This window comes from Enterobacter sp. BIDMC 26 (assembly GCF_000534435.1).
Taxonomy (GTDB): Bacteria; Pseudomonadota; Gammaproteobacteria; order Enterobacterales; family Enterobacteriaceae; genus Enterobacter; species Enterobacter ludwigii.
Window position 1 is genome coordinate 4,402,039 of sequence record NZ_KI973182.1, and the last position, 114,923, is coordinate 4,516,961.

Genomic DNA, 114,923 nt, shown 5'->3' on the forward strand with positions numbered 1-114,923 from the left:
GACCACCCAAGCGGGAATAGCTCAGTTGGTAGAGCACGACCTTGCCAAGGTCGGGGTCGCGAGTTCGAGTCTCGTTTCCCGCTCCAAATTCTTATCATCTCCAGATTATCCACAGCGGAATGCTTCGTTGGGGACATTTTCTATTGCATCTAAAATACTCTTGTGAACAGAGTTATCCACAGAAGCCCTACTCAGTTACAGACCAGAAGAAAATTAGCAGGGTGAATAATATCTTCTTAACATACTGAATTTAATGAAGTAAATTTCATTTCAAAATGTTATTTAGATCACTTGACCTCATTGCCAGCCCCGATGGCGCTTGAGTTTTTATTTTTATTCACAGGCTGTGAATATATCAAGCATCCCGTACAAGCCCTTTTTCAATCACTCTCACCAGCCGTTGTTTCTTCGGCAGCTGCACCTCGACAACGCAGGCATTACGCTTCTCGATTTGCTGCGCAATCGCCCATTCTATGTGTTCATCAAGAAGTGGGTGCTCACCTCTGCGACTTTCGAGCGCCTGAATATTGGCTTCATCCCAGGGCGCATTACCCAGCGCAACGGCGACATTTCGTAACCAGCGCAGATGCCCAATACGCCGAATGGCGGATCCTTCGGTGACTTTCAGGAACCAGTCCTCACTCCAGGCGAAGAGCTCGATAAGCTGAGGCGCATGAAGCGCTTTACGAGGACTGAAATCGTCTTCATTCGTAAGCTGCGAGTAACGATTCCAGGGGCAGATCAGCTGGCAGTCATCGCAGCCGTAGATACGGTTCCCGATAAGCGGACGGAATTCTTCCGGTATCGCCCCTTCGAGTTCAATGGTGAGATAGGAGATGCAGCGGCGCGCATCCACCGTATAAGGCTCAACGATGGCACCCGTCGGGCAAATGGTCATGCAGGCCACGCAGCGCCCGCAACCTTCCTCTACCGGACCATCTACCGGCAGCGGCAAATCTATGAGCAGTTCACCGAGGAAAAAGAACGATCCGGCGTCGCGGCTAAGGATAAGTGAGTGCTTACCTGTCCAGCCAAGCCCGGCTTTTTCTGCTATCGGGCGCTCAAGAACAGGCGCAGAGTCTACAAACGGTCTAAAATTCAGCGACACACAGTGCTGCTGAATAGTTTCCCCAAGTTTTTTTAAACGGTTACGCAGAAGCTTATGGTAATCACGGCCCAGGGCGTACCGGCTGACGTAACCGAGAGCGGGATTTTTTAACGTGCGAGCAAACGCCGCGTTGGCGGGCAGGTAGTTCATGCGTACGCTGATGACGCGTAATGTACCGGGCAACAGCTCGTGTGGGCGGGCACGCATCATGCCATGACGCGCCATCCACTCCATTTCGCCATGGTATTGTTTATCCAGCCATGCCTGCAGTTTCGGCTCGCTGGCGGAGAGGTCGGTATCGGTGATACCCACCTTCTGGAAGCCAAGCTCAGCACCCCACTGTTTAATTTTTTGCGCTAATTCATTGAGATCGAGGGGCTGTGACATGACGGACCATACTGTGAAGAAAAACCCCGAAAGTATACCACATTCCATCTGGCATGCGGATGACCTCCGGCACGCCGAAAAAGAGGCCGCAGACAGCCTCGGCATTACCCTGTATGAACTGATGCAACGCGCGGGCGAAGCGGCGTTTAACGTTGCCCGCACGGCTTACCCTGAATCGTCGCATTGGCTGATTTTATGCGGACACGGCAATAACGGCGGTGACGGTTATGTCGTTGCCCGGCTGGCGGTTGCCGCCGGGATCCACGTGACGTTGCTGGCGCTGGAGAGCGATAAACCGCTGCCAGAAGAGGCCAGTGCGGCGCGGGAAGCCTGGCTGAACGCGGGCGGTGTTATTCATGCCACCGATATCGTCTGGCCGGAAGAGATTGATGTGATTATTGATGGCCTGCTGGGCACCGGACTACGCAGTGCGCCGCGCGACCCGGTTGCCACCCTGATTGCACGTGCCAATGCCCACAGCGCGCCGGTGGTGGCCCTGGATATACCTTCTGGACTGATGGCGCAAACCGGCACGACGCCGGGCGCGGTGATTCAGGCCGCGCACACCGTTGCCTTTATCGCCCTGAAACCGGGGCTGCTTACCGGTAAAGCACGGGATGTCACGGGAACGTTGCACCATAACGCACTGGGGCTGGAGAGCTGGCTTGCCGGGCAGGAAACTCACGTTTCGCGCGTTGATGCTTCGCTACTGGCACAGTGGCTACCGCCGCGCCGCCCGACGTCCCATAAGGGCGATCACGGCAGGCTGGTGATCATTGGAGGTGACCACGGCACGGCGGGGGCTATCCGCATGACGGGGGAAGCGGCATTGCGTTGCGGTGCCGGTTTAGTGCGGGTGCTGACGCGCATCGAAAATAGTGCGCCAATTATTACGGCCCGTCCGGAGCTGATGGTGCATGAATTGACGCCGCAGTCGCTTGAAGAGAGTCTCGAATGGGCAGATGTCGTGGTCATTGGCCCGGGGCTTGGGCAGCAGGCCTGGGGGAAACAGGCCCTGCAGAAGGTCGAGAATTTTCGTAAACCGATGCTGTGGGATGCCGACGCGCTGAACCTTCTGGCAATCAATCCTGATAAGCGTCACAATCGCATTCTGACGCCGCACCCCGGCGAAGCCGCGCGCCTGCTTAACTGCAGCGTGGCAGAAATTGAAAGCGATCGCTTACTTTCTGCCCGGCGTCTGGTAAAACGTTACGGAGGTGTTGCCGTTCTGAAAGGGGCAGGAACCGTTGTCGCCAGCGACGAGGCACTGGGCATTGTCGATGCCGGAAATGCGGGCATGGCGAGCGGCGGAATGGGCGATGTGCTTTCCGGCATCATTGGCGCATTGCTTGGACAGAAACTTCCCCTTTATGATGCAGCCTGCGCTGGCTGTGTGGCCCATGGTGTCGCGGCGGATAAGCTGGCGGCACGTTACGGTACACGCGGAATGCTGGCCACCGATCTTTTTTGCACGCTACGGCGTGTTGTTAACCCGGATGTGATTGACGTAGAAAATGACTAATCGAGCGATTTCTTTACCTGATGAACAAGCCACTTTAGATCTTGGCAAACGCGTGGCACAGGCCTGTCAGGGGGCAACCGTCATTTATCTGTATGGTGATTTAGGTGCGGGTAAAACCACCTTCAGCCGGGGTTTTCTGCAGGCGTTAGGCCATAAAGGCAATGTGAAAAGCCCAACCTACACGCTGGTAGAACCGTACACCCTTGAAAATCTCATGGTGTACCACTTTGATTTATACCGCCTTGCGGATCCCGAGGAGCTGGAATTTATGGGGATCCGTGATTATTTTGCCAATGATGCCATCTGCCTGGTGGAGTGGCCGCAACAAGGTGCGGGTGTGTTGCCTGACCCGGATGTCGAAATTCACTTAGATTACCAGGCACAAGGGCGTGAGGCACGCATCAGTGCTGTTTCCTCATCAGGTAGTTCCTTACTGGCGCGTCTGGCCGGTTAAGCGTAGGGATGACGGGATGATTAGTCGCGTTAAAGGTTGGTTATTGGCTGCCACGGTGCTGCTGTGCGCGCAGGCCGGGGCGGCAAGCCTGTCGGATATTCAGGTGTCGAACGGCGAAAGCCAGGCCAGGATCACGTTCAGCTTTATGGGCGATCCGGAATATGCTTTTTCACAGCCAGACAGCCACAGCGTGGCGCTGGATATCAAACAAACCGGGGTTATCCAGGGGTTACCGCTCCAGTTCAGCGGCAATAATCTGGTTAAAAGCATTCGTTCCGGCTCGCCAAAAGATAGCCAGTCATTGCGTCTGGTGGTCGACCTAACCGAAAAGGGTAAAACCAGAGCGGTTAAGCAGCAAAACGGTGCGAATTATACGGTGGTCTTTACCATCAACGCTGACGCCCCTCCGCCGCCTCCGCCTCCACCGGTGGTGGCGAAACGCGTGGAAGAGCCGGTTTATACCCCGCGCCCATCCGAACCGGCACGTAATCCGTTTAAAACGGACAGCGACCGCATTACCAGCGTTACCAGCAGCAATACTGTGACGCGGCCGGCGGCCAGCGCACGTCGCGCGGTCAGCGGTGATAAAGTGATTATCGCCATCGATGCGGGGCACGGCGGTCAGGATCCCGGCGCAATTGGCCCGGGCGGTACGCGGGAGAAAAATGTCACCATCGCGGTTGCCCGTAAGCTGCGGACGCTGCTAAACGACGATCCTATGTTTAAAGGCGTGCTGACGCGCGACGGCGATTACTTTATCTCGGTGATGGGCCGCTCGGATGTGGCACGTAAGCAAAATGCCAATTTCCTGGTGTCCATTCATGCGGATGCCGCGCCAAACCGTAACGCCACGGGAGCCTCAGTGTGGGTGCTGTCAAACCGTCGGGCGAACAGTGAAATGGCAAACTGGCTTGAAGAGCACGAGAAACAGTCCGAACTGTTAGGTGGGGCGGGTGATGTGCTGGCAAACAGCCAGGCCGATCCGTATCTCAGCCAGGCGGTGCTGGATTTACAATTCGGTCATTCCCAGCGCGTCGGGTATGATGTCGCCACAAATGTATTGAATCAGCTGCAGGGCATCGGGTCATTGCACAAGCGCCGTCCGGAGCATGCGAGCCTGGGCGTTCTGCGATCGCCGGATATTCCATCGATTCTGGTGGAAACAGGCTTTATCAGTAATAACGCTGAAGAACGCCTGCTGGGCAGCGACAGCTATCAGCAGCAAATTGCCGAAGCGATCTATAACGGTCTGCGTAAATACTTTGATGCGCATCCGCTGCAGTCCGCGCCACAGGGCGGTGCCGCCCAGACGGCCAGCGCAGCGCAGCCAGGTGAGATGACCGCGACCAATTAAGGAGAATTCATGCCGATTCAGGTTCTACCGCCGCAGCTCGCGAACCAAATCGCCGCCGGTGAGGTGGTGGAGCGCCCTGCATCGGTGGTGAAGGAGCTGGTAGAAAACAGCCTTGATGCGGGGGCCACCCGCATTGATATTGATATCGAACGCGGCGGCGCAAAGCTGATTCGCATTCGTGACAACGGCTGTGGAATTAAAAAAGACGAGCTGGCGTTAGCGCTGGCGCGTCATGCCACCAGTAAAATTGCCTCTCTTGATGACCTGGAAGCGATCATTAGCCTCGGTTTTCGCGGGGAAGCGCTGGCCAGTATCAGCTCCGTTTCCCGCCTCACGCTCACCTCCCGTACCGCTGAACAGCAGGAAGCCTGGCAGGCGTACGCCGAAGGGCGTGATATGGACGTGACGATTAAACCAGCGGCGCATCCGGTCGGTACGACGCTGGAAGTGCTGGATCTGTTTTATAACACCCCCGCCCGACGCAAGTTTATGCGTACCGAAAAAACCGAGTTTGGGCATATCGATGAGATCATTCGTCGCATTGCCCTGGCGCGGTTTGACGTGACCATTAACCTTAGCCATAACGGCAAAGTCATGCGCCAGTACCGCGCCGTGGCGGAAGGTGGGCAAAAAGAGCGCCGCTTGGGCGCTATCTGCGGCGTACCGTTTCTCGAGCACGCGCTGGCCATTGAGTGGCAGCATGGCGATTTGGCCATGCGCGGCTGGGTGGCTGACCCCAACGCGAGCAGCGCCGCCTTCGCTGAGATCCAGTATTGCTACGTGAACGGTCGTATGATGCGTGACCGCCTCATCAATCACGCCATTCGTCAGGCCTGTGAAGATAAACTGGGTGCAGATCAGCAACCCGCGTTTGTGCTCTATCTAGAAATCGATCCCCACCAGGTGGACGTTAACGTCCATCCTGCCAAGCATGAAGTGCGGTTCCACCAGTCACGTCTGGTGCATGATTTTATCTATCAGGGCGTGCTGAGCGTATTGCAACAGCAGGCTGAGCCGACGCTGCCGCTGGAAAAAGAAGAACCCGCCCCGCGCGCGTTTCCGGAAAACCGTGTTGCAGCGGGCCGGAACCATTTTGCTGAACCTGCCGTGGCGCGTGAGCCGGATGCCCCGCGTTTCTCTGCTGCGGGTAGCACACCGCGCCCAACGGGAGCGAACTATCCAAACGCCCAACCTGGCTATCAAAAACAGCAAGGAGCGTTGTACCGCAAATTGCTGGAAACCCCCGCGGTGGAGCGCAAAGCGCCTGTCGCGATGCCAGCGCCTTCGCTGGATGGCCACAGCCAGAGTTTTGGCCGGGTTCTGACGATTATCGCACCGGATATGGCGCTGCTGGAGCGCGAAGGCCACGTGATGCTTCTGGCATTGCCGGTGGCGGAACGCTGGCTTAAACAAGTGCAGCTTACGCCGGGTGAAAACGCGGCCTGTGCACAACCGCTGCTGATCCCCGTTCGGCTAAAAATATCCCCTGAAGAAGCAGGGGTACTGCGTCGCGCAGAGGCCCTGTTGGCGCAGATGGGCATTGAAATGGTGCTCGAACCACAACATGTGACCATTCGCGCAGTGCCTTTACCCTTACGCCAACAAAATTTACAAAACTTGATTCCTGAACTGATAGGCTACCTGGCGCAGCAAACGTCGTTTGATGCCGCCAACACCGCGCAGTGGATCGCCCGCCATCTGGCAAGCGAACATGCGCCGTGGAGTATGGCGCAGGCCATTAGCGTGCTGGCGGAGGTTGAACGCCTTTGTCCGCATCTGGTGAAGACACCGCCAGGTGGGTTATTACAACCTGTTGATTTACAAACGGCGATGAATGCCCTGAAACATGATTGACGTAAGCAAGGCGAGCCTGCCAAAGGCGATTTTTTTAATGGGCCCCACGGCCTCCGGCAAAACGGCACTGGCCATTGAGTTGCGTAAAGTTTTGCCTGTAGAGTTGATTAGTGTCGATTCTGCCCTTATCTACCGAGGGATGGACATCGGCACGGCGAAGCCTGACGCAGACGAACTGCGTGCGGCACCGCATCGTTTGCTGGATATTCTCGACCCGGCTCAGGCATACTCCGCAGCGGATTTCCGCCGCGATGCGTTAGCCGAGATGGCCGAGATAACGGCGGCGGGACGTATACCGCTTTTGGTTGGCGGAACAATGCTTTATTTCAAGGCGTTGCTGGAGGGGCTTTCACCTCTGCCATCAGCGGATCCGGAAGTAAGAGCAAAAATTGAGCAGCAGGCGGCAGAGCAGGGATGGGACGTTTTGCATAAGCAACTGGCCGAGATTGACCCGGTTGCCGCAGCACGGATCCATCCAAATGATCCGCAAAGGCTTTCCCGGGCACTGGAAGTTTTTTTCATTTCGGGTAAAACTTTAACGGAACTGACGCAAACGTCAGGAGACGCTCTGCCGTATCAGGTGCATCAGTTCGCCATCGCCCCGGCGAGCCGTGAACTGCTCCATCAACGAATTGAGCAGCGTTTTCATCAGATGTTAGCTTCAGATTTTGAAGCAGAAGTGCGGGCGCTATTTGCCCGTGGAGATTTGCATACGGATATGCCTTCCGTTCGTTGTGTGGGATACCGCCAGATGTGGTCATATCTTGAAGGCGAGATTTCATATGATGAAATGGTTTATCGAGGTGTTTGCGCCACGAGACAGTTAGCGAAGCGCCAGATCACCTGGTTGCGCGGTTGGGACGGTGTTCACTGGTTAGACAGTGAAAAACCGCAACAGGCGTTAAACGAAGTGATTGAGGTTGTTGGTGATATCGCTCACTGAATGTGTACAATTGAGTCGTATCGTGCGCAATTTTTCAGAATCGCAAGGTTCTAAGTACAAAACAAGCATATAAGGAAAAGATAGAATGGCTAAGGGGCAATCTTTACAAGATCCGTTCCTGAACGCATTGCGTCGGGAACGTGTTCCAGTTTCTATTTATTTGGTGAATGGTATTAAGCTGCAAGGTCAGATTGAATCTTTCGATCAGTTCGTGATCCTGTTGAAAAACACGGTCAGTCAGATGGTCTATAAGCACGCTATTTCTACAGTTGTTCCGTCTCGTCCGGTATCCCATCACAGCAATAACACTGGCGGCGGCACGGGTAGTAACTACCATCATGGCAGCAGCGCGCAGGGTTCTTCTTCTCCTGCGCAGGACAGCGAAGATACCGAATAAGGTTTCGGGCTGTTATCCACACGGGGAGCCAGGGATCCTGCGTTCCCCGCTGATCTTTTTTGAGGAATTTACGCTTGTTTGACCGTTATGATGCCGGTGAGCAGGCGGTGCTGGTACACATCTATTTTACGCAAGACAAAGATATGGAAGACCTCCAGGAGTTTGAATCTCTGGTCTCTTCCGCCGGTGTCGAAGCAATGCAGGTGATTACCGGTAGCCGTAAAGCGCCGCACCCAAAGTATTTTGTTGGTGAAGGTAAAGCAGTTGAAATTGCGGATGCCGTAAAAGCAACCGGCGCGTCAGTCGTGTTGTTTGATCATGCGCTGTCTCCGGCTCAGGAACGTAACCTGGAACGTCTTTGCGAATGCCGTGTTATCGATCGCACGGGTTTGATTTTAGATATTTTCGCTCAACGTGCGCGTACTCACGAAGGTAAGCTGCAGGTTGAGCTGGCGCAGTTGCGCCATCTGGCAACGCGGCTTGTGCGTGGCTGGACCCACCTTGAAAGACAAAAGGGCGGGATTGGTTTGCGCGGTCCGGGTGAGACCCAGCTTGAAACCGACCGCCGTCTGTTGCGTGGCCGTATTACCCAGATCCTTTCACGTCTGGAACGCGTTGAAAAACAGCGTGAGCAAGGACGTCGGGCGCGATCGAAAGCTGACATCCCGACGGTGTCGCTGGTGGGGTATACCAACGCCGGTAAATCCACCCTGTTTAACCAGATTACTGAGGCCCAGGTTTATGCCGCAGACCAGCTGTTTGCGACCCTGGACCCCACATTGCGTCGTATTGACGTCGCCGACGTCGGTGAAACGGTGCTGGCGGATACCGTAGGGTTTATCCGTCACCTGCCGCATGACCTGGTGGCTGCGTTTAAAGCCACCCTGCAGGAGACGCGTCAGGCGACCCTGCTGCTGCACGTCATTGATGCTGCAGACGTTCGCTTGCAGGAGAACATCGACGCGGTAAACGTGGTGCTCGACGAGATCGACGCCGACGACATCCCAACGCTGTTGGTGATGAACAAGATCGATATGCTGGAGGATTTTGAGCCGCGTATCGACCGAGATGAAGAGAACAAACCGATTCGGGTCTGGCTTTCCGCTCAGACCGGTATTGGTGTGCCACTGCTTTTCCAGGCTTTGACAGAACGTCTTTCCGGTGAGGTAGCCCAGCACACGCTGCGATTGCCGCCACAGGAAGGCAGGCTGCGCAGCCGGTTTTATCAGCTTCAGGCGATAGAAAAAGAGTGGATGGAGGATGACGGCAGCGTGGGGATGCAGGTGCGTTTGCCGATCGTTGACTGGCGTCGCCTCTGTAAACAAGAACCTGCGCTGGTCGACTATATCGTCTGATCAGAAAGGGGATGCCTGAATAATTCGCCCTTGCATAACAAATATGGAGCATATACATGGCGTGGAATCAGCCCGGTAATAACGGACAAGACCGCGACCCGTGGGGAAGCAGCAATAATCAAGGCGGCAACTCTGGGGGAAATGGCAACAAAGGTGGTCGCGAGCAGGGGCCGCCGGATCTGGATGATATCTTCCGCAAGCTAAGCAAGAAGCTTGGTGGTCTTGGCGGAGGTAAAGGTTCTGGCTCTGGTGGGGGTTCCACTCAGGGGCCGCGCCCGCAGTTAGGGGGCCGCGTGGTGGGCATTGTTGCCGCTGCCGTGGTGATCATCTGGGCTGCCAGTGGGTTCTACACCATTAAAGAAGCGGAACGCGGTGTGGTCACCCGTTTCGGTAAGTTCAGCCATCTGGTTGAACCAGGTCTGAACTGGAAACCGACTTTCATTGACGACGTGACCGCGGTGAACGTGGAGTCTGTCCGTGAACTGGCGGCCTCCGGCGTGATGCTGACCTCCGACGAGAACGTTGTGCGCGTTGAGATGAACGTCCAGTACCGCGTCACCGATCCGCAGCACTACCTGTTTAGCGTGACCAGTGCAGATGACAGTCTGCGTCAGGCCACAGACAGTGCGCTGCGCGGTGTGATCGGTAAATACACCATGGACCGCATTCTGACCGAAGGTCGTACCGTTATTCGTAGCGATACCCAGCGTGAGCTGGAAGAGACCATTCGCCCGTACAACATGGGTATCACCCTGCTGGACGTCAACTTCCAGGCTGCTCGTCCGCCGGAAGAGGTGAAGGCCGCGTTTGATGACGCCATTGCCGCCCGTGAAAACGAACAACAGTACATCCGTGAAGCGGAAGCGTACACCAACGAAGTTCAGCCACGTGCTAACGGTCAGGCGCAGCGTATTCTTGAAGAAGCGCGTGCGTATAAAACTCAGACCGTCCTGGAAGCTCAGGGTGAAGTGGCGCGTTTCGCGAAGATTTTGCCAGAATATAAAGCGGCTCCGGAGATTACCCGTGAACGTCTTTATATTGAGACCATGGAAAAAGTGCTGAGCCATACGCGTAAGGTACTGGTTAACGACAGCAAAGGTGGAAACCTGATGGTACTGCCGTTGGATCAGATGCTGAAAGGCGGTTCGGCGCCGGCGGCAAAGGCGGATACCAGCGGTGCCAACAACCTGCTGCGTCTGCCACCTGCGGCATCCGGTAGCTCAAGCGCCACAACCACGCCTTCTTCGAACGATGGTGACATTATGGACCAACGCCGTGCTAACGCGCAGCGTAACGACTACCAGCGTCAGGGGGAATAAGGATGCGTAAGTCAGTTATTGCGATCATCATCATCGTATTGGTCGTGCTTTATACCTCTATCTTTGTGGTGAAAGAGGGCGAGCGTGGAATTACCCTGCGTTTTGGTAAAGTTCTGCGCGACAGCGAGAACAAGCCGCTAGTGTTTGAGCCGGGCCTGCACTTTAAAATGCCACTGATTGAATCGGTGAAAACGCTCGACGCCCGTATCCAGACCATGGATAACCAGGCCGACCGTTTCGTGACCAAAGAGAAGAAAGACCTGATCGTTGATTCCTACATCAAATGGCGTATCAGTGATTTCAGCCGCTACTACCTGGCAACGGGCGGTGGCGACGTTTCTCAGGCGGAAGTGCTGTTGAAACGTAAGTTCTCTGACCGTCTGCGCTCTGAGATTGGTCGTCTGGATGTGAAAGACATCGTCACCGACTCCCGTGGTCGTCTGACGCTGGAAGTGCGTGATGCGCTGAACTCCGGTTCTGCAGGAACCGAAGACGAAGTCACCACCCCGGCAGCGGATGATGCCATTGCCAAAGCGGCAGAACGCGTTCAGGCTGAAACCAACGGCAAAGTGCCGGTGATCAACCCGAACAGTATGGCTGCTCTGGGTATCGAAGTGGTCGACGTCCGTATCAAGCAGATCAACCTGCCAGCGGAAGTGTCCGAGGCGATTTACAACCGTATGCGCGCCGAGCGTGAAGCGGTAGCACGTCGTCATCGTTCACAAGGTCAGGAAGAGGCGGAGAAACTGCGTGCGGCAGCGGATTACGAAGTGACCAAGACGCTGGCAGAATCTGAGCGTCAGGGCCGTATTCTGCGCGGTGAAGGGGATGCCGAAGCGGCAAAACTGTTTGCCGATGCCTTCAGCCAGGATCCCGACTTCTACGCCTTTATCCGTAGCCTGCGTGCTTACGAGAACAGCTTCCAGAGCAACCAGGATGTGATGGTGCTCAGCCCGGACAGCGATTTCTTCCGCTACATGAAGACGCCGGCTAACGCAACGCGATAAACTCAGGCCAGTTTGAGTATTCAAACCACCGCTCTCAACGGAGCGGTGGTTTTCTTTTATAAGGATTAAAAATGAATTCAACCATTTGGCTTGCGCTGGCCCTGGTTCTGGTGCTGGAAGGTCTTGGACCGATGCTTTATCCGCGTGCATGGCGTCGGATGATAGCCTCTCTGAGCCAGTTGCCGGATAATATTTTGCGCCGATTTGGGGGCGGACTTGTGGTTGCCGGCATCGTTATCTACTACATGTTGAGGAAAACGATTGGCTGATCAAAAAGTAATCTGGTTTGGCGTATTTTGAGGTCAAAAAGTGCTGTATATCTGAAAAAGCGATGGTAGAATCCATTTTTAAGCAAACGGTGATTTTGAAAAAAATGGGTAACAACGTCGTCGTACTGGGCACCCAATGGGGTGACGAAGGTAAAGGGAAGATTGTTGATCTTCTGACTGAACGGGCTAAATATGTTGTACGCTACCAGGGCGGTCACAACGCAGGCCATACTCTCGTAATCAACGGTGAAAAAACCGTCCTCCATCTTATTCCATCAGGCATTCTTCGCGAAAACGTCACCAGCATCATCGGTAACGGCGTTGTGCTGTCTCCGGCTGCTCTGATGAAAGAGATGAAAGGTCTGGAAGACCGTGGTATCCCCGTTCGCGAGCGTCTGCTGCTCTCCGAAGCCTGCCCGCTGATCCTTGATTATCACGTGGCGCTGGACGTAGCGCGTGAAAAAGCGCGTGGCGCGAAAGCGATCGGCACGACCGGTCGTGGTATCGGCCCGGCTTACGAAGACAAAGTTGCTCGTCGCGGTCTGCGCGTGGGCGATCTGTTTGATAAAGAGACGTTCGCTGAAAAACTGAAAGAAGTGATGGAATATCACAACTTCCAGCTGGTGAACTTCTATAAAGCTGACGCTGTTGACTACCAGAAAGTGCTGGATGACGTCATGGCGATTGCTGACATTCTGACCGGTATGGTTGTTGATGTGTCCGATCTGCTGGACCAGGCGCGCAAGCGTGGCGATTTCGTCATGTTCGAAGGTGCGCAGGGTACGCTGCTGGACATCGACCACGGTACCTATCCGTACGTCACCTCCTCTAACACCACCGCGGGTGGCGTTGCGACCGGTTCTGGTCTGGGTCCACGTTATGTGGATTACGTTCTGGGCATCATCAAAGCTTACTCCACTCGCGTGGGTGCGGGTCCATTCCCGACTGAGCTGTTTGATGAAACCGGCGAGTTCCTGTGCAAGCAGGGTAACGAGTTTGGCGCGACCACCGGTCGTCGTCGTCGTACCGGCTGGCTGGACGTGGTAGCCGTGCGTCGCGCAGTACAGATTAACTCCCTGTCTGGTTTCTGCCTGACCAAACTGGACGTGCTGGACGGTCTGAAAGAGGTGAAACTCTGCGTAGGCTACCGTATGCCTGATGGTCGCGAAGTGACCACCACTCCGCTGGCTGCGGATGACTGGAAAGGCATCGAGCCAATCTACGAAACCATGCCAGGCTGGTCTGAAACGACGTTCGGTGTGAAAGAGCGTAGCGGTCTGCCACAGGCAGCACTGAATTACATCAAGCGTATTGAAGAACTGACCGAAGTGCCGATCGACATTATCTCTACCGGCCCTGATCGTACTGAAACGATGATCCTGCGCGACCCGTTCGACGCATAATCTTCGTGACTGCTGGCCTGCGGGACAACCCGCAGGCTGGATACGCGTCGCGCCATCCGGCGAACGCTCCTCGATCTCCGCTTTTTCGCCCCGTCTGTCAAATAAATTAGCCGCTTACTATCTGGCTGGTTTATCATCATTAATGAATATCTGTGCGGTTTATCCGCGTTTTCCCTTTTTCCTGAGGTTGATGTGCAGTTAACAAGTTTCACCGATTACGGCTTACGCGCGCTGATTTACATGGCGTCGTTACCCGATGGGAAAATGACCAGTATCTCTGAGGTTACAGAGGTATACGGTGTGTCCCGTAATCATATGGTCAAAATAATCAATCAACTTAGTCGTGCCGGATACGTTGCTGCCGTCCGCGGGAAGAATGGTGGGATCCGTCTCGGTAAACCGGCGCAGAGTATTCGTGTTGGGGATGTGGTACGTGAACTGGAGCCATTGTCTCTGGTGAATTGCAGCAGCGCGTTCTGCCACATTACGCCCGCTTGTCGCCTTAAACAGGCACTTTCTCTGGCCGTGCAAAGTTTTCTCAAGGAACTGGATAACTACACGCTGGCCGATTTGGTTGAAGAGAATCAACCACTTTATAAATTATTGCTGGTGGAATGAAGAAAATTTCCACCGGAGCTGACAACGGAGGAACCGATATGTCACATGATCCTTTCCAGGAACGCGAAGCCGAAAAATACGCGAATCCTATCCCCAGCCGCGAGTTCATCATTGAACACTTAACAAAACGCGAAAAACCCGCCAATCGTGAAGAACTTGCCGTTGAATTAAACATTGAAGGTGAAGAGCAAATTGAAGCCCTTCGCCGCCGCCTGCGCGCGATGGAGCGCGACGGGCAACTGGTCTTTACCCGCCGTCAGTGCTATGCGCTTCCCGAACGTCTTGACCTGCTGAAAGGCACCGTCATTGGCCACCGTGATGGCTATGGCTTCCTGCGCGTAGAAGGCCGTAAAGACGATCTTTATCTTTCCTCTGAGCAGATGAAGATGTGCATTCACGGTGACCAGATCCTGGCGCAGCCGCTGGGCGCGGACCGTAAAGGCCGCCGCGAAGCGCGCGTGGTGCGTGTCCTGGTCCCTAAAACCAGCCAGATTGTTGGCCGCTACTTTACCGACGCTGGCGTGGGCTTTGTGGTGCCGGACGACAGCCGCCTGAGCTTCGATATCCTGATCCCGCCTGAAGAGGTGATGGGCGCCCGTATGGGCTTTGTGGTGGTGGTTGAACTCACCCAGCGTCCTACCCGACGCACCAAGGCGGTCGGGAAAATCGTCGAAGTGTTAGGCGATAACATGGGCACCGGCATGGCCGTTGATATGGCGCTGCGTACTCATGAAATTCCTTACGTCTGGCCGAAAGCGGTTGAAGAGCAGGTTGTCGGCCTGAAAGAAGAGGTGCCGGAAGAGTCCAAGGTGGGCCGCGTGGATCTGCGCGATCTGCCGCTGGTGACTATTGATGGTGAAGATGCCCGCGACTTCGATGATGCCGTTTATTGCGAGAAAAAACGCGGCGGCGGCTGGCGTCTGTGGGTTGCCATCGCTGACGTAAGCTATTACGTTCGCCCGCATACTCCGCTGGATAACGAAGCGCGCAGCCGTGGAACGTCGGTCTACTTCCCGTCGCAGGTAATTCCGATGCTGCCGGAAGTCTTGTCTAACGGCCTGTGCTCCCTGAACCCGCAGGTTGACCGCCTGTGCATGGTCTGCGAGATGACCATCTCCACCAAAGGGCGCTTAACGGGTTACAAATTCTACGAAGCGGTAATGAGCTCCCATGCGCGCCTGACCTACACCAAGGTCTGGCATATGCTGCAGGGCGATCAGGATCTGCGTGAGCAGTATGCGCCGCTGGTGAAACACATCGAAGAGCTGCATAACCTCTACAAAACGCTGGATCAGGCGCGTGAAGAGCGCGGCGGGATCTCGTTTGAGAGCGAAGAGGCGAAGTTCATCTTTAACGCTGAACGCCGCATAGAACGTATTGAGCAGACCCAGCGTAACGATGCCCATAAGCTGATTGAAGAGTGTATGATTCTGGCAAACATCTCGGCGGCACGTTTCGTTGAGAAAGCCAAAGAACCTGCGCTGTTCCGTATTCACGATAAACCGTCGACCGAAGCCATCACTGCGTTCCGCTCCGTGCTGGCTGAACTGGGTCTGGAACTGCCTGGCGGTAACAAGCCAGAGCCGCGTGATTACGCTGAATTGCTGGAGTCGATTGGCGATCGCCCGGATGCAGAAATGCTGCAGACCATGCTGCTGCGTTCCATGAAGCAGGCGATTTACGATCCGGAAAACCGCGGTCACTTCGGTCTGGCGCTGCAGTCTTACGCCCACTTTACCTCGCCGATCCGTCGTTATCCGGACCTTTCCCTGCACCGCGCGATCAAGTATCTGCTGGCGCAGGAGCAGGGTCATAAAGGTAATACGACCGAAACCGGTGGCTACCATTATTCAATGGAAGAGATGCTGCAACTCGGTCAGCACTGTTCCATGGCCGAACGTCGTGCAGATGAAGCGACGCGCGACGTGGCAGACTGGCTGAAGTGTGACTTTATGCTGGACCAGGTGGGTAACGTCTTTAAAGGCGTGATTGCCAGCGTCACCGGCTTTGGTTTCTTCGTCCGTCTGGATGAACTGTTTATCGACGGTCTGGTGCATGTCTCCAGCCTGGATAACGACTATTACCGTTTCGACCAGGTCGGGCAGCGCCTGATTGGCGAATCTGGCGGCCAGACCTATCGTCTTGGCGATCGCGTGGAAGTGAAGGTCGAAGCCGTTAATATGGACGACCGTAAAATTGACTTTAGCCTGATCTCCAGCGAGCGTGCCCCGCGTAATGTGGGTAAAACGGCGCGTGAAAAGACGAAAAAAGGGGGCAACGGCAACAGCGGTGGCAAACGTCGTCAGGCGGGTAAGAAGGTAAACTTCGAGCCAGACAGCGCGTTCCGTGGTGAGAAGAAACAGAAGCCGAAGGCCGCGAAGAAAGAGGCCCGGAAGGCGAAAAAGCCGTCCACCAAAACGCAGAAAATCGCGGCTGCCACCAGGGCAAAACGCGCAGCGAAGAAACAGCAGGCGGAGTAATTCTCCCCCTCAACCTGACCCTCTCTCCTGCGGAGAGAGGGAAAAGAAAAGACAGAACGAGAACCATCAATGAGTGAAATGATTTACGGCATCCACGCGGTGCAGGCCCTGCTGGAGCGCGCACCGGAGCGTTTTCAGGAAGTGTTTATTCTGAAAGGGCGTGAAGACAAACGTCTGATGCCGCTGATCCACGCCCTGGAAGCACAAGGTGTCGTGATCCAGCTGGCGAACCGCCAGTTCCTGGATGAGAAAAGTGAAGGTGCCGTTCACCAGGGCATTATTGCCCGCGTTAAGCCAGGCCGTCAGTATCAGGAAAACGATCTGCCGGATCTTATCGCCGGGCTGGAAAATCCATTCTTCTTGATCCTTGACGGCGTGACCGACCCGCACAACCTTGGCGCATGTCTGCGAAGCGCAGATGCGGCAGGTGTTCATGCCGTTATCGTGCCGAGGGATCGCTCTGCACAGCTTAACGCGACGGCGAAGAAAGTGGCCTGTGGCGCAGCGGAAAACGTACCGCTGATCCGCGTCACCAACCTGGCGCGCACCATGCGTATGCTGCAGGAAGAGAATATCTGGATCGTCGGTACCGCGGGTGAAGCGGATCATACTCTGTATCAGAGCAAGATGACCGGCCGTCTGGCACTGGTAATGGGTGCCGAAGGCGAAGGTATGCGCCGTCTGACCCGTGAGCATTGCGATGAGCTGATCAGCATTCCAATGGCGGGCAGCGTGTCGTCTCTGAACGTCTCCGTGGCAACAGGTATCTGCCTGTTTGAAGCGGTCCGTCAGCGCGGGGAATAAACAGCAAGGCCGTCCTGAGGACGGCCTTTCGTATTTTCTGTGGGAGAGTCACCAGACGGTGAAAAACTCACTCCTCCAGTGACCGCAAATGGTCATCCTTCCTGAGCGTCATCAGCGCGAAGATACTCACTACCGCCGTCGCCATGACGTAATAAGCCGGAATATCCAGGTTGCCCGTCTCTTTAATCAGCCCGGTAATAATCAGCCCCGCACAGCCCGAGAAAAGGGCGTTCGACAGGGAATAAGCCAGCCCAAGCCCGGTATACCGTACGCGCGTCGGGAACATCTCTGAGAGCATCGCCGGCCCGGGGCCTGCCAGCATCCCCACCAGACCACCCGCAATCAGCACCACCAGCGCTTTGATGACCAGCGTACTGGACTCCGCCTGTAAAACCTTCAGCAGCGGCAGGGCAAGGAGCAGCAGCAACGTGGTGGCGACAATCATCACCGTGCGGCGTCCGATTTTGTCGCTCAGGATCCCGGACGGAATAATCGTCAGCGCAAAACCGATATTCGAAATCACCGCAATCAACAGCGCCTGGTTAAACCCGGTATGCAGCGCCGACTGCAGATAGGTGGGCATAATCACCAGATAGGTATAACCCGCCGCTGACCAGACCATCACCCGGCCAATGCCCATCACAATGGCGTTGAGCGTGGTGACGGTATCAGCCTGAGTGGCAACCGGCTTTTCCTGCTGCTGCACAAAGCTTGGCGTCTCTTCCATACTCACCCGCAGCCACAGCGCCACCACGCCCATCGGTAATGCCAGGAAGAACGGGATGCGCCAGCCCCAGTCATGCAGGGCTTCCGGTGTCAGAAGGGTGGAGAGCAGTGCGACAATGCCAGCGCCTGCTAACAGGCCCAGCGCGACGGTAAATGACTGCCATGCACCGTAGAGGCCCCGCTTGCCGCGTGGGGCAAACTCGGTCATCAGCGAGACGGCGCCACCATACTCACCACCGGCGAACAACCCCTGCAGGATGCGCAGCAGCGTGATAATCAGCGGGGCGGCAATACCGATGCTGGCATAGACCGGCACAATACCGATGGCGGCGGTGGCCAGCGTCATCAGCACCAGTACAATAATCAGCGTCGGTTTTCGGCCTATCCGGTCACCTATTCTGCCAAACACCACCGCGCCCAGCGGGCGGAAGAAGAAGGCGATGGCAAAGGAAGCGTAGGTGAGGATCAGGCTGGTCAGCCCCGCGTCCCCCTCCAGCTGGAAGAAGTTCTTCGCAATTACGGTCGCCAGAAAACCATAGACCGCAAACTCATACCACTCGATAAAGTTACCAATGGAGCCTGCAATTAATGCTCGCTTGTGCGCGTCCGGTTGCATAACGTTCCTCACTGAAAGGGGGTAAGAATAAATTATTCAACAAAAGCGAATGCGCGAAATAGTTTATTCTTATGTTCTGTGAGCTATTTCACGAATGATATCAGCGGGATCGTCATCGTGTGACCTCACTCCCATGCAGCGTGCTCGTGGCCTGTCCATACTTATCTTCATTGCCACTGAAGGAGGGAGACAGCATGCACTGGCAGACCCATACCGTTTTTAATCAACCTGCACCGCTCTCAAACAGCAACCTTTTCCTCTCTGATTGCGCTCTGCGTGACGCGGTTGTTCGCGAAGGCGCCGAGTGGGATATCGAGCTTCTTGCCAGCATCGGCCAGCAGTTAGGAACCGCGGAATCGCTGGAGCTGGGCAGGCTGGCGAACGTTAATCCGCCGGAGTTATTACGCTATGACGCCACCGGGGAGCGACTGGATGATGTTCGCTTTCATCCCGCATGGCACCTCTTAATGCAGGGACTTTGCGCGAACCGTGTCCATAACCTGGCGTGGGAAGAGGAGGCGCGCAAAGGCGCGTTTGTCGCCAGAGCTGCACGTTTTGTCCTGCACGCTCAGGTAGAAGCGGGCACGCTTTGCCCTGTCACCATGACCTTTGCTGCTACACCGCTGCTGCAACAGGCGCTGCCCGAGCCGTTCCGTGACTGGATCACGCCGTTAATGAGCGATCGTTACGATCCTCATCTTGCCCCAGGGGCGCAAAAGCGTGGCCTGCTGATTGGCATGGGGATGACAGAAAAACAGGGCGGCTCGGACGTACTCAGCAATACCACCAAAGCGGAAAAGTGCAATGACGGCAGCTACCGGCTTATCGGGCATAAATGGTTTTTCTCTGTGCCGCAAAGCGATGCGCATCTGGTGCTGGCCCAGGCGAAAGGGGGGCTGTCCTGCTTTTTTGTTCCACGCTTTTTGCCTGACGGGCAACGCAATGCCGTACGTCTGGAGCGGCTGAAAGAGAAGCTCGGCAACCGCTCTAACGCCAGCAGCGAAGCGGAATTCCTGGATGCGTCCGGCTGGCTGCTGGGGGAGGAAGGAGAAGGGGTACGCCAGATCCTCCGAATGGGCGGCCTGACGCGGTTTGACTGCGCGCTGGGCAGCCATGGGCTGATGCGTCGGGCTTTATCCGTGGCGCTTTACCATGCGCATCAACGCCAGACGTTTGGTAAAAACCTTATCGACCAGCCGCTCATGCGCGATGTGCTGAGCCGCATGGCGCTGATACTGGAGGGCCAGACGGCACTGTTGTTCCGTCTGGCCCGGGCGTGGGACAGGCGTGCCGATCCTCAGGAGGCCGCCTGGGCGCGCCTTTTCACCCCCGCGGCGAAATACAGCGTCTGCAAAGCGGGTATCCCGTTTGTGGCGGAAGCCATGGAAGTGCTCGGCGGCACAGGCTACTGCGAGGAGAGTGAGCTTCCCCGTTTGTACCGTGAGATGCCCGTGAACAGCATCTGGGAAGGGTCCGGCAATATTATGTGCCTGGACGTTCTGCGTGTACTGACGAAGCAATCCGGCATCCTCGACCTGCTTGTGGATGATTTTGCCCAGGTAAAAGGGCAGGACAGGCACTTCGATCGCAGCTGGCGTCAGCTTCAGCAAAAACTGCGAAAACCGCAGGAGGCGCAGGGACGGGAGATCACGCAACAGCTTTTCCTGCTGGGGGCCGGAAGTCAGATGCTGCGGCACGCATCGCCACCCGTGGCGCAGGCGTGGTGCCGCATGATGCTTGATACCCGTGGCGGTACGCTGATGAGCGAGCAGGTGCAAAATGACCTGCTGTTGCGTGCCACGGGCAGGGTTGGCTAACTCTTTAGCTGGAACAGGCTCACCAGTTGGGTAAGGTGTGAGCCTTTCTCACGCAGCGTGTGTGCGGTTTGTTCGCTGCGTAAGACGCGGTCGGCGTTGATGTGCGACGCTTCGCCAATGTGGGTCATGGCCAGATTAACCTGGCCTATTCCCGCGGATTGCTCGCGGGACGCATGGTTAATCTCCGTGACCAGCTTGTTGATGTTATCGATGTGCACGATGATGGAATCCATCGCCAGACGCGTTTGTTCAGACAGCGCATGGCCTTCGCTGACTTTTCTGAGCGTATCACCGATGAGCTGTTCAATCTCCTTCACCGCGTTGGCGCTGCGTCCTGCCAGCGCGCGTACTTCCTGCGCCACCACCGCAAAACCTTTTCCGTGCTCGCCTGCGCGGGCTGCTTCAACCGCTGCGTTAAGCGCCAGAATGTTGGTCTGAAAAGCGATGGATTCAATCACGCGCGTGATGTCTTCGATTCGCTTTGATGCTTCGCGAATATCATCCATGGTAGCGACAGCGTGGGTGACCGTCTCACCGCCCTGGTGTACCGCGCGCGACGTTTCGCCTACCAGCTGCTGCGTTTGTTCCATGTTGGCGGCATTTTGCTGCACGGTCGCGGCCAGTTGCTCCATGCTGGCAGACGTCTCTTCTACACTGCTGGCCTGCTTGTTAATCTGTCCGGAGATTTCTTCGCTATCGGATGCCAGCGCGTTGGTGCCCATATGGATCTCCGCTGCGGCCTCGCGCACCTGTAGAACAATTTTCTGCAGTCCCCCTCCAATACCGTTAATGGCATCGATGAGCTGACCGACCTCATCCTGGCGGGTCACGGGCAGGCTGGAGCGCAGATCGCCTGCGGCATACTGTTGGGCCAGGTGGATCACATTGCGCAATGGGCGCGTCAGTATGCGACGTATAATGACCACAAACAGACCCGCGAAGAGCACTGACAGCACCACCCCTGCCAGCAGGAAGCGGTCGCGCATGGCGGTCACGCTTGAGAGCAGTACCGATTTATCCACTTCGCCGACAATGGCCCAGTTCCAGCCTGGCAGCGGCGTATACGCCATGGTCAGCGTGCGACCATCGGCACTGACGCGCTCCAGCGTGCCGGATTTATCACTCAACAGCTGTTGCTGGATAGCGCTATCCCACTCCGGTACTTTTCCCTCCGCGCTGGTGTGGAACAGATACTGCCCGCGCGTTTTGCCATGGCTGCGGTCCAGAACAAAGAAGTGACCGCTCTCGCCCAGTCGACGGTTGAGGATTTTCTCGCGCATGACATCCCAGGAGTGAGTGATGTCCACACCAACAAAGATGATTGCAATGACCTGGCCGTCCGCGTTTTTAACCGGCTGGTATTGGGTGATATAGCGCTTGCCGAACAGCAGCGCCAGACCGCGATAAACCTCGCCCCGGGTGACGGCAGCAAAAGCCGGGCTGGTGGTATCCAGAACGGTGCCCATTGCCCGCTCGCCGTTCTCTTTGCGCAGCGATGTGGCGACGCGCACAAAGTCGTTACCGCTACGCACAAACAGGGTAGAAATTGCCCCTGTCCGGCTCAGAAAATCGTCTGAAAGGGTATTGTTTTCATGCAGTCCGGTTTCCCCTCCTTTCAGGAGCGGAACGTTAATCCCGTTAATCGTCTGGGGTTGAGTGTTATCAACGCTCAGTGGCTGGGGCAAAAAGGTGGTAAACAGCCGGGTATAACTCTCGACCTCTTCACTCAGGCTGGTGTTAAACATCTGCACCATATCGACCATGCCGGTGGACTGATTATGCAGGTCTTCTATCGCGAGGGCTTCAAGCTGCTGGCTGGCTTTTTGGCTGAGCAGAAAAGTGAAAAACAGAAACAGGATGGCGACACTGGCACCGGTAAGCAGCGACAGCTTTGCACCCAGACCTGCACGACGGAAAAAGTTGATCATAAATTGCTCATCATTGAAAAGGTATGGCTTTTCAACGGCACAGCAGAGATAACGTTTACTGTTTTAGTGTAACAAAATGTTATTTAATTGTTTTTAATTGGTTTGCTAAAAGATAAAAAATTTGCAAAAACGAAAAGCCACTAAAAGTAAGTGGCTTTTATCGGAGGGGGGATTACGCGTAGAGAATGGCCTGTACCCGCCAGTGATCGATGTACTGATCTTCCTGCATCTGGATAATGCGATACCATGAAGCACCCTGCTCATCGGCCTTTAATGCAACGACACGTTCAACGTCCTGCGGGCTCCCCGAAATATTATTCACGGAGATCTGGCCAATTTCATTCAGGCCAGTCACACAATCAGCACTGGCAAATTCAGCTGACTGCGCGGTTGTGCTCACAAGACCTGCTGAGAGCAACAGTGTGGTCAAAGCAAGAGTTCGTTTCATCGTCAGCTCCATTTCACATGTCTCCGGTATCCGCCGGGCAATCCATCGCGAATAAACTCACTTCCATTGTTGCGGGCATGGAGTTTATTGTGGACAGGAAAGTGTCTATGGACGCAAAGCAGTGTAAATGTCGTTCAAATGAAGACGATCATTGACGATACAGAATGGCCTGTGAGTACCACTGTCCCGTAATGATGGTTTCGTCGATCATAATGATGACGTAATAATCTGCTTTGGCGGCGACGGCTTGTGCCTTTATTGCTTCTTCCGCGTCATCCGGAGAGCCGCGAACCAGCGCAGAGACGGTACCCATACGCTGTAATCCTTCCGTCTGATTACGACGGATTTCCTGCGGGTGATCGGCGACCGGGGGAGCGGGTTGTGGCGTTCCCTGCAGCGCGCTACAGCCACTGAGCAGTAACATCAGCAATAAAGCAGCAAACCTGCGCATAACCATATCTCGTTTCCTGATAGCCATAGTGTAGTTGTCTGTGAATTTAGTTTTGGGGGAATGTTCCCGAAGTGTTAGCTGGGGCGTAATTTTCGAATGAAAATAGCGTGAAATCGTAACCCAGTTCTCAACATTATGAATCATTCATCATTACAGGGTCGACAATGATTGAAATTGAAATACGCCATCTGGGTGATCGTGAAATATTACACGCAACACCCGCCGGAAAACGTGAGGAACCACTGCCTGTTATAGTGTTTTATCATGGATTTACCTCATCGAAGCTGGTCTACAGCTATTTTGCGGTGGCACTCGCGCAGGCCGGTTTTCGTGTGGTCATGCCGGATGCACCCGATCACGGCGCACGTTTTACCGGCAACGAACAGGCGCGGCTTGGGCAGTTCTGGCACATTTTGCACGGTAGCCTGACCGAGTTTGCCGGGCTGCGCGATGCGCTTTACCAGGCAGGGCTGGTGGCTGATAATCGGCTGGCCGTGGCTGGGGCATCGATGGGCGGGATGGCGGCGCTGGGGATCATGACGCACCATCCAGAAGTGAAGTCAGTGGCTTGTCTGATGGGCTCGGGCTACTTCACCTCACTGGCGAAGACGCTTTTTCCACCTCAGGCACTCACGGAGGTTGAGGCGGCGCTTGCAGAGTGGGAGGTTACCCGGGCGTTACCGCGTCTGGCCGATCGTCCTTTGCTGTTGTGGCATGGTGATGCGGACGATGTGGTCCCACCCGGAGAAACGTTCCGGCTTCAGCAGGCGTTGCAGCACGAGGGGCTGGATGGCAACCTGACCTGCCTGTGGGAAGCGGGCGTTCGCCACCGCATTACGCCAACGGCGCTGGACGCCACGGTGGACTTCTTCCGCCAGCACCTTTAAACGCACAGGACGTTGACACCCTGATCTTTCAGTTTCTGAAGGATCTCAGGGTTAGCACCTTTGCCGGTGATCACCATGTCTATCTGTTCAGCACGGCTGAACAGCATTCCTGCGCGTTCGCCCACTTTACTGCTGTCGACCAGCACAACGAGCTTGCCCACCACGTTAAGCATGTTTTGTTCTGCCATGGCGGTTAACATATCGGTTTTGTAGAGGCCATCTGCGGTCAGGCCTTTGCCACTGGTAAACATCCAGTGTCCGGCATAAAGACTGTTTTCGCTGTCCTGCGGGCTGAGCGTAATGGACTGGCTCTTGTTGTACTGGCCGCCCATGATCACCACGCTCTCATGCTCCTGATCGATAAGATAGTTGGCGAGCGGCAAGTAGTTCGTGATGATTTGTACCGGCTTTCCGCACATCTCCCGACCTAACAGAAACGCCGTGGAGCCGCAGTTGATCACCACGCTCTCACCGGGGCTCACCAGCTGGGATGCCGCTCTGGCAATACGGACTTTTTCATCATGATTTTGCGCCTGATGAATGTTCATCGGCGTCCAGCGTGGACGCTGCTGGCTAATCGCTTCCGCACCGTTGCGGACTTTTTTCAGCTTACCGCTTTCATCCAGCTTATTAATATCCCGCCGCGCTGTTGCCGGGGAAATCCCTAAACGTTCGATCACTTTCTCAACGGTGACAAACCCTGTTTGCGCCAGGAGTTCCAGTAATATTTGATGCCGTTGCGCTTCCGTCATGAGCTATTCCGATAAGAATTGATTTTAAAAGATGATATTTGAAATAGCGTGAAATTACTAAAAGAAATATGAAACCGCCAGACACTCGGGTCTGGCGATGGGCCTTAATAATCAGAGGAATGACTTGAACGGCAGGTCTGGCTCAAGAGTAAAGCAATCATCAAAGCCACGTGGGTAGTGATACTCGAGATTGTCTTTGTCCAGCGGCCAGGTGAACTTGCCTCCTACCTGCCAGATGAACGGCTTAAAGCCATACTTCAGGCGGTCTTTTTTCATTTCCCACAGTACGCGTATCTCCTGCGGGTCGGCCTGGAAGTTTGACCAGATATCGTGGTGGAAAGGGATCACTACTTTGGTGTTCAGCGCTTCCGCCATGCGCAGCATATCGGCGCTGGTCATTTTGTCTGTAATGCCGCGTGGGTTCTCCCCGTATGAGCCGAGCGCCACATCAATCTGATGCTCATTGCCGTGCTTTGCATAGTAGTTTGAGTAGTGAGAGTCACCGCTGTGGTACAGGGAACCGCCGGGCGTTTTAAACAGGTAGTTCACCGCACGTTCGTCCATACCGTCTGGCAGTACGCCTGCGGCTTTCTGATCGGCCGGAAGGGTAATCAGTGCAGTGCGGTCAAAGGCATCCAGCGCGTGGATCTCAACGTCTTTAATTTTGACCACATCGCCCGGTTTCATGACGATGCAGCGCTCTTTCGGTACGCCCCAGCCGATCCATAAATCCACGCAGGTTTGCGGCCCGATGAACGGTACGTCATCGGCACAGTTTTGCATGACCGCTGCCGCCACGTTGACATCAATATGATCGTTATGATCGTGCGTAGAGAGAACGGCATCGATCTGGCGAATGGCGAACGGATCAAGAACAAACGGTGTGGTACGCAGGTTTGGCTGAAGTTTTTCCACGCCCGCCATGCGTTGCATCTGATGGCCTTTTTTCATCAGCGGGTTACCGTGACTCTGTTTGCCGGTGCCGCACCAGAAATCGACGCAAATATTCGCGCCACCTTCTGATTTCAGCCAGATCCCCGTGCACCCCAGCCACCACATTGCAAAGGTACCAGGAGCAACCTGTTCCTGCTCAATCTCTTCATTCAGCCAGCTACCCCATTCCGGGAAAGTGCTCAGAATCCATGATTCACGGGTAATGGTGTTCACTTTACTCATCGTTTTGACTCCTGGTTTAATCAAAAATAATCAATTGGTGATTTGTTGTGATTAATGCTGGCACCATTTCACGCGCATTGCAACGATCAAAATGTGTAATTTTATCTGCCTGACGTCACGGAGGCTCTTCGCACTTCTTGTTATCTTTAACCGTATTAATCATTAATTGCATGAATTATATGGAAATAATTTTATATAGCATGCCGAAGTGAAAATCATTACTAACACCAGGGAAATAATTTGCGTGATGCGTCACAAATAATCAGATTTAATCTTGTGGTGATTATTTGTGATTAATAGAGTGTTGTCACCAACCGCACAGGGATTGCCCCTCGTGTTCTCATTTCTGGAGAGAGTTATGGAGATCCTCTACAACGTCTTTACCGTGTTCTTTAATCAGGTAATGACTAATGCCCCGCTGTTGTTGGGCATCGTGACGTGCCTTGGCTATATCCTGCTGCGCAAAAGCGTCAGCGTTATTATTAAAGGCACCATTAAAACCATCATCGGTTTCATGCTGTTGCAGGCGGGTTCAGGCATTTTGACCGGCACCTTCAAGCCGGTAGTGGCCAAAATGTCGGAAGTCTATGGCATCAACGGCGCCATCTCTGACACCTACGCCTCGATGATGGCCACCATCGATCGCATGGGCGATGCCTACAGCTGGGTAGGGTATGCGGTCCTGCTCGCGCTGGCGCTGAACATCATTTACGTTCTGTTGCGCCGCATTACCGGTATTCGCACCATCATGCTGACTGGCCATATCATGTTCCAGCAGGCAGGGCTGATTGCGGTTTCCTTCTTTATCTTTGGCTACCCAATGTGGACGACCATTATCTGCACCGCGGTGCTGGTCTCGCTCTACTGGGGTATCACCTCCAACATGATGTACAAGCCCACGCAGGACGTCACCGACGGTTGCGGCTTCTCCATCGGCCACCAGCAGCAGTTTGCCTCCTGGATTGCCTATAAAGTCGCGCCGTATCTGGGCAAAAAAGAAGAGAGCGTCGAAGATCTTAAACTGCCGGGCTGGCTGAATATTTTCCACGACAATATCGTTTCTACGGCGATTGTGATGACCCTCTTCTTCGGTGCCATTCTGCTCTCCTTTGGCATTGACGTCGTACAGGCGATGGCGGGTAAAACCCACTGGACTGTCTATATCCTGCAAACAGGTTTCTCTTTCGCGGTGGCGATTTTCATTATCACCCAGGGCGTGCGTATGTTCGTTGCCGAGCTGTCCGAAGCCTTCAACGGTATCTCTCAGCGTCTGATTCCCGGTGCGGTACTGGCGATTGACTGCGCGGCTATCTACAGCTTCGCGCCAAACGCGGTGGTCTGGGGCTTCATGTGGGGCACCATCGGCCAGCTGATTGCGGTGGGTATCCTGGTGGGCTGCGGCTCTTCCATTCTGATCATTCCTGGCTTTATCCCGATGTTCTTCTCCAACGCCACCATCGGCGTCTTTGCGAACCACTTTGGTGGCTGGCGCGCGGCGCTCAAGATCTGCCTGGTGATGGGGATGGTGGAAATCTTCGGGTGTGTGTGGGCGGTCAAGCTCACCGGTATGAGCGCCTGGATGGGCATGGCCGACTGGTCAATTCTGGCACCACCGATGATGCAGGGCTTCGCCTCCGTTGGCCTGATCTTTATGGCTGTCATCATCCTCATTGCTCTGGCTTATATGTTCTTCGCTGGTCGCACTCTGCGGGCTGAAGAAGATGCAGAAAAACAAACAGCAGAAGTTTCTGCTCATTAAGGAGTTTCGATTATGACCGTACGTATCCTGGCTGTGTGTGGCAATGGGCAAGGGAGTTCCATGATCATGAAGATGAAAGTGGACCAGTTTTTAACCCAGTCAAACATCGACCACACGGTGAACAGCTGCGCAGTGGGCGAATACAAAAGTGAACTGAACGGCGCGGACATCATCATCGCCTCTACCCACATCGCCGGTGAGATCACCGTGACAGGCAACAAATATGTGGTAGGCGTGCGCAACATGCTGTCGCCAGCCGACTTTGGGCCAAAGCTGCTGGAAGTGATCAACGCGCATTTCCCACAAGATGTGAAGTAAGGACGCAACATGAAACTACGTGATTCGCTGGCAGAGAACAGCTCCATCCTTTTACAGGCCGACGCCAGCACCTGGCAGGAGGCGGTGAAACTTAGCGTAGATCTGCTGGTAAAAGCCGATGTTGTCGAGCCGCGTTATTACCAGGCCATTCTGGATGGCGTTGCAGAGCACGGCCCTTACTTCGTGATTGCACCAGGGCTGGCGATGCCGCATGGCCGCCCGGAAGAGGGTGTTAAAAAAACCGGCTTTGCGCTGGTTACGCTGAAAACACCACTGGCTTTCAACCACGAAGATAACGACCCGGTCGACATCCTCATCACCATGGCGGCTGTTGATGCCAACACCCACCAGGAGGTGGGCATTATGCAGATCGTGAATCTGTTTGATGATGAGGCCAACTTCGACCGTTTACGCGCCTGCCGCACCGAGCAGGATGTGCTGGATTTAATTGATAACGCCACTGCGGCGGCAGTTTAAGAGGGAATTGAAAATGTCATTACCAATGTTGCAGGTCGCGCTGGATAACCAGACGCTGTCTCACGCTTACGAAACCACCCGCCTGATTGCGGAAGAAGTGGACATCATTGAAGTCGGTACCATTCTATGCGTGGGCGAAGGCGTTCGCGCCGTCCGCGACCTGAAGGCGCTGTATCCGCATAAAATCGTGCTGGCGGATGCCAAGATTGCCGATGCGGGCAAAATTCTTTCCCGTATGTGTTTTGAAGCCAATGCCGACTGGGTCACCGTTATTTGCTGTGCGGATATCAACACGGCTAAAGGTGCGCTGGATGTGGCAAAAGAGTTCAACGGTGATGTGCAGATTGAGCTGACCGGGTTCTGGACCTGGGAGCAGGCGCAGGAGTGGCGTGACGCGGGCATTCAACAGGTGGTTTATCACCGCAGCCGTGATGCGCAGGCCGCTGGGGTAGCGTGGGGGGAAGCGGATATCAGCGCGATTAAGCATCTGGCCGATATGGGCTTCAAAGTGACCGTGACCGGAGGCCTGGCGCTGGAAGATCTGCCGCTGTTCAAAGGTATCCCAATTCATGTCTTTATCGCAGGCCGTAGCATCCGTGATGCCGCCTCTCCGGTAGAAGCCGCGCGTCAGTTCAAACGCTCAATCGCTCAGCTTTGGGGCTAAGGAGCGGGTATGTTGTCTAAACAAGTCCCGCTCGGCATCTATGAAAAGGCACTCCCTGCGGGGGAGTGCTGGCTGGAGCGGCTGCAACTGGCGAAACAACTCGGTTTCGATTTTGTCGAAATGTCAGTGGATGAGACGGACGAACGCCTGTCTCGCCTGGACTGGAGCCGCGAACAGCGTCTGGCACTGGTTAGCGCCATCGCTGAAACGGGGGTACGTGTGCCTTCCCTGTGCCTCAGCGCCCACCGTCGTTTTCCGCTTGGCAGTGAAGATGATGCTGTGCGTGCTCAGGGGCTGGAGATCATGCGTAAAGCCATTCGCTTTGCCCAGGATGTCGGCATCCGTGTGATCCAGCTGGCGGGGTATGACGTTTACTATCAGGACGCCAACAATGAAACGCGCCGTCGTTTTCGTGACGGCCTGAAAGAGAGCGTCGACATGGCCAGCCGTGCTCAGGTGACGCTGGCGATGGAGATCATGGATTATCCGTTAATGAACTCCATCAGCAAGGCGCTGGGTTACGCGCACTACCTGAATAATCCATGGTTCCAGCTCTACCCTGATATCGGCAATCTGTCAGCCTGGGATAACGACGTGCAGATGGAACTGCAGGCGGGTATTGGTCATATCGTGGCGGTTCATGTCAAAGATACCCGGCCTGGTGTATTCAAAAATGTTCCGTTCGGCACCGGGGTGGTGGATTTCGAACGGTGCTTCCAGACGCTCAAACAGACAGGTTACTGCGGGCCTTACCTGATTGAGATGTGGAGTGAAACGTCGGACGACCCGGCAGCCGAAGTGGCGAAGGCGCGGGACTGGGTCCGTGAACGTATGGCGCGGGCTGGGTTGCTGGAGGCTGAGCATGCATAAGCTTAAGCAGCAGGTCTTTGAGGCCAATATGGATCTACCTCGCTACGGTCTGGTGACGTTTACCTGGGGTAACGTCAGCGCCATCGACCGTGAGCAGGGGCGGGTCGTGATTAAGCCCAGCGGTGTGCCCTATGAATCCATGACCGCCGACGACATGGTGGTTGTGGATCTTCATGGCAACGTGGTTGACGGAAAGTGGCGTCCTTCTTCTGATACCGCCACCCATCTGGCACTGTATCAGCGTTATCCCTCCCTGGGCGGCGTTGTACATACACACTCGACCCATGCCACGGCCTGGGCGCAGGCAGGGTTGCCCATTCCGGCTCTTGGCACCACGCATGCAGACTACTTCTTTGGCGATATTCCCTGCACGCGGGCATTAACGCAGGCCGAAGTGGAAGGGGAGTATGAACTCAACACCGGTCGCGTCATTATCGACACGCTGGCTGAGCGTGAGCCGCTGCATACGCCGGGTATTGTGGTGTATCAGCACGGTCCATTCTCGTGGGGAAAAGACGCTCACGATGCCGTGCATAACGCGGTGGTGATGGAGGAAGTGGCGCGAATGGCATGGATCGCCCGCGGCATCAATCCGCAGCTTCAGGGCATTGATGATTACCTTATGAATAAACATTTCATGCGTAAACATGGACCCAACGCCTATTACGGGCAGAAGTGAATAAGTGCTCTGGAATACCGAAAAACAGTTGTAACCGGTGGTATTTCAGAGCCATTAGTAAAAAAAAGCCCCCGGGCAGGGGGCAAGTTAAACTATGGCTATGTTCTCTTTGTTGGCTTTCCTGGTGCTAGCGTTAAAGCGTTATCGGTAGATATCTGTACTGGCGTGCATATTGCCGTTGCTGCCGGGCTCACGCATCAGTATGACGTGATAATATTGTGCACCCTGAGCATCGGTCTCTTGATTGAGTGCCTGATTTGCTTCACTTTCAGTGGCGAAATTATGATTGATGTAGATTACGCCTAAGCTCTGCACATCATCCATGTTTTGGGCCTGCCGGCCGTCTATCTTGATGGCTGCCATCGCGTTTGCACTGAGCAAAAGTGCAGCCATTACGGCAAATGCGATTTTTTTCATGATATGCGCTCCACGACTGCGTGCTGTGAAAGGGGGGGGTGCTCTCCTTTTATAAATAAGGTCTCTGATTAAAGTGTAATCACTTATCCGGCGGGGATGCGTGACCATTTCTGATGCTGTTGTTCAAAAAAACAACGCTTCCTGATGTGGTTAATTTTAAATCACCCACTTAGACCAGCTTTACGCTTTGTGCGAATTATTTGTGCAATCAGCTTGAGTTTCCAGGGGCGCGCAAGTATTATGACGCGTCAATTTTTCAGCCGACCTTTAACACGTTCCTTGCCTCCCCGGGCCTCGGCTGACCCAGACAGGAGGCTGAATAATCCGTAAGGAGCAATTCGATGCGTCATTACGAAATCGTTTTTATGGTCCATCCTGACCAGAGCGAACAGGTTCCGGGCATGATCGAGCGCTACTCTGCTGCCATCACTGGTGCAGAAGGTACGATCCACCGTCTGGAAGACTGGGGCCGCCGTCAGCTGGCTTACCCGATTAACAAACTGCACAAAGCACACTACGTTCTGATGAACGTTGAAGCGCCGCAGGAAGTGATCGATGAGCTGGAAACTACCTTCCGCTTCAACGATGCCGTTATCCGCAGCATGGTTATGCGTACCAAAAACGCAGTGACCGAAGCATCTCCGATGGTTAAAGCGAAAGACGAGCGCCGTGAGCGTCGCGATGATTTCGCAAACGAAACCGCAGATGATTCTGATGCTGGGGATTCTGAAGAGTAATTTCTGATGACCAACCGTCTGGTGTTGTCCGGTACCGTGTGCAGGACCCCCCTTCGTAAGGTCAGTCCATCAGGAATTCCGCATTGCCAGTTCGTGCTTGAGCATCGTTCTGTGCAAGAGGAAGCCGGCTTTCACCGGCAGGCGTGGTGCCAAATGCCCGTTATTATTAGCGGACACGAAAACCAGGCCATTACTCACAGTATAACGGTCGGTAGCGCAGTAATCGTTCAGGGGTTCATTTCTTGCCACAAGGCAAAGAACGGCCTGAGCAAAATGGTTCTGCATGCCGAGCAGATTGATTTGATAGATTCTGGAGACTAGCCATATGGCACGTTATTTCCGTCGTCGCAAGTTCTGCCGTTTCACCGCGGAAGGCGTTCAAGAGATCGACTATAAAGATATCGCAACGCTGAAAAACTACATCACCGAAAGCGGTAAGATTGTCCCAAGCCGTATCACCGGTACTCGTGCAAAATACCAGCGTCAGCTGGCTCGCGCTATCAAACGCGCTCGCTACCTGTCCCTGCTGCCGTACACTGATCGTCATCAGTAATCGGGCACGGTCCATTAATACGACTTTAAGAGGATAAGGTAATGCAAGTTATTCTGCTTGATAAAGTAGCAAACCTGGGCAGCCTGGGTGATCAGGTAAACGTTAAAGCGGGCTACGCTCGTAACTTCCTGGTTCCACAGGGTAAAGCTGTTCCAGCTACCAAGAAAAACGTAGAGTTTTTCGAAGCACGTCGCGCTGAACTGGAAGCCAAACTGGCTGACGTTCTGGCGGCTGCTAATGCTCGCGCTGAGTCAATCAACGCACTGGGCACTGTTACCATCGTTTCCAAAGCTGGCGACGAAGGTAAACTGTTCGGTTCCATCGGTACCCGCGATATCGCTGATGCAGTAACTGCAGCTGGCGTTAAAGTGGCTAAGAGCGAAGTTCGTCTGCCGAACGGTGTTCTGCGTACCACTGGTGAGCACGAAGTGGACTTCCAGGTTCACAGCGAAGTGTTCGCTAAACTGGTTGTTAACGTTGTAGCTGAGTAATTTTACTCTGCTCACGTCGAAGCGCCGGCCTTGTGCCGGCGTTTTGCTTTTTTAAGGGACCAGACTCGCGCTTTAGTGCTTGTAGGGTCGCTATTCCTGGCGCATTCTCTGATAATAAAATGAAACGCAATTTTATTTATGAGATTCGACATGGAAACCGCTCTGCCCACGCCCGTATTTGCCCGTCGAAAGGTGGCCTATGCCTGCGCCACGCTCTGCTGTCTGCTTTGGGGTAGCTCTTACCCGGCCATAAAAAGCGGCTATGAACTCTTCCAGATTGCCACCGATGATATTCCCTCAAAGGTCGTGTTCGCCGGTTACCGTTTTCTGTTTGCGGGTGTGCTGCTGCTTCTCTTTGCATTAGCACAGCGCAAGCCCATCGGCAGGTTCACGCCCGGGCAGTTTGGGCAATTGACCGTCCTGGGGCTGACGCAGACGAGCATTCAGTACACCTTCTTTTATATCGGACTGGCCTACACGACAGGCGTGAACGGCTCGATCATGAACGCCACCGGCACTTTCTTCAGCGTGCTGCTGGCGCACTTCATCTACCACAACGACAAGCTCAGCTATAACAAAACGCTTGGCTGTATTCTGGGCTTTGCCGGAGTGATGCTGGTTAACTTCCACGGCGGGTTAAGCGAATTCAGTTTCGTCTGGAAGGGAGACGGGTTTGTGGTGCTGGCAGCCTTTATCCTTTCTGCCGCCACGCTTTACGGAAAACGCATCTCCCAGACCGTCGACCCGACGGTAATGACCGGCTGGCAACTGGCTATCGGCGGCGCGGCGCTGGTGGCGGGTGGCTATCTCACGGGAGGGATGCTGGAAGTGCATAGCATGACGGCCGTCGCGGTGCTGGGGTATCTGACGTTACTCTCTTCGGTAGCGTTCGCCCTCTGGAGCGCGCTGCTGAAAGTGAACCGCGTAAGTATGATTGCCCCGTTCAACTTTGTGATCCCCGTTGCCGGGACGGTGCTGTCCGCCATTTTCCTCGGTGAAAACATTCTGGACATCAAATATGCGATTGCGCTGGTGCTGGTCTGCTCGGGGATTTGGTGGGTCAATAAGCGGGGTCACTAAGAAGGGCATTGCCGGGGGGCTGGCTCGCCTTACCCGGCCTGAACATTAACGTGCTCTGATAAAACTGCCGTCAGGCTGGCGGGTAAACAGCACCTGCTGGCCATTTCCCGTATCAATCGTGAGCCCGGTGACGACACCGCTGGCATTCTGACGTATCTGCACCAGCTGGCCGTTCTGCAAATTACTGAGCGGCTTGCCCGCGCCTTCCACCTGCGCCATGGCATACACATCGGTTGGCGGCAGATTGTGGTCGCGGAACAGCTGCGCAAGGGTTTTACCCGGCTCTACGCGATAGGAACGCCACTGCTGCTCAATGCCGGTTGGCTGCTGAGCCTGTGGCTCTGCCGGGGCCGCGGCCTGTTCCTGTGGCTGTTCATCCTGAATGGGTTCCGGTTCAACAGGCGCAACCTGTCCCGGATCGTTCGTCGGGGTGACCAGTTGCGTCTGCACAGGCTGTGTGTCCGGCTGCGGTCGCGTTTGCGACTGAATATCCAGCTGGGCATTGCGGGTCACCGTCGCGGTGTCGGCGTCATCGCCACCGGAAGGAAGCAGGAAGCCCACGATCACCATCAGCGCGCCAATGATGATCCCTCTGCGATGCAGAGGCGGCAGCGGGTCCATGATGCGAAAATTGTCCGGCGCCTGCCAGATTTTCGCCAGGGTAGGTTTCAGTTCAAATCGCCCGGGCATGGCTCTCCTCCTGCTCCGCGTCTTTTTTATCCTGTGCTCCGAAGTATAGTTTGCTAACTGCCTGAACGGCGTAGCAAACCCGACATCCGTGACATTCGTTCGGGATTAATCCTGGTTCTCTCTATTGTTTCTGTTTCGTGGCGGTTTGTCACCTTAACTTCAGACAAAGTTTTACCCATAAGGGCATGGCTGATATGCTGCCCGCTACTTTAAATGTGATGGAAGGAAAACCCATGACCACCCCGACTTTTGACACTATCGAAGCGCAGGCAAGTTACGGTATCGGCTTGCAGGTAGGACAGCAGCTGAGCGAATCCGGCCTGGAAGGTCTGTTACCCGAAGCGCTGGTGGCGGGTATCGCTGATGCGCTGGAAGGCAACAACCCGGCAGTTCCGGTTGATGTTGTGCACCGTGCGCTGCGTGAAATCCACGAACGTGCTGACGCCGTGCGTCGCGCGCGTTTCGAAGAGATGGCTGCAGAAGGCGTGAAATATCTGGAAGAGAACCGTGAGCGTGAAGGCGTGAACAGCACCGAGTCTGGCCTGCAGTTCCGCGTGATCAACCAGGGCGACGGCGCAATCCCGGCGCGTACTGACCACGTTCGCGTGCACTACACCGGTAAACTGATCGACGGTACGGTGTTCGACAGCTCTGTAGCACGTGGCGAACCGGCTGAATTCCCGGTTAACGGCGTTATCGCGGGCTGGATCGAAGCGCTGACCCTGATGCCAGTGGGTTCCAAATGGGAACTGACTATCCCGCACAACCTGGCGTACGGCGAGCGTGGCGCTGGTGCGTCCATCCCGCCATTCAGCACCCTGGTGTTTGAAGTCGAGCTGCTGGAAATTCTGTAATCAGCTTTTCTTATTTCCTCTCTCCTTCGGGGGAGAGGAATATAGTGATAAAACCTATAGTTACGACGGAATCAACATTTTATCTTGCAAACGAAACTGTTGCGTGTATTTTTGTGAGCTGTTTCGCGTTGTATGAGTGATATGACACTCACTTTAAACATATTATTAACATAATATCCAAATCATAGTATTCATCCCGCCGATTCTTACCTAATATCGATGAGTCCTTTCATGGGGACCGTTATTTTTTTGACGTATTTAAAGGCCAGAAGAGCCTTAACAACACAGACAGGCATAAACAGGAAAATATCACATGGTAGATCAGGTTAAAGTCGTCGCCGACGAAGAGGCGTCGTCTGAACAGTCGCTACGGCGCAATCTCACAAACCGTCATATTCAGCTCATTGCCATCGGGGGTGCCATCGGTACCGGGCTGTTTATGGGGTCAGGTAAAACCATCAGTCTTGCCGGGCCGTCGATCATTTTCGTTTATATGATCATCGGTTTTATGCTCTTCTTCGTGATGCGTGCAATGGGTGAATTGCTGCTCTCGAACCTCGAATACAAGTCCTTTAGCGATTTCGCTTCCGACCTGCTTGGCCCCTGGGCGGGCTACTTCACCGGCTGGACCTACTGGTTCTGCTGGGTGGTGACCGGCATGGCGGATGTGGTCGCCATCACGGCCTACGCGCAGTTCTGGTTCCCTGGGTTATCGGACTGGGTGGCCTCGCTGGCGGTGATTGTTCTGCTGCTGAGCCTTAACCTCGCCACCGTTAAAATGTTCGGTGAGATGGAGTTCTGGTTTGCGATGATCAAAATCGTGGCGATTATCGCCCTGATTGTTGTCGGCCTGGTGATGGTACTGACGCACTTCCAGTCTCCAACCGGCGTTCAGGCTTCGTTCGCGCATCTGTGGAATGACGGCGGCTGGTTCCCGAAAGGCATCAGCGGCTTCTTTGCCGGTTTCCAGATTGCGGTGTTTGCCTTTGTGGGGATTGAGCTGGTCGGTACCACGGCGGCGGAAACTAAAGATCCGGAGAAATCCCTGCCGCGCGCGATTAACTCCATCCCGATTCGTATCATTATGTTCTACGTGTTCGCGCTGATTATCATCATGTCCGTGACGCCGTGGAGCTCTGTTGTACCGACCAAGAGCCCGTTCGTTGAGCTGTTTGTACTGGTTGGATTGCCTGCGGCCGCAAGCCTGATTAACTTCGTGGTGCTGACCTCCGCGGCCTCTTCAGCCAACAGTGGGGTGTTCTCTACCAGCCGTATGCTGTTTGGTCTGGCACAGGAAGGGGTTGCGCCACGCGCGTTTGCCAAACTGTCTAAGCGTGCGGTGCCGGCGAAAGGGCTGACCTTCTCCTGTATCTGCCTGCTGGGCGGTGTGGTGATGCTCTACGTGAACCCGAGTGTGATCGGTGCGTTTACCATGATCACCACGGTCTCTGCGATCCTGTTCATGTTCGTCTGGACCATCATCCTGTGTTCTTACCTGGTGTACCGCAAACAGCGTCCACACCTGCATGAAAAATCGATCTACAAAATGCCGCTGGGCAAGCTGATGTGCTGGGTGTGCATGGCGTTCTTCGTCTTCGTGCTGGTTCTGCTGACGCTGGAAGACGATACCCGTCAGGCGTTAATCGTCACGCCGCTGTGGTTCATCGCGCTGGGGCTGGGATGGTTATTTATCGGTAAGAAACGTATGGCAGGCATGCGTTAATAAAAAAAGGCCACAGATGCTGTGGCCGAATGATAACCTCAGGAAGGCGCTCTCGGGCGCCTTTTTTTATTCACCTGCGAGGGCACGCGGGAACAGGACGTTATTCTCAAGACTGATGTGTTCCATCAGATCGTCGATCATCTCGTTAATGCCGTTGTACATCGCTTTCCACGTGGTGCACGCCTCTGGTGGCGGTGTAACGTTATGGGTAGTGTGTTTAATCACTTCCAGCAGTTCGCCTGCATCATCATGTTCGCTTTCCATGACGCTGATGGGCCCCATCGCCTGGCTGCCCATACCCTGTTTGATCATCGGGAAGAGGATTTGCTCCTCTTTCATCATGTGGCTGGAAAGCTCTTCGTGAAGCAGGGTCAGGTATTTCGCCAGACCGCGTGGTACGGAAGGTTTGTCGGCGTGAACGCGCTCCACTTTTGTCGCCTGCAGGATCAGTTCAGGCAGCTGTTCACGGTGACGGTCGTGAAAACGCACGATGATATGGTCGATGATGTCGGCAAGGGCTGCAGTGCGCCAGTCTTTCTCAATGGGCTGCTCAGCCAGTTGTGCCAGCTCCGCTTCAATGAGCCCCACATCCAGCTCTTTACGCGAGGCGGCACGTGCCAGGGTTTGCTTACCGCCACAGCAGTAATCCATATCGTATTTACGAAACAGCGCGGACGCGCGCGGGATGGAGAGCGCCAGCTCGCCAAGGGGTTGGTCGCGGAAGGCCATAGCAGTTACCTCGTCATCAATAATATAAGATGCATTTTAAATGCATCTTTAAGGCGACGCTATAACCCTTTAGAGGGAAGGGGAAAAGTGAGAACCAGATCACAAAAAAATAATGACTTTTAACTTGCTGAATGAATGCAGGAAATTACTTTAGAAAGTTTTTTAACGTGGGGAAACAGTAAACAACTCGCCGTGCCTGCCGATATATCCACGTCAGACAAACCTGCATATAAAAAAGGCAACGCATGTTTAAACGTATAAAAGTCATTACCCTTCTTATTTCGGTGCTGCTTGTGCTCGGCATCATGCAAGTCATTTCCGCCGGCATTTTTATCAACGCGCTGAATAACGACAAAGATAACTTCACCGTCTCTCAGCTCTCAAGCCAGAATGTCGCCGAGTTTACCGATGCATGGATCAGCCTCAACCAGGCCCGCGTGACCCTGAACCGCGGCATGCTGCGTCTGCAAAGCAGCATGGCGTCTCAGATTAACGGCGGCCAGTTGAATGAACTGGTGAACACGGCGAAGAACCTGCTGGCGGATGCGCAGTCCCATTACGATAAATACTACGCGTTGCCTAATACTCCAGGTCTGGACGAGAATCTGGCTAACCGTCTGGAAGAGCAGTACCGCATTTACTCCGCCACGCTGACGCAAATGAACGTTCTGCTGGGCCAGGGCAATCTGGAAGATATGTTCAAGCAGAATGCGGAGCAGAAACAGACCGCGATGCAGAACGTGTACCGTGAATGGCGTGAAGCGCAGGCCGTCCTCACGGACAGAGGGATTAAAGACAACGAAAACGATTATAAACGTATCCTGTGGATCCTCTCTGCGGTCATGCTGCTGGTGATTGCTGTGATCGTCTCCAGCTGGATTGCGATGCGCCGCGTTCTGCTGCTGCCGCTGCAGGATGTGATTGGCCATATCCGCGCCATTGCCGCAGGGGATTTGACCCAGCCGATTCAGGCAGAGGGTAAGAATGAAATGGCAATCCTGGCGCGCAACGTTCAGGAGATGCAAACCTCGCTGGCAAACACGGTGGGCGTGGTGCGTGAAGGTGCAGACACCATTTACACCGGTGCAGGGGAAATCTCTGCGGGCAGCAACGACCTCTCTTCCCGTACCGAGCAGCAGGCTGCCTCTCTGGAAGAGACGGCTGCCAGCATGGAACAACTGACCGCCACGGTAAAACAAAACGCCGATAACGCACGTCAGGCTTCCCGTCTGGCGCTCGACGCCTCCTCAACCGCGAAGAAGGGCGGTAACGTGGTGGAAGGTGTGGTGCGCACCATGGACGACATTGCGACCAGTTCCAGCAAAATTGCGCAAATTACCAACGTAATCGACGGCATTGCTTTCCAGACCAACATCCTGGCGCTGAACGCGGCGGTGGAAGCCGCGCGTGCAGGCGAGCAGGGCCGTGGCTTTGCGGTGGTCGCAGGTGAGGTGCGTACCCTTGCCCAGCGTAGCGCTCAGGCGGCAAAAGAGATTAAAGCGCTGATCGACGATTCCGGCGAGCGCGTGAATGCCGGCTCACAGCTGGTAAACGAAGCCGGGGCGACGATGGCAGAGATCGTGAATGCGGTCACCCGCGTGACCGACATCATGGGCGAGATTGCCTCTGCCTCTGACGAGCAGAGCCGCGGTATCGATCAGGTAGGTCAGGCGGTGGCCGAGATGGATCGCGTGACCCAGCAGAACGCCTCGCTGGTAGAGGAGTCTGCGGCAGCGGCGGCCGCGCTGGAAGATCAGGCGGCACGCCTGAACGAAGCGGTGGCGGTGTTTAAAATTACCCGCAACCCGGTGGTCAACGCCGCGCCGGTGAAAAGCTACACTCCAGCGGCTAAACCTGTCGCGGCGACGTCTGAAGCGAACTGGGAAACGTTTTAACTCTCTGAAGCCGGAACGACCATCGGTTTTTCCGGCTTTGCTCTCACCGCCATCACGACCCCAACGACCAGCAATATAATCCCGCAGGCAGTTAACAGCGGCGGTACGCTCTGGCGCATCAGGAAGGTGTAAAGCAGCCCGGCCAGCGTTTCGAATACAATCAACGGCCCTAAAATTACCGTCGGCAGCTTCTGGCTGGCGATATTCCAGCACAGCGCGCCCACCCATGAGCAGAGCACCGCAATCGCCAGCATCAGCCCGACGAAGACCCACGGTCTCGGTCCGAACGGTTGAGCGAAATCCGGTTGCTGGTGGCCTAACCAGAGACAGGCCCCCACATAGCCCATAAGCGAAACCGGGAGCGTGACCAACGCCTGAGCCGTCGCCCACATCATCGGGTGTTTATCCGGGTTTTCCCGCAGCCAGCGCGCATTGCGCAGGGCATACCACGCCCAGCACACCACGGAAACGAATGCCAGCAGGATGCCAGAACCGTAACGCAACAGTGAGAAGTTCTCCAGCCCATGCTGCAGCTCGGCAATGTTGACGCAGACCAGCCCCACGGCGGTACACACCAACGCTGGTACCATTTTTGACCACGCCAGCTTCCCGTCGCGGTGGCTGTAAAGCAGGTTAGCGAAGACCGGGATCACCACGGGCAGCGTGCCGATAATCATGGTAGATACCGGTGCCCCGGTTCGCTGAATGGCGCTCGCCAGGCAAACATAATAGATAAGGTTGCCCATCATGGTCAGCGCCAGCGCGGTGAACCAGTCCTGTCTGCCGAGTTGACGCAAACGTGCACGACCGAGCCACGCCAGCGGGAGAGCAATCAGCCCCAGTGCCAGATAACGTCCGGTCGACTGCAGTATTGCCGGGTACTCCGGCACGATCAGCGGGCCGACAAAAATCAGTCCCCACATCAGACCCGCAAGCAGGGCATACAACACACCACTAATCATTTTTCCATCCACATTGGTTTATTCTGCGTTCAGTGTAGGAGGGGGAAGGGCGCGCGTATTGTATGAGGTTGCGCATCAGCGCTTAACGACCTGTTTCTGGTAGCGCACGGGGGTAATGCCATAGCGGCGGGTAAAGGCGCGAGTCAAATGGGACTGATCGGTCAGCCCGGTCGCGGCGGCGACTTCGGCGGCGGGCATGCCGTGCGTGAGAAACGCTTTGGCGCGCCACAGGCGGATAGCCATCAGCATCTGATGCGGAGTGACATGGAAATGTGCCTTGAACTGGCGCTGAAAATGGTAGGGGCTGAGTGAGACCACGTTGGCCAGCTCGTCCAGCGTCAGGGCGTGCATGTAGTTGTCGTGCATATACTCACGTACCCGTTCGAACCGGTGTGCACCTTCCCGGGTAACCGGCGCGTGGCGGGCTAACGGCTGGAAGGTCTCGATCAGATCCAGCAGCAGGCCTTTTTGCGCCAGCGGGTCGTCCGTATGCCACAGGCCATAGATAAGCCTGCCGATTTGCTGTGAGCGCAGCGGGTCATGGCGGGTTACGTCGCTAAACCACCAGTGGCGAAGGCCGGTTACCTCTTCCAGCAGATCGGGTTCAATGTAAACCATCCGGTAGCGCCAGCCGCCATCCGTCGCCGATTCCCCGGTGTGGATCTCGTCCGGGTTCATGGTCACGACGGATTTTTCCGCCGCGAGATGCTGGGTACCGCGATAGCGAAAGCGTTCGGCACCGGTTTCAATGGTGCCGATGCCGAAGGCTTCATGCGTATGAGGCTCAAAGGCGTAGTCAGAAATATGCGCGTGATAAAGCTCCAGGCCCGGCAAATGCGCCAGATGGCGAAAGCGCGCGCTGTCTCTCTCATCAATGAACTGTTCCGGTACGCCCTGCACGGTGAACCTCCTCATGAGTCATCTCTCCATTATCAGAGATGACCCGAGGGGATGCTACAAAAAATAACCATTTTGCAACATTTACAGGATGGCTTTAATGCTCTCTGAAAGCGGTGTGGTTGGACGCCCGATCAGTTTGCTCAGCGTATGGCTGTCGTCAAACAGGCCGCCTTTAGACGCGCCCACATCGGAGTCCGCCAGCATATCCGCCAGCCCGGCAGGCAGGCCAACGCCCTTCAGCGCCGCGGAAAAATCCGCCTCGCTCATGTTCTGATACGTCACGTTTTTGCCGCTCTGTTTGCTGAGTTCGGCCGCCAGTTCGCTCAGCGTCCAGGCGTGGTCGCCGGCCAGCTCGTATACGTTGCCTGCATGGCCGTCCCCGGAGATGACTCTTGCCGCGGCAGCCGCGTAATCCGTACGGGTGGCAGAGGCGATTTTGCCTTCACCGGCCGCGCCAATAAATACGCCGTGCTCCAGCGCGGGCGGTGCGCTCGCCAGATAGTTTTCGGTGTACCAGCCGTTACGCAGCAGGGCGTAAGGGATGCCGGACTCCGCCAGCGCCTTCTCCGTCGCGACGTGTTCAGCGTGCAGACCCAGCGGCGATTTATCCGCATGCAGCAGGCTGGTATAGGCGATGAATTTCACGCCCGCGGCTTTGGCAGCATTAATGACGTTCTGATGTTGGGTGGCGCGCTGACCCACTTCGCTGGAGGAGATCAGCAGCAGCTTATCTACGCCCTTAAGCGCGGAGGTCAATGTGCTTTCGTCAGCGTAATCCCCCTGACGAACGGTAATTCCCTGCTGGCTCAGGGCTTCAGCTTTTGCCGGATTGCGGACAATCGCCACAATCTGGTTTGCCGGTACGGTGTTTAACAGCTGTTCGATAACGAGCTGGCCAAGCTGGCCGGTTGCGCCGGTAATTGCGATCATGATGAATCCACTGTGGAGTGACAATAAAGTTGTACCCTTAAATAATAAAATGACAATAAAGTTGTACTGTTAAGCTGAGATAGTTCTTCTTTTTCATCAACTCAGCATTACGATTTATCAAAACTCCCGGTTACTTAATCATCACATTCTGCATGGAATCAATCCAAATTCTGGTGACTACAAGGGGTGATATACTTTTGCCAGCTTGTCGCGAGCATAGCGATCCTTCTTGCTCATTCTCTGTTGGATATGCATCGTCACCATTTTTCCCGCCTGGCCGTAGAACTTTCATTCTTGTTTTTCACTTCAGTTGTTGGGGCTGAGGATTGTATTGAAGATAAGACAACGCCAACCCCTAAGACCGTAAAAACTCTAAACAAGCGCTCAAAACTGGCGCTTGCAGGATTGGATTCAAGTCGGGCATAGGCCTGCTGTGTTACTCCTAATCGCTGAGAAATCTCTTTTTGTGTTAGCCCATTTTCTTTGCGAAAACCAATCAAGATTGGACGTAACTGATTAAGGTGTTTTATCGGGTAAGTCGTATTCATATGAGATAACCGCTGCGTTTGAGTCTGATACTTGCACCTCTAGACACCTTTAACAACCTATAGGGTGTTAAAACAAGAATACAACCTAAACGTTGTCAAATGAGCATAAGGCCTGATCATGGGTTTTAATCAAAAACTCCACTTCGGGTAAAGACAGTGGCATTAACTACATGTCTGTGAAATCTCTCAGCGAACGTTCTGGGAGTCAACTACCAGATTAACTTTCGAATGAAATACAAAATGTGAGGCGCGCAGTATAATTTTCCTGTCTCAGGCATTAGTTCATCTACATCAGACCATTGGCACGGATGAGTATCCTTGAACGAGAGTGTTTCATTACGTTCAAAACAAGATCATTGCATATGAAGAGGCTATCAGACTAAATGTGGATACGTTTACCGTCTTTGCTACAAACCTGCTGGTGGTGGGAGTGCCGGTATCCTTCTGCGTTACGACGACCGGATTGTAAAATTTATGCAGATTTTCTGTATGGTCAGGGTGTGAGCGGATGTGTGGAGACGACCTTCCAAAGTCATTTACGTAGATTCAATATCTGAGCTAGCTGTATTTTCATATTTTCAAGGCCATAAACGACATGTGGTGCCTGCCATAACTGTCTGTGGGTAGCCTTCGTTAGTCACTCGCCTGTATATCACTTCTTATCTTTCCTATAGTGAACATCGCTCACCCGATAATAAACAGCCATATAGCCACGCCGATAAATTATTGCATGTCAGTTTCGTGGAAAGCCGGTTTTTAAGTCATTAAGCAGTTGCCGGAAGTTTATTACGGTCACGGAATAAGCAAAGCATTATTAGCCGCCGCTTGTCGGGTATCCGCAGCGTCCGCTTGCATACTTCTGAGGGAGAGCTTGATCCCAAAACAGGAGAAAGTACAACCGTTGATGCCGTCCTGACGACAACACACATGCTGTTCAGGAAAACAGCACTCTATTAATAGTGATACGCACACCGATATCATGGACAGCCTGTTTTCGGAGCCGGTGGTAGTGTGGTCGCTTTAGAATCAGACTGTTCACGGGATCGTTCAGCGGTCAGCAGATAATCCGAAACAAATTGCTGCCATGGCTGAGGCCGTCCGTAATAAAATCCCTGCAGCAAATGAACACCTTTTTTACGCAGAAGACGCGCCTGCTCCTCCGTTTCAACACCTTCAGCAACAAGCTGGAGGCTGAGGCGCTGGCTCAAATCCACAATGTTGTCGATCACATTTTCCGAAGGCGCATGTTGAACCATTTTGGAAATGAAAGATCGATCAATCTTGAGCGTGTCAACCCGGAACGCCTGCAGATAACTCAGGCTGGAATGTCCGGTTCCAAAATCATCAATGGCTATAATGACACCTGCCATCTGTAAATCAGCAATCTGAGCCAGGGTCGGGGTATTCAACTGCAGGGGTTCTCTCTCCGTTAATTCCAGAACCAGCGTAATGGCACGATGGGACAATGACTGAAGGAATGACCGGCAATGGGCTGAAAATGCAGGGTCTGTAATATGCTGAGGGCTAATGTTGATCCCGATATGAAAGCCTTCTGGCAATAACATTCCAGCCGACCGAAGTGTCTTCGCCACATCCTGCATCAGACCCGCCGTAACAGGAACAATCATTCCTGAGGACTCGGCCTGGGGGATAAAGCAGTCGGGGAAAATGATACCGTCCCGGGGGTGATGCCAGCGAATCAGTACCTCAGCACCGATGCATCGTTCAGTATCAGATTCAAAAATCGGTTGAAAATAAGGGATGAACTCATGCCTTTCCAGTGCTCTTTTTATCTCATCCCGTAAAGAATGCGGGCGAGTCGATAACCACTTCGTCAGAAACGCTACACCGCATGACAAGAGAAAAAGACAAATCAGCATTCTTATGTTCAGACGCAAGAATTCATGCCAGAATTTTTCTGTGGGATAGCTGCTCTGGACGGAAACCGGGTAGTGCCCGGAGGGCAATATCAGGGAGAAACGTTCAGAACGAGGAACGAAATGAGTCAATAATTTGCCTTGTCTGCTGAGAGCGGTCCCACCGACAATCAACAGAAGGTCAATATCTTTATCCTGTAAGGTCATCGCCCGAACCAAATATTGTGCATCAACACCGACAAGTGCAATTATCGTATTCCCGTTTTGGCGCAACACCAGAAGCGGGCGATGGGTATTGAGAGTGTTGCCCTCCATAAGCAATAACCGCTGTGAGACATACTCAGAGGATATATCGGGGAAATTCACGTCGCCATAAAGAGTAGAACAGTAAATAGTTCCGTTACGCACCAGGCTTACCGAACGAACATAGAGTCCCAGAGCTACGAACTGGCGAAGCGTGTTGACGTTACTGGCACAATGCAGCGGCTTGATCTGCAGGGACTGGAGTGCAACCGTACTGGCAGAGTGCAGGATTTCTTCCAGTGTTCCCATAGCCTGCTTTGTGGTCGACAGGATTCTGTTATTAAGGGATAAGACGAAATCGTAGTACATCGTTCCTACGCCAGCAAAGAAAATACCGGCACCAATAAGGATGGAAAAGAAATACTGGCGTCCTGTTCTGAAAGACATAGATACCCTGAATAGCCTGTGGCAGGCAATGACATGATTTATCTTTACTGCGGGTCAGTATAGCAGGGCATCCTGTGCGAATCCTGCTCTGCTAATGACGGCTCCGTTTCAGCAGTACAGACAGTTATTTTGCGTTAATCCAGGACTGGGAGGCTGCTGGGGAGTCCACCATGACGTAGTCAGCTCCCAGACGCACAGCTTCCTCATAGTCCTCGCGGGTATTTATTCCTATAAGCATGACCTTTGCGTCACCTTCCTGTCTGATACAGTCCATCGCTTCCTGGTCCCAGACCAGTTGTGAGTGTGAACGCCCTTCACCAAGCGTGAACTTTTCGATGACTTCAACATTTCGGCGAAGCTCAAATGCGTGCAAAACAGGCTGAGGTTGTAAACGACGTTCTTCGCTCTCGATCTGGCAGGTATGTGTCATTGTCACCAGGGCCAGCGCCCCACGGGTAGTATCCCGGCTGTTGAATCGGGCAAGCTCAGGTGAGAGTGCCTCGAGAAACTTTTTTTCGGTTGAATAAAATACCACGCGTTTCTGGTCGTTTGCGTCAAGGATGACCTGTTTCAGTGCCGTGGCCATATCCCGGGGATCTGCATCCGGTGATTTAATATCAATAAAAAATGTTTGTCCCGGGAAGAGACGCAATGCTTGAGAGAGCGTCGGAATGGTTAGCCCCTTATTGCGATAAGGAAAATCGCCCTTTGGACCAGCAAACTGATATCCGGCATCCAGGCGGGTCAATTCCTTGTGCGTGTATTGTGAAATGCGCCCTTTACCATCGGTCAACGCCTGCAAATCTGACGGTCGGTACAATACAGGGATCATGTCTTTAGAGAGCTGGACTGAGATCCAGATAGTATTGGTGACATTTGTAGCCAGGGATATTGCGGTCAGCGTATTTTCAGGGGCATCAGCGGTACCGGCGCGATGGGCAACAATTTCCGGAGCCGCTTTCGCTGCCGGAAGCTGTAATAAGAATATTGTCAACCCGAAAATCAAGCTTTTTGTTTTTACATTCATTAATTGTCATCCATAATAGTTGACCCCTTCCCGCGGGGTGATCTGGGTTTATGCACGTATGACAGGTAGTCATGTGCTATGACAGCGCATTAACGTTCGTTTTCGTCTTACCCCCCCTGTAAAATAATTTTAAGGTAACGTCGGTTAGTATGTCTGTTAGTGAGTGAGTTGAAACTACTTACCTTTAATTTTCTCAAGGCCGTATTTTTATAGCCACTCACCGTGTTGGTACTTAGCATCAGAGTTTCAGCGATAACATTGACTGTGTCACCATGAAGTAAATGACCCAGCACCTGCTTTTCCCGCTGTAACAATCCTGGCGAGTATGGCACAGCCCCATATTTCCCTTTAGCGAGGCAGTCCTCGATTTCAGTTAATGACGCATCAGCGGGCAGGATTTCCAGATTGATATCTCCAAGATCTATCAGTGCCTGCAGCAGTAGCGAACCGGGGCCATCCAGAAATACCGATACCCTGACATCAGAGGAACGTCTGAGGAAAACCGAACGAATGAAGTTCCATAAAGAGGGTATCGACTGGTAACCACCCGGTGGGCTGATGATCACCCACTGCACGTGGCTGTAATCCTGGTGTACGTAAAAATCTTTCGCCTGTTCAATGCAGGAAAGCGAAAACTGTAAATTCAGCAATTCCACTAATCCTGCCCTGGTATAGTGACAGGGCGAGACGATAAGAATATTAATTGGCAAAAGGTTATTAGCGGCACCAGATTCGATCATATTCAGGATTCTTTTTGCAGGAGAACTGATGGAGTGCTTTCCACAACAGCTTCCGTATTAAATAATATGTGCTTCAACAGCGTAACCAGCTATCGCACCATGAATGACACTAGTGCAAAGAGTAGCATGTCAGGTTTCATCAATCAGATAACGATGCTTGACCTGTCACCTCCATATACAATCATTATTAACGGTTGAGAATCAAATTAAAATGTCTTAAATTTTGATTTTTTCATACGAAACAGTGTGTTAACTTCATTTTTAACGGATGTGCTCTTTTTAGCACAGTACTTCTATAGTGCACCTCCGCCAGATTAAAACTATTAAAGATATCTCCGGATTACAATTTTTCACATAAGACATGCCGGCGATGGCAAAAATTCCGTCTGCAGTGAAATAGGTTGAATGAGCCTGTTATCCATAACGAACATATATTCCTTATTCTGACAAAAATCAGGAGTATCTGCAAAGCACTTCTGTTTATGTCTGGTTATTCCCTGATTCCGGTATTAATTTTATAATAGCCGGTGTGTTATCAAAACGGAACAGAACATGGGTGCCTTGTTCGGAGCTGAATACCTCAACGGCATTGACAACCCCACTTTTTTTATGAATTAGCTCTTTTATGATGGCACGGTTTGCTGCAGGTATTGAACAATAGTAAAGAACACAGGACAAAATTACAGGTACGATTATCATAACTTTCAGGAACCCCGGCTTCAGAAAAGAGGTAAAGAAAGCAGCAGGTCCAGCCTGCGAAGGGGTTAAGGATTGTGATCTCACATCACTGGTAGTCTGTACTGAATGCGGTTCATCTGGAATAAACCGGTAACCCTGCCGTAAAACGGTATGTATGGCCGCATCCAGACCGCAAAATCTCAGCGTACGCCGTAGCTTGCTAACCAGCTGTAATATATTGGTATCTGTCACACTATGATGTCGTTCAGGCCAGACCCGAGGAATGATTTCCTCGCGGGTAACGACATCTTCGGTAACTGATTTTTCAACCAGCAGTACAAGCAGCCTCTTCTCCTTCTCAGTGATGCTGTATGGTGTGGCGTTACAAAAAAGTATATTTGCCTCAGTATTTAATTGAATGTCACTGGTGATATCTAACATTTTACTAGGAATTTCCTTAGTGTGCTGAAATAGATATTTTTCATCATAAACTAAGTCTGATAATAACCACAGCGATATTAACAATGATTCATGAAATGTAAGGTGACGTGGCGAGGTGTTTTAGCGCGAATAAAATTAACTCCATGTGATATAGGGTTTGTGAGGGTAATAACAATGAAGGTTAGCTCGCTAAAGCTAACCGCTGAGCCATCACCACAAAAGTCCTCCGTGTTGTCTGTAGTAAATATTATGATTCACAAGGTGACGTTGAAAGAAGGGTAGGTGAAGTGAGTCGTACCTGTTGAATTTTTCTCAAACCTTTAACGTCAGGAGGTCATTACACCAGATAGTGTCGACCACACCACTATTACGCCATCGTGTTTGTGTAGTAAGCATTACGTTTTTTTTCATAAATGCAGATCTGATTGACAACGTTCTATTGTCAAAACTTTACAGACCTGACGCCAGAAGCCTGAAATCAGGATTACTCTCCATGCCAATGGAGAGCAATCCTGATTATCACCTGTCAAGGGATAGCATAAGCTGGGTACATCAGAAATTATCATGTATTTGTTCTGTTCAGCTAGTCATGGAAGAATTATCAAGAAAGACAGGGCATATTTGACATGCAAAATTGCTATCCCGGTACTCAACGGCATCACGAAATAATGGATATAATCGGAATAAACTTATGCATACTACATATCTGATCGGTACTTTACTGGAAATTAATCATCAATCGAGAACGCTGATTCACCGTGGCAACAAAACTGAGGTTGCCTTACCGACTTCTGGTTGCTTTTGTTTGCAGGCTTTAGCTGAACGTACTGGTGACACTCTGTCTCTTACAGAACTCATGGATATTGGCTGGAGGCATTCCGGCGTTGAAGTCACAGAAAACAGCGTACGAGTTATGATTAACAAGATTCGTAAAGCGATCTCTTCGCTCGGTACGCAGCACGATATCATCCTGTTAACCGTACCTCGTAGTGGTTATCGTTTACTGGTAAGTAATAAGGAACAATCTGGATTATTACCGGCAACAGAAAAAAATACCGATGAACTTACGACATCAATGGCATCACTCGTCGACAGGGACAGGTGTAAGCGGTCTGTCCTCTCCTCAGATATGCTCTTGAGCCACATTAAGAATATATCCGGCCGTATGGTTATATTAGGTTGCAGTTTGCTGGTTATGATAGCTATTGCCTGTACAAACTGGAGTATAATTTCCAGTCATAATAATGAAAATGATAAGCGAAATGGTGAATGGTATTTTTCAGTAAAAGAAACTGATACCAAAACATCTCATTTTTTTAAGATTACAGAGCATTCTCCCTCCCCAGCTGCCACGCTAATTAGATGGACAAGCAACAATTCATTGTTCGTAAAGTTAAAGCATAACGTCATAAACATGATTCTGGCTTATACCTTGAATGTTGTTCAAATAATTTGTGCCACAGATTCAAAACCTGTGTGTATCAGTGAAAGGATTTATAATGCATACTGAAGTCTCAAAGATTTAATTCCGGATGTCTCACTAGTCAACTAATTAATCTTTGTGATGATATTTATGTGCCATAATTTTTTGCATGTCGTTGGCGTTTTTTTGGGGCCGTTAGAAACGTTTGTGTTTAATATGCTGACTTGTATATACATTTTCTACTGTTAATTTGATGATGCATATGACATGCGGTCAATATGATTTGATTAGTAACTGAAATTATGGGCATACCTCACGAAAATTAATATAAATGTTCCATGGAGAATATCATGTCAACTTTAAAGCAATCTGAATCGCGACGGGATTTTATTAAAATGGCAACTGTAACTATAGCTGCCAGCGCGATGGGAGTCGCAGCAAGTGACCGTGCGATAGCTACGACAGCCAGCCCCATGAATTATGGAAACGAGATGAGTAAAAAATCGCCTTTCGACCACCATTTTGATTTTGTCATCCTTGGCGGCGGATCGGCTGGGGCCGTCATGGCAGCACGGCTTAGTGAAGATGGAACCCGAAATGTTTTACTTGTGGAAGCCGGACAGGCTTTTGATCCTGAAGCGTACCCCGAGCTGCTCTACAGCAGTAATATTATTGCGGCGAAGGGAGACCCCCGTTATGAATGGGGGTACCATGCAGTTCCGGTGAAGCAAAGTGAACCCGTTTTTGCCCCGCGGGGTAAAGTTATCGGAGGAAGCTCTGCGATTAACGGCGCTGTCGCCTGTCGCGCCCTCCCCTATGATTTTGAAAAATATGCAGCAAAGGGCATAAACGGCTGGTCTTTCGAAGAAGTTCTTCCATATTTCAGAAAAATGGAGACTTATCATGGTGGGGACGATAAATGGCATGGACGTGAAGGGCCGTTTCCGATCCATCAGATGACAATGGATTATATCACTCCGGTGCAGAAAGCCATGGTCGAGGCAGCATGGAAATTAGGTTATAACAAAGTTTTTGATTTTAACGATCCTGAACATAACAACGGGGCAGGCCCTAATCCGATGAACATCATCAACGGAGTCAGGGTGAATACAGGAATGGCCTATCTGACAAAATCAGTTCGTGAACGCCCTAATCTGACGATTCTTACCGGGCAACTGGTTGACCGGCTTTTGTTTGATAATAGAAAGCGCGTTAACTCGGTATTGTTGTCAGATGGTCAACAGGTACGCGGAAATGAAGTCATCCTTAGTGCCGGAGCCTATGGATCCGCGGCGATCCTGCTTCGTTCCGGCATCGGCCCCGAACAGGATCTGAATGCGCTGAATATCCCGGTGATAAAGAATGCGCCTGTAGGGACTCGCTTGCTGGATCATGCTTTCTACTGGATGAATTTCTCAGGCCACCCTGACCTGAAAGATGCTGAACATCCGGTTGTTGGTTCACAGCTCTGGACAAATTCAACTTATTCTGGCTCTGAAGGTGCGCTTGATATCGCTATTTCTCCCTCTCATCTGCTTGATCCGGATATCAGTAACACGGGCGTAGCGTTCTCACTCGGGCTGGAGCTAATGGAGATCAGCTCGGTAGGCCATATCAAATTACACAGCAGGGATCCAAAAGATGCTCCGATAATCAGTCTGAATCATCTGACCTCTGAAGATGATATGCAGCGTATGGTAGAATGCTTCCGTATTGCCAGAAAACTTGCCCGGACAGAGCCCCTTAAGAGCCTCATTGTTGAGGAGATATATCCCGGCCCAGCCGTCGGCGACTCTGATGTCGAAATCAGGGAGGCTCTTGCAAAAGGGGTAAGTACGCTACAACATCCTTGCTCTACAGCGCCAATGGGAGTGCCTGGCGATCCGTATGCCGTGGTCAACGAAAACGGTATTGTTTATGGTATTGAAGGGGTTCGGGTTGTTGATGCATCCATTTTTCCGGAGATCCCGTTGATTAACCTGAATCCGAACGTAATCATGATGGCGGAAAAAATAGCAGCGCAAATCCGTGGTACTGATAAGTAAAGTTGGGCTGGATACAAAACCGTCACTATCAACTCGATGAACAGAAATAGTGACGGTTCACTTCGACTTAATGAGATAGCTTAAATCGGCTGAATACCCCGATTTTCCCCGAGTAAACGGGCCTGGTGATGCAGTTCATACCACTGACCGTTACCTCTCCGGCATACACTATCTGCAATATTGTGAATCGGTGTTAACGTAAATACAATCGACTTTGATTCTCAGGTGCTTTTATGACCCAGACAACTATTAACATTGCTATTGTTGAAGATGAACCCTTCAGTCGTCAGGCTATACAGAGCATTTTGAGCCACTTTCCATATCACCCCACAGAGCAGGGACGGCTGCTTTTCTGCAGCGAGTTGACCCTTAATGTTACCGGAAGTGTCAGTAAATCATCGGAGCTTCTGTCATTAATCAGCAGCGATGTCAATATTGACGTTCTGCTGCTGGATTATTCGCTTGTTGTTGTGAACACGAATGAAGATGAAGACCTGATTCAGGAGTATGATGGTGTGACACTTATAAAACGCATACTTCATTTACGCCCGGAACTAAAAATACTTGTTCATACAGCGCATAAAAGTCTGGTGATTGCCAGGAATGCCTGGAAATCCGGTGCCTGGGGATTTGTTCAAAAAAGTGGAGATATGCAGGAACTCTATTTTGCAATCGATCGAGTAAGTAAGGGGAAAAAATTTTTCCCGATTGAAGTGGCTGAAATGCCCGATCAAAGCACTCAGTATATACTCTCATCAAGGGAGACTGAGGTTTTGAGGCTTCTTCTTAATGGGCTTAGTCAGAATGCGATTGCCGCTCATTTAAATATCAGCTTTAAAACAGTATCGAATGCTAAGATCAGGGCTTTCAGGAAACTAGGACTTAAGTCGAATGCGGAGTTTTTTCGGTATGCAAATGAAATTATCATTTAGCGTTATTATGATGATCGTGTTCTTTTTTGGATCTGTTTCAGACTCGCTTTCAGCACAAAAAGTCCAGTTCACGCCAGAAGAAATGGCTTACATAAAAAAACACCCGGTTATAAAATATGGGATATTTCCCAAATTCTATCCAATAGAAACCATAAACGAACTTGGTGAACATATTGGATTAACAAGGGATTATATCAGCCTTATATGCGACGCGACAGGAATGCGTTTCGAACTGGTCCCCAGCACCAGCGGCAATGAATCGTTCAAAAACCTCAAAGAAGGCAAGGTTTCTCTTCTTACCTCCACCTCTGCATCATTTGCCGAACAGAATGGTCTTGCCCGCAGTGTTCCCGTTTATTCAACATGGCCCGTTACTGTCACCCGTAAAGCTACTCGACATGTCACAACCCCCGATGATATTCAGGAGGGCATGGTTTCAATTACGGATTATCTTTCTCTAATTCAATGGTTCACTGAAAAATACCCTCAGGTAGATTTCACAGTAAGTTCCTCACCGGAGAAAACAATAGATAACCTTATCCGCGGGAATTCTGTAGCTGCAGTGGTACTTTCTCCTACAGCTTTTTATTATATGAACATGGTTTATCCTGATCAGCTAAAAATTTCCCGTCCCTACACCGAAAAAATACCTCTGGTCATGAGCGCTAATCCAGAAGACAGGGTTTTGATCAAGATTATTAATAAAGTGTTGAATTCCTTGACGCCAACACAGCATGGGGATCTTATAAAAAAATGGATTGTATCCGGTGATAACAAACCGAATTACACGGGGCTCAGTGCTGGTATATATTTAGCACTATCAGGCTTTTTATTGCTCCTTTTAATTCTCACTCTTTGTTATCACTGGAAAACCAGAAAAAAATCACTAAGGCAACATACACAAAGAAATCTGGAGCTTTCAGTCATATCTCATGAACTCAGAACGCCACTGATCGGTATTTTGACTGCAACCGAGGGGCTGCTCAGTAGCCCTTTATCTCTTAATCATAAAGACAGGTTATTAAATATTATTAATGTCACGCGGGCAATGTTAGAAAACCTCGATTTGTCTCTTGATTATGCCAGAATCAGTTCCGGGGCAGTCAGACTCAATCCTCAGCCTCATTTACTATCATCTCTCTGCGATACCAGTATTAAATTATTCGTCGAATTTGCAGAAACTCATGGAACAACACTCCAGGTGCGGTATCTTTCAGACAAAGCTTTTCAGCCTCATCTTGTCGATGGAGTATTGCTCTCTCAGGCGATTAACAATGTCGTCAGCAATGCGATTAAGTACACCAGTGGAGGGCTTGTTTTAATGGAGTGTTCTCAGGTTCAGGTGGATGACAAAAGTATGTTTTGTATTGAAATCATCGATACAGGAACAGGCATTCCCGAGAAGGCGCTCCGGCGTCTGGCGGAACCTTTTGTCCAGTTCGATGAGGATGCACCTGGGCCTCATGAGCGCCCTAAGGGGTCCGGACTTGGCCTGTTTGTCTCAAAACAGAATATGCAGTTATTAGGAGGGCATCTTGTCCTTAACAGCAAACCGAGTGTTGGTTCACGTGTTAAGCTTGTTTTTCCTGTCATTCCAGGACATTTACAGACTGAGAAATTTCTTCCTGCACATATCCAGCTCAGGCTGAACTGCGCTGACTCAGTTCCTGTCAGTGAATTAATATCTGTATTCGAAAACTGTCATATCTCATACCATATTGCAGAATGTCCTTCTACAACGAAGCCGGAATATGACCCCTCATTGTTAATTAGCTTTGAACGACAGAAGAAACAGTGGCTACTGTATAATAACAATAAAGAGTGCATTGCATTAAATTGCCCTCTGTATGCATCAGACGTCTATAGCGCCGTGGTTGAATTATGTTGCCACCGTAGCGAGGCCGGTAGCTGTAGTGATCCCGGACCATCAGTTGAAGATATCTGCGTTTCCCCGGCCATTTCTCGTCGCGTTCTTCTGATCGATGATGAGCCACTGTTGCTTGAAGTCCAGCAAGAACTCTTTATTGGTATGGGCTATACCGTTGATGCAGTTTGTGAAGCTCAACAGGCATATCAATGCTGGCTACAGCATCGACATGAGATTATCATCACAGACTGTCGGCTGGATGAGAGCGATGGATTCGAGCTGGTTCGCCATTTAAGGATATTGATGCAAAATACCTCTTCTGATGTGTTGATTATTGGCCAGTCTGCAGCACTAAGAGACGATGATACCCGGTTAGCCCGGGAGGTGGGCATGGATTTTCTGCTGCAGAAACCAATAGCACGTGAACAATGGCAGCAGCTGATTCAGGATTATTTCTCTGATAAGGACCGTAACATTGTTTGATACCTCTTTTTTTCAACGTTTTTATGTTGCCCTGGAAGCTTATCTGCAACAGGCAGAAACCGAAGTGAGAAACGGCAATCTGGCTGCAGCTCGTAAAATTGCGCATAAAATGCTGGGGTTGTGTCAGCTTTTCGGGACTGCGGAACAAATCGCACTGTGCGAGCAAATAGAGCATTCTCAGTCATTATCAAATATTAAAATCATTCTGGGTAATTTAAGGAAAATGATTAGTGATAATAAAGCTAACCGTCAGTAACCGCTGTACGGAGGAGATTCGGCAGGATATTCGGAAGCAAAATACCGAATATCCATTCCATCTAGTTTTCAGACAGTTACTTCTCTCATCACTTGATCAAACGTGCCACTGACGCTTTTCACCGATACCTGTAGTGACTGTCATCGTCATGATTTCCGATGCGCTGGCCATTGCCATTTAATGGTCCATGTCACGTTCTTCCAGTCCATTTGTAGCTCTCAGAGTTTATCCTCCTCATGTTTTATCCATAACATCACCTCGGCTATGAGATAAATCATACTGATTCAGCTGGAATCGTTATTTTTTAATGGAATGATGATGTAAATATACATCCTGATGTTACGCATCATGAAAACATACTCTTGAATGGTAAGTTCAATTACCTTTCGTTTATCATCACATCATCTTTTACATTTACAGGAATAAAATCCATGTAAATTAAAGCCAACAAGTAAGGATTCAAAATGCCATTCAGAGAGCCTGGCGAGGCAAACATTATAACATGGCTAATTATAGGTGCCTTTTCAACATGGGGGGGATTAGTTAGATATATTATGGACACGCAAAACAAACAGACAAAATGGAGCTGGATGGGGATTGTCTGCCAGCTGATCGTCTCAGGTTTTACCGGTCTGACCGGTGGCCTGTTAAGCTTTGAAACTGGAGCAAGCTCTTATATGACATTCATTGTTGCAGGATTATTTGGCACGATGGGTAGTACAGCGCTCAGTTATTTATGGCAACGTATTTTCCCCGGGAGAAACTTACCATGACCATTCACATGAATAAATTTTCATTTAGTCGTATCAGCGAGCAAAACTTGCGGGGGATTCATCCCGATCTGAACCGTGTTGTTTGTCGTGCATTACAACTTTCTGCCATCGATTTCAGAGTCATCGAAGGTGTTCGCTCAGCTGAGCGACAGCGACAGCTGGTGCGCAATGGAAGTAGCAAAACCCTTAACAGCAGACATCTAACCGGACATGCAGTCGATCTGGCCCCCTGGGTACATCACACTATACCCTGGAATGAATGGCATTATTTTGAAACCGTTGCTGAAGCAATGAAAGCAGCGGCAAAAGAATTTCAGGTTCCTCTGGTATGGGGTGGTGACTGGAAAATGCGTGATGGCCCGCATTTTGAACTGAGCAGGGAGGCGTATCCGGTATGATAAAAAATGTTTTATATACAGGTTTAATTTCCCTGTTACTGGGTGCCATGCTTTGGGGTTATAAAACCAGCCATGCTCTTGTGAGTTTAACTGCAGAAAATCGTCGGCTGGAAAATGAAGTTTCAGCTTTGCGCGAAAATTCTCGCCGTCTTCATTCTCAGTCCAGGCAATTAATGGAGGATCTCTGGAGTGTCAATATACAAAAGCGTGAAGAGGATAAGCGCAGTGAAACTATCCTTTGGGCGTTACGTGAAGCGCAACGTGACGATGTCTGCGCTAATCAGCCTGTGCCTGATGCTGTTATCAGGATGCAGCAGGATGTCAGTACCGACTGAGCAATTGGTGGCGTCGCCACCACCTCTGTTCTTACTGCAGCCCTGCGTATTACCTCCTTTCACCGTATCATACTGGGGGGATTATCCTCAGTATGTTGAACTTATGCGTGCAGCGATGAAGAAGTGTAATATGGAGAGAAGTGCATTTTTATCATCTCCATCCGTTGCTCCCTGGTTAGCGAGGAGTAAAGGAGAGGCGGCTGGTATTTTATTTAATCGTGCATATGATACTGCTGAATGATTTAAGGAGTATCACTCACCTCGCGCCTGGACTTTGATTTGCACTCAATTTTGCAATAAGCATACATAATATTAATTCAGCCCCCCGCAAACGTCCTTTCCTGTTTTTCGTTTTATCAAAAGCAGGCTCGTAATCCTGTTCCAGGTCCTGAGCTGATATGTCTCCCAGCCCGGAGGCCGGCCACGCCGGCCTCCTTTTTTATCTTCCCGCCCGTTCATCGGGCGTCTTTTTTCATTTTTATCACCCCCGGAATATTTATCATGAGCTTCAGTCCTGACTGTTTTCAGCACACCCCGACCCTGACGGTGACCGACAGCCGCGGCCTCGCCGTGCGCACCGTCGCCTTCCTCCGCCATCCGGATACCCCGGACGTCTGTGACCTGCGCGTCACCCGCCATCACCATGACCCCCGCGGCTTCCTCACCCGCAGCGCCGACCCGCGCCTGCACGCGGCCGGACTGGCGAACTTCACGTACCGTCACGCCCTCTCCGGCGCCGTCCTGCGCACGCAGGGCGTGGATAACGGCACCACCGTGACGCTGAACGACGCCACCGGCCGGCCCCTTATCGCGGTCAGCAACATCCGCATTACCCGTGATGGTACGGAGGACATAAGCCGGGCCGTGACCCGCACCTGGCAGTACGAGGACGCGTCGCTGCCCGGGCGCCCGGTGAGCATCACGGAGCAGGCGGCCGGTGAACCCGCCCGCGTCACGGAGCGCTTCGTGTACGCCGGCAGTACGCAGGCGGAGCAGGGCCTGAACCTGGCCGGCGTGTGCGTCAGCCACCACGACACGGCCGGCCTGACGCAGACTGACAGTGTGGCTCTGACCGGGGTACCGCTGTCGGTGACCCGCCGCCTGCTGAAGGAGGCGGACAGCCCGGACGCCGTGGCTGACTGGCAGGGGACAGAGGTATCCGCCTGGAACGGCCTGCTGGCTGACGAGGCATACACCACCCTGACCACCGCGGACGCCGCCGGGGCGGTACTGGCCACCACCGATGCGAAGGGGAACCGCCAGCGCGTGGCGTATGACGTGGCGGGCCGGGTGTCGGGCAGCTGGCTGACGGTGAAGGGCGGCACGGAGCGGGTTATCGTTAGCTCCCTGGCGTACTCGGCCGCCGGGCAGAAGCTGCGCGAAGTGCACGGCAACGGCGTGGTGACCACGTATACCTACGAGCCGCAGACGCAGCGGCTGACCGGGATTAAAACGGAACGCCCCGCCGGACATGCTGCGGGTACGAAGGTGCTGCAGGACCTGCGCTATGAATATGACCCGGTGGGTAATGTTCTTGGCATCAGAAACGATGCGGAAGAGACCCGCTTCTGGCGCAACCAGAAAGTGGTGCCGGAGAGCACGTATACCTACGACAGCCTGTACCGGCTGGTGAGTGCCACCGGGCGCGAGATGGCGAACGCCGGTCAGGGCAGTCACCTGCCGTCAGCCACGGTTCCCCTTCCGGCAGACAGCTCCGCGTACACGAACTACACCCGTACCTACGCCTACGACGCGGGAGACAACCTGACGCAGATTCGTCACAGCGCCCCTGCGACAAACAACACCTACACCACGAAAATCACCATAAGCAACCGGAGCAACCGGGGCGTGCTGAGCACCCTGACGGAAAGCCCCGCAGAGGTGGACGGCCTGTTCACGGCGGGCGGACAGCAGACGCAGCTGCAGCCGGGGCAGGCGCTGGTCTGGACCGCGCGTAACGAGCTGCTGAAAGTGACGCCGGTGGTGCGTGACGGCGACACCGCAGACTGTGAAAGCTATCGGTATGATGCGGGCAGCCAGCGCGTGCTGAAGGTCAGCGTGCAGAAGACGAACAGCAGCACGCAGACGCAGCGGGTGGTGTACCTGCCGGGACTGGAGCTGCGGACCACAACGGCAGGCGGCGCGGAAACGGAAAGCCTGCAGGTGATGACGGCGGGCGAGGCGGGACGTGCGCAGGTGCGGGTGCTGCACTGGACGTCGGGCAGGCCGGACGGCATCAGCAACGACCAGGTGCGCTACAGCCACGATAACCTGACGGGAAGCAGCGGGCTGGAGCTGGACGGCGACGGGAATATTATCAGCACGGAGGAGTACTACCCGTTCGGCGGCACCGCCATCCTGACGGCGCGCAGTCAGCTGGAAGCGGACTACAAAACGGTGCGCTACTCGGGCAAGGAGCGCGACGCGACGGGGCTGTACTACTACGGATACCGGTACTACCAGCCGTGGTCGGGGCGGTGGCTCTCCGCAGACCCGGCGGGGACGGTGGACGGCCTGAACCTGTTCCGGATGTGCCGCAATAATCCAGGGACTTTATTTGACCCAAAAGGATTAGCTCCTCATAAAAATCTTTCTGATAAAAAACAAAAGTTTGTTGAAGAAGCTGGTTTGAAGCTTGCTCAGTTATCATTTAATTCAAAAGGTGATTTTGGTTCATTCAAAAATCAGATACGCGAATTTATGGAGTCAGAACATTCATCTATAAAGAAAAAACGATTTGATATACTTTGGTCATTTGTTGTGAGCGAAGCTGGTAATCATATACAGCAGATGGAAGATAATGAAAAAAAATTAGCTAATGAGAGAGTTGAGCTGGGGCGAGGAGGGGATGCAGTTGTATATGATATGAAAAATGGATTCGTTATAAAAGAATTTCACAATGCCATAACTGAATTAGAGCAAAAAGAAAGAGAAGTGGATATTTTTAATAAGGTGCATGGAGACGGCTCAGCAAGCATCGTTTCCAATGCCATGATTAAAATGAAAAAAATACCAGGCATTCCGATTGCAGAAATAGGGGTGAGCTCTTTTACTCAAAATGACGCGGATAGATTAATGGAGAAGTTAAACGACTTGCATGGCAAAGGAATTTACCATGGCGATCTTCATTATGGAAATATTTTATTTGATGGCGATAGTCGAGATTTTAATTTTATTGATTTTGGAACGTCAAGAATTGAGGAGGATAAGGACGTTCTTGAAAGTGAAGCGGAGCATGTTAAGACTAACTTCATAAATATGTGGCCGGGTATAAAGAGAAAAACAGCGCCGTCAATAATTGGAAAGGATAGTCGAGTTTATATTTGAGAACCTGCCAGTAATTTTATGTATCTTCAATACATTAAAAGCGATCGCTCTGGCGGTCACTGAACATCTGTTATTGTCACCCCGTCCGGAAGGACGGGGATTCGTACGGGTAAGGTCGCGTAATTGCAGGCCTGGTAAACCTTCAACGTGGATGCCCCGGTACTTCCTGCGCCACTGAAGCTGCGGGTATCAGCGTGAAAGTGACTCCGTCAACCGAGGTCTGGCTGGATGCGAGCTATGCGAAGAATGAGCATGTTGAGTCGCCGGTGGTGGGGAGTGTCAGCCTGCGCGTCGATTTCTGGGTTATATCGCGTGGATGACCTGTTTGCCGGTCATCCACGGGCTTAACCCCGGTTTCGGTAACTCACCGTGACCTGATTCTTAAGCACGGTCAGCGGTGTGTCGAGGCGACCTCCCGCCAAGGAATAATACTCAAAACGAAACGGCCCGCCAGCCGGCATCCCGGCAGGCAGGGGCAGCACCCCGGTAAAGCCGGGCAGCGTCAGGCAGCGGGTGGCGCTGCACAGACGAATGCGAAACCCGGCGGGGGTCAGGCCGTTCGTCTGAATCTTCCAGTGTACGCGAGAAGCTGCGGCGCCAGCGGGCAGGGGAGAGGGGCTTTGCACCGGTTTGCTTTTCAGTACCACCTGTCCCCGGGTCATCGTGCCGCCGAAGCTGCTAGCGCTCCATGAACCGTCCGCCGCCATCGCCAGCGGCGAAACCAGAAGCAGCGCAAGTCCTGCTCTCATCATCCTTTGCCCCCAATCAGATACGTCATCCGCACGTTGCGCTGGGTATTGATCTCCTGGCTGGAGAGCACCGCCAGCTGCGGGAAGATGCGGCGCAGATAGCGCGACAGCATCAGACGCAGGGCCGGGTTCACCAGCAGCACCGGCGGCGCTCCCAGGCCTTCCTGGTGCTGCAGCGCCTGTTCGGTCTGCTTCATCAGGTTTTCGGCAATGCCCGGCTCAATCGCGCTGCCGCTCTGGGTCGCCTGGACAAGCAGCTGTTCCAGGGAGAGATCCAGCCCAATCAGTTGAATATCGTCCTCACCCGGGAACCACTGCTGGGTGATCGCCCGGGAGAGACGCGCCCGCACGCGGGTGGTCAGCTCATCGGCATCGCTCTGGGCGGTGGCAAACTCCGCCAGCGTATCGATGATGGTGCGCATATCACGGATCGGCACGCGCTCGGCAAGCAGATTCTGCAGCACCTTATGCAGCGTGGTCAGGCTGATGACCGCCGGGATCAAATCTTCCACCAGTTTCGGTGAATGTTTGGTGATCTGGTCGAGCAGCTGCTGCGCTTCCTGACGACCAAACAGCTCCTCAGTATGGGTGGTGATCAGATGGTTGAGGTGTGTTGCCACCACCGAACTCGGGTCAACCACGGTGTAGCCGAGCGTCTGCGCCAGTTCGCGGTGGACTTCATCGATCCACAGGGCAGGCAGACCAAAGGTGGGCTCGGTACACGGCGTGCCGGGAACTTCGCCCTCGGCGCAGCCGGGGTTGATCGCCATCCAGCGATCCGGCTGCACTTCCCCTGAACCAAGGGTGACCCCTTTGAGCAGGATGCGGTAGTGCGTTGGTGCCAGATCCAGGTTGTCACGAATATGCACGGCAGGGGGGAGGAAGCCCATCTGCTGGGCAAACTTCTTGCGGATGCCGCGCACGCGGGTCAGCAACTGGCCCTGCTGCTCGTGATCCACCATCGGGATCAAGCGATAACCCACTTCCAGACCCAGGGTATCTTCCATCTGTACATCAGACCAGGTGGCTTCGTGTACCTGCGCCATCTCGGCTTCCGTCGCGTCGGAGGCGTCAGCCTGCGCTCCACCCGTTTTTTTCGCTTCACCTTCGCGCCCGCGCAGCCACCAGGCGACACCCAGCAGCGTGGCGGTAAACAGCAGGAAGACGAAGTTCGGCATGCCGGGGATCAGCCCCAGCAGGCCAATCACGCCCGCCGCCAGCACAATCACGCGCGGAGAGGTAAACAGCTGGCCCACCATCTGCTCGCCCACATCCTGGTCGTTGGCAACGCGGGTCACGACCACACCGGCCGCGGTGGAGATCACCAGACCCGGGATCTGCGCCACCAGACCATCACCGATGGTCAGTAGGGTATAGGTTTCACCGGCCACGCCCACGGACATGTCGTGCTGCATCACGCCAATCACCAGGCCACCAATAATGTTGATCGCCATAATCAGCAGCCCGGCGATGGCATCGCCACGCACAAACTTACTCGCACCGTCCATCGAGCCGTAGAAGTCCGCCTCCTGTGTGACCTCTTTACGGCGGCGTTTGGCCTCTTCCTCACCGATCAGTCCGGCATTGAGATCGGCGTCAATCGCCATCTGCTTGCCCGGCATCCCGTCGAGAGAAAAGCGCGCGCCCACTTCCGCAATTCGTCCCGCACCCTTGGTGATCACCATAAAGTTAATGATGATCAGGATGATGAACACGATGATACCGATGGCGAAATTACCGCCCACCAGGAAGTGGCCGAAGGCTTCAACCACCTGGCCCGCCGCTTCCGAGCCGGTATGGCCGTTCATCAGGATCACGCGCGTTGAGGCGACGTTCAGCGCCAGACGCAGCAGGGTGGAGAACAGCAGCACCGTCGGGAACGCCGAAAACTCCAGCGTGTTCTGGGTAAACATGGCGACCAGCAGGATCATGATCGACAGCACGATATTGAAGGTAAACAGCAGGTCCAGCACAAAGGTCGGCAGCGGCAGGATCATCATCGCGAGGATGGTCATGATCAGCACCGGCCCGGCCAGCACCTGCCACTGGGTTTCCTTCATGTTGGGTAATCGTAATTTGGTGGCGATATTGGCCATCACTCTCTACTCTCTTGTGCAAAATCCATCCCCGCCGGAACGGGAAGATCTTTAGGTGTCAGCGGATGTAAGCCATAGCCCTTACGCCAGCGCTTAAGGCCATAAACCCAGGCCAGCACCTCCGCTACCGCGCTATACAGCTCGGCGGGAACCGGTGTGCCGGGGTCACAATGGCGATACAGGGCGCGCGCCAGCGGCGGCGCCTCAAGCATAGGGACCCGGTTCTCTTCGGCCAGTTCACGGATGCGCAGGGCAATCAGCCCGCTACCGCTGGCAACCACCATCGGCGCGCCCATGGCACCTTCCTGGTACTTCAGGGCGACCGAATAGTGGGTCGGGTTATTCACCACCACGTCAGCGGTGGGGACGTCGCTCATCATTCGCTGCTGCGCCATCTGACGCTGCAACTGGCGAATCTTGCTTTTAATCAGCGGGTCGCCTTCCTGATTTTTGAATTCGTCTTTGATTTCCTTCAGGCTCATGCGCAGCTTCTTGAAGTTGCTCCAGAGCTGGTAAACCACGTCGAACGCCACCATCGGGATCAGCGATAAAATAATGACCAGCATGCAGCCCATCAGCAGGGCGCTGATATCCCCCAGCGCCAGGCGCAGCGGTTCATACATCAGGCTGATAAATTTCCCTTTGTTGAACCACAAAAACAGCCCGCCGCCGATGCCCGCCAGCATCACCTTCAGAATGCTCTTCACCATCTCCGACACCATCTGCCCGGAAAACAGGCGTTTGATGCCGCTGATCGGATTGAGCTTTTTGACGTTAAATTTGAGGGCTTTGGCGCTCATATTCAGGCCGCCAATCAGCGATGGCGTGGCGACGGCGGTCAAAAACAGCCCGCCCACGAACGGCAGCAGGGCCAGAAAGGCGATACCCAGCAGCGCTCCGGCGTGATGCAGCATCTGCTGCGGATCGCTGACTAACAGCCGGTCAAACGTTAATCCGTTATGCAGCAGATGCTGCAGCTGTTTTGCCAGCCAGCCGCCCGCTACCAGCAGTAACCCCCAGCCTGCCAGCAGCATCAGGACGCTCGTCAGCTCGCGCGATCGGGGAACCTGTCCCTCTTCGCGCGCTTTTTGCTTTCGGTGGAGTGTGGGGTCTTCTGTTTTTTCGCTGTCGTTTTGTTCTGACATGACATTCGCCCGGCGGGATTAGAAGCCGAGTGACTCCAGCAGATCGTCCACCTGCTCCTGAGACGCCACAATGCCTTCGGCGCAGGTATCGATCTGCGGACCGTTCTTCAGATGCGCATCACCGGCGGCGGCGCTGGCGTCGCGTTCGTTCATGTTTTCCACCAGCACGCTGATAAGCTCTTTCTCGACGGTCTCAATCACGTGCATCAGGCTTTGCAGCACCTGACCGGTGAGATCCTGGAAATCCTGCGCCATCATGATTTCAGTCAGCTGGCGGTTGGTCTGCTGGGTCTTCTCCGGCACGTCGTGCAGGAAGGCGCGGGTCGCTTTGACCAGCTCGCGGGCATCCTCCAGCGGCTGCGGGTTTTCAAACCAGGCGTCCCAGCGCGCGCTCAGTGCGCTGGCGTTATCGCTCAGCCCTTCCTGCAGCGGGCGTGCCACCTCCACGCTGGTCAGCGCGCGATCGGCGGCCTGCGAGGTCTTGCCGATCACGTAGTTCAGGCGGTCGCGGGTGTTCGGAAAGGCGTCCGCGACTTCCATAATCGCCTGTTCCAGACCGAGGTTAGCCATGCTGTCGCGCAGCAGACGGGTCAGCTGTCCGATGCGAACAAAAATCTCTTTGGCGTTATCCGCCTGCATGTTTAACGGGGAGTTCATAAGGGTTACCCGAGTTTTTCAAAGATTTTGCCGAGCTTTTCTTCCAGCGTGGCAGCGGTAAACGGCTTAACGATGTAACCATTGGCCCCCGCCTGAGCGGCAGCAATGATGTTCTCTTTCTTCGCTTCTGCGGTCACCATCAGGACCGGCAGCTTTGACATCGCCGCATCGCTGCGGATGGTTTTCAGCAATTCCAGACCGTCGATATTCGGCATGTTCCAGTCGCTGACGACGAAATCGAAGTCGCTGGCGCGCAGCTTGTTGAGCGCGTCCTGACCGTCTTCGGCCTCGTCAATGTGCTTGTAGCCCAAATCCTGCAGCAGGTTTCGTACGATGCGTCGCATGGTGGCAAAGTCGTCCACCACCAGAAAACGCAAATTTTTATCCGACATGGTGGATATCTCCTGAACGTGAGTCGGTTTTGGGTAATTTATGTTTATGAAAACTGTCCAGTAAGCACTGGCTGATATCGTCGAGATCGACGACCTTTTTCGCCGCGCCCAGCGCAATCGCCTCACGCGGCATGCCGAACACCACGCAGGTGGCTTCGCTCTGCGCGAGGGTAAAGGCACCGGTCTGGCGCAGGTGCAGCAGACCGCGCGCGCCGTCCGCGCCCATGCCGGTCAGCAGGGCGGCGGTGGCGTGTTTGCTGGCCTGACGCGCCACGGAGTCAAACAGCACATCCACCGACGGGCGATGGCGGTTCACCGGCGGGGCATCGCTGAGCCTGATCCGGTAGCCGTTGTCCTGGCAGAGGATCTCCATGTGGCGATCGCCCGGGGCAATCAGGGCGGTTCCCGGGCGCACCGGCTCGCCATCCTGCGCTTCACGCACGGCAATCTGGCACAGCGAGTCGAGTCGCTGGGCGAAAGAGTGGGTGAAACCGGCAGGCATGTGCTGGGCGATCACGATCCCCGGCGTGCTGGTCGGCAGCGGCATCAGCACCCGGCGCAGCGCCTCCGTGCCGCCCGTAGACGCGCCGATGGCTATGATGCTTTGCTGGCGCATGGGAATACCGGCGAGGATCGGTCTGGCGTCGGGGCTATGCTGGGCCAGCTTTGCGCGGGCAGCGACGCGGATCTTCTCCACTACCAGCTGGCTCCAGCTGTCGATATTCTCTGCGCCGCGATGCTCCGGCTTGGGCAGAAAATCGACCGCGCCGTGCTCCAATGCGGTCATGGTGGCTTTCGAGCCGCGGGTGGTCAGGGAGGAGATCATCACCACCGGCATCGGGCGCAGGCGCATCAGGCGGGAGAGAAACTCCAGCCCGTCCATCCGTGGCATGTCGATGTCCAGCGTCAGCACGTCCGGGTTGAGCTGTTTAATCAGCTCGCGCGCGATAAACGCGTCCGGCGCCGTGCCGACCATTTCCATATCAGGCTGCTGATTGACCACCGCGCTGAGCATGTTACGCATCAGGGCGGAATCATCGACCGCCAGCACACGAATCGCCTTCACCGTGTGGCCTCCGTCAGTTCATACACCGACTGCCCCCGCAGGCGCAGCGGAATATGTACGTGGTTAAAATGTTCCGAATGGCCGACAAACAGCAGGCCACCCGGCTTAAGCAGACGCGCAAAGCGCTGCAACAGACGCTGCTGCGTCGGCGCGTCGAAATAAATCATCACGTTACGGCAGAAAATAGCGTCGAACGGCCCGGGAACGGACCACTTTTCATCGAGTAAATTAAGCTGCTGGTAGTGAATGGCCGACAGCAATTCCCGCCGGGCTTTCACCCACTCGCTGTTGTCGCCCGCCCCGCGCAGAAAATAGTGACGCTTTTGCGCCAGCGTCAGCGCGTCCAGATCGCTCAGCCGGTAGACACCCGCTTCGGCCTTAGCCAGCACATCGGTATCGATATCCGACGCCCAGATGCGCGGTCCGGCCACCGACGCGCCCAACTGCTCGTTGAGCGTCATGGCGATAGAGCAGGGCTCTTCCCCCGTTGAGGCGGCAGTACACCAGACGCGGTAGCCGTTAGCGCGCTGGCGCGCATGTTCCGCGAGGATCGGGAAGTGATACGCCTCGCGGAAAAAGGAAGTCAGGTTGGTGGTCAGCGCGTTGATAAAGTTCTGCCATTCCGGATGCTCAGAGTGCGACTCAAGAAGGCCGATATACTCGCTGAACGAGGCCAGCCCCAACGTGCGCAAGCGACGGGAGAGACGATTAAAAATCATCTCTCGCTTTTGCGCGTTGACGACAATGCCGGCGCGCTTATAGATTAATTTCCCGACACGCTGTAATTCGCTGTCAGTCAGAGAAAGCGTATTCAGGGATAAGCGTGCAGGCGTGGTGTTAATTTTACTCATAGAAGGAGGAAGACCTTAAACCGGAGTATTCATTATTTCCTGATACGCGCCGATCATTTTATTTCGCGCCTGGATACCAAAGCTGAATGAAATAGAAGATTTCTGCATCGCCAGCATCACGTCATTCAGGGCAATATCGTGACCTCCAGACATCCATTGCTGTGTTTTGCTCTTTGCCTCAACCTGGGTTTTATTTATTTCGTTAATGCTGTTAAATAAAACGTCTGAAAAGGAGGGGACGTCACCGCGCGAGGTGTGCCGCTGATTAGACGGTCCGCTGGCCTGCTGCGCCTTGGTTTGAATTTGATCGAGTACGCCACGCATTAATGTCGCTGACATTTTTCAATTCCTGATGAATGGGATAAAAGCCTATTGCACATCTTTTAAACGCCGACAGCTTAACACGCGTTTAAAAACCTCAGAAAATCCAATAAGCCGACAGAACTTTTAGCTTATTTATCCTTAAAAAAAATGCCTTTCAGATGATAATGCCCGCCTGAAAAATTCTAATATTTTTGAAATCGTCGACATCACTCTCGCGAATTTCGTGAGCTGACGCGCATCGCGGATGCGTGCTATTTCATACAGGAATACGGCATGAGTGCCACACTAAATGAGTTAACCAACAATCCGGCAGAGCGAATTAAATCGATGCTGTCCTCACTTCGCGGCAGCCCGAAGCTTTTGCTGGTGATTTGCGGCGCCGCAGCGCTTTCCGTCATCATCGCGCTAATGTTCTGGGCAAAGGAGCCGGATTATCGGGTGCTGTTCAGTAATATCAGTGATGAAGAGGGGGGCGCGATTGTCGCCCAGCTGTCACAACTCAATGTGCCTTACCGTATCGACACGCCGGGTGGCGTGATCATGGTGCCTGGCTCGCAGGTGCATGAGGTACGCATGAAGCTGGCCCAGCAGGGGTTGCCGAAAGGCGGGTCAGTGGGCTTTGAACTGCTCGATCAGGAGAAATTTGGCGTGAGCCAGTTCACCGAGCAGGTGAACTACCAGCGCGCCCTGGAAGGCGAGCTGGCGCGCACCATTGAAAATCTCGGCCCGATCCAGAGCGCCCGCGTGCATCTGGCCACGCCGAAACCGTCGATGTTTGTCCGCGAGCAGAAAAAACCAACCGCGTCAGTCACCGTCAACCTGCTGCAGGGGCGTACCCTGGACGACAGCCAGGTGGTGGCTATTACGCATCTTATCTCCAGCGCGGTGACCGGCCTTTCGGCAGAGAACGTGACCATTGTCGACCAGCGCGGAAACCTGCTTACCCAGAGCGGCCTGCGCGGTTTGCAGACCGCCCACCTGAAGTACACCAATGAGATCGAAAGCGATTACCAGCAGCGTATCCAGCGCATTCTGGCCCCGTTGGTGGGGGATGAAAATATCCGCGCCCAGGTCACCGCGCTGATGGATTTCACCGAGCAGGAGCAGACGCTGGAGCATTATCAGCCTAACAGCGATCCTGAAAAAATGGCGATCCGCAGCCGTCAGGCCAGCCTGGCAGAGCAGGGGAACCGCCGTGGCGCCAGCGGCGTGCCGGGCGCGCTGAGCAACATGCCACCGGCACCGGCCACCGCGCCCATCACCCAGCCGCTGAACACTCCGGCGGATGACAAAAAAGAGAACACCACCGGCAGCAGCGCCAGCCGTGAGCCTGCGCAGCCGTATTACAACCGCAGTGATGAAACCACCAACTTCGAGGTGGACCGCACCCTGACCCACACCAAATCCAATGCCGGGCGTATCCAGCGCCTGTCGGTCGCGGTAGTGATTAACCATCTGCCGCAGGGGGAAGAGGGCAAGCCGGGGCCGATTAGTGAGTCTGAGCTGGCCCGCATTAACGCCCTGGTCAAAGAGGCCATCGGCTACAACGCCGCGCGCGGCGACAGCGTCAATATTCTTAACTCCACGTTCAACGGCGTGGTGGAAGCGCCGGTGCCGCCGTTCTGGGAGCAGGATCGTTTTTACGCCCTGCTAATGGCCATCGCCCGTTACCTGGTCATCGCCATTATTGCCTGGATCATGTGGCGCAAGCTGGTGCAGCCGGCCTGGATCCGCCATCAGGAGACCACGATCCGTCGCCTGGAGATGGAAAAAGAGGCGCGCGAAGAAGAGCTTGCCGCGAAAAAACGCGCAGCGGAGAAAAGCAACCGCGACCGTGCCCAGCAGCGTGTGGATACGGAACTCAATGGTCAACAGCTGCGTGAACTGGCAGAGCAGGAGCCGCGCGTTATCGCCCTAGTGATCCGCCACTGGATGAGTAAGGAGCCGAAATAATGAATGCCTCAGAAAAAAGCGCCATCGTCATGCTGACGCTGGGAGATGTCCTGGCTGCGGAGGTGTTCAAGCACTTCAACGCCCACGAGGTGAAGCAGATCAGTGCCTCAATGGTCAACATGGCGGGCTTTACACACGACCAGATGGCCACGGTGCTGGAGGAGTTTAAGAAAGACTCCAGTGAATATGCCGCGTTCAGCCTCAATACCAACGATTATCTTCGCAGCGTGCTGGTCAAGGCGCTGGGCGAAGAGCGCGCCTCGTCGCTGATGGAGGATCTGCTAGATACCCATCAGGGCACCAACGGCATCGAAACGCTCAACTTTATGGAACCGCAGTCGGTCTTCGATCTGATTCGCGAAGAGCATCCGCAGATCATCGCCACCATCCTGGTTCACCTTAAACGTAACCAGGCGGCGGACGTGCTGGGCAAATTCGACGATCGCGAGCGTAACGACATCATGCTGCGTATCGCCACCTTCGGCGGCGTACAGCCTGCCGCGCTGCAGGAGCTGACAGAAGTGCTCAACAACCTGCTGCACGGTCAGAACCTCAAGCGCAGCAAGATGGGCGGCGTCCGTCCGGCGGCCGAGATCCTCAACCTGATGAAATCCCAGCAGGAAGAGGCGGCCATCGAGGCGGTGCGCGAGTTCGACGGCGAGCTGGCGCAGAAAATCATCGACGAGATGTTCCTGTTCGAAAACCTGGTGGATGTGGAAGATCGCAGCATCCAGCGCCTGTTGCAGGAGATCGAGAGCGATACGCTGATCGTTGCGCTGAAAGGGGCCGACGAGCCGCTGCGCATGAAGTTCTTCCGCAACATGTCGCGCCGTCAGGCCGAGCTGATGACCGACGATCTGGCCTCCCGTGGTCCGGTGCGTCTGTCGCAGGTCGAAGCCGAGCAGAAGACCATCCTCAACGTGGTGCGTCGCCTGGCCGAGTCCGGCGAGATCCTGATTGGAGGCAGCGACGATGCCTACGTTTGATGAACACAACGCCACCGGGTGGCGCGCCTGGAAGCCTGAAAACCTGCTGGACGAACCGCTGGACACTCCGCTGCCGACGCTGGATAACACCCAGTCTGAGGCACAGCTGAAAGCCGAGCTGGCGCGTCTGCGCAAGCAGGCTGAACAGCAGGGGTTTGCCCAGGGGCAGCGAGAGGGCCAGGAAGAGGGGCGCAAGCAGGGCTATGAGGCGGGGCTGAAAGAGGGCCGCGACGCCGGGTTTGCCCAGGGCGTTGAGCAGGCGCGCGCTGAGCAACAGGCCTTGCTGCGCGAGGCCGGGCAGTGGGTCAGCAACTTTAAGCTGGCGCTGGAAAACCTCGAAGGGCTTATCCCCGCGCGTCTGGTGCAGCTGTCCCTGACGGCGGTGCAGCAGCTCTACGGCTCCTCCCGCATCGCAGATAACCATGCGCTGGTGACGCAGATCCGCAGCCTGATGCAGCAGGACGCGCTGCTGCATGGCACCATCCAGCTGTATGTCAGCCCGGAGGCGTTTGACGCCGTGCAGGCGGCGTTAGGTGAAACGCTTGCCGCAGCGGGCTGGGAGCTGCACCGCGACGCCGGCCTGGCCGCTGGCGGCTGCCGGGTGGTCTCCCCGGATGTGGAGGTGGACGCCAGCATGGAAACCCGCTGGCAGGCGCTCTGCCATCTGGCGCGCGAGGAGCTCTCGCAATGAGCCAGCAGTTAAAAACGTGGCTATCGGTCCTTGACCGGGTGGAAGAGAAAATCACTCAGGTGCCCGATTTTCGCCAGTACGGCAAGCTGACGCGCGCCACCGGTCTGGTGATGGAGGCCGTGGGACTGAAGCTGCCGATCGGTGCGCTGTGCATCGTTGAGCGCCAGACGGAGCAGGGGATTATCCCGGTTGAGAGCGAAGTGGTGGGCTTTAACGGCCAGTCGCTGTTCCTGATGCCGCTGGAGCACGTCGACGGCATCCTGCCGGGGGCACGCATCTACGCCCTGCAAACAGACAATCACGCCGGGAAACAGCTGCCCGTGGGCCCGCACCTGCTGGGCCGCGTGCTGGACGCGCAGGGCCGTCCGCTGGATGGCCGCCCCGCGCCGGGGAAACCGGCAGCGGGACTCTTTACTCCGACGCTTAATCCGCTGCATCGCGATCCGATCAAAAACGTGCTCGACGTCGGCGTGCGCGCCATCAACGGCCTGCTGACGGTAGGGCGCGGGCAGCGTATGGGGCTGTTCGCCGGTTCCGGCGTCGGCAAAAGCGTGCTGCTCGGCATGATGGCCCGCTTCACAACGGCAGACGTCATCGTGGTGGGGCTGATTGGCGAGCGTGGCCGCGAGGTGAAAGATTTTATCGAGAATATCCTCGGCGAGCAGGGGCTGGCGCGTGCGGTGGTGGTTGCCGCCCCGGCTGACGTGTCGCCGATTTTGCGTATGCAGGGGGCCGTTTACGCGACGCGCATCGCGGAAGATTTTCGCGAGCGCGGCCTCAACGTGCTGCTGATCATGGACTCCCTGACGCGTTACGCCATGGCGCAGCGTGAAATGGCGCTGGCGATTGGCGAACCGCCCGCGACCAAAGGCTATCCGCCGTCGGTCTTTGCCCGTCTGCCCGCGCTGGTTGAGCGCACCGGTAACGGCGTGAAAGGGGGCGGCTCGATCACCGCGTTTTATACCGTACTCACCGAAGGGGACGATCAGCAGGATCCGATTGCCGACTCCGCGCGTGCGATCCTCGACGGCCATATCGTGCTGTCGCGTCGTCTGGCCGAGGCGGGGCACTATCCGGCCATCGATATTGAAGCCTCGATCAGCCGCGCCATGACTGAGCTTATCCCGCATGCCCAGTACCGCAAGGTGCAGCGTTTTAAACAGCTGCTCTCCGCGTATCAGCGCAACCGCGATCTGGTCAGCGTGGGCGCGTACGTCAAAGGCAGCGACGCGATGCTGGATCAGGCCATCGATAACTACCCGTCGCTGGAGGCGTTCCTCCACCAGGCGATCCACGAGCGCAGCGGCTATGACGACGCCGTTCGCGCCCTGTCTGGGCTCTTCCCGGACATCAAGGACTAACCCGGAGGCGCAATGAACGTGAAAAACCCCATGACGCTGCTGCGCGATATGGCGCAGGAGACGTTGACGGAAACCACCCGCGCGCTGGGTGGGGCGCAGCAACAGCTTCAGCAGGCGATGATCCAGCACGAACAGCTGCAGCACTACGAGCAGGAGTACCAGCAGTCCCTGCGTCAGGGGATGATGGGCGGCGGCATGTCGGTGGCGGATCTGGTGAATCACCAGTCCTTTATTTTGTCGCTAAAGCAGGTGGTGAAGCAGCAGGAAGGCCACGTTAACGCCTGCGAAAAGGCGGTGGATAAGGTCAAACAGAACTGGGTGCAGAACAAGCAGCGCCTGAACGCGTTTGAAAGCTTGATTGAACGCCGGGCGACGGCGCAGGCGTTGGTTCAGAGCCGACATGAACAAAAGCTGATGGATGAATTTGCTCAGCGCGCCGGACAAAAGAGAGAAAGGCTATGAACATTGATATGGCCGCCCTGTTACTGGGCGGCGGAGCGCAGGGCAAACCGAAGGCCGGGTTGCTCGCAGACGACGGCTTCAGCCTGGCGCTGGACGACAAGCTGGCGGAACTGGCGCAGCTTTTCCCGGGGCTTGACCCCCAGGCGCTGGCAGCGCTGCCGGAGGCCGCACTGGCGGGGGCTGGCTTGCCCTCGGAGTTACTGGCGGAACAGCTCACCGTAGAGGTACAGGAAACAGTGGCAGACGGTCTGCTGCTGACGGCGACGCCGGGGCTGGGAGAGGCCCTGAAAGGGGTTTCTCTGGCCGACGGCGAAGGTGAAGAGAGCCCGCAGTGGCAGCTGCAGCAGCTGGTGACCCGCAGCGTCACCGGGGCAGAGCCGGTTCAGCCTGCAAATGGCATAGTGAGCGGCAAAACCTCTGCGCAGGAGGGCAAAGCGGTATCTTCCCTGATGGCCGCCGCCGATAACGCGCCTGCGGCAAACGCCGCACCGCTGATGGCGCAGCCCGCAGCGGTGAGCGGTGAGGCGATGGTCACGGCAGAGATGTCTGCGACCTCCACGGTGAGCGCAGTGGCGCTGCCTGCCGCCGTGCGTACCTACGTTACCCATGCCCCACAGCAGGTGGCCACCATTAACCATCCGCCGGAAGCGCCGGAGTGGAAGCAGTCGGTCAGCCAGCATATCGCCCTCTTTAGCCGTAACGGGCTGCACAGCGCGGAGATCCGCCTGCATCCGGAAGATCTGGGGTCGCTGCAGATCTCCCTGCGCATGCAGCAGGATCAGGCGCAGATCCATATTGTCAGCGAACATGCGCATATCCGCCACGTCATGGAGCAGGCCATGCCGCAGCTGCGTGCCGCGATGGCGGAATCGGGTATTCAGCTCGGCCAGGCCAACGTGAGCGCGGAAGAGCAGCAGTTTGCCGCCGGTGAACAGGGCCAGCATGCATCGGGTGACGAGCACGCCGCGCAGGAAGGGGAAGAGCAATCGGTTGAAGAGGAGATCGTGCCGACTTTATTAACCACCACCCCCGGAAATATATACGGCATTAATACCTTTGCCTGAAACGTTGAATTAGCTTCAGGAGTGAAATTTTATCGCCTGATTATCAGGATGATGATATGGACTACAATGTCCGCCATATTGACCCGAGGGTAATTAACTGCCCTCGCTTATTTATCAGGTATACGTTCAATGAGTAATAAAAATAAAAAGGTCGCCAGCGGCGGAGGGTCTCGCTCGTTTCTGATTACGTTCATGTTTTTGACTGCCGTTGCGGCGTGCGGTGTTTCCGGCTACCTGTTCTGGGAAATGAAATTCGCGAAACCGGCCGCCGCCGTTGCGGAAGAGGGCACCAGCGTGCCCCCCGAACCGGTACAGGTTGAGCCGCTGTATGCCTCGATGAATACCTTCACCGTGAGTCTGAAACCCACGGCGAATGAATCGGATCGGGTGCTGTATCTGGGCCTGTCGATTCGGGTGGCTGAGCAGCAGTCGCTGACGGTGCTGGAAAAATATTTGCCGGAATACCGCAGCCGCATATTTATGTTGTTAACCCATCAAACCTACGAAGAGTTATCGACGGATGAGGGCAAGCGTCGCCTGATGAATAATATTCAGGACGAACTGGCTAAACCGTTGGCATTTAACCAGTCCATTCGCGTCACTGACGTTCTTATTAACGAATTTATTCTGCGGTAATTATTATGGCTGACAGCTTTTTATCTCAGGATGAGATCGACCGGTTGCTCAACGCGGATGCGGACAGCAGCAGCGATCTGCATAGCACCCGGCCCGATGCAGGGATAAAACCCTACGATCCGCATACCCAGCGCCGGGTCATTCGCGAGCGTCTGCATTCGCTGGAAATCATTAACGAACGCTTTGCCCGTCAGTTCCGTATGGGGCTGTTTAACCTGCTGCGCCGTAGCCCGGACATTACGGCGGGGAACATTAAGATCCAGCCGTATCACGAGTTTGCGCGCAACCTGCCGGTACCGACAAACCTGAACCTGCTGCACCTTAACCCGCTGCGCGGTACCTCGCTGATGGCGTTCTCGCCGGGGCTGGTATTTATGGCCGTGGATAACCTGTTCGGCGGCGACGGTCGTTTCCCAACCAAGGCCGACGGCCGCGAGTTCACGCCGACCGAGCAACGCGTGATCCACCGCATGCTGTCGATGGCGCGCGAGGCGTACGAATTCGCCTGGAGTTCGATCTATAAAATCAAAACGGAGTACATCCGCTCTGAAATCCAGGTGAAGTTCACCAACATCACCTCGTCGCCGAACGATGTGGTGGTCACCACGCCGTTTTCGGTGGAGATCGGTTCGCACCGCGGGGAGTTCAATATCTGTATTCCCTTCAGCACCATCGAGCCGCTGCGCGAGCTGTTGAGTAACCCGCCGATGGACAACTCCCGGCACGAGGACTCCCACTGGCGCGGCCTGCTGGCAAGCCAGATGCGGGAAACGGAGCTGGAGCTGACGGCGCGCTTCGCCGATATCGGCACCCGGCTTTCCAGCGTCATGCAGATGAAAAAGGGCGATGTGATCGCCCTGGATAAGCAGGAGTTTATCGAAGCCAGCATAGGCGGTGTGCCGGTGTTCACGGCCCGCTACGGAGCGGTGAACAATCAATATGCCCTGAAGGTCGAGCAGATGATTCAGCCTTCATTACTTTCATTAAACAAGGAGTAATTTCCCCATGAGCGATATCAACACCTCATCGGGTTCTGACGATCAGTCCATCGATAATCTTTGGGGTGAAGCAATGACCGAACAGCACGCGGCGGGAATTACCGACACCATGGCTGCACAACCCTTCTCTGACGAGCTGAACCTGATCCTCGACATCCCGGTAAAAATGACCGTGGAGCTGGGGCGCACCAAGATGACCATCAAAGAGCTGCTGCGCTTAAGCCAGGGGGCGGTGGTCTCTTTGGACGGGCTGGCGGGGGAACCGCTGGATATTCTGATCAACGGGTATCTGATTGCACAGGGCGAAGTGGTTGTGGTCTCCGATAAATTCGGCATTCGCATTACGGACATTATTACACCGTCCGAGCGCATGCATCGTCTGAGCCGCTAATGAACGCCACGAACTCCCTCCCGGCCAGCGGCCCGGTGCTGATGACGGTCACCGGAGCGCTGGCGCTGGTCGTCCTGCTGCTGCTGGTGCTGGCCTGGGCCGCCCGCCGCAGCGGCCTGGCGCGTCGGCTGAATGACGCTCAGGGCACGATGACCCTGGTGGCGACCCAGTCGCTGGGGCCGCGCGAGCGCCTGGTGCTCGTGGACGTGGGCGAGCAGCGCCTGGTGCTGGGCGTGACCGCCTCGCAGGTGACCTGCCTTGCCACGCAGGCGCGCCCGGAAAACGCGCCGCAGGCCAGCACGCCCGCGGCGACGTTCCCGCTGATGCTGGAAAAGCTGCGCCAGAAATACCGTCCGGGAGGTGAGCAGTGAACCGTCATCTGCTGTTGGCGCTCGGCCTGATGTTGCCCGCCGCCGGTGCGCTGGCGGCCAACGGTGACATCACCCTCGCCCAGCCTTCCGGGGAGGGCGGCTGGACGCTGCCGGTACAAACCCTGCTGCTGTTGAGCGGCTTTACCTTTATCCCTGCCGTGCTGCTGATGATGACCGGGTTTACCCGCATCGTCATTGTGCTGGGGCTGATGCGTAACGCGCTGGGCACACCTACCGCGCCGCCAAACCAGGTGCTGGTGGGGCTGTCGCTGTTTTTGACCATTTTCGTTATGTCTCCGGTGTTCAGCCAGATCTACGAAAAAGCCTGGCAGCCGCTGCAGGAAAACAAAATCACCATGGAGGTGGCGCTGACGGAAGGGGTAAAACCGCTGCGTGCGTTCATGCTCGACCAGACGCGCGAAAGCGATCTGGCGATGTTTGCCCGTATCGCGAAGACGCCGGATATCGCCACGCCGGAAGAGGTGCCGCTTAGCATTCTGGTGCCAGCGTTTATCACCAGCGAGCTGAAAACCGCGTTCCAGATTGGCTTTACCATCTTTATTCCGTTCCTGATTATCGATCTGGTGGTCGCCAGCATTCTGATGGCGCTGGGGATGATGATGGTTCCGCCGACCACCATTGCGCTGCCGTTCAAGCTGATGCTGTTCGTGCTGGTCGATGGCTGGCAGCTGCTGGTGGGCTCGCTGGCGCAAAGCTTTTACAGTTAGGAGAGACCCATGACCCCGGAAAGCGTAATGGTGATTGGTATGCAGGCGATCAAGGTAGGGCTGATGGTGTCAGCCCCGATGCTGCTGGCCGCACTGGTCATCGGTCTGATCATCAGTATTTTGCAGGCTGCCACCCAGGTCAACGAAATGACCATGACCTTTATCCCGAAAATCCTGATGATTGTCTGCGTTGCGGTGGCGCTTGGCCCGTGGATGATGAAAATCTTTATCGAATACACCCGCGCGGTGTTCGCCAGCGTTCCCTACGTGATCGGCTGATGGCCTTCGGACTTCCCCTCGACCAGCTCTACGGGCTGGTCAGCCACTACTTTTTTATTATGGTGCGCATTGCCGCGCTGCTGCACGTTGCGCCGGTTTTTGGCGAAAAGGCGATAAGTGCCCGGCTGCGCGCGTGTCTGGCGCTGCTGACGGCGATCCTGATCGGCGGCACGCAGCCCGACGCGCAGGTGGGCCTGTACTCCTGGGAAGGGGTCTGGGTGCTGGCGAAGCAGGTGATTATCGGCGCGGCGATGGGGCTGACGCTGCAGCTGCTGTTTGCCGCCGTGCGTATGGCCGGTGAGATCATCGGCATGCAGATGGGGCTGTCGTTTGCCACCTTCTTTGACCCCGGCGCCGGGAACAGCCCGGTGATCTCGCGTTTTCTCAACCTGTTGGTGACGCTGCTGTTCCTCGCTTTTAACGGCCATCTCTGGCTGCTGGCCGTGCTGGCGGAGACCTTCCAGACGCTGCCGGTTGACGCCACGCCGCTGCATGCGGGCGGGTTTATGTACCTGGTCACCCATGCGGGGATTATCTTCAGCCAGGGGCTGATGCTGGGGCTGCCGATTATTGCCCTGCTGCTGTGCATCAACTTTATCCTCGGGCTATTAAATCGCCTGACGCCGCAGCTCTCCATTTTCGTGATTGGCTTCCCGCTGACGCTGACCTTCGGCATGCTGGCACTGTTCCTGATTGCCGAAACGCTGGCACCCTTCTTTGAGCGCCTGATGGCCACCGGGTTTGACCTGCTTGCGGGGCTGATTCAGGCGCTGGTGTAACCTCAGTTCATGCAGGCGATGCGGGCGACGGTTTCCGTACCGGAGGCGAGCACTTTTCCGTCCAGCAGGTAGACGGTGCTGGTGGCCACTTCACCCGGTTTGATTTGCGGGAAAATATAATCAGTCACGTCTTGATCCGCGGTCTGGTCGCCAAGCTTGCGGTGCTGGCTGGTAGCGGTCAGATGGAGCCGTTTACCCGACAGTTCAACATCGTAACGCACTTCACGGTTCACCGCTTTCGGCAGTCCGTCGCGTTTGCCGTCTTTAAAATGGCTGATACTGCCGATATAGGTGGTATGCCCGCTGAACAGACCGTCGCGACAGGAGCGATAAATGCCGCGCGCCAGCGTTGCGTTGTAGTCGTCCTTAATCACGTAGTAGGAGGTGGGGGGATACACTGCGAGGCGTATTTTGAGGTCTGAAATCCGTTCAGCGCCATACCGCCCAGCCCGGCGACCATCCAACCCATAAACAGCAGGGTGAGCGGGGATTTAATAAAGGCGAAAATAGAACGATTCGCGGTCATTCCCTGAATCCTTAAAGGGTTGTTGGAAGGCAATAAGCCCCTGGAACTGGCTCATTTTTCAGAGTCGGTGGTGACGTACAGCGCGGCAGCCAGTTTTTCGATGGGGCGGCGGTCCAGCACGTGACTGGTATAGGTTTGGAGCGTGGACTCGATCAGGGCGCGTTGCGTCTGTTTGTCCTACTGCACCATCACCTGGGTACCGGGCGGCACGCAGGGGCCATTCCAGCGCGCAAAGTGGACCGGCAGCGGGCTAAAATCGACGATCCCGCTCAGGGGCGTGCGCAGCCACCGGCGGCACGTCAGGCACTGCCGGTTCATCCTGCGCGGGCAGATGGGCGGTCTGCGCAGGCGGCGGCAGTTCGCTGCTGGCTTCCCGCACGAGCAGACGATAGCCGCTGCGCGTTACGGCGATAAGGGTGATGTCTTCCTGCAGATCCAACTGGGCGAACGCGCGACGCAGCTTGGTGATCATCACCCGGACGCTGTTGTCGGTCACTTCCACTCATGCACTGCGCCAGCCGATCTACATCAGCTGTTCCTGGGACAGCACCTCGCCCTGCGCCTCGGCCAGTGCGGTGAGACACAGGCACGCGCTCTGGGGGAGGGTAACGGTCTCTTGCTTATCCGTCCGGGTAAGTTCTCGGGTCTGCTCATCCAGCGTTAGTGACGTTCCAATCGCGATAGGGTTTGGCATAGATATTTGATTCTTCTGGTGTAATGGACATCGCTTCTGGCTAGTGTAATTAATAGTAATGAATGCACGGTATTGCTAGCCGAAGGCCAGAGCGACATGCTTTTTATGTCTTGCGTCATATTTTTGCAACCACTACGTAATAACAGCCTTAACAGGATTAATGTTATTAATCGGGATCTTATTAACCCTGTAAAGCGTAATGTTTTGAGGGATTTTAGTTTAATTATATTAAAACCAAGCATTTACAGTTATGGTGGTGGAAATGGGCATCCGTAGCGTTGATAATGAGACGCTGTTATTACTTCAAATTAATAATTTTTAATCTGTATAAATTTATTAATTGTGGCGGGAATGAGGCCGTGGCGGTTGCGAATGAAGTCAGCAAATTTATACTGAGCAAAGACAGGATATTGAATTTATTACACAGTATTTATTTTCTTTACAAGGATGACCGATGGTATCTGTTAAGCATTTTATGCAAACGTCCGATTTGCCCGCCATGTTTCCCGTATTTATCTGTCGTCTGGTCGTCGGGATATTTTTCTGTACCGCCGGGTTTAATAAATTATTCGTAACGGAAAACCAGCTGCTGATGGTGGATACCCTGCAAGACGCGGGGATCCCTTTCCCGGACGTGATGGCGGTCGTCGTCGCTTTTCTGGAATGCAGCATGGGGCTGCTGTTGACGCTCGGGTAATTCAGCCGCGTTAGCGCGCTGGTACTGATGATTATCAGCACCGTGGCGCTGGCAACTATTGGTATTTATACCATTCCGCACGGGCTTAATTTGATTGCCTGGTTGAGCTGGCTCTTTTATCTGCCCGAGACGCTGTATATCGTGCTCTGTCTGTTTCCCCTGACCTGGGGCGGCACGCTTTGTAGTCTTGACGGCTGGCTGGTGAAACGCTGGCAGAATGTGTGCAAAATTGTTTTTGTGGAGGAGTAACACAAGTGTGCGGTTATCAACGGCTTGAAGAGCATATTTACTGACGCCTGCATAATAAAATAGCCCTGTAGAGGTCGCGTTGTGCTGCCATTAAAAGAACAGGGCTGTTGTCATGGTTTTTATCGTTATTTTAGTCGTTATTTTTATTACCCTGGTGATTCTGGTGCAGGCTGGGGTCATGCCCTGGTTTATTCGCATCGAGGGGCAGCGTCTGAGCACGCAGGTTGATGCCCTGGCCACCCAATTACGTAAGCAACTCGACAGGGTTGAAGCACAGCAGCGTTCAATGACCGAAAGTGTGGTCACCCTGAAAAGCTTTGCGCTGGATAAAAGTGCTCCTGGCGATACCGATCCCGGCGAAGAGGTGAGCATAAGCCGACGATTTTCAATTCACTGGTCAAAGAGATCGGCGAGCGTCTTGGCGGTCGTGCCTGGATGGTGGATGACACCGGGCGCATCGCCGGTGATGCCGCCGGTGCGCCGACGGTTAAATCTCTTAACGATGCCAGCCGGGCGAAGGGTTACGGCATACCCGTTTTCGCAGCGCCAGCGGCGAACATACGCTGGTGGTGACGCCCATTGCTGAGACACCGTGGCTGCTGACCATTGATGTTCCCACCCGCCGACTGGGCGAACGCCCGGGCATACTCCTGCATAAATCGTGGCCGCTGGCGGCCTTGCTGCTGGTCTCCACGTTGACTCTTCTGCGCAGCCTGAATCTGCACCTCTCCCGCCTCAACGAAGAACTCCCGTCGCAGCTGAAAACCGAGCAGGGGGCGCATTTGCCGCCGCTGATGCAGGAGATTGGCGAACAGGTGGGGGGATTGCGCGGGCAGCCAGCACGATTGCTGAGGAAAACGAGCGTCTGCTGCGGGTACCTGAAGCGAACGCTAACCTCCTGGCCATGCTATGTAAAAGCACCACGGGTGTGGTTCAGGCGATGAACGCCCTGCATGATGCCGCGCTGCAAATTGCCGACAGTAGCGGCGCGCTGGTGCAACTGGCCAGCCGCTGCGCCCGTTCTTCTAAAGAACTCCGGGCGCTGGTTGACGATGCGATGATGCAGGCGCAAAGCGGGGGACCGTCGGTAACGCAGAATAACAGCGTGCTGATTAAAGAGGTTTATACGGTCGCGAATACCCTGTTTCAGCGCACAGGCAGCTAGCCGGGTGGCGCTGCGCTTACCCGACCTACCAATTTTGAAGGCCCGCACAAACGCAGCGCCGCCGGGCGAAAATCTGGAAGCCGCCTCGCAATCCCACAAGTAACCCTCTGTAATACGTGTTTTATCTTGTTATTCGTTTCTATCCCACTATAAAGTGCCGGCGTTGCGGCAATATCCGCAGCCGGGCGTGAGAACCTGAAAATACAAGGCGGTACCGAAGCGACCTGCTGGTTTGCTCCTTGTTATTCATTTCTCATCTCTCCGGGGGCTTTCATATGACGATTCTGTCCACACTTTCTTCTATCTCTCGCGACGATTTCTCCAGCAACTCATTGCCCATGACGCCACACCGTCGAGCATTCCGGACAGCTGGCAGGACACGTTTACACCGATTCACTATGCGCAGGCGCTGCCACAGACAATATTGGGAAACATCCTGCCGCAGGAGGTGAACATTGCGTTGACGGGATTACTGCACGACTTGGTGTTCCTGCTGGAGGCGTTTGTAAGGGAGCCTTACCTGCCTTCTAAAAAACAAAGCCCTCCGACTAGGAGGGCAACCGCGCGTGAGGCACGCGCGTAATGACATTTAGGGGTTACGCAGATTAACGCAGCAGGGAGAGCACGTTCTGCGGAACCTGGTTGGCCTGGGCAAGTACGGAGACACCTGCCTGCTGGAGGATGTTCGCGCGGCTCATGGCAGACACTTCTACAGAGAAGTCAGCGTCCTGAATACGGGAGCGCGCTTCGGTGGTGTTGATGATGTTGGTGTTCAGGTTCGCAATGATGGAACTGAAGCGGTTCTGAACGGCACCCAGGTCGGCGCGGAAGTCTGCAACCTGCGTGATAGCAGCATCCATGTCGGCCAGCAGACCGTCACCCACTGCAGCCCCTGCTGCTTTCTTGATTACTGCGCCATCGCCATAACCCGCGTCGGCTTTAGATGCGGAATCTACTGCGCCAGTGGAATCAAGTTTGAATGATTTCACTTCACCCGCATCATTGATTGCATAGAACGTATCCGCTGCTGCGCCAGTTGCAGAGAAGAACTGCATTCCAGAGCTCGCGACATCACCGCCGAAGAGTTCGGTTGAAATCGCATCCATCTTCACGGCATCAAGTTTCACTGGAGCGCCACCAACCTGAACATTGTCATCCGCTTTCACCAGCTTAGCATCGCTCAGTTTGGTCGGTCCGTTCAGCAGCATATCGGTATCGGCTTCATTCATTTCTACCAGTGCTGCCGACGTCAATGTATCAATCTTCTGGAAACCTGCGCCATTGGCAGCCCATGTTACCTTATCAAGATCGAGTTTATATAACTTGTCATCGTCTTTATTCAGGACGAAGGCCTCATCGTCTTTGATATAAATTTCAGGGGCGGCTGTTGCAGCACCACCTGGCATTTCTGCTTTGAGCGCAGTGATATCTGCGGCATCAATTTTCCATTTATCAGTACCACCACCTACAACCACTCCTGTGTCATCAGTCGCAGCTTTCTTATCGGCTTTGGCAGTATAGCTGCTACCTGTGCCGTTGCCTGTACCGATTTTTGCGAAGTCATCCATGAATTTATCCAGACCCAGAGTTTCCATGTCCAGTTTGTTCAGAGAAATGTCAATGGTATCTTCGTCTTTATCACCGATCTGAATAGTGATTCTATCTTTAGAGCCGTCAAAGACTTTCACGCCATTGAAGTTGGTGGTTTCCGCTACGCGCTGGATCTCTTCGAGACGGGTACCGATCTCTTTTTTGATGGAGTCCAGGTCGCTCTGGGAGTTAGTGCCGTTTTTCGCCTGTACGGTCAGCTCACGAATACGCTGCATGTTTTCTGTCACTTCTTCCAGCGCGCCTTCGGTGGTCTGCGCCAGGGAGATGCCGTCGTTGGCGTTACGTGCCGCCTGGGTCATACCGCGGATGGATGAGGTGAAGCGGTTAGAAATCGCCAAACCTGCGGCATCGTCCTTCGCGCTGTTAATACGCATACCGGACGAGAGGCGCTGAATCGCGGTACCCAGAGAAGACTGAGATTTGTTCAGGTTATTCTGAGCCATCAGGCTCAGCGCGTTGGTATTAATGACCTGTGCCATTGTTATTTCCTTCTAAGTAATAACGGTAATATGAAATATGCGTTCGTTGTTGCGCATACTTCTTTCATCGGGGGGAATAAAAAAGACTGAATTATTTTTTTGGTTTTTTTAGCAATGGCATGAAATGGCGTCAGATTTGTGGCTTATTAATAAAATGGCCAGGGCTAATGGCGGAATAAACGCACAAAATTGTCTTAACCTTTCAATTATATTGTTACGACCACTGTGAAAAATTAAACTTCCTTCTCCATTACCCGATGAGAATAGTGAAAGCTATTTCATTTCTGGAGGAACACTATATATGGCTGCAACTAATTTTCTCGGCGTGGGCTCCGGGCTGCCGTTTGACCAATGGATGGCCGACGAGCGTAAAGGCCTTTCACAAAAGCTAAATCCGTATCTGCAAAAGCAGTCAAATTATAAAGGACAGATCTCCGCGTGGGGATCGATTTCCAGCTCGCTGAGTACGCTGAAGGACAATCTCAGCAAGCTGGAAGACGAAGGGTTTAATGGCGTCAGCGTTAGCGGCAACAAAACGTTCAAAGCAACCGCGGGGCAGGGCGCGATCCCGAACAGCTACTCCATTGCCGTTAAACAGCTGGCGAAAGCGCATCAGCTTGCGATTGAGAACGACACACGCGATAACCCCATTGGTAGCAGCGGTGCGAAAGTAACCATCACCGTGAAAGAAGGCGAAAAACCGCTGGTGGTGGACTTAGCGAAAGATGAAACCTCCCTTGATCAGATTGCCAAAAAGATCAACGAGCAGAAAGGCGATGTGGTTGCGGAAGTGATGACCATAGAGGACGGTAAGCACAAGCTGGTACTGACCTCCAAAAAAACCGGTGATGCCGGGGAAATGGATATCAAAGTCACAGGCAATGCGGCACTGGAAGGGAAGATGACCGCTGCCATAGCTATGCCAGAAACTGAACCGAAAAATGCCATCATTTTACTTAATGGCAAGGAAGTCATACGCAGTTCTAACACCATTAGCGATTTAATCACCGGTGTGACGTTGGAGTTGCGTGAAGTCTCTGAAAGCGATGACAAAGACCCGGCTAAACCCGTCTACAAAGAAGAATCCCTCACCATCACCGAAGATACCTCAAAGGTGAAAACGCTGATTGAAGAGTTCGTTAAGAACTACAACAGCTACCTCACCACCGTTGCCGGTGCGACGAAGTACACCGCACCCGATCGCGACAGCAATTCTGATGCTTTGCCTCAGCCTGACCCAAGTAATGGCGCGCTGTTCAGCGATGGCTCCTTACGCCGTCTGACCAGCCAACTGAAAGCCACCGTAACCGGCAGCTATCCCGAGGTGGGGGATGTGATTCAGACTCTGGGAAAACTAGGGATTACCGTTACGTTTGATGGCAAAACCGGCGATGACCGTACAGGCACACTGGGCACGTTGACTATCGATAACAAAAAGCTTGATGCCGCCCTGAAGGACAACCTGAAAGAGGTTGAGGCGCTGTTTCTCGGCAAAGGGGGGAAAGAGGGGATTAAGGATCGAATGGATGGGATCTTTAATACCTACCTCGGGGATAAAGAGTCCATTGACAACAAAGACGGCGTCATTGAAGACGCGCTGGAAACTCTGCGTGAGCAGGAAAAACGCATTGGCAAGCAGATCACGGCCGTCGAAAGACGCATTGAAGAGACCATGCTGCGCAGAGAAAAAGAATATCAGCGTCTGGATAAAGCCATGAGCGATATGAACAGCATGAGCACCCGGTTGCAGCAGTCGCTGGCGGGGTTAATTTAATTATTAGCAATCCGGGCAGCTTGCTGCCCTGCAGGATTTGACGATGTACACCAAAACGGGCAACAGTGCCTACACCGCTGTTTCACTGGACAGCCAGATCACCGGCGCCACGCCGCACCAGCTGATCGTCCTGCTGTATGACGGAGCGATCAACGCCATGAAGCGCGCAGAAATCTACTTCCAGTCCGGCAATATCGCCCGTCGAGGCGAGATGATTTCCCGCGCCATCAATATTATCGACAACGGCCTGCGCGCCGGGCTGGATCACGAGAAGGGCGGGAAAATCGCCGAAGAGCTGGAGAGTCTGTACGACTATATTTCCCGTACGCTGCTGGAGGCGAATCTCAACAAATCCGGCGAAAAGCTGCCGCACCTTATCGCCCTGATGACAGGCATGGCTGAAACCTGGCAGGCCATTGCGCCACAGCAAAAGCAGGTGAAACATGGATAAGGATGTTATTGCGCTGATTGAAGAATTGCTTATCAGCAATGCGACGCTGCGTCAGCAGGCTGAGGCTGGCGAATGGGATCTGTTTCTTGACGAGTCCGTGGCGTACACGATGGGGATGAGAACGTTGTGTGATATCGATTTAACCCAACTGGCGCAGTACAACAAAGCGCCCGTCAGCGCGCAACTGGCGACGCTATTGGAGAACGACGCCCTGTTAACGCAGGCTATTCAGGGGCGTCTGACCACCATTAGTACCGAACTCTCCGCCATGCGCAAATCCAGTACAATGGCAAAAGCCTACACGGCGGTTTAATCCCTTTACTGATTGCCGGGTGGCGCTGCGCTTACCCGGCCTACCCAACCTGTAGGCCCGCGCAAGCGCAGCGCCGCCGGGCAAAAAAAAGCCCACCAGAGGCGGGCAAAAGAGGACAACGCAGACAGGAATGTTCAGATGCTGATGTTGTACTTGCGGCCAGAAGGCAACTGGCTGGATTCTCCCGCCGGACCATAGAGCGCGTTTGCATGACCCACATGGTCGATGGCCTTGCGGATATGCTGATTTTTTTTCATATGACTTTGCAGCAGTGATTCCACTTTTTGATTCAGCGCCTTGGTGCTGCGTACCTTCTCATGCACCAGCTGCCAGCTGGCAAACAGCTTACCGAGCCCCGGGTAGGGGGCTTCAGTGCCACAGATCTGCTCCTGCTGGCGGCGCATGTCGTCGTAATACTGGAGCGTGGTCAGCAGCTGGTTTTTGTTATCCGCAAGCACCTGCAGCGACACCGGGTTGATCTGCGTGCGGTTGAGCTGATTCACCTCTTCAATCATGATCGCCTCCAGTTCATCCAGAGACGTTTTCATCTGCGCGAGTATCGGGTAAAGCTTGTCCATAAGAGGCCTGTAAACGGTTAAAACTGAAACATGTCCTGCACCATGGCCTGAGCAATTTTCTCAGGTTCAATGCGCAGAGTACCTGCCGACAGCGCGGCGCGAAGTTCATTTACGCGTGCGTAATCCACATCGCGGCTGTCGTCGGTCTGGATCTTTTTGGTTAATTCGCTCAGGGTGACGTTCGTATTGTCGCGCTTGTCTGAACGCGTTGCGGCAGCGTCACGTTCCTGAGGTTGCGTACGGGCGCGCAGATCCTGAGTCGGGGCGATTTTCGCAATCGGCGCAGTGGTCTGGCTGCTGTTGATGCTCATGGTTGTCCTCGCAAATCAATTTATCTACTCAATACTTCTTTCATCGGTGATTCAAAGAAAACCTAAAATTTATTATTGAGAAATAATCATCACCTGACCGTCGGCCGCCACTTTGCCGCTGACGGTGCGCCCGCCTGTTGTTTTCACCTTCAGCACGTCATCTACTGCGGCATTGTTCAGCGCCTTGCCCTGGCTGCGGATCCGAAAGCCCGATCCGGCGGTCACCAGCTCCACCGTCTGCCCGGCACGCAGCCGCCACTGCTGGCGCAGCTGGTTTTCCAGCAGCGGTTTACCGGCGTCGATGGCGCGCGTGAGGCGCTGGCCAATAATCGCGTCGGCGTTAAAGATTAAGCCGCCGGGCTGGTTGTCCAGAATGCCGGTAACGGGCTCAATGTCGCTGCGCTGCACAATCGCGCCACCGGGCAGGCTCTGGCTGGCAATCCACCAGGTGCCCTGGGCGCTAATGCGCACCGGCAAAAAGTGTCGACGTGCGCCGCACTGGGCCAGCACCGTGCGTTTGCCGGTCAGACGACTGTCGCGCCCCACCAGGCTCAGTTCGGGGTTATAGCACACCGCAGAAAGCTGGGCAGACGTGGCGAGCAGGGTCACGGTGCGTACCACTTCGCCGTTGCTCTCCGGCTGTTTGATCAGGGCATCCAGCTTAAGCAGCAATCGCTTCTTCGCCGTCTGGTCAGACGGTATGCTGGCGGTAGCAGACGCAGAGCAGAGCAAGACGACCATCGCCGCGCTGAATAATCGGAGCTTCATCTTATTGCCTTAATACGGTATTTAATTTATAAAACGTGGCGAAATTATATACGCAGTGGCGCGGCTTTTATTGCCTTAAATAATGACACTTCTGACGGCATTTACCTTCTTCATTTTTTTATCGCTCTTTTCATTATTCCGATTTCCCTAAATAGGCTTATTTCTGTCGGGTCTTCGCAGTGTGATATTTCACCTTCGCTGTCTACACTATCGCAGTTTAAATAACGCGAGACAGGAGTTCTGTTGTCATGAATAAACTTGATGACGCCTTTCGCTTTCAACAGCAGGCGTTAGGTTTGCTGTCGCGCCGTCAGGATATTTTGGCTTCGAATATTGCGAATGCCGATACCCCTGGCTACCAGGCGCGGGATATAGATTTTCCTCAACAGCTAAAAGCGGCCATGGAAAATAACACCCTGGCGAAATCACCCGTATCACTGGCATTAACGTCAAATAAGCATATCGAAGGCAAAGCGATGCCGTTTGACGACAGTCAACTGCTTTATCGCATTCCGGATCAGCCGAGTGCCGACGGCAATACCGTGGATATGGATCGTGAGCGCGTCAATTTTGCGGATAACGCCGTGAAATATCAGTCGGGACTGACGTTCCTTGGCGCGGATATTAAGAAAATGATGACTGTGCTCAGTCAGGGGTAATTAGTGATGTCGCTCTTTAGCGTATTTGATATTTCAGGCTCGGCGATGGCGGCCCAGTCCCGCCGTCTTAACGTCAGCGCCAGCAATATGGCCAACGCCGACAGCGTGGCGGGGCCGGACGGCCAGCCGTACCGCGCCCGTCAGGTGGTGTTCGAGGTCGATAACGCCGTCGGTCAGGATATTGGCGGCGTGCAGGTCCGCGACGTGGTGGAGAGTAGCGCCCCGGACCGCCTGGTGTATGAGCCGGGCAATCCGCTGGCGGATGAGCAGGGCTATGTGCGCATGCCCAACGTCAACGTGATGAACGAGATGGTCAACACCATCTCCGCCTCCCGCAGCTACCAGGCCAACGTGGAAGTAATGAACTCCGCCAAAAGCCTGATACTGAAAACATTAACGCTTGGTCAGTAAGGACGCATATGGCGGTCTCTTCGATTAACAACAGCAGCGGCGCAGGTGGCACCGGTACAGGAAACAGCGCGGCGGATCTGTCGAATCAGTTTATGACCCTGTTGGTCGCGCAGATGAAAAATCAAGATCCCACCAATCCGATGGATAACAACCAGCTTACCTCGCAGCTGGCGCAGTTCAACATGGCTGCGGGGGTCGAGAAGCTCAACAGCTCGGTGGCGGGGGTTCAGGCAATGATGATTCAGCTCGGCAGCATGAGTGCCTCAGCCTGGGTGGGCCGTAGCGTGCTGATAGAAGGGGAGGCAAAAGTCTCTTTCGGCGAACCAGAAGGAATTGGTATCCATCAGGTTGGCGCGGATCGTCCGGGCGGTTCGGACGATTTCCACTTCGCGTTGACGGGTGATGCAGAAACGGTGACCGTCACGCTGCACGACGGTGACAAGGCGTATATCGCAGAGCTCAAGAATGTGAAGCAGGGGATGAATACCTTCAACCTGGACGACCTGGAAAACTTTAAGCCGGAGCCGGGGCCGCCGCGCGACAGGGAATACACCCTCTCCTTTGAGGCCAGCAATTCAGAGGGTGAAAACCCAGAAGTGATTGGGCTGGTTCAGGATCAGGTGCAGGGCGTCACGATGGATCCGAGCGGGCCGATTCTGCATCTGCTGAATAATGATCCGATTGGCATGAACAAAGTCTTTGTTATTCAAAAATAATCTGGAAATAAATTATGGGGTTTTCACAAGGTCTTAGCGGCCTGAGTGCCGCTGCAAAAGCGCTGGATGTGGTGGGTAACAACATCGCCAACTCCCAAACGGTAGGGTTTAAAGCAGGTTCTGTTTCGTTTGCCGATATCTTTGCCGGTTCAACCGGGATGGGGGTGCAGGTCGCTGGTGTGAGTCAGAATTTTGGCGACGGCGCGTTGATGAACGGTGCCTCTGCACTGGATATGGGGATTTCCGGTCGGGGCTTTTTCCGCATGGTTGACGAAGCGGGCAGCGTTTTCTACGGTCGCAACGGCCAGTTTGAGCAGGATGAAAACGGCTTTATCGTTAATAAAACCAACGGTCTATTTTTAACCGGTTACCAGGCGACGGATGGGGTGATTAACCCTGGTGCGCAAGTCGGGCCGATTCGCATCCCAACGGATGATATTCCACCGGCGGCGTCCACCAAAGGTTCAGTAGCTGGCAACCTGAAGTCCGATGATAAAATTATCCCGGCGACGCCAGGCTTTGATCCAGGCAACGCAGACACCTACAACTACGTCAGCGAAGTGACCGCCACCGACAGCCTGGGAAATAAGCACGCCATTAAAGTGTATTACGTGCATACCGCAGAAGGTGAGTGGAAAGTGCACGCTCAGGACTCAACTGCGCCTGGTGCTGCTGGTGGATGGAGCGAGCAGACGCTTAAGTTTGGCACCGACGGCAAGCTTACCGCGCCGGTGACATTGAACATCAAGGGTGCGGCTTACACCGGCTCAGCTGCGCTGGATTTGAATCTCGATCTGAATATCACCCAAAACGCCAGCGATACCCAGGTCAAGCTCGACGAGATTGACGGCCAGGCACCGGGTAAATTTAACAACTATCAGGTCAGTGACACCGGCGAAGTGATCGCCATCTACAGCAACGGCAAGCGTCAAACCGTGGCGCAGGTGGTGCTGGCCGATTTTGCCAACGTGGGCGGTCTGGCGCAGCAGGGGAACAACCTGTGGGCGGAGACGGCACAATCCGGCCAGCCGTTCCTCGGTACCTCCGGTACTGGCAGCTTTGGCGATATCAGCGGCAATATGCTGGAGTCCTCCAACGTGAACCTGGGTGACGAGATGGTCAACATGATCGTCTATCAGCGCAACTACCAGTCCAACTCACAAACCATCAAAACCCAGTCTGAAGTGCTGCAGACGCTGGTTAACCTGCGTTAAGGCTGAACGATGGATCGCGCTATCTATACCGCCATGAGTGCCGCCAACGCGGCACTCAACCGCCAGGCGGTCACCGCAAACAATCTGGCAAACAGCTCCACCGCGGGCTTTCGCGCCCAACTGGCGGCCTTCCGCTCGATGCCCATCGAAGGGGAAAGCCTGCGTACCCGCGCGCTGGTGGCGGAGTCGACGCCGTTTCACGACACCACCATGGGGCCGATTACCCATACCGGCCGCAGCCTCGACGTGGCGCTGCCGCAGAACGGCTGGCTGGCGGTGGCGCTGGACGACGGCAGTGAAGGCTACACCCGCAACGGCGCTATCGAGGTGGATCAGGACGGGGCGCTCAGCGTCAACGGCCGTCCGCTGATGGGCGACGGCGAGCCGCTGGAGGTGCCGCCACAATCCCACGTCACCATCGGCAGCGACGGCACCGTGTCGGCGCTCGGCATGGGCGACGACCCGACAGCGCTGGTGCCGGTGGGCCGCCTCAAGCTGGTCAATGCCGACATGAACGAGATGGTACACGGCGACGACGGGCTGTTCCGCACCGCAGGCGGCAACCCGCTGGCACAGGACGAAACCCTGCGCCTGACGCCGGAGGCCATCGAGGGCAGCAACGTCAGCCCGGTGCAGATGATGACGGCGATGATCGCCAACTCCCGCGGCTTCGACATGAATATGAAGGTGATCCGCACCGCCGACGAAAATGCCCAGAAGGCCAACCAGCTATTAAGCGTGAGCTAAGGCCGCGCAAGGAGTCTCTATGATTCGTTCTTTATGGATCGCAAAAACCGGGCTGGAAGCTCAGCAGCTCAATATGGACGTCATATCCAACAACCTGGCGAACGTCAACACCAACGGCTTTAAGCGTCAGCGCGCCGTGTTTCAGGATCTGCTCTATCAGAACATGCGCCAGCCTGGCGCTCAGGCGACCGAGCAGAACACCCTGCCGAGCGGCCTGCAACTGGGTACCGGCGTGCGTCCGGTGGCAACGCAGCGCGTTCACACCCAGGGTGGAATTAACCCGACCGGTGATGAGTACGACGTGGCCATTGAAGGGGAAGGGTTCTTCCAGGTGCAGATGCCGGATGGCAGCACCGCCTACACCCGCGACGGCCACTTCTCGAAAAGCCCGGACGGCCAGTTGGTGAATGCCGAAGGTTACCCGATCCAGCCGGGGATCGTGATCCCGCAGGATGCCACCAAACTGAATATCGGCAGTGACGGTATTGTCAGCGTGAAGGTGCCGGGTCAGGCGGAAGAGCAGCAGATAGGCCAGCTGACGCTGACCACCTTCGTTAACAACGCAGGGCTCGAAAGCATCGGCGGCAATCTCTACAAAGATACCCAGTCGTCCGGCGCGCCGAACGAGCTGAACCCGGGCATGGAGAGTGCGGGCACCCTGAAGCAGAGTTACGTGGAAATCTCCAACGTCAACGTGGCGGAAGAGCTGGTGACCATGATTCAGGTGCAGCGCGCTTACGAAATCAACAGTAAGGCGGTATCGGCATCGGATCAGATGCTGCAGCGTCTTTCCCAGCTGTAATCCTCTCTCTGGCCGCTCGCGCGGCCAGATATTTTATCGACACTGAAATGAAAATATTGTCTATGTACATTCCGGCGGCCGCGCTGCTGGCAAGTACGCTGCTGCTCGGCGGCTGCGCGCACATTATGCAAAAGCCCCTCGTCGAGGGTCCTACCACGGCAACACCATTACCGATGGCACCGGCGGCCACCGGCGGCTCACTGTTTCAGGCCGGGCAGGCCATGAACTACGGCTATCAGCCCATGTTTGAAGACCGCCGCCCGCGCAACGTGGGCGACACGCTGACCATCCTGCTGCAGGAGAACGTGAGCGCCAGCAAAAGCTCTTCCGCCAGTGCCAACCGTAATGGATCGGCCGGTATGGGGCTGATCGCGGTACCCTCAAAACTCAACAGCTGGCTGGGCGATGGCAAAGCGGATTTTGAAGCCGAAGGTAAAAACGATTTCGCAGGCAAGGGCGGCGCGGCGGCACGCAACACCTTTACCGGCACCATCACTGTGACCGTGAAAGAGCTGCTGCCCAACGGCAACCTCGGCGTGGTGGGTGAGAAGCAGATCGCCATCAACCAGGGCACCGAATTCATCCGCTTCTCCGGGGTGGTGAACCCGCGCACCATCAGCGGCAGCAATACCGTGCCGTCCACCCAGGTGGCGGATGCGCGCATTGAGTACGTCGGCAACGGCTACATCAACGAAGCGCAGAACATGGGCTGGCTGCAACGCCTGTTCCTGAACCTTTCTCCTTTCTGATATGACCATGAAAAAAGAATCTATCCTGTTTTTTCTCAGCATCCTGCTCTACGGCATGACGCTGGCGGTACCCAACGTGGTCCACGCGGAACGTATCCGCGATCTGGCAACGGTGCAGGGCGTGCGTTCCAACTCCCTGATGGGCTACGGCCTGATTGTCGGTCTTGACGGGACCGGTGACCAGACCATGCAGGCGCCGTTCACCGGCCAGAGCCTGAACAATATGCTCTCGCAGCTGGGGATCACCGTCCCGCCGGGCACCAATATGCAGCTGAAAAACATTGCGGCGGTGATGGTCACCGCCGAGCTGCCGCCGTTTGCCCGTCCGGGCGACAAGCTGGACATTGTGGTCTCCTCGGTGGGCAACGCCAAAAGCCTGCGCGGCGGCACACTGCTGATGACCCCGCTGAAAGGGGCCGATAACCAGATCTACGCCATTGCCCAGGGCAACATTCTGATCTCCGGTGCGGGCGCGCAATCGGGCGGCAGCCGCGTGCAGGTGAACCAGCTTAACGGCGGACGTATCAGCGGCGGGGCGACCGTGGAGCGGGAAGTGCCGAACGATTTCGCCACCCAGAGCATTGTGCGTCTGCAGCTCAACGAGACTGATTTCTCGCTGGCGCAGCAGATCAGCGACGCCATTAACCAGCGCTACAGCGGTGGAGCTGCGTTGCCGGAAGATGCCCGCACCGTGCGCCTGTTCGCGCCGCCGGACGGTCCGTCCCGCGTGCGTTTCCTGGCCGACATTCAGGACATTCCGCTACGGGTGAACGTGCAGGACGCGAAGGTGATTGTGAACTCACGTACCGGCTCGGTGGTGATGAACCGCCACGTCTCGCTCGATTCCTGCGCCGTGGCACACGGCTCGCTGACGGTAGAGGTGATGCAGAACAACATCATCAGCCAGCCCGATACGCCATTTGGCGGCGGGGAGACGGTGGTGGTACCGCAGACCGATATCTCGGTGCGTGACAGCGGCGGCTCGCTGCAGCACGTGCGCAGCAGCACCGATCTGAACGCGGTGATCCGTGCACTGAATAGCCTTGGTGCCACGCCAAACGAGCTGATGTCGGTTTTGCAGGCAATGAAAAACGCCGGCTGTCTGCGGGCGAAGCTGGAGGTGAACTGATGAATGCCTTCGACAAGCTCGATCAACCCGCCTTTGATGTCCGTTCGCTGGATACCTTAAAACGGGAGGCCGGGCGGCAAACGCCCGGCGCACTGAAAGCGGCGGCAAAGCAGATGGAGGGCATTTTCGTGCAGATGATGATGAAGAGCATGCGCGATGCCACCTTTAAGGACGATCTGCTGAGCAGCCAGTCTTCCGAGATGTACACCGCCATGCACGATCAGCAGGTTGCACAAAATATTGCCGGGAGTGGTCAGCTCGGCTTTGCCGATCTTATCGTCCGCCAGCTGGGCGGCAAGCGTGAGGCTCCTGCCACAACGGTGAGCACACCGGGACGCGACTTTATGCGATCGGATCTTGCTTCGGCTCCGGCCACCGGGCCACTGCGCCTGCCTGCGCCGGTTTCGTTAGCCAAACCGGCAGAAGGGGCGCATCCGTTTATTGCCCGTCTGTTGCGCCCGGCCCAGGCGGCCGCGCAGCAAAGCGGGCTGCATCCGCACCTGATCCTCGCCCAGGCGGCACTGGAGTCCGGCTGGGGCAAACGCGAAATTCCGGCGGCGGATGGTCGTCCGAGCCACAACCTGTTTGGCATTAAAGCGACGGGAGGCTGGCGCGGCAAAACCACCGAAATCACTACCACCGAATACATTAACGGCGTGAAGCAGAAGGTGAAAGCGGCGTTCCGTGTCTATGACTCATATGAACACGCCCTCGCGGATTACGCAAAGCTGCTGACCAAAAATCCGCGCTATCGCGGCGTGGTGCAGTCCGACTCGCCGGAACAGGGGGCAAAGGCGCTGCAGGCGGGGGGCTATGCGACCGATCCGGCCTACGCCAAAAAAATCATCACCATTATTCAGAAGGTGAAAGGCGATATTCAGCAGGGCGTGAACGCGTATAAAAACGATCTCGACAAAATTTTTTAGTAATTCCTGTCATCACCGATGAAATAAGCAGAGCCATTAACATCTGGTCCGGAAAGAAAGGCCGGGCCCGCAATCAGGGAATATCCAGAACCTATGAATAATTTATTTAATTTAGCCAGAAACGGCCTCGGTGTGGCGCAGGCCGCCATTCGGGTGACGGGTGACAACCTGACCAACGGCATGTCCGCCAATTATAGCCGCCGCAGCCTGATTATCGGTGAGCTTGGCGGTATGTCCACCGGGCAGGGATTTTTTGGTTACGGTGCCCGCGCCAGCGGCGTTGAGCGTGCTTATGATGCGTTTGCTAACAACCAGCTACGGGATTCACTGTCCAGCTACTCCTCCCATAACGAACGACTGAAACAGCTATCGGATATCGACAATATGCTGGCCGATGAGGCGGATAACGTCTCCGTTTCTCTGGGCAAGCTATTTAAGGATATGGCGACGCTGAGCGGCGATCCGGCGGATGGCCCGGCGCGTGCGGCGGTATTTACCTCACTCGACGTACTGGCAAACCGCTATAACGCCAGCGCCAAACGTCTCTCCGGCCTTGAAAAGAGCACGAATAGCCAGATTGAAAGCAGCGCGAAGGATATCAACAGCTTTACCGAGCAATTGGCGCAGTTGAACAAACAGCTGGAGCGTGCGCAGGGAAATGGCGCACCGCCCGCCGATCTGCTCGACCAGCGTGACGCGCTGCTGGAAGGGCTGAGCGAACAATTGGGCATTACCGTGACCGAAGACCAAATCTCGGGTCGTGTGAGCGTCACGCTCGCCGATGGACGCCCGCTCGTTTCAGAGGGTACCGCGTACAAGTTGCAAACTTCGCCGTCGGATGCCGATCCCAACAAGGTGATTGTGTCATATGTGGATGCGAACGGCAAAGCGTCCCCATTGGATGAGAACAGCATCACCAAAGGCCGCTTGGGTGGGTTGTTCAAGTTCCGCAACGAGGATCTCGTCGTCGCGCGTCAGGATCTGGATCAGATCGCCTTTATGATGGCGCACCGGATGAACGAACAGAACGGCGAAGGGCTTACGCCTGACGGTACGCCGGGTGGCGACCTCTTCTCTCTGTCCGATATCAAAGCCATTGCGAATGCGAAAAACGGCGGAAGTGATGCGCTGGATCATATCAAGGTCACTGATTTCAAACAGGTGAAATCTGAAAACTATGACATCAGCTTTGACGGCACTGACTGGGTCGTTATCGGCGCTGATGGTCGTAACGTTCCTCTTGATCCCGCTGCACTGCCAGATGCGCTTAAGTTTGATGGGATTGAAATTACCCTGCCAGCGCTTGCTACCACCGTGCCCGGAGATAAATTCAGTCTCAACCCAATGGCAGGCGCAGCCGAAGGCATTAGCCGTAAGATAACCAGTGCGCAGGAGTTTGCGGCAGCCGACCTGGCGGGCGGTGAGGGGAATAACAAAAACCTCGAAAAGATGCTGGAAATTCAGAATGAGAAACTGATCGGTGACGACACGCTGAGTGCAGCCTATGCCAGCCTGGCGGGGAAAATAGGTGAAAGCGCTCGCGAGGTCAGATCCTATGCCACCAGCGCCGAAACTGATTTGCGTACCAAATACGACACCAAACAGTCGCTCTCAGGAGTGAATATGGACGAGGAATATATCAACCTCGATATGTTCAGACAGTATTACAACGGCAACGCGCAGCTGCTAAAAACCGCAACCGCGATGTTTGATGCCCTGCTGGCCATCCGATAAGGAAAAAATGATGCGAATCAGTACGCTTTATATGTACCAGCAAAGTTCAGAGTCGATGACAAAACGCATGAGCCAGAGCAACGAGGCTTATCTGCGGATGTCGGCGGGGAAAACATTGCTTAAAGCCTCGGATGACCCGACAGCCGCGACCGACGCGGTGAAACATCAGGACGCACTGGCAAAGCTGGAGATGTACAGCAGCGTGCGTGCGCGCGTGCGCAGTGCGCTGGAGTTTCAGGACCATATTCTGAACGGCGCGGGTAACCTGATGACTACCACCCTGAAGGAAAAAATCGTCGCCGCGGGATCTGATGCCTACTCTGACGAGGATCGACAGGCGCTCGGAAAAGAGATTGAGGGGATACGCGCGAATATGCTGGGTTTAGCTAACAGTCGCGACGCGTCCGGTCGCTATATTTTTAGCGGTTTTAATACTCATACTCCTGCATTTGATGAGGATGGCGTGTATCAGGGCGGAAGTGAAGCGCGTAAGCAAACCGTTGCTGACGGGACGGAGATGCAGACCGGCCACCTCGGGAATGAGATCTTCGATGATGTTTTTGTTCTTCTCGATAAAGCCGTTACGGAATTATCCCGGGACCCGATTAATTACGACGATATGCGCGCTGTGCTTGAAGCGACCAGCAAAGGCATTGATGACGGTATCGACCGCCTGGGTAAAGCCCAGGCCGAGCTGGGCACCAACCTGCTGCAGCTTGACGCCCTGGATTTAACTGGAAACGTCCTGATTAATGACACCATTGTCAAAGTGCAGGATGCCATCGGCTCGGATACCGGCAAGCTTGTCACGCTGGTATCGGAATCGCAGATGTCCGAGTTGGCGTTCAATGCCTCGATGTATGTATATAAAAATATGCAGAACATGAATCTGTTTAATATGTAACGCGAATTTCCACTTAATTTACTTTTCTTCAGGCGCCACCGCGCACGGTTAAACCGCGCGCGGGAGGTGAAAAACTATGTTAACGAAACTCAAAATTTATAGCGCAATCAGCCTTATTATTTGCCTCTTTGCGGTCATACTGTTCGGCGTAACCGCTTATTCCGTTTATGACGCCGTCGCCAATAACAATAATTTTAAACGTATTATTGTCGCCTCTGAAAATAACGATCAGATGCGCGATTCGGCCTACAACATCAGCGCGGTGATGGCCAATACCAACGGCCTGATGCTGCAGGCGGCGCTGGGTAACCCGGTCTCTGAGAATGTCACTAAACACACGGTGAATGTGGTGAAACTTGCGCGTCGTAATATGGATGCGTTTATGGCTTCACCGTTTAACACCCCGGAAGAGAGTCGTCTGGCGGCCGAGGTGAACGCAGCGTTCAATGAGGTGTATAAAGTGGCTGAAATCAAACTGGGTTATCTGCAAAACCCGGCAGGATATTCGGGCTCGCTGGAACACGACATGGAGCTGCGTACCGCGCTGCGTTTGAAGGTTGAACAGTATACGGTTGCCAGCGCCCGCTTGAGCGAGAGCTATATTCAGGACTCTGAGCGCGGCTACCAGATTATGCTGGGCCTCGGCGTTGCGGTGTTAATTCTGGCCGTCGGGCTGCTGTTCGCGGTGCGTTACTGGCTGCGCAACACCCTGGTGCGCCGTATGGAAACGACCGTTGAGATGCTGCGTCGCGTGGCGGCGGGCGATCTCAGCCAGAAAATTAACAGCGGCAGCCAGAATGAAATCGGCAGTATGCTGGCCGAACTTGAAACCATGCGCACCTCCCTGACCAGCACCATTCTGGGGATCCGCGACAGCGTGCAGCGCATTCACACCAATGCCCAGGAAATTGCTCACGGCAATAACGATCTCTCCTCCCGTACGGAAGAGCAGGCCGCGGCGCTGCAGGAGACGGCGGCGAGCATGGAGCAGATCAAAACCACCGTGCGCCAGAACGCCGACAACGCCCATGCCGCGCGCGAGCTGGCGGAAAGTGCGAGCAATAATGCCCATAACGGCGGAGAGGTGATGCAGAGCTTGGAGCAGATCATGGCGCAAATTACCACCAGCTCGCGTCAGATTGCGGATATCAACGGCGTCATCGACAGCATTGCCAACCAGACCAACATCCTTGCTCTCAACGCGGCAGTAGAGGCGGCACGTGCCGGTGAGCAGGGGCGTGGTTTTGCTGTGGTGGCTGAAGAAGTGCGTAACCTGGCGAAGCGCAGCGCCGATGCGGCCAAAGAGATCAACCAGCTGATTAATACCAGCGTGAGTAATATTGATATTGGTTCGCGTCAGGTTGGGCAGGCTAGTACGGTGATGCAGGAGATCGTGACCTCTGTGTCGCAGGTGACGCAGATTATGGGTGAAATCACCTCGGCGTCGGACGAGCAGAGCGCGGGTATCAACCAGATTTCGCAGGCCGTCAATGAAATGGATCTGGTGACCCAGCAGAACGCGGCGATGGTGGAAGAAGCGGCAATGGCCGCGGGCGATCTGGAAGCGCAGTCTGATGCGCTGGAAAAACTGGTGGCGCAGTTCAGGCTAAACCATGAGAGCGCGGTTGCGAAGGTGACGGTTGAAGCGAATAAGCCCCAGCGTCAAAAAGAATCCGATCTGGCCCAGTGGGAAACCTTTTAATCACGGTAATTGCCGTCATTAATAATGCTAATTTGCTAAATGGCGTATTAATAAAAGCGAAGTAACAGTATGTGCATTTTTATAAAGGCTTATCGCACTATTTGAATGCGCCATTTCACCGGATAATTCTCAAAGAGAATAGCAGGTGGAATGCAATCGTGAACGGTATGTACACGGCCGAAGGGCTGGAAGATAAATCGGTAGTCTGGTCAAAATATCACTATCTGGTGCGGCAGGAAGCATTGCTGTTACATAAGCGGCTTCCTGCCAGCGTCGAGCTGGATGATTTAATTCAGGCGGGTTCGATAGGTTTTTTAAGTGCGGTAGAGAGTTTCGACCCGAAAAAAGGGGTGACGCTCTCGGCGTGGATCACCCAGCGGGTGAAATGGGCATTATTAGATGAGTTGAGAGAAAGTGACTGGGTACCGCGTCGGGTACGAACCCATACGCGGGCAATTGTCGCCATTATTCAGCAAATCGAACAGAAAAAAGGGGGCGAAGCCACCGAGGCTGAAATTGCAGAGCGCATGGGGGTGTCCCTGCAGGAATTTCATCAGATGCTGGCGGATAATAATTCCAGCCAGATGTATTCGGTTGATGAGCTGCAGGAAAATTACGCCGATAGCTGGGAAACGAGTGATGATGAGAATGAGCAGCTTAATCCGCTGAATGATACCATCAGGCAAAATTTGCTGGAACAGATCGCTGAGCATGTTCAGTTTATACCCGAAAGAGAGCAGGTAATGTTGCATCTTTATTACTTGCAGGATTTGAATATGAAAGAGATTGGGCTGGTGTTGGGGATCACCGAAACGCGCGTGAGCCAGTTACACAGCCTGGCCGTTAAAAGGTTAAGAAGCCGTATGGAGTCAGCGCACAGATAATTACAGAGTGTTAACATTTATAATGTTAATTCTGTGAATAAGGCAGGGTTAATGGTTGAAATCAAGGTTTAATAACGTTTAATAACGTTTAATAACGCTTTATTGGCTTTTTAAATCAGGGCTTTAACATCATTTCGAAGATTTAGGGGGATTTCTGTCGCTTGTTCGGAAAATGCTTAGTGTTTATGATTTTGCCAGTTTTGTGATGCAGCCTCCTTTGGCATTGATATGACCGTGTCGCATTTACTGAGGAAGATGACTTACCTCAGTGAATATCAATACCAAAAGACTCTCTGCATCAGTTCGGAAACGTAATTTATCTAAACTGACATGCCAGCTATTGGCTGAATAACATTGGGAGTTTTCGCCTGTGTCTAATTTCGACGAGTACCTGCAAAATATTCATGATATTAATCTGTCCTATCTTCTGCTGGCGCAGCAGCTGATTCGCCAGGATAAATTTGCGGCCGGTTTTCGCCTCGGGTTATCTGAAGGAACCATCGATAACCTGAAAGAGCTTTCGTTGCCACAGTTAATGAAACTGGCAACAACCAACCAGCTTATTTGTCGCTTGCGTGTTGACAATGAGGTGGTCATTGAAAATTTGACGAAGGATTCGCGTATTGAAGCCCTTCAGCAGATTCACACGGGTATTATCTTGTCGACCAATCTTCTTAACGCCTTAAGCGAAGAAGAAGCCGTCGCAGCAGAGGGGGCATAATAATGTGTGATGAAAAAAGTCTGCTGCAGGAAATCGAAGAGGTGAATATTGCCATGGGATTAATCTCCCTCGGGGCGAGAATGCAGGTGCTGGAATCGGAAACGTCGCTGAGCCGTCGTCGTCTGCTTCGGTTATATAAAGAATTACGCGGTTGTCCACCGCCGAAAGGCATGCTGCCTTTTTCTGAAGACTGGTTTATGTCGTGGGAGCAGAATATTCATTCCTCGATGTTCTACAACATTTACCTGTATTTGAAAAAGACCGAGCAGGGGCGTTCGATTGAAATGCTGATGAAGACCTATCGTCTTTATCTGGAACAGTGCAGTTCCTGTGCCGATGAGAAGCCGGTGCTGGGTCTGACCCGTGCCTGGACATTATTACGTTTTATCGACTGCGGCATTATTTCGCGTAAAGCCTGCAGCGTGTGTGGCGGTGGGTTTATCGTCACCACCGAATTTCTTAAAAACCCATTTACCTGCAGCTTATGCAGTCCGCCCTCGCGCGCGCTTAAAAAATCCCAGGTGAGCAATACCGGACTTCTGGGCACGTTTGCGGCGCCGGAAATCATGACGGCGTAACCCCAGACGGACGGCTGTGCGCAAGATGGCGTTTACCTGATGCCGGGAGGATCGGTATCGGTCAAAAAGTAGAAGGAGAGAGTGTGTTAGTTATTGTTGGCTATCTTGTTGTCATATTGACCGTTTTCGGTGGTTTTCTTCTGTCCGGCGGTAACCTGATGGCGCTGTTTCAGCCGCTGGAATTGCTGATTATTGGCGGTGCCGGGGTCGGGGCGTTTATTGTCGGAAACAATATTAAATCCCTGAAGTCGACGGGGAAGGCGTTGGTAAAAATCTTTGTCGGTAAGCGCTACAACAAAGCGGTGTATATGGACCTGATGGCGCTGATGTTCCTGCTGCTCTCCCAGAGCCGCGTTCGCGGGCTGATGTCGCTGGAAAAGGATATAGAAGACCCGCAGAACAGTGATATTTTTAGCGCCTATCCCCGTCTGATGAGCGACCCGATGCTCGCCAACTTTATCCTCGACTACTTCCGCCTGATGATTGGCGGCAGCATGAATTCCCATGAGATCGAAGCCCTGATGGACGAAGAGATCGAAACCTGCGAAGAGGAGCTGGAAGTACCTGCTCATAGCCTGAACACCGTGGGCGACGCATTTCCAGCATTCGGTATCGTGGCGGCGGTGATGGGTGTAGTAAACGCGCTGGGCTCCGCGGATCGCCCGGCGGCAGAGCTGGGGATGCTGATTGGCCACGCGCTGGTGGGCACTTTCCTCGGGATCCTGATTGCCTATGGTTTTGTCTTACCGCTGGCGACATTGCTGCGCCAGAAGAGTTCTGACCAGGTCAAAGTCCTCCAGTGTATTAAAGTCACGCTGCTCTCAAGCCTCAACGGCTATGCGCCGCAGATTGCCGTGGAGTTCGGTCGTAAAACGATTTTTACCAGCGAACGCCCATCGTTTGAAGAGCTGGAAGAGCACGTGCGTGAAGTGAAATCTAACGCCTCGCTGAAAACCAAAACCTCGGACAGCGCCGCATGAAGAACATCACGCCTGTCATCATTTCACGTAAGCGTAAGAAGAAAAAACATGCCCATCACGGTGGGACATGGAAGATTGCCTATGCCGATTTTATGACGGCCATGATGGCATTCTTTCTGGTGATGTGGCTGCTGTCGCAGTCCACGGACATGGAAAGGGAGTTGATTGCCGATTACTTCCGTATGCCGCTGAAACCAGCCATGGCCAACGGCGATAAAACCAGCCTGAGCGACAGCGTCATTCCAGGGGGAGGGGATGACATTCTCAAGCGGCAGGGTGAGGTGTTTAAAGGACAAATTGCCAGTATCGATAAACACAAGCGTTTTGAAAGCCTGAAGCAGGCGAAAGAGAAGCTGCAGAAGATGATCGAAACCGATCCGCGGCTCAATAACTTTAAATCCAACATCCTGCTCAACCTCACCAACGACGGTCTGCTGATCCAGATCACCGACTCGCAGGACCGCCCGATGTTCCGCGTCGGCAGCGAACTGCCGGAATCCTACATGAACGGCATTCTGCAGGCGCTGGTGCCGCTGCTGCAGGAGTTGCCCAACGCGCTGAGCCTGACGGGACACACCGACTCGCTGCCGTATGCCGGTGGCTACGGCGGCTATAGCAACTGGGAACTCTCTGCCGGGCGCGCGAATGCCGCCCGCCGGGTATTAGTCCGGGGCGGCCTTAACGATGAGCGCTTCTTACGCGTGATCGGCACCGCCAGCCGGATGCCGCTGGAGAACACGCCGCCGGAAAGCGCGGTGAACCGCCGCATCAGCATTCTGGTCGTCAGTCGCTCGAAAGCGCAGGAGATCCGTCTGGAAGATACGCAGGCCCAGCGCGCAGAGAGCGTGCTGAACGATATCAATCTGCAAAACGTGCAGGGTTATACCGATGGACATGAATGATTTTTCGCACATCTTCTTTACCGAGGCGGAAGAGCTGCTGGCCGAAATGGAACAGCAGCTGCTGCAGCTTGACGTGGCGGCGCCGGATCAGGAGCAGCTGAACGCCATATTTCGTGCCGCACACTCGCTGAAAGGGGGCGCGGCCACCTTTGGATTTACCGCATTACAGGAGACGACCCACCTGCTGGAGAATCTCCTTGACCAGGCTCGGGCAGGGGAGAGAACGCTCAGTCGCTCAATCATCAACCTTTTTCTGGAATGTAAGGACATTATGCAAGCGCAGCTGGAAGCCTATCAGTCTTCGCAGGAGCCTGATGAAGCACGTTATCGCTATATCTGTGAAGCTCTGAAGGAGATTGCTCTTGAAGGCCAGCCGCCTTCGACGCCAGCGGCGACACCGGCCCCCGTGCCCGCGCCAGCCAGTACGGAGCAGGAAGCGGAAACCACGCTGGTGGTGACCCTGCGTAACGTTGAGGCGCGCGAGCAGGCGACGCTGCACGACGAGCTGAGCAATATCGGCGAGATTAACGACGTTGAGGTGACGTCAGACAGCATGACCGTCACGCTGCGGACCACTGCCACGGCGGACGATATTACCGCCGTGCTCTGCTTTGTGCTCGACAGCAAGCAGATTGAGGTCCGCCCGGCACAAGTCAGACCGCCGGTACCGACGCCAGTTGCGGTGCCAGAGACTGTTGTCAAAAAAACGCCGCCTGCGCCTCGTCCGGCCAGTCAGGAGTCGGGCAGCATTCGCGTGGCGGTGAGTAAAGTCGACCAGATCATCAACCAGGTCGGTGAGCTGATTATCACCCAGGCGATGCTCTCCCAGCTGTCCCGCACCCTTGATCCGGCCAGTTGCGATCTGCTTTCCGGCTGTGTGGCGCAGATGGAGCGCAACACCCGCGAGCTGCAGGAGTCGGTGATGTCCATCCGTATGATGCCGATGGATTACGTCTTTAGCCGCTTCCCGCGTCTGGTGCACGACCTGGGCTCCCGCCTGAATAAAAAGGTCGAGCTGACCCTGAAAGGTGGTTCCGCCGAGCTGGATAAGAGCCTTATCGAGCGCATTATCGACCCGCTGACCCACCTGGTGCGTAACAGCCTTGACCACGGTATTGAAGAGAAAGAGGTGCGCGCCGCAAAAGGTAAACCGGTGACCGGGAACCTGACGCTTTCGGCCGAACATCACGGTGGCAATATCGTGATTGAGGTTAGCGACGACGGGGCGGGGCTGAACCGGGAGAAAATTCTCGCCAAAGCCCGCTCGCAGGGGATGACCATCAGCGACACCATGAATGATGACGACGTGTGGATGCTGATCTTCGCCGCCGGTTTCTCTACCGCCGAGAGCGTGACGGATGTCTCCGGGCGTGGCGTCGGCATGGACGTAGTGCGACGCAACATTATGGCGATGGGCGGGCACGTGGACGTGCTCTCGACGCCGGGGGCCGGGACCACCATTCGCATTATTCTGCCGCTGACGCTGGCGATCCTCGACGGCATGCTGGTGAAGGTGGGGGACGAGATTTACGTCCTGCCGCTGGGCGCGGTGATGGAGTCGCTGCGGCCGACCGACGACATGCTGTGCCGCTTTGTCGGTGAAGAGCGCCTGCTGCAGGTGCGCGGCGAATATCTGCCGCTGGTGCTGCTGCGCCAGCGTCTCTCGGTGGCGGGTGAGGGCCCAGCCGACGACGGCATTGTGGTTATCGTGCAAAGCGCGGGCTGCCGCTATGCACTGTGGGTCGATCAGCTTATCGGCCAGCAGCAGGTGGTGGTTAAGAACCTTGAACATAACTACCGCAAAGTACCTGGCGTCTCCGCTGCCACCATCCTCGGCGATGGCAGCGTGGCGCTGATCCTTGATGTGGTTGAGCTTTCGACGCTCAACGCGCCACAACCCCTGAGGGAGGGGATAAACGCATGACTGTAGCAACCGCCAGTAAACCCGCCGCAACCGACGCCATCGCGCAGGAGTACCTGGTATTCCGCCTGGGCGACGAAGAGTACGGCATTGATATTCTCAAAGTGCAGGAGATCCGCGGCTGCGATCGCCTGACGCGGATCCCGAACGCTCCGAATTTTATTACCGGCGTGACCAACCTGCGCGGCGTGATTGTGCCGATTGTCGATCTGCGCGTGCGCTTTGACCTGCCCGATCCGTCGCAGGACGACAAAACGGTGGTCATTGTGCTCAATCTGAATGACCGCGTGGTGGGCATCGTGGTTGACGGCGTGGCGGACGTGCTGTCGATTGACGTGGATAACATCAAGCCGACCCCGGACGTGGCCTCGGTGCTCTCTGGCCGCTACCTGCTTGGGCTGGGCGTGCTCGACAGCCGAATGATTATTCTAGTGAATATTGAGATGCTGCTGAGTCGCGAAGAGATGTCGCTGGTGAATTCGGTGACCGAGTCATACATCGACTCCCGCTAAGGCGCATCCCGCTTTCTGTATACGCATCAGCAGTGGAGGTTGTTGCTGATTCATAAGTCGCTATTATGAATGTTCGAGTTTCCAGAAAGTGCTAAGGATTGCCAGAATCTATGCCTGTCAATTTCGACCTCAACGATCTTTATGCCTTCAGAGCGCTGGTGGAGTACGGTAACTTCCGCATCGTGGCGGAATCTATCTGCCTTTCTCAGTCCGCATTAAGCCGCCGCAATGAAAAGCTGGAGACCGCCGTCGGCGCGAAACTGTTCGATAGTAACACCCGGAGCGTGATGCTGGCGCTCGTCGGGCAGACCTTTGCCGACCGCTGCGGGCAACTTCTGGAAAACGTGGAGTCGATGCTGGCGGATATCGACAAGGTGAGCGAGGAGCGCACCAGGCTTATCACCGTCGCCACCGTGCCGTCGGCGGCCTGCCATTTTATGCCGGAGGTGATCCGCCAGTTTCACCGCCGCTAACCATGCCGCGTGAGTGTCGGTTCCAGGTCATCCAGCTGACGTGACAGCACGGATTTAACCAGTGTGGCGGTAATCGGTTTCTCCCCCGTTTAGTATCCTGCTTCCATCGCCAGCGTCAGGTGCAACTGGACCTGCAGTAGTGTACGAAGTTTTATCGCCAGCAGGTCAACGGCTTCGGTCGTCAGAATATCTTCAGGCTTACCCTTGCCAGTACTGGTCTTCAGCAACCACTGGATATATTCGCGCTGGCTGCCGGTGATCCCGTCGAGCGTAAAAATATCGGTACGATACCTGTGAGGCCCGGTTATCATTGCCCGTCCCGCCGGCATGTCAACCCGCCTGGGCCGGCTTCCGGTATGAATTATGCGAGTTCAGGTGATTCATATCCCGGCTCCCTTCGCCCTCACTCGACGTCAGGCGAGGCCTGCCCGTGAACACTAACAACGTTCAGGAGCCCGGGGGCATGCCTTCCTCCTTAACCGTTTTTTCGCCCGGGGACGCCGCCCGCGGGGCGGTATTCCCGCGTTAATCTTCTTTCTCCCCGCGCTTTCGCTCCGCCGCAAAAATGTGAGTCATGAGGCGCCCGTATAACTCCCGCTAACTCACAGGACCGGTCAGGACATATGGCTTACCGTTACCGGGCTTCCTGCAGATCCGACGCGCCGGGTGACATGACGTCACTTCGCCCCGGTCTCCGGGACCGTTTCTCCGCGCCGTCTCTGTTTACCGCTTTTCGGACCGCGCGGAGCGCTCACTTTCCCTTACTGAGGTAACTATGTCAGAACATATCCAGAATATGCCCCTCTTCGCGGCCCTCGCGGAAAAGCTGAACATCACCACGCTGTCGGAACTCGGGGATTTTTCCCTGGAGCAGGTCCTGGCGGCGGCCGGCGATGACGTCGGTCATGCAGACTGTCACGCGCTGCACGCCGAAGCGGTCCGCCGCCTGGCGCTCAGCACCACGCGCGAGCGTCAGGCGGTCACCCGAGCGAACCCGCAGCTGCTGCAGGCCCCGCATCTGGGCATTTCCGCGCCGGCTCAGGCGGTCACCTACGGCAATGACTTTGTCCCGGACCGCAATGACCAGTTTGTGAAAGAAGGGGACGTGTCATCCATGTTCTCCCCGGCAGCCTATCTGACCGAGATGTACCGCAACGCGGAGCAGCTGCACGAGAAGGGGAAAGCGTACCATCTGGACACGCGCCGTCCGGACCTGGCCACCCTGACGCTGAGCCAGGACAATCTCGACACGCCGCTGTCCACCCTGAGCCTGTCGAATGAAATCCTGCAGGCCACGCTGAAGCAGCAGGGCCAGTATGACACTTACGAAAAACTGCATGCGGCCCTGGAACAGGACAATAGCAATCCGGGAGGTCCGTATCATCACGCCTTCACCGGCATCAGCGAGGCGCTGCGCGCCCATGAGGCGTCCCCCCTTACCCTGCTGGCGCCGGAAAACCGTCCGGCGGGCCATGATGACGTTGCTGCGCTGTGCCTTGAGCTGGGCATTTCCCCGGCGCTGTATGCTCAGCTGAGCGTCACTATCACCTCCGGCACAGCGGAAATGGAATACCACCGCATCTTCAGCAACCTTACTCTGCAGGAGTTAATGCATGCGAATGTTTTGGCTACCCGTTACGGTTTACCTGAGGCCGTGTTTGAAGAGTTGCTTGGCTCTTCGGCAGAATTCTCTTACGAAGACGCTCTTTGTTTACACCGAACCATCATGGTGCTCCAGGCGACAGGGCTACCGCTATCGGCAGTTCAGTATGCACTAAAGGATGCGCTGAACGCGATTGACCCTGCAACGCTTTCACTGCTCCAGCATCAGCGCGAGATGTTACAACGCTATATGCTTCCGAACTCTGATTTTATCGTGCTTATGGGAGGGACAATTGGAACCGAATCTCATCTTGGGGCACCTTCCCAGTTTGATTGCATGTTCAATACCCCCCCTCTGGAAGGGAATGAATTTAATAAACTTACCCCAGATCAAGATATTAGTATCTTTACTATCGAACACAATAAGTTATTCCAAAGAGTTACCATGCGAGCTTTTGGTGTTACGCGGCATGAATTAATGACATTAGTGGATATTGTACAACGCAGTGGTAAAAATGCCCTTTCTGCTTTTACTGATCTCTATCGTGTAAAGCTGCTGGCCGATATCCATGGCCTGACCGTCACTGAACTGGACACCATTTTGCACCTACTTGGCGTAAGTAAACCACTGACAGAAAATGACTTTTCATCCGTCATTGATAAGGTCTGGACCGCCACCCGTTGGCTGCACGCACAGAAACTCTCCGTGGCCAGCCTTCAGGCCCTGCTGGCAGAGACACACTCCCCGGTGCAGACCCCGGAAATCACCGCGCTGGTGACCGCCCTGCACGCCGATGTGGTACTGCCCGTCAACGCGAACGGCAATCCAGTCGTCCTCACCTCCAAAAACCTGATCCCTGCCCTGGCACCGCATTTTTCCACGGTACTGGGCCTGACCTCGCCGGAAATGACCCATCTGGTCATGCGCTGGGCGGAGCAAAACGGCAGCCATGTCCTCATCTTCTGGGAGAATGTTGCCTCCCTGGCTATCCACGGCGATACGTTTGTGGTACCGGAAAAAGCTTTGAACTACTGTCAGAAGCTGGGACAGATGGCCGCTATCGTAAAAGGTCTGGATCTAAGCGAACGAGAGCTGGCACTGGTGGTCGAGAATCCTAAGGCGCTGCATGCTAACGCTGACTTAAGCCATGTAACACATAAATTTGACTCTCTGATGTTACTGAGCCGCTTTCACTACTGGGTCAGTACTCTGGGAGTACAGGCTTCCGCGGCCCTGACCGCCCTGCAGAAAGGGACGTTGGCGGTGAAGAATCTGGCGGAGATGATGTCCCTGGAAGGAGAGGCGCTGGCCGTCGCCGCGGAACAGGCCGGTGTGACAGTAATCAGTGATTTCATCACGGTTGAACGCCTCCTGCAGTGGTACCAGGCCTCGCAGACCCTGAGCGTCAGCGCCACCGCGGTGAGCGACCTTTTTGCAATGCGCTACGTAGACACCGACAAGCCGGTCTCCACCTTTAGGCAGTGGCAGATCCTGTTCGACACGCTGCTGACCGGTCTCACGGCACGTGAACGCCAGACAATTTCCGCAGAGCTGGAGGAGCGTCTTTCAGCCGCCCTAAGCCACTTGTATATAGGTAAGGTGGCGCCGGCTGAACTGAAGCTTCGCACCCGCGACGACCTCTATGGCTACCTGCTCATTGACAGTCAGGTCAGCGCTGATGTCACGACTACCCGCATTGCGGAAGCCATGGCCAGCCTTCAGCTGTATGTTAACCGCTGTATGCAGCTCGGCCATCTCGAGACCGGGGTCAAAACTGCAGCACTGAGCCGTCCGTTCTTCCGTCAGTGGGCTACCTACAACCGACGCTACAGCACCTGGGCGGGCGTGTCCCAGCTCGCGTATTACCCGGAAAACTACGTAGACCCGACCCAGCGTGCCGGGGAAAGCACCATGATGCGTACTCTCCAGCAGTCCCTCAACCAGGGCCAACTGACGCAGGACCAGGTGGAGGGCGCATTTAAACATTACCTCTCTGAATTCGAGAAGGTCGCTAATCTTAAAATTATCAGTGGCTATCATGAATATGAGAGTCAACAGACTAATAATATCTGGCTGATTGGGGCGACACGTGATGCCACGCCGACTTATTACTGGCGCAAGGTGGACATGAGCCAGTTTAAGGAGGACAAATTCCCGGCGACGGCCTGGACAGAATGGCAGGAGATAACAGTCGCTGCTGCAGCCTTTAAATCCCTCATCAGACCAGTGACACGCGATGGTCGCCTGCATCTGATTTGGGTGGAACAACGCCAGAACGGGCAGAACGATAACAAACCGGTATGGGTATACAGTCTAAAGGAATCTTACCTCGGTCAGAATGGCGCCTGGAGCGCAGAAAAATCATTTAGCCTGGATGATAATCACTTCAGTGAATCTGATATCTCACTACTGTGTTCTGAAGCCTACATTGACCAGTCGTTTGGCATTGCCTTAACGAAGAAATCATCTTCCAATAATTTTACTAGCATTGAGAATGCCTGGCGACTGTCGCCGGACGGGGAATTACATCCAGAGAAAAATAGCAACCGTTTTCCAGAAACAGTACTGAATGACCGTCAGGGGATGATTATTGTCCCTAAATTGTTAGTGAATAAGATAGCTCTTGGTCATTTAAGTGTAGGTGAAGAAGATTATTTCTCATTTTTGACTGCGGGAAATCCTGTGCTAACAAATGGCAGCATTGTATTTTCCATCACCTTTCAAATATGTACATCAGATTTATCTCCGGACATGAAAAATATTGATTGGCGTCTTAATGGGAATGCTGCGACGAGGACAACTCATAAAATTGCCGAAGAGGAGATCAACCTTCAGGAGAAGCTTATCACCACGAAATTGACGATTCCACTCTCGATGCTGGAGGACAATGAGGAAAATCATTTAGAGTTAAGTGTGCGTGATCAAGTTTTTGGCGCACTCTATTTACTTCTTTACGTTGAAACTCCTGAAAATATTTTAAGGCTGCACTGTACACGAGACAATGCGCAGTATATGAGCTGGGGATATAATGATGTAAACGTGGTGCGCCTGAACACCCTGTTCGGACCGGAGCTGATTAAACGCGGCAATCGCGGGCTGGATTCGCTCCTGAGTCTGAAGACCCAGTTACTTCCGGAACCGACTATCCGCCCTAAAGGCGCGCAGGTGACCCTGACCCTGGATAAGTACAGCTCCGCCGTCCACGGTTCCGACAGGACCGTCACGCTGCGCCACACCGGCATCGGTAATAAGATTGGCCCGGACCTCCTGTTCCACGGGGAGCTCAGCCCCGACGCCACCACGCAGGTCACGGTGTTCATGAAGTACTATGACGACGCCAGCGGCAATAAAAATAACTTCTACATTGAGCCTGAATACCAGAAAGGCAAAGTCAATGACATCCTTATCCACAAAGCCGGCGGGGTTGCCGACGTCTGGTCGCTGGATAAAAGTCACAATGGCGGCACCTTCCCGGGCCTGGTCCGCGTGGATCGCGTGGAGACCTTTGCCGGGGAAACACAGTCTGAGCCGATGGACTTCGCCGGCGCCAACGCCCTCTACTTCTGGGAGCTGTTCTACTACGCCCCGATGCTGATTGCCCAGCGTCTGCTCCAGGAGCAGAGCTTCGACGACGCCAGCCGATGGCTGCGCTACGTCTTCAGCCCGGAAGGCTACGGCGACGACGACGGCCGCCACTGGAACGCCCGCCCGCTGCTGGATGACACCCGCTGGAACGACACCCCGCTGGACAGCACCGACCCGGACGCGGTGGCCCAGAGCGACCCGATGCACTACAAGGTCGCCACTCTGATGCGCCTGCTGGAGCTGCTCACCGCCCGCGGCGACCACGCCTACCGCCAGCTGGAGCGCGACACCCTGGCCGAGGCCAAAATGTGGTACGTCCAGGCCCTGGCTCTGATGGGCGACGAGTCCGTCACCCGCCCGGCCGCCTGGGTCGCGCCGACCCTGAAGGACGCCGCCGGCAGTGTGGTGAACCGCCTGCAGGCGATGGAGGACCGACAGGCGTCGCCGGTACGTATCCTGTCCGCGCAGCCCTATACGGCTAACGCCCTGACCGGGCTGTTTAACCCGCAGCAGAACGCCCGCTGGCAGGCCATCCGCCAGGACCTGATGCAGCGCCTGTACAACCTGCGCCATAACCTGACCCTGGACGGCCAGCCGCTGACGCTGCCGATGTTTGCCACCCCGGCAGACCCGGCCGCGCTGCTCAGCGCCGCTGCCGCCGCCGGCAGGGGCGGCACGCCGCTGCCGTCCGGCCGTGAACTGGGGCTGCACCGCTTCCCGCTGGCCCTGGAAAGCGCCCGCAACATGACCGGCCAGCTGATGCAGTTCGGCAACGCCCTGAGCGGCGTGATTGAGCGCCAGGACGCGGAGGCGATGGCGGTGCTGATGCAGACCCAGGGCAAGGCGCTGATGGTCCAGAGCGTGGCCATGCAGAAGAAAACCCTGGAGGAGCTGGGCAACGAGGCGAAGGCCCTGGCCGCCTCCCTGGCGGGGGCGCAAAAGCGCCAGGACTACTACGGCCGCCTGTATGACGAGAACATCAGCGCGGGCGAAGGGTTTGCGCTGGGGGCCCGCGTCACCGCCGGTGCTATGCAGGCCGCCTCCCGTCCGCTGATGGCCGCCGGCGCCGCCGCCAACATGGTGCCGAACATCTTCGGGCTGGCTGACGGTGGCTCCCAGTGGGGCAGCATTCCGTTTTCTATCGGCATGACGCTGGAAAGCATCGCCGCGGGGATGATGACCGCCGCCGACGGCGCCGCGCAGGGTGAAATGTACCGCCGCCGCCGCGAAGAGTGGGAAATGCTGCGCGATAACGCGGAAAAAGAGGTGGAGCAGCTCACCGCCCAGCAGGCGTCCCTGGCGGTGCGTACCGAAGCGGCCGGGCTGCAGCTGACCTATCTGGAAACCCAGCAGGCGCACAACGAGGCCCAGCTGGCCCTGATGCAGCGTAAGTTCAGCAATCAGGCCCTGTATAACTGGCTGCGCGGCCGCCTCTCGGCGCTGTATTTCCAGTTCTACGACCTGACCGTGTCGCGCTGCCTGCGTGCCGAGAAATCCTTCCAGTGGGAGACCGGCGATACGCGCAGCTATATCAGGCCGGGCGCCTGGCAGGGCACCTACGCCGGCCTGCTGTGCGGCGAAGCGCTGATGCTGAACCTGGCCGCGATGGAGAGCGCCTACCAGAAGTGGGACGCCCGCGCGCTGGAAGTCGAGCGCACCCTGTCGCTCGGCGAGCGCTACGGGAAGCTGTCTACCGGGGAGTTTTCGCTGAAAGATGCCATTGAAACGCTGCTTGCCGGCGGTAAGGGCAAGGCCGGCAACGGTCAGGACACCGTCAGCCTCGATAAGGATATCCTCTCCGTCAGCGTGGAGCTGAACGGGCTGGGCCTGGCGTCGGACTATCCGGAGGGCATGGCGCTCGGCAAGGTGCGCCGCATCAAACAAATCAGCGTCACGCTGCCGGCGCTGCTGGGGCCGTATCAGGACGTGCAGGCGGTGCTGGGCTACACGGGTACCTCCCCGCTGGCCCGCGGCTGCTCCGCCATCGCCGTCTCCCGCGGCATGAACGACAGCGGTCAGTTCCAGCTGGACTTCAACGACGGGAAGTACCTGCCGTTCGAGGGGATTGATATCTCGGATACCGGTACGCTGACCCTGCGCTTCCCGACCGCCAGCGACGCCCAGAAGGCCCTGCTGGCCAGCCTGAGCGACATCATCCTTCACGTTCGCTACACCATTCGCGACTGAGTTTCCGGGTATCGTTAACCATTAAATCACAGGCCCCTCCGGGGGCCTGACAGGAGTATATTATGCAGGATATTCAGGAACCGGTTGCCGTCACCCAGCTGTCGCTGCCCAAGGGCGGCGGCAGCCTGCAGGGCATGGGCGAGTCCCTGGGCACCCCCGGGCCGGACGGCGTGGCGCAGATGAGCCTGCCGCTGCCGGTCTCCGCCGGGCGCGGCATGGCGCCCGCGCTCAGCTTAAGCTACAGCAGCGCCGGCGGTAACGGCCCGTTTGGCCTGGGCTGGCAGGCGGGCGTGATGAGCGTGCGCCGCCGGACCAGCCAGGGCGTGCCCGCCTACGACGACCAGGACGCGTTTATCGGCCCCGACAACGAGGTACTCGTCAGGGAGCTCGATAGTCACGGCCAGCCTCTGGTGAGGGAAACCACGACGGCGCAGGGCGTGACGCTCGCACAGCGCTGGCGCGTGACGCGCTTCCGCTCCCGCACCGGTGCCGGCGCCCCGCGCATGGAGTACTGGCAGCCCCTGGCCGCCGGTGCCTTCCCGTTCTGGCTGTGCCACACGCCGGACGGCCAGGTTCACTGTCTGGGGCAGCGCGCCGACGCACGCCTCTCCGGCCCGGACAATCCGGAGCAGATTGCCGAATGGTA

The 114,923-nt window shown here is 54.8% G+C and carries 115 protein-coding genes, 1 tRNA gene and 2 pseudogenes (1 of these 118 running past the window's edge); 85 read left to right on the forward strand and 33 right to left on the reverse strand.

What is annotated here, in order from left to right:
- Positions 1-10: 10 nt before the first annotated feature.
- Positions 11-86: transfer RNA gene (locus L462_RS02810), tRNA-Gly, on the forward strand.
- A 269-nt stretch (positions 87-355) separates the two neighbouring features.
- On the opposite strand, the gene queG is transcribed toward L462_RS02810, so the two are convergent.
- A complete protein-coding gene (gene queG, locus L462_RS02805) occupies positions 356-1,495 on the reverse strand; it encodes a tRNA epoxyqueuosine(34) reductase QueG (protein ID WP_032679416.1) in 1,140 nt (379 codons plus the stop codon).
- On the opposite strand from queG, the gene nnr reads away from it, so the two are divergent.
- The 14 genes from nnr (at position 1,494) to rlmB (ending at position 17,274) form a co-directional block, all read left to right on the forward strand.
- Positions 1,494-3,017 (forward strand): bifunctional ADP-dependent NAD(P)H-hydrate dehydratase/NAD(P)H-hydrate epimerase, encoded by a 1,524-nt coding sequence (gene nnr / locus L462_RS02800; RefSeq protein ID WP_025206258.1) that lies wholly within the window; start codon positions 1,494-1,496, stop codon positions 3,015-3,017. The two genes, queG and nnr, sit on opposite strands and share 2 nt — an antisense overlap.
- The gene (gene tsaE / locus L462_RS02795; RefSeq protein WP_020882947.1) at positions 3,010-3,471 is read left to right on the forward strand and encodes a tRNA (adenosine(37)-N6)-threonylcarbamoyltransferase complex ATPase subunit type 1 TsaE; all 462 of its coding nucleotides are present in this window, start codon (positions 3,010-3,012) and stop codon (positions 3,469-3,471) included. The genes nnr and tsaE overlap by 8 nt, the downstream gene beginning before the upstream one ends.
- A 16-nt stretch (positions 3,472-3,487) precedes the next feature.
- Positions 3,488-4,825: an N-acetylmuramoyl-L-alanine amidase AmiB gene (gene amiB, locus L462_RS02790; protein ID WP_014168308.1), complete on the forward strand. Its 1,338-nt coding sequence runs from the start codon at positions 3,488-3,490 to the stop codon at positions 4,823-4,825.
- A 9-nt stretch (positions 4,826-4,834) separates the two neighbouring features.
- Positions 4,835-6,679 (forward strand): DNA mismatch repair endonuclease MutL, encoded by a 1,845-nt coding sequence (gene mutL / locus L462_RS02785; RefSeq protein ID WP_032679417.1) that lies wholly within the window; start codon positions 4,835-4,837, stop codon positions 6,677-6,679.
- Complete coding sequence (miaA, locus tag L462_RS02780) at positions 6,672-7,622, forward strand: tRNA (adenosine(37)-N6)-dimethylallyltransferase MiaA (protein WP_014168310.1); 951 nt, start codon at positions 6,672-6,674, stop codon at positions 7,620-7,622. The genes mutL and miaA overlap by 8 nt, the downstream gene beginning before the upstream one ends.
- 85 nt (positions 7,623-7,707) lie before the next feature.
- Positions 7,708-8,019, forward strand: a complete 312-nt coding sequence (hfq, locus tag L462_RS02775) for an RNA chaperone Hfq (RefSeq protein WP_014168311.1) — start codon at positions 7,708-7,710, stop codon at positions 8,017-8,019.
- A 74-nt stretch (positions 8,020-8,093) separates the two neighbouring features.
- The gene (gene hflX, locus L462_RS02770; RefSeq protein ID WP_020882944.1) at positions 8,094-9,374 is read left to right on the forward strand and encodes a ribosome rescue GTPase HflX; all 1,281 of its coding nucleotides are present in this window, start codon (positions 8,094-8,096) and stop codon (positions 9,372-9,374) included.
- Positions 9,375-9,430: 56 nt separating this feature from the next.
- On the forward strand, positions 9,431-10,693 hold the full coding sequence (gene hflK / locus L462_RS02765; protein ID WP_014168313.1) for an FtsH protease activity modulator HflK: 1,263 nt from the start codon (positions 9,431-9,433) through the stop codon (positions 10,691-10,693).
- 2 nt (positions 10,694-10,695) lie between these two features.
- Positions 10,696-11,700, forward strand: coding sequence for a protease modulator HflC (gene hflC / locus L462_RS02760; RefSeq protein WP_014168314.1), 1,005 nt, complete (start codon positions 10,696-10,698; stop codon positions 11,698-11,700).
- A 71-nt stretch (positions 11,701-11,771) separates the two neighbouring features.
- Positions 11,772-11,969: a DUF2065 domain-containing protein gene (locus L462_RS02755; protein ID WP_014168315.1), complete on the forward strand. Its 198-nt coding sequence runs from the start codon at positions 11,772-11,774 to the stop codon at positions 11,967-11,969.
- 104 nt (positions 11,970-12,073) lie between these two features.
- Positions 12,074-13,372 carry an adenylosuccinate synthase gene (locus tag L462_RS02750; RefSeq protein WP_025206256.1) on the forward strand — a complete coding sequence of 433 codons (1,299 nt, stop codon included), beginning with the start codon at positions 12,074-12,076 and terminating at the stop codon, positions 13,370-13,372.
- A gap of 192 nt (positions 13,373-13,564) precedes the next feature.
- The gene (gene nsrR / locus L462_RS02745; RefSeq protein WP_014168317.1) at positions 13,565-13,990 is read left to right on the forward strand and encodes a nitric oxide-sensing transcriptional repressor NsrR; all 426 of its coding nucleotides are present in this window, start codon (positions 13,565-13,567) and stop codon (positions 13,988-13,990) included.
- A 38-nt stretch (positions 13,991-14,028) separates the two neighbouring features.
- Positions 14,029-16,470: a ribonuclease R gene (rnr, locus tag L462_RS02740; protein WP_032679418.1), complete on the forward strand. Its 2,442-nt coding sequence runs from the start codon at positions 14,029-14,031 to the stop codon at positions 16,468-16,470.
- A 69-nt stretch (positions 16,471-16,539) separates the two neighbouring features.
- Entirely contained in the window at positions 16,540-17,274 is a 735-nt protein-coding gene (gene rlmB / locus L462_RS02735; protein WP_014168319.1) for a 23S rRNA (guanosine(2251)-2'-O)-methyltransferase RlmB, read from the forward strand.
- 67 nt (positions 17,275-17,341) lie between these two features.
- On the opposite strand, the gene L462_RS02730 is transcribed toward rlmB, so the two are convergent.
- On the reverse strand, positions 17,342-18,616 hold the full coding sequence (locus tag L462_RS02730; RefSeq protein WP_032679419.1) for an MFS transporter: 1,275 nt from the start codon (positions 18,614-18,616) through the stop codon (positions 17,342-17,344).
- A gap of 194 nt (positions 18,617-18,810) precedes the next feature.
- Between L462_RS02730 and L462_RS02725 the strand changes: the two genes are divergently transcribed.
- Positions 18,811-20,433, forward strand: a complete 1,623-nt coding sequence (locus L462_RS02725; RefSeq protein WP_032679420.1) for an isovaleryl-CoA dehydrogenase — start codon at positions 18,811-18,813, stop codon at positions 20,431-20,433.
- On the opposite strand, the gene L462_RS02720 is transcribed toward L462_RS02725, so the two are convergent.
- The 3 genes from L462_RS02720 to bsmA all read right to left on the reverse strand — a co-directional run bounded on the left by L462_RS02720 (position 20,430) and on the right by bsmA (position 23,287).
- A complete protein-coding gene (locus L462_RS02720) occupies positions 20,430-22,361 on the reverse strand; it encodes a methyl-accepting chemotaxis protein (protein ID WP_032679421.1) in 1,932 nt (643 codons plus the stop codon). The two genes, L462_RS02725 and L462_RS02720, sit on opposite strands and share 4 nt — an antisense overlap.
- 172 nt (positions 22,362-22,533) lie before the next feature.
- On the reverse strand, positions 22,534-22,809 hold the full coding sequence (yjfN, locus tag L462_RS02715; protein WP_025206250.1) for a DUF1471 family protease activator YjfN: 276 nt from the start codon (positions 22,807-22,809) through the stop codon (positions 22,534-22,536).
- Between the two features lie 148 nt (positions 22,810-22,957).
- On the reverse strand, positions 22,958-23,287 hold the full coding sequence (gene bsmA, locus L462_RS02710) for a biofilm peroxide resistance protein BsmA (protein ID WP_025206249.1): 330 nt from the start codon (positions 23,285-23,287) through the stop codon (positions 22,958-22,960).
- A 137-nt stretch (positions 23,288-23,424) separates the two neighbouring features.
- Between bsmA and yjfP the strand changes: the two genes are divergently transcribed.
- Complete coding sequence (gene yjfP, locus L462_RS02705; protein WP_025206248.1) at positions 23,425-24,147, forward strand: esterase; 723 nt, start codon at positions 23,425-23,427, stop codon at positions 24,145-24,147.
- On the opposite strand, the gene ulaR is transcribed toward yjfP, so the two are convergent.
- Positions 24,144-24,899: an HTH-type transcriptional regulator UlaR gene (gene ulaR, locus L462_RS02700; RefSeq protein ID WP_032679422.1), complete on the reverse strand. Its 756-nt coding sequence runs from the start codon at positions 24,897-24,899 to the stop codon at positions 24,144-24,146. The genes yjfP and ulaR overlap by 4 nt on opposite strands.
- 111 nt (positions 24,900-25,010) lie before the next feature.
- Positions 25,011-26,075, reverse strand: coding sequence for an L-ascorbate 6-phosphate lactonase (gene ulaG, locus L462_RS02695; protein WP_020882936.1), 1,065 nt, complete (start codon positions 26,073-26,075; stop codon positions 25,011-25,013).
- A 358-nt stretch (positions 26,076-26,433) separates the two neighbouring features.
- Between ulaG and ulaA the strand changes: the two genes are divergently transcribed.
- Genes ulaA through L462_RS02665 form a run of 6 tightly spaced genes read left to right on the forward strand, consistent with a single transcriptional unit; the run spans position 26,434 to position 30,842 of the window.
- Positions 26,434-27,834, forward strand: coding sequence for a PTS ascorbate transporter subunit IIC (gene ulaA / locus L462_RS02690; RefSeq protein ID WP_020882935.1), 1,401 nt, complete (start codon positions 26,434-26,436; stop codon positions 27,832-27,834).
- Positions 27,835-27,846: 12 nt separating this feature from the next.
- Complete coding sequence (gene ulaB, locus L462_RS02685) at positions 27,847-28,152, forward strand: PTS ascorbate transporter subunit IIB (RefSeq protein ID WP_014168329.1); 306 nt, start codon at positions 27,847-27,849, stop codon at positions 28,150-28,152.
- 9 nt (positions 28,153-28,161) lie between these two features.
- Positions 28,162-28,629 carry a PTS ascorbate transporter subunit IIA gene (gene ulaC, locus L462_RS02680; protein WP_014168330.1) on the forward strand — a complete coding sequence of 156 codons (468 nt, stop codon included), beginning with the start codon at positions 28,162-28,164 and terminating at the stop codon, positions 28,627-28,629.
- Positions 28,630-28,642: 13 nt separating this feature from the next.
- Entirely contained in the window at positions 28,643-29,293 is a 651-nt protein-coding gene (gene ulaD / locus L462_RS02675; RefSeq protein WP_032679423.1) for a 3-keto-L-gulonate-6-phosphate decarboxylase UlaD, read from the forward strand.
- Between the two features lie 9 nt (positions 29,294-29,302).
- Positions 29,303-30,163 (forward strand): L-ribulose-5-phosphate 3-epimerase, encoded by an 861-nt coding sequence (locus tag L462_RS02670; protein ID WP_025206246.1) that lies wholly within the window; start codon positions 29,303-29,305, stop codon positions 30,161-30,163.
- Positions 30,156-30,842: an L-ribulose-5-phosphate 4-epimerase gene (locus L462_RS02665; RefSeq protein WP_032679424.1), complete on the forward strand. Its 687-nt coding sequence runs from the start codon at positions 30,156-30,158 to the stop codon at positions 30,840-30,842. Before L462_RS02670 ends, L462_RS02665 begins: the two co-directional genes overlap by 8 nt.
- Positions 30,843-30,983: 141 nt before the next feature.
- Here the strand turns inward: L462_RS02665 and yjfY are convergent, their stop codons facing one another.
- The gene (yjfY, locus tag L462_RS02660) at positions 30,984-31,259 is read right to left on the reverse strand and encodes a DUF1471 family protein YjfY (protein WP_032679425.1); all 276 of its coding nucleotides are present in this window, start codon (positions 31,257-31,259) and stop codon (positions 30,984-30,986) included.
- A gap of 341 nt (positions 31,260-31,600) precedes the next feature.
- Between yjfY and rpsF the strand changes: the two genes are divergently transcribed.
- The 5 genes from rpsF (at position 31,601) to L462_RS02635 (ending at position 34,120) form a co-directional block, all read left to right on the forward strand.
- Entirely contained in the window at positions 31,601-31,996 is a 396-nt protein-coding gene (rpsF, locus tag L462_RS02655) for a 30S ribosomal protein S6 (protein WP_014068637.1), read from the forward strand.
- A 6-nt stretch (positions 31,997-32,002) separates the two neighbouring features.
- Positions 32,003-32,317, forward strand: coding sequence for a primosomal replication protein N (gene priB, locus L462_RS02650; RefSeq protein WP_014068638.1), 315 nt, complete (start codon positions 32,003-32,005; stop codon positions 32,315-32,317).
- 4 nt (positions 32,318-32,321) lie between these two features.
- Positions 32,322-32,549 carry a 30S ribosomal protein S18 gene (gene rpsR / locus L462_RS02645; protein ID WP_000135199.1) on the forward strand — a complete coding sequence of 76 codons (228 nt, stop codon included), beginning with the start codon at positions 32,322-32,324 and terminating at the stop codon, positions 32,547-32,549.
- Between the two features lie 41 nt (positions 32,550-32,590).
- Positions 32,591-33,040: a 50S ribosomal protein L9 gene (rplI, locus tag L462_RS02640; protein WP_014168334.1), complete on the forward strand. Its 450-nt coding sequence runs from the start codon at positions 32,591-32,593 to the stop codon at positions 33,038-33,040.
- A 150-nt stretch (positions 33,041-33,190) separates the two neighbouring features.
- Positions 33,191-34,120, forward strand: coding sequence for a DMT family transporter (locus L462_RS02635; RefSeq protein WP_032679426.1), 930 nt, complete (start codon positions 33,191-33,193; stop codon positions 34,118-34,120).
- A 45-nt stretch (positions 34,121-34,165) separates the two neighbouring features.
- Here the strand turns inward: L462_RS02635 and L462_RS02630 are convergent, their stop codons facing one another.
- Positions 34,166-34,810, reverse strand: a complete 645-nt coding sequence (locus tag L462_RS02630; protein ID WP_032679427.1) for an OapA family protein — start codon at positions 34,808-34,810, stop codon at positions 34,166-34,168.
- A 233-nt stretch (positions 34,811-35,043) separates the two neighbouring features.
- Here L462_RS02630 and fklB point away from each other — a divergent pair, with 233 nt between their 5' ends.
- Both fklB and cycA read left to right on the forward strand, forming a co-directional pair.
- Positions 35,044-35,664 carry an FKBP-type peptidyl-prolyl cis-trans isomerase gene (fklB, locus tag L462_RS02625; RefSeq protein WP_025205816.1) on the forward strand — a complete coding sequence of 207 codons (621 nt, stop codon included), beginning with the start codon at positions 35,044-35,046 and terminating at the stop codon, positions 35,662-35,664.
- A 313-nt stretch (positions 35,665-35,977) separates the two neighbouring features.
- Positions 35,978-37,387: a D-serine/D-alanine/glycine transporter gene (gene cycA, locus L462_RS02620; RefSeq protein ID WP_014168338.1), complete on the forward strand. Its 1,410-nt coding sequence runs from the start codon at positions 35,978-35,980 to the stop codon at positions 37,385-37,387.
- 66 nt (positions 37,388-37,453) lie between these two features.
- On the opposite strand, the gene ytfE is transcribed toward cycA, so the two are convergent.
- Positions 37,454-38,116 (reverse strand): iron-sulfur cluster repair protein YtfE, encoded by a 663-nt coding sequence (gene ytfE / locus L462_RS02615; RefSeq protein WP_014168339.1) that lies wholly within the window; start codon positions 38,114-38,116, stop codon positions 37,454-37,456.
- A 245-nt stretch (positions 38,117-38,361) separates the two neighbouring features.
- Between ytfE and L462_RS02610 the strand changes: the two genes are divergently transcribed.
- Positions 38,362-40,011, forward strand: coding sequence for a methyl-accepting chemotaxis protein (locus L462_RS02610; protein WP_014168340.1), 1,650 nt, complete (start codon positions 38,362-38,364; stop codon positions 40,009-40,011).
- Here L462_RS02610 and L462_RS02605 read toward each other — a convergent pair.
- The 8 genes from L462_RS02605 to L462_RS0123820 all read right to left on the reverse strand — a co-directional run bounded on the left by L462_RS02605 (position 40,008) and on the right by L462_RS0123820 (position 48,804).
- Positions 40,008-40,973, reverse strand: coding sequence for a DMT family transporter (locus tag L462_RS02605; RefSeq protein ID WP_032679428.1), 966 nt, complete (start codon positions 40,971-40,973; stop codon positions 40,008-40,010). The two genes, L462_RS02610 and L462_RS02605, sit on opposite strands and share 4 nt — an antisense overlap.
- A gap of 75 nt (positions 40,974-41,048) precedes the next feature.
- Positions 41,049-41,873: an AraC family transcriptional regulator gene (locus L462_RS02600; protein WP_025205813.1), complete on the reverse strand. Its 825-nt coding sequence runs from the start codon at positions 41,871-41,873 to the stop codon at positions 41,049-41,051.
- 81 nt (positions 41,874-41,954) lie between these two features.
- On the reverse strand, positions 41,955-42,803 hold the full coding sequence (locus L462_RS02595) for an SDR family oxidoreductase (RefSeq protein WP_032679429.1): 849 nt from the start codon (positions 42,801-42,803) through the stop codon (positions 41,955-41,957).
- A 257-nt stretch (positions 42,804-43,060) separates the two neighbouring features.
- The gene (locus L462_RS24720) at positions 43,061-43,351 is read right to left on the reverse strand and encodes a helix-turn-helix domain-containing protein (RefSeq protein WP_072031464.1); all 291 of its coding nucleotides are present in this window, start codon (positions 43,349-43,351) and stop codon (positions 43,061-43,063) included.
- Positions 43,352-44,328: 977 nt separating this feature from the next.
- A complete protein-coding gene (locus L462_RS02590) occupies positions 44,329-45,918 on the reverse strand; it encodes an EAL domain-containing protein (RefSeq protein WP_050595765.1) in 1,590 nt (529 codons plus the stop codon).
- Positions 45,919-46,042: 124 nt separating this feature from the next.
- Positions 46,043-46,945: a glycerophosphodiester phosphodiesterase family protein gene (locus tag L462_RS02585; protein ID WP_082209496.1), complete on the reverse strand. Its 903-nt coding sequence runs from the start codon at positions 46,943-46,945 to the stop codon at positions 46,043-46,045.
- Positions 46,946-47,052: 107 nt separating this feature from the next.
- Positions 47,053-47,685: a helix-turn-helix transcriptional regulator gene (locus L462_RS02580; RefSeq protein ID WP_032679430.1), complete on the reverse strand. Its 633-nt coding sequence runs from the start codon at positions 47,683-47,685 to the stop codon at positions 47,053-47,055.
- A 480-nt stretch (positions 47,686-48,165) separates the two neighbouring features.
- The gene (locus tag L462_RS0123820; RefSeq protein WP_050595766.1) at positions 48,166-48,804 is read right to left on the reverse strand and encodes a winged helix-turn-helix domain-containing protein; all 639 of its coding nucleotides are present in this window, start codon (positions 48,802-48,804) and stop codon (positions 48,166-48,168) included.
- 691 nt (positions 48,805-49,495) lie between these two features.
- On the opposite strand from L462_RS0123820, the gene L462_RS24725 reads away from it, so the two are divergent.
- The 10 genes from L462_RS24725 to L462_RS25620 all read left to right on the forward strand — a co-directional run bounded on the left by L462_RS24725 (position 49,496) and on the right by L462_RS25620 (position 60,963).
- Positions 49,496-50,314, forward strand: a complete 819-nt coding sequence (locus L462_RS24725) for a winged helix-turn-helix domain-containing protein (protein ID WP_072031465.1) — start codon at positions 49,496-49,498, stop codon at positions 50,312-50,314.
- Between the two features lie 263 nt (positions 50,315-50,577).
- Positions 50,578-52,272: a GMC family oxidoreductase N-terminal domain-containing protein gene (locus L462_RS02575; RefSeq protein WP_181006735.1), complete on the forward strand. Its 1,695-nt coding sequence runs from the start codon at positions 50,578-50,580 to the stop codon at positions 52,270-52,272.
- A 233-nt stretch (positions 52,273-52,505) separates the two neighbouring features.
- A complete protein-coding gene (locus L462_RS02570) occupies positions 52,506-53,204 on the forward strand; it encodes a response regulator transcription factor (protein WP_032679432.1) in 699 nt (232 codons plus the stop codon).
- A complete protein-coding gene (locus L462_RS02565; RefSeq protein WP_032679433.1) occupies positions 53,182-55,554 on the forward strand; it encodes an ATP-binding protein in 2,373 nt (790 codons plus the stop codon). Before L462_RS02570 ends, L462_RS02565 begins: the two co-directional genes overlap by 23 nt.
- A complete protein-coding gene (locus tag L462_RS0123825) occupies positions 55,547-55,810 on the forward strand; it encodes an Hpt domain-containing protein (protein WP_072031466.1) in 264 nt (87 codons plus the stop codon). The genes L462_RS02565 and L462_RS0123825 overlap by 8 nt, the downstream gene beginning before the upstream one ends.
- 464 nt (positions 55,811-56,274) lie before the next feature.
- A complete protein-coding gene (locus L462_RS02560; protein WP_032679435.1) occupies positions 56,275-56,583 on the forward strand; it encodes a phage holin family protein in 309 nt (102 codons plus the stop codon).
- An 8-nt stretch (positions 56,584-56,591) separates the two neighbouring features.
- Positions 56,592-56,981 carry a M15 family metallopeptidase gene (locus L462_RS02555; protein ID WP_032679760.1) on the forward strand — a complete coding sequence of 130 codons (390 nt, stop codon included), beginning with the start codon at positions 56,592-56,594 and terminating at the stop codon, positions 56,979-56,981.
- Positions 56,978-57,316 carry a DUF2570 domain-containing protein gene (locus L462_RS02550; RefSeq protein WP_032679436.1) on the forward strand — a complete coding sequence of 113 codons (339 nt, stop codon included), beginning with the start codon at positions 56,978-56,980 and terminating at the stop codon, positions 57,314-57,316. The genes L462_RS02555 and L462_RS02550 overlap by 4 nt, the downstream gene beginning before the upstream one ends.
- Positions 57,317-57,817: 501 nt before the next feature.
- Positions 57,818-60,643 carry an RHS repeat-associated core domain-containing protein gene (locus L462_RS0123830; RefSeq protein ID WP_082209498.1) on the forward strand — a complete coding sequence of 942 codons (2,826 nt, stop codon included), beginning with the start codon at positions 57,818-57,820 and terminating at the stop codon, positions 60,641-60,643.
- A 194-nt stretch (positions 60,644-60,837) separates the two neighbouring features.
- Positions 60,838-60,963 (forward strand): hypothetical protein, encoded by a 126-nt coding sequence (locus L462_RS25620; protein ID WP_255358211.1) that lies wholly within the window; start codon positions 60,838-60,840, stop codon positions 60,961-60,963.
- Positions 60,964-60,987: 24 nt separating this feature from the next.
- Here L462_RS25620 and L462_RS02545 read toward each other — a convergent pair whose 3' ends face one another.
- From L462_RS02545 to fliE, 8 genes are read right to left on the reverse strand one after another with little or no spacing between them, the layout of a single operon-like run.
- A complete protein-coding gene (locus L462_RS02545; RefSeq protein WP_050595767.1) occupies positions 60,988-61,395 on the reverse strand; it encodes a flagellar protein FlhE in 408 nt (135 codons plus the stop codon).
- Positions 61,392-63,488 (reverse strand): flagellar biosynthesis protein FlhA, encoded by a 2,097-nt coding sequence (flhA, locus tag L462_RS02540; RefSeq protein WP_032679439.1) that lies wholly within the window; start codon positions 63,486-63,488, stop codon positions 61,392-61,394. The genes L462_RS02545 and flhA overlap by 4 nt, the downstream gene beginning before the upstream one ends.
- The gene (gene flhB / locus L462_RS02535) at positions 63,488-64,633 is read right to left on the reverse strand and encodes a flagellar biosynthesis protein FlhB (protein ID WP_032679440.1); all 1,146 of its coding nucleotides are present in this window, start codon (positions 64,631-64,633) and stop codon (positions 63,488-63,490) included. Before flhB ends, flhA begins: the two co-directional genes overlap by 1 nt.
- 18 nt (positions 64,634-64,651) lie before the next feature.
- On the reverse strand, positions 64,652-65,290 hold the full coding sequence (cheZ, locus tag L462_RS02530) for a protein phosphatase CheZ (RefSeq protein WP_032679441.1): 639 nt from the start codon (positions 65,288-65,290) through the stop codon (positions 64,652-64,654).
- A 5-nt stretch (positions 65,291-65,295) separates the two neighbouring features.
- Positions 65,296-65,682 (reverse strand): chemotaxis response regulator CheY, encoded by a 387-nt coding sequence (gene cheY / locus L462_RS02525; protein WP_032679442.1) that lies wholly within the window; start codon positions 65,680-65,682, stop codon positions 65,296-65,298.
- Positions 65,672-66,748, reverse strand: a complete 1,077-nt coding sequence (locus L462_RS02520) for a protein-glutamate methylesterase/protein-glutamine glutaminase (protein WP_032679443.1) — start codon at positions 66,746-66,748, stop codon at positions 65,672-65,674. Before L462_RS02520 ends, cheY begins: the two co-directional genes overlap by 11 nt.
- A complete protein-coding gene (locus L462_RS02515) occupies positions 66,745-67,599 on the reverse strand; it encodes a CheR family methyltransferase (protein WP_032679445.1) in 855 nt (284 codons plus the stop codon). Before L462_RS02515 ends, L462_RS02520 begins: the two co-directional genes overlap by 4 nt.
- Positions 67,600-67,614: 15 nt before the next feature.
- Complete coding sequence (fliE, locus tag L462_RS02510) at positions 67,615-67,938, reverse strand: flagellar hook-basal body complex protein FliE (protein ID WP_032679446.1); 324 nt, start codon at positions 67,936-67,938, stop codon at positions 67,615-67,617.
- Between the two features lie 258 nt (positions 67,939-68,196).
- On the opposite strand from fliE, the gene fliF reads away from it, so the two are divergent.
- The 13 genes from fliF to fliR all read left to right on the forward strand — a co-directional run bounded on the left by fliF (position 68,197) and on the right by fliR (position 78,622).
- The gene (gene fliF / locus L462_RS02505; RefSeq protein ID WP_032679447.1) at positions 68,197-69,876 is read left to right on the forward strand and encodes a flagellar basal-body MS-ring/collar protein FliF; all 1,680 of its coding nucleotides are present in this window, start codon (positions 68,197-68,199) and stop codon (positions 69,874-69,876) included.
- Entirely contained in the window at positions 69,876-70,862 is a 987-nt protein-coding gene (gene fliG / locus L462_RS02500) for a flagellar motor switch protein FliG (protein ID WP_032679448.1), read from the forward strand. Before fliF ends, fliG begins: the two co-directional genes overlap by 1 nt.
- On the forward strand, positions 70,849-71,553 hold the full coding sequence (locus tag L462_RS02495; protein WP_032679449.1) for a flagellar assembly protein FliH: 705 nt from the start codon (positions 70,849-70,851) through the stop codon (positions 71,551-71,553). Before fliG ends, L462_RS02495 begins: the two co-directional genes overlap by 14 nt.
- A complete protein-coding gene (gene fliI / locus L462_RS02490) occupies positions 71,550-72,914 on the forward strand; it encodes a flagellar protein export ATPase FliI (RefSeq protein WP_032679450.1) in 1,365 nt (454 codons plus the stop codon). The genes L462_RS02495 and fliI overlap by 4 nt, the downstream gene beginning before the upstream one ends.
- A gap of 12 nt (positions 72,915-72,926) precedes the next feature.
- Complete coding sequence (fliJ, locus tag L462_RS02485; protein WP_032679451.1) at positions 72,927-73,376, forward strand: flagellar export protein FliJ; 450 nt, start codon at positions 72,927-72,929, stop codon at positions 73,374-73,376.
- The gene (locus L462_RS02480; RefSeq protein ID WP_032679452.1) at positions 73,373-74,440 is read left to right on the forward strand and encodes a flagellar hook-length control protein FliK; all 1,068 of its coding nucleotides are present in this window, start codon (positions 73,373-73,375) and stop codon (positions 74,438-74,440) included. The genes fliJ and L462_RS02480 overlap by 4 nt, the downstream gene beginning before the upstream one ends.
- Before the next feature lie 129 nt (positions 74,441-74,569).
- Positions 74,570-75,076: a flagellar basal body-associated FliL family protein gene (locus L462_RS02475; protein WP_032679453.1), complete on the forward strand. Its 507-nt coding sequence runs from the start codon at positions 74,570-74,572 to the stop codon at positions 75,074-75,076.
- A gap of 5 nt (positions 75,077-75,081) precedes the next feature.
- Positions 75,082-76,074 carry a flagellar motor switch protein FliM gene (gene fliM, locus L462_RS02470; RefSeq protein WP_032679454.1) on the forward strand — a complete coding sequence of 331 codons (993 nt, stop codon included), beginning with the start codon at positions 75,082-75,084 and terminating at the stop codon, positions 76,072-76,074.
- Between the two features lie 7 nt (positions 76,075-76,081).
- Entirely contained in the window at positions 76,082-76,465 is a 384-nt protein-coding gene (gene fliN / locus L462_RS02465) for a flagellar motor switch protein FliN (RefSeq protein ID WP_032679455.1), read from the forward strand.
- The gene (fliO, locus tag L462_RS02460; protein ID WP_032679456.1) at positions 76,465-76,836 is read left to right on the forward strand and encodes a flagellar biosynthetic protein FliO; all 372 of its coding nucleotides are present in this window, start codon (positions 76,465-76,467) and stop codon (positions 76,834-76,836) included. The genes fliN and fliO overlap by 1 nt, the downstream gene beginning before the upstream one ends.
- Positions 76,837-76,865: 29 nt before the next feature.
- Positions 76,866-77,564 (forward strand): flagellar type III secretion system pore protein FliP, encoded by a 699-nt coding sequence (fliP, locus tag L462_RS02455; protein WP_050595785.1) that lies wholly within the window; start codon positions 76,866-76,868, stop codon positions 77,562-77,564.
- A gap of 9 nt (positions 77,565-77,573) precedes the next feature.
- A complete protein-coding gene (gene fliQ / locus L462_RS02450; protein ID WP_032679458.1) occupies positions 77,574-77,843 on the forward strand; it encodes a flagellar biosynthesis protein FliQ in 270 nt (89 codons plus the stop codon).
- The gene (gene fliR, locus L462_RS02445; protein WP_032679459.1) at positions 77,843-78,622 is read left to right on the forward strand and encodes a flagellar biosynthetic protein FliR; all 780 of its coding nucleotides are present in this window, start codon (positions 77,843-77,845) and stop codon (positions 78,620-78,622) included. Before fliQ ends, fliR begins: the two co-directional genes overlap by 1 nt.
- A 2-nt stretch (positions 78,623-78,624) precedes the next feature.
- Here fliR and L462_RS02440 read toward each other — a convergent pair whose 3' ends face one another.
- Entirely contained in the window at positions 78,625-79,020 is a 396-nt protein-coding gene (locus tag L462_RS02440) for a hypothetical protein (protein WP_255358212.1), read from the reverse strand.
- The gene (locus L462_RS25625) at positions 78,993-79,148 is read right to left on the reverse strand and encodes a hypothetical protein (RefSeq protein ID WP_255358213.1); all 156 of its coding nucleotides are present in this window, start codon (positions 79,146-79,148) and stop codon (positions 78,993-78,995) included. Before L462_RS25625 ends, L462_RS02440 begins: the two co-directional genes overlap by 28 nt.
- Before the next feature lie 142 nt (positions 79,149-79,290).
- Between L462_RS25625 and L462_RS25230 the strand changes: the two genes are divergently transcribed.
- The 6 genes from L462_RS25230 (at position 79,291) to L462_RS25650 (ending at position 81,953) form a co-directional block, all read left to right on the forward strand.
- Positions 79,291-79,812 carry a hypothetical protein gene (locus L462_RS25230; RefSeq protein WP_155964455.1) on the forward strand — a complete coding sequence of 174 codons (522 nt, stop codon included), beginning with the start codon at positions 79,291-79,293 and terminating at the stop codon, positions 79,810-79,812.
- A 484-nt stretch (positions 79,813-80,296) separates the two neighbouring features.
- The gene (locus tag L462_RS25630; RefSeq protein ID WP_255358214.1) at positions 80,297-80,539 is read left to right on the forward strand and encodes a DoxX family protein; all 243 of its coding nucleotides are present in this window, start codon (positions 80,297-80,299) and stop codon (positions 80,537-80,539) included.
- Positions 80,540-80,566: 27 nt separating this feature from the next.
- A complete protein-coding gene (locus L462_RS25635) occupies positions 80,567-80,788 on the forward strand; it encodes a hypothetical protein (RefSeq protein WP_255358215.1) in 222 nt (73 codons plus the stop codon).
- Positions 80,789-80,900: 112 nt separating this feature from the next.
- Positions 80,901-81,374: a hypothetical protein gene (locus tag L462_RS25640; RefSeq protein ID WP_255358216.1), complete on the forward strand. Its 474-nt coding sequence runs from the start codon at positions 80,901-80,903 to the stop codon at positions 81,372-81,374.
- Entirely contained in the window at positions 81,355-81,732 is a 378-nt protein-coding gene (locus tag L462_RS25645) for a hypothetical protein (RefSeq protein ID WP_255358217.1), read from the forward strand. Before L462_RS25640 ends, L462_RS25645 begins: the two co-directional genes overlap by 20 nt.
- Positions 81,729-81,953, forward strand: coding sequence for a hypothetical protein (locus tag L462_RS25650; RefSeq protein ID WP_255358218.1), 225 nt, complete (start codon positions 81,729-81,731; stop codon positions 81,951-81,953). Before L462_RS25645 ends, L462_RS25650 begins: the two co-directional genes overlap by 4 nt.
- A gap of 605 nt (positions 81,954-82,558) precedes the next feature.
- Here the strand turns inward: L462_RS25650 and L462_RS02435 are convergent.
- A complete protein-coding gene (locus L462_RS02435; protein WP_032679460.1) occupies positions 82,559-84,043 on the reverse strand; it encodes a flagellin N-terminal helical domain-containing protein in 1,485 nt (494 codons plus the stop codon).
- 301 nt (positions 84,044-84,344) lie between these two features.
- On the opposite strand from L462_RS02435, the gene fliD reads away from it, so the two are divergent.
- Genes fliD through fliT form a run of 3 tightly spaced genes read left to right on the forward strand, consistent with a single transcriptional unit; the run spans position 84,345 to position 86,581 of the window.
- Positions 84,345-85,817, forward strand: coding sequence for a flagellar filament capping protein FliD (gene fliD / locus L462_RS02430; protein WP_032679461.1), 1,473 nt, complete (start codon positions 84,345-84,347; stop codon positions 85,815-85,817).
- Positions 85,818-85,860: 43 nt separating this feature from the next.
- On the forward strand, positions 85,861-86,268 hold the full coding sequence (gene fliS / locus L462_RS02425; protein ID WP_013097788.1) for a flagellar export chaperone FliS: 408 nt from the start codon (positions 85,861-85,863) through the stop codon (positions 86,266-86,268).
- The gene (fliT, locus tag L462_RS02420; protein WP_032679462.1) at positions 86,261-86,581 is read left to right on the forward strand and encodes a flagellar protein FliT; all 321 of its coding nucleotides are present in this window, start codon (positions 86,261-86,263) and stop codon (positions 86,579-86,581) included. Before fliS ends, fliT begins: the two co-directional genes overlap by 8 nt.
- A 134-nt stretch (positions 86,582-86,715) precedes the next feature.
- Here fliT and L462_RS02415 read toward each other — a convergent pair whose 3' ends face one another.
- The 3 genes from L462_RS02415 to flgA all read right to left on the reverse strand — a co-directional run bounded on the left by L462_RS02415 (position 86,716) and on the right by flgA (position 88,238).
- On the reverse strand, positions 86,716-87,159 hold the full coding sequence (locus L462_RS02415) for a flagella synthesis protein FlgN (protein ID WP_032679463.1): 444 nt from the start codon (positions 87,157-87,159) through the stop codon (positions 86,716-86,718).
- A 17-nt stretch (positions 87,160-87,176) separates the two neighbouring features.
- Positions 87,177-87,470 carry a flagellar biosynthesis anti-sigma factor FlgM gene (flgM, locus tag L462_RS02410; RefSeq protein WP_032679464.1) on the reverse strand — a complete coding sequence of 98 codons (294 nt, stop codon included), beginning with the start codon at positions 87,468-87,470 and terminating at the stop codon, positions 87,177-87,179.
- 72 nt (positions 87,471-87,542) lie between these two features.
- Positions 87,543-88,238 (reverse strand): flagellar basal body P-ring formation chaperone FlgA, encoded by a 696-nt coding sequence (gene flgA / locus L462_RS02405; RefSeq protein WP_032679465.1) that lies wholly within the window; start codon positions 88,236-88,238, stop codon positions 87,543-87,545.
- 248 nt (positions 88,239-88,486) lie between these two features.
- Here flgA and flgB point away from each other — a divergent pair, with 248 nt between their 5' ends.
- From flgB to L462_RS02305, 20 genes and pseudogenes are all read left to right on the forward strand, one after another.
- Complete coding sequence (gene flgB / locus L462_RS02400) at positions 88,487-88,897, forward strand: flagellar basal body rod protein FlgB (RefSeq protein ID WP_032679466.1); 411 nt, start codon at positions 88,487-88,489, stop codon at positions 88,895-88,897.
- Between the two features lie 6 nt (positions 88,898-88,903).
- A complete protein-coding gene (flgC, locus tag L462_RS02395) occupies positions 88,904-89,308 on the forward strand; it encodes a flagellar basal body rod protein FlgC (RefSeq protein ID WP_032679467.1) in 405 nt (134 codons plus the stop codon).
- 8 nt (positions 89,309-89,316) lie between these two features.
- Positions 89,317-90,024, forward strand: a complete 708-nt coding sequence (locus tag L462_RS02390; RefSeq protein WP_032679468.1) for a flagellar hook assembly protein FlgD — start codon at positions 89,317-89,319, stop codon at positions 90,022-90,024.
- Positions 90,025-90,038: 14 nt separating this feature from the next.
- Positions 90,039-91,238, forward strand: coding sequence for a flagellar hook protein FlgE (flgE, locus tag L462_RS02385; RefSeq protein ID WP_032679469.1), 1,200 nt, complete (start codon positions 90,039-90,041; stop codon positions 91,236-91,238).
- Positions 91,239-91,247: 9 nt separating this feature from the next.
- The gene (locus tag L462_RS02380) at positions 91,248-91,985 is read left to right on the forward strand and encodes a flagellar basal body rod protein FlgF (protein ID WP_032679470.1); all 738 of its coding nucleotides are present in this window, start codon (positions 91,248-91,250) and stop codon (positions 91,983-91,985) included.
- 19 nt (positions 91,986-92,004) lie between these two features.
- Complete coding sequence (gene flgG / locus L462_RS02375; RefSeq protein WP_032679471.1) at positions 92,005-92,787, forward strand: flagellar basal-body rod protein FlgG; 783 nt, start codon at positions 92,005-92,007, stop codon at positions 92,785-92,787.
- Positions 92,788-92,834: 47 nt separating this feature from the next.
- Positions 92,835-93,536, forward strand: coding sequence for a flagellar basal body L-ring protein FlgH (locus L462_RS02370; protein WP_050595769.1), 702 nt, complete (start codon positions 92,835-92,837; stop codon positions 93,534-93,536).
- 1 nt (position 93,537) lies between these two features.
- Positions 93,538-94,665: a flagellar basal body P-ring protein FlgI gene (locus L462_RS02365; RefSeq protein WP_032679473.1), complete on the forward strand. Its 1,128-nt coding sequence runs from the start codon at positions 93,538-93,540 to the stop codon at positions 94,663-94,665.
- Complete coding sequence (gene flgJ, locus L462_RS02360) at positions 94,665-95,591, forward strand: flagellar assembly peptidoglycan hydrolase FlgJ (RefSeq protein ID WP_032679474.1); 927 nt, start codon at positions 94,665-94,667, stop codon at positions 95,589-95,591. The genes L462_RS02365 and flgJ overlap by 1 nt, the downstream gene beginning before the upstream one ends.
- 93 nt (positions 95,592-95,684) lie before the next feature.
- The gene (gene flgK / locus L462_RS02355) at positions 95,685-97,325 is read left to right on the forward strand and encodes a flagellar hook-associated protein FlgK (RefSeq protein ID WP_032679475.1); all 1,641 of its coding nucleotides are present in this window, start codon (positions 95,685-95,687) and stop codon (positions 97,323-97,325) included.
- Between the two features lie 10 nt (positions 97,326-97,335).
- Complete coding sequence (flgL, locus tag L462_RS02350; protein ID WP_032679476.1) at positions 97,336-98,229, forward strand: flagellar hook-associated protein FlgL; 894 nt, start codon at positions 97,336-97,338, stop codon at positions 98,227-98,229.
- A 76-nt stretch (positions 98,230-98,305) separates the two neighbouring features.
- Positions 98,306-99,931 carry a methyl-accepting chemotaxis protein gene (locus L462_RS02345; RefSeq protein ID WP_032679477.1) on the forward strand — a complete coding sequence of 542 codons (1,626 nt, stop codon included), beginning with the start codon at positions 98,306-98,308 and terminating at the stop codon, positions 99,929-99,931.
- Positions 99,932-100,089: 158 nt separating this feature from the next.
- Positions 100,090-100,815, forward strand: coding sequence for an RNA polymerase sigma factor FliA (fliA, locus tag L462_RS02340; protein WP_032679478.1), 726 nt, complete (start codon positions 100,090-100,092; stop codon positions 100,813-100,815).
- 370 nt (positions 100,816-101,185) lie between these two features.
- Entirely contained in the window at positions 101,186-101,536 is a 351-nt protein-coding gene (gene flhD / locus L462_RS02335) for a flagellar transcriptional regulator FlhD (protein WP_032679479.1), read from the forward strand.
- A gap of 2 nt (positions 101,537-101,538) precedes the next feature.
- Positions 101,539-102,114, forward strand: a complete 576-nt coding sequence (gene flhC, locus L462_RS02330) for a flagellar transcriptional regulator FlhC (protein ID WP_032679480.1) — start codon at positions 101,539-101,541, stop codon at positions 102,112-102,114.
- An 83-nt stretch (positions 102,115-102,197) separates the two neighbouring features.
- A complete protein-coding gene (gene motA / locus L462_RS02325; RefSeq protein WP_032679481.1) occupies positions 102,198-103,094 on the forward strand; it encodes a flagellar motor stator protein MotA in 897 nt (298 codons plus the stop codon).
- Positions 103,091-103,996, forward strand: coding sequence for a flagellar motor protein MotB (gene motB / locus L462_RS02320; RefSeq protein ID WP_032679482.1), 906 nt, complete (start codon positions 103,091-103,093; stop codon positions 103,994-103,996). Before motA ends, motB begins: the two co-directional genes overlap by 4 nt.
- On the forward strand, positions 103,983-105,920 hold the full coding sequence (cheA, locus tag L462_RS02315; protein WP_032679483.1) for a chemotaxis protein CheA: 1,938 nt from the start codon (positions 103,983-103,985) through the stop codon (positions 105,918-105,920). Before motB ends, cheA begins: the two co-directional genes overlap by 14 nt.
- Positions 105,917-106,429, forward strand: coding sequence for a chemotaxis protein CheW (locus L462_RS02310; RefSeq protein WP_032679484.1), 513 nt, complete (start codon positions 105,917-105,919; stop codon positions 106,427-106,429). The genes cheA and L462_RS02310 overlap by 4 nt, the downstream gene beginning before the upstream one ends.
- A 110-nt stretch (positions 106,430-106,539) precedes the next feature.
- Positions 106,540-106,899 (forward strand): annotated as a pseudogene (locus L462_RS02305) (LysR family transcriptional regulator); the annotation flags it as partial.
- A 2-nt stretch (positions 106,900-106,901) separates the two neighbouring features.
- On the opposite strand, the pseudogene L462_RS25345 reads toward L462_RS02305, so the two are convergent.
- Positions 106,902-107,192: pseudogene (locus L462_RS25345) on the reverse strand (AAA family ATPase); the annotation flags it as partial.
- Between the two features lie 485 nt (positions 107,193-107,677).
- Between L462_RS25345 and L462_RS24030 the strand changes: the two are divergent.
- Entirely contained in the window at positions 107,678-114,277 is a 6,600-nt protein-coding gene (locus tag L462_RS24030) for a Tc toxin subunit A-related protein (RefSeq protein WP_050595770.1), read from the forward strand.
- A 62-nt stretch (positions 114,278-114,339) separates the two neighbouring features.
- Positions 114,340-114,923, forward strand: the 5' portion of a protein-coding gene (locus L462_RS02295; protein WP_032679487.1) for a SpvB/TcaC N-terminal domain-containing protein. 3,835 nt of this gene lie beyond the right edge of the window; 584 of the gene's 4,419 nt are visible here — the first part of the coding sequence; the start codon lies at positions 114,340-114,342; the stop codon falls past the right edge of the window.

Bases quoted from the DNA above. Each gene is read 5' to 3' on its own strand.
- nnr (WP_025206258.1), top strand. From the start codon at position 1,494: ATGACGGACCATACTGTGAAGAAAAACCCCGAAAGTATACCACATTCC.
- queG (WP_032679416.1), bottom strand. From the start codon at position 1,495: ATGTCACAGCCCCTCGATCTCAATGAATTAGCGCAAAAAATTAAACAG.
- tsaE (WP_020882947.1), top strand. From the start codon at position 3,010: ATGACTAATCGAGCGATTTCTTTACCTGATGAACAAGCCACTTTAGAT.
- amiB (WP_014168308.1), top strand. From the start codon at position 3,488: ATGATTAGTCGCGTTAAAGGTTGGTTATTGGCTGCCACGGTGCTGCTG.
- mutL (WP_032679417.1), top strand. From the start codon at position 4,835: ATGCCGATTCAGGTTCTACCGCCGCAGCTCGCGAACCAAATCGCCGCC.
- miaA (WP_014168310.1), top strand. From the start codon at position 6,672: ATGATTGACGTAAGCAAGGCGAGCCTGCCAAAGGCGATTTTTTTAATG.
- hfq (WP_014168311.1), top strand. From the start codon at position 7,708: ATGGCTAAGGGGCAATCTTTACAAGATCCGTTCCTGAACGCATTGCGT.
- hflK (WP_014168313.1), top strand. From the start codon at position 9,431: ATGGCGTGGAATCAGCCCGGTAATAACGGACAAGACCGCGACCCGTGG.
- hflC (WP_014168314.1), top strand. From the start codon at position 10,696: ATGCGTAAGTCAGTTATTGCGATCATCATCATCGTATTGGTCGTGCTT.
- L462_RS02755 (WP_014168315.1), top strand. From the start codon at position 11,772: ATGAATTCAACCATTTGGCTTGCGCTGGCCCTGGTTCTGGTGCTGGAA.
- L462_RS02750 (WP_025206256.1), top strand. From the start codon at position 12,074: ATGGGTAACAACGTCGTCGTACTGGGCACCCAATGGGGTGACGAAGGT.
- rnr (WP_032679418.1), top strand. From the start codon at position 14,029: ATGTCACATGATCCTTTCCAGGAACGCGAAGCCGAAAAATACGCGAAT.
- rlmB (WP_014168319.1), top strand. From the start codon at position 16,540: ATGAGTGAAATGATTTACGGCATCCACGCGGTGCAGGCCCTGCTGGAG.
- L462_RS02730 (WP_032679419.1), bottom strand. From the start codon at position 18,616: ATGCAACCGGACGCGCACAAGCGAGCATTAATTGCAGGCTCCATTGGT.
- L462_RS02725 (WP_032679420.1), top strand. From the start codon at position 18,811: ATGCACTGGCAGACCCATACCGTTTTTAATCAACCTGCACCGCTCTCA.
- L462_RS02720 (WP_032679421.1), bottom strand. From the start codon at position 22,361: ATGATCAACTTTTTCCGTCGTGCAGGTCTGGGTGCAAAGCTGTCGCTG.
- yjfN (WP_025206250.1), bottom strand. From the start codon at position 22,809: ATGAAACGAACTCTTGCTTTGACCACACTGTTGCTCTCAGCAGGTCTT.
- bsmA (WP_025206249.1), bottom strand. From the start codon at position 23,287: ATGGCTATCAGGAAACGAGATATGGTTATGCGCAGGTTTGCTGCTTTA.
- yjfP (WP_025206248.1), top strand. From the start codon at position 23,425: ATGATTGAAATTGAAATACGCCATCTGGGTGATCGTGAAATATTACAC.
- ulaR (WP_032679422.1), bottom strand. From the start codon at position 24,899: ATGACGGAAGCGCAACGGCATCAAATATTACTGGAACTCCTGGCGCAA.
- ulaG (WP_020882936.1), bottom strand. From the start codon at position 26,075: ATGAGTAAAGTGAACACCATTACCCGTGAATCATGGATTCTGAGCACT.
- ulaA (WP_020882935.1), top strand. From the start codon at position 26,434: ATGGAGATCCTCTACAACGTCTTTACCGTGTTCTTTAATCAGGTAATG.
- ulaB (WP_014168329.1), top strand. From the start codon at position 27,847: ATGACCGTACGTATCCTGGCTGTGTGTGGCAATGGGCAAGGGAGTTCC.
- ulaC (WP_014168330.1), top strand. From the start codon at position 28,162: ATGAAACTACGTGATTCGCTGGCAGAGAACAGCTCCATCCTTTTACAG.
- ulaD (WP_032679423.1), top strand. From the start codon at position 28,643: ATGTCATTACCAATGTTGCAGGTCGCGCTGGATAACCAGACGCTGTCT.
- L462_RS02670 (WP_025206246.1), top strand. From the start codon at position 29,303: ATGTTGTCTAAACAAGTCCCGCTCGGCATCTATGAAAAGGCACTCCCT.
- L462_RS02665 (WP_032679424.1), top strand. From the start codon at position 30,156: ATGCATAAGCTTAAGCAGCAGGTCTTTGAGGCCAATATGGATCTACCT.
- yjfY (WP_032679425.1), bottom strand. From the start codon at position 31,259: ATGAAAAAAATCGCATTTGCCGTAATGGCTGCACTTTTGCTCAGTGCA.
- rpsF (WP_014068637.1), top strand. From the start codon at position 31,601: ATGCGTCATTACGAAATCGTTTTTATGGTCCATCCTGACCAGAGCGAA.
- priB (WP_014068638.1), top strand. From the start codon at position 32,003: ATGACCAACCGTCTGGTGTTGTCCGGTACCGTGTGCAGGACCCCCCTT.
- rpsR (WP_000135199.1), top strand. From the start codon at position 32,322: ATGGCACGTTATTTCCGTCGTCGCAAGTTCTGCCGTTTCACCGCGGAA.
- rplI (WP_014168334.1), top strand. From the start codon at position 32,591: ATGCAAGTTATTCTGCTTGATAAAGTAGCAAACCTGGGCAGCCTGGGT.
- L462_RS02635 (WP_032679426.1), top strand. From the start codon at position 33,191: ATGGAAACCGCTCTGCCCACGCCCGTATTTGCCCGTCGAAAGGTGGCC.
- L462_RS02630 (WP_032679427.1), bottom strand. From the start codon at position 34,810: ATGCCCGGGCGATTTGAACTGAAACCTACCCTGGCGAAAATCTGGCAG.
- fklB (WP_025205816.1), top strand. From the start codon at position 35,044: ATGACCACCCCGACTTTTGACACTATCGAAGCGCAGGCAAGTTACGGT.
- cycA (WP_014168338.1), top strand. From the start codon at position 35,978: ATGGTAGATCAGGTTAAAGTCGTCGCCGACGAAGAGGCGTCGTCTGAA.
- ytfE (WP_014168339.1), bottom strand. From the start codon at position 38,116: ATGGCCTTCCGCGACCAACCCCTTGGCGAGCTGGCGCTCTCCATCCCG.
- L462_RS02610 (WP_014168340.1), top strand. From the start codon at position 38,362: ATGTTTAAACGTATAAAAGTCATTACCCTTCTTATTTCGGTGCTGCTT.
- L462_RS02605 (WP_032679428.1), bottom strand. From the start codon at position 40,973: ATGATTAGTGGTGTGTTGTATGCCCTGCTTGCGGGTCTGATGTGGGGA.
- L462_RS02595 (WP_032679429.1), bottom strand. From the start codon at position 42,803: ATGATCGCAATTACCGGCGCAACCGGCCAGCTTGGCCAGCTCGTTATC.
- L462_RS24720 (WP_072031464.1), bottom strand. From the start codon at position 43,351: ATGAATACGACTTACCCGATAAAACACCTTAATCAGTTACGTCCAATC.
- L462_RS02590 (WP_050595765.1), bottom strand. From the start codon at position 45,918: ATGTCTTTCAGAACAGGACGCCAGTATTTCTTTTCCATCCTTATTGGT.
- L462_RS02585 (WP_082209496.1), bottom strand. From the start codon at position 46,945: ATGAATGTAAAAACAAAAAGCTTGATTTTCGGGTTGACAATATTCTTA.
- L462_RS02580 (WP_032679430.1), bottom strand. From the start codon at position 47,685: ATGATCGAATCTGGTGCCGCTAATAACCTTTTGCCAATTAATATTCTT.
- L462_RS0123820 (WP_050595766.1), bottom strand. From the start codon at position 48,804: ATGTTAGATATCACCAGTGACATTCAATTAAATACTGAGGCAAATATA.
- L462_RS24725 (WP_072031465.1), top strand. From the start codon at position 49,496: ATGCATACTACATATCTGATCGGTACTTTACTGGAAATTAATCATCAA.
- L462_RS02575 (WP_181006735.1), top strand. From the start codon at position 50,578: ATGTCAACTTTAAAGCAATCTGAATCGCGACGGGATTTTATTAAAATG.
- L462_RS02570 (WP_032679432.1), top strand. From the start codon at position 52,506: ATGACCCAGACAACTATTAACATTGCTATTGTTGAAGATGAACCCTTC.
- L462_RS02565 (WP_032679433.1), top strand. From the start codon at position 53,182: ATGCAAATGAAATTATCATTTAGCGTTATTATGATGATCGTGTTCTTT.
- L462_RS02560 (WP_032679435.1), top strand. From the start codon at position 56,275: ATGCCATTCAGAGAGCCTGGCGAGGCAAACATTATAACATGGCTAATT.
- L462_RS02555 (WP_032679760.1), top strand. From the start codon at position 56,592: ATGAATAAATTTTCATTTAGTCGTATCAGCGAGCAAAACTTGCGGGGG.
- L462_RS02550 (WP_032679436.1), top strand. From the start codon at position 56,978: ATGATAAAAAATGTTTTATATACAGGTTTAATTTCCCTGTTACTGGGT.
- L462_RS0123830 (WP_082209498.1), top strand. From the start codon at position 57,818: ATGAGCTTCAGTCCTGACTGTTTTCAGCACACCCCGACCCTGACGGTG.
- L462_RS02545 (WP_050595767.1), bottom strand. From the start codon at position 61,395: ATGATGAGAGCAGGACTTGCGCTGCTTCTGGTTTCGCCGCTGGCGATG.
- flhA (WP_032679439.1), bottom strand. From the start codon at position 63,488: ATGGCCAATATCGCCACCAAATTACGATTACCCAACATGAAGGAAACC.
- flhB (WP_032679440.1), bottom strand. From the start codon at position 64,633: ATGTCAGAACAAAACGACAGCGAAAAAACAGAAGACCCCACACTCCAC.
- cheZ (WP_032679441.1), bottom strand. From the start codon at position 65,290: ATGAACTCCCCGTTAAACATGCAGGCGGATAACGCCAAAGAGATTTTT.
- cheY (WP_032679442.1), bottom strand. From the start codon at position 65,682: ATGTCGGATAAAAATTTGCGTTTTCTGGTGGTGGACGACTTTGCCACC.
- L462_RS02515 (WP_032679445.1), bottom strand. From the start codon at position 67,599: ATGAGTAAAATTAACACCACGCCTGCACGCTTATCCCTGAATACGCTT.
- fliE (WP_032679446.1), bottom strand. From the start codon at position 67,938: ATGTCAGCGACATTAATGCGTGGCGTACTCGATCAAATTCAAACCAAG.
- fliF (WP_032679447.1), top strand. From the start codon at position 68,197: ATGAGTGCCACACTAAATGAGTTAACCAACAATCCGGCAGAGCGAATT.
- fliG (WP_032679448.1), top strand. From the start codon at position 69,876: ATGAATGCCTCAGAAAAAAGCGCCATCGTCATGCTGACGCTGGGAGAT.
- L462_RS02495 (WP_032679449.1), top strand. From the start codon at position 70,849: ATGCCTACGTTTGATGAACACAACGCCACCGGGTGGCGCGCCTGGAAG.
- fliI (WP_032679450.1), top strand. From the start codon at position 71,550: ATGAGCCAGCAGTTAAAAACGTGGCTATCGGTCCTTGACCGGGTGGAA.
- fliJ (WP_032679451.1), top strand. From the start codon at position 72,927: ATGAACGTGAAAAACCCCATGACGCTGCTGCGCGATATGGCGCAGGAG.
- L462_RS02480 (WP_032679452.1), top strand. From the start codon at position 73,373: ATGAACATTGATATGGCCGCCCTGTTACTGGGCGGCGGAGCGCAGGGC.
- L462_RS02475 (WP_032679453.1), top strand. From the start codon at position 74,570: ATGAGTAATAAAAATAAAAAGGTCGCCAGCGGCGGAGGGTCTCGCTCG.
- fliM (WP_032679454.1), top strand. From the start codon at position 75,082: ATGGCTGACAGCTTTTTATCTCAGGATGAGATCGACCGGTTGCTCAAC.
- fliN (WP_032679455.1), top strand. From the start codon at position 76,082: ATGAGCGATATCAACACCTCATCGGGTTCTGACGATCAGTCCATCGAT.
- fliO (WP_032679456.1), top strand. From the start codon at position 76,465: ATGAACGCCACGAACTCCCTCCCGGCCAGCGGCCCGGTGCTGATGACG.
- fliP (WP_050595785.1), top strand. From the start codon at position 76,866: ATGTTGCCCGCCGCCGGTGCGCTGGCGGCCAACGGTGACATCACCCTC.
- fliQ (WP_032679458.1), top strand. From the start codon at position 77,574: ATGACCCCGGAAAGCGTAATGGTGATTGGTATGCAGGCGATCAAGGTA.
- fliR (WP_032679459.1), top strand. From the start codon at position 77,843: ATGGCCTTCGGACTTCCCCTCGACCAGCTCTACGGGCTGGTCAGCCAC.
- L462_RS25625 (WP_255358213.1), bottom strand. From the start codon at position 79,148: ATGACCGCGAATCGTTCTATTTTCGCCTTTATTAAATCCCCGCTCACC.
- L462_RS25630 (WP_255358214.1), top strand. From the start codon at position 80,297: ATGGTATCTGTTAAGCATTTTATGCAAACGTCCGATTTGCCCGCCATG.
- L462_RS25635 (WP_255358215.1), top strand. From the start codon at position 80,567: ATGATTATCAGCACCGTGGCGCTGGCAACTATTGGTATTTATACCATT.
- L462_RS25640 (WP_255358216.1), top strand. From the start codon at position 80,901: ATGGTTTTTATCGTTATTTTAGTCGTTATTTTTATTACCCTGGTGATT.
- L462_RS25650 (WP_255358218.1), top strand. From the start codon at position 81,729: ATGAACGCCCTGCATGATGCCGCGCTGCAAATTGCCGACAGTAGCGGC.
- L462_RS02435 (WP_032679460.1), bottom strand. From the start codon at position 84,043: ATGGCACAGGTCATTAATACCAACGCGCTGAGCCTGATGGCTCAGAAT.
- fliD (WP_032679461.1), top strand. From the start codon at position 84,345: ATGGCTGCAACTAATTTTCTCGGCGTGGGCTCCGGGCTGCCGTTTGAC.
- fliS (WP_013097788.1), top strand. From the start codon at position 85,861: ATGTACACCAAAACGGGCAACAGTGCCTACACCGCTGTTTCACTGGAC.
- fliT (WP_032679462.1), top strand. From the start codon at position 86,261: ATGGATAAGGATGTTATTGCGCTGATTGAAGAATTGCTTATCAGCAAT.
- L462_RS02415 (WP_032679463.1), bottom strand. From the start codon at position 87,159: ATGGACAAGCTTTACCCGATACTCGCGCAGATGAAAACGTCTCTGGAT.
- flgM (WP_032679464.1), bottom strand. From the start codon at position 87,470: ATGAGCATCAACAGCAGCCAGACCACTGCGCCGATTGCGAAAATCGCC.
- flgA (WP_032679465.1), bottom strand. From the start codon at position 88,238: ATGAAGCTCCGATTATTCAGCGCGGCGATGGTCGTCTTGCTCTGCTCT.
- flgB (WP_032679466.1), top strand. From the start codon at position 88,487: ATGAATAAACTTGATGACGCCTTTCGCTTTCAACAGCAGGCGTTAGGT.
- flgC (WP_032679467.1), top strand. From the start codon at position 88,904: ATGTCGCTCTTTAGCGTATTTGATATTTCAGGCTCGGCGATGGCGGCC.
- L462_RS02390 (WP_032679468.1), top strand. From the start codon at position 89,317: ATGGCGGTCTCTTCGATTAACAACAGCAGCGGCGCAGGTGGCACCGGT.
- flgE (WP_032679469.1), top strand. From the start codon at position 90,039: ATGGGGTTTTCACAAGGTCTTAGCGGCCTGAGTGCCGCTGCAAAAGCG.
- L462_RS02380 (WP_032679470.1), top strand. From the start codon at position 91,248: ATGGATCGCGCTATCTATACCGCCATGAGTGCCGCCAACGCGGCACTC.
- flgG (WP_032679471.1), top strand. From the start codon at position 92,005: ATGATTCGTTCTTTATGGATCGCAAAAACCGGGCTGGAAGCTCAGCAG.
- L462_RS02370 (WP_050595769.1), top strand. From the start codon at position 92,835: ATGAAAATATTGTCTATGTACATTCCGGCGGCCGCGCTGCTGGCAAGT.
- L462_RS02365 (WP_032679473.1), top strand. From the start codon at position 93,538: ATGACCATGAAAAAAGAATCTATCCTGTTTTTTCTCAGCATCCTGCTC.
- flgJ (WP_032679474.1), top strand. From the start codon at position 94,665: ATGAATGCCTTCGACAAGCTCGATCAACCCGCCTTTGATGTCCGTTCG.
- flgK (WP_032679475.1), top strand. From the start codon at position 95,685: ATGAATAATTTATTTAATTTAGCCAGAAACGGCCTCGGTGTGGCGCAG.
- flgL (WP_032679476.1), top strand. From the start codon at position 97,336: ATGCGAATCAGTACGCTTTATATGTACCAGCAAAGTTCAGAGTCGATG.
- L462_RS02345 (WP_032679477.1), top strand. From the start codon at position 98,306: ATGTTAACGAAACTCAAAATTTATAGCGCAATCAGCCTTATTATTTGC.
- flhC (WP_032679480.1), top strand. From the start codon at position 101,539: ATGTGTGATGAAAAAAGTCTGCTGCAGGAAATCGAAGAGGTGAATATT.
- motB (WP_032679482.1), top strand. From the start codon at position 103,091: ATGAAGAACATCACGCCTGTCATCATTTCACGTAAGCGTAAGAAGAAA.
- cheA (WP_032679483.1), top strand. From the start codon at position 103,983: ATGGACATGAATGATTTTTCGCACATCTTCTTTACCGAGGCGGAAGAG.
- L462_RS02310 (WP_032679484.1), top strand. From the start codon at position 105,917: ATGACTGTAGCAACCGCCAGTAAACCCGCCGCAACCGACGCCATCGCG.
- L462_RS24030 (WP_050595770.1), top strand. From the start codon at position 107,678: ATGTCAGAACATATCCAGAATATGCCCCTCTTCGCGGCCCTCGCGGAA.